The following is a 94,690-nucleotide window of genomic DNA, read 5'->3' on the forward strand; positions in this document are numbered from 1 at the left end:
GCAGATTCTCTGTACTGACGATAGGTGATGGTCTTGTCTCGCAGATCCCAAGCTTATTGTTATCAATCGCTTGCGGTGTGTATCTCACGCGTATTAAAGGGGATGAAGAATCTAGTTCATTTATGGGGCAGATGGCAAAGCAGGTTAGCCGTTTTTGGAAAAGCCTGTTAGTTATTGGAGCCTTGATTTTATTACTCGGTCTACTCAGTCCAAGTCTGTTCTATGTGTGTATGACGTTATTTATCTTATGTACACTGTCAGCGTTCTTACTGTGGCGAGTGCAAGGCAAGCCAAAAACTGTCGTAAATACAGGCATTGCCGGCAGTGGACTATATGAATCTCTTACATTTGTGCTAAGGGAACCTCAGCATTGCACCTTGGTAGAAACTAGTCTTGTACAGATTGAGAAAGCACTTTGGGGCCAAGCCCTCGGCGCCCCTATTATCACAGTAGATGAGCAACTTACTGTTGATATAGAAGTTCATATTTCGGGTATTCGTATTTATAGCTTCTCACATGATGAGTCTGCAGAGCTAATCGAAGTACTTGGGGACGAAATTTTTGTTAGCGATGCTGCCACCCAAAATATCGCTACGATTGTGCAATATTTTTTACGGAAATGCTTAGTTGAAAAGTATAACCTTCAATACACCAGCAATATTATTGAAGGACTTGCAAGCCAAAGTGAAGTGATTAAAAACGAAATCGACTCGGCACTTGGTTTGAACCGTGTCCATGATGTGATTAAAGAAATGATCCGTGCTCGCGAGTTTTATCTCGATAGGGTGACTTTCTTTGAGGCATTAATTTATTGGTCTCGTATCGATAATGAGTCTAAAAATTGGCTCAATCGGATTCGAAATCAAGCAAGATATGAAATCACCTCACGTTTAATGAATTCTGAGGGAAAAATCTATGTTGCGCTGTTGAGTTCTGAACTAACCGAGTGCATTGAAACCTTTGTCATGGGGGAGAGTGAGGATTTAGATAGCTTAATTGAGCTTCAGTCAGCATTACGCCAGGAAGTTCTGCGAATGACCTCACTATATGGAAGTAAGCCGACTTTAGTTGTGAACGATAATGAAATTAATTCGGTTAAATCTTTCTTCCAGCAGGTGGTATCAACTATTTCAGTATGTAGCCACGGTGATATAGCTGATCCAAGTTGTGTTGTGAGTTCCGAACCACTACAAGTTTTGATCTAAATTTATGTCAAACGAATCAACTGAACCCAAAAAATATCCGCCAACGGAGAAGAAGCTTCGGGAGTTAAGAAAAAAAGGTCAGTTTCCAAAAACTGAACTAGCAGAACCGACCATGGAGTTAGTGGTATTTGCAGTGATATTTATTGGTACAATTTATTTTATTTTTGATTCGTCAAATGATTGGTTTGAGGTAATGTTATATGCAGATATACAGACAGGCTTAGACATTATTTACACTGTGATTGCGTGGGGTATATTCATACTGCTAATGATTAAGCTCGTCATGGCAGCTATTAGTTGGGTAATGCTAAATAAGAATGTTATTAATACTGAGTCATTAGGTCTTAAAATGGAAAAGATTAGCCCAGTTACGGGGGCTAAAAATATATTTGGAATTGAGGCAATATCCCGTTCATTACGTAAGGTGCTAGAGTTAACGTTTTTGTTGTTTTTGCTTAAATATGTTTTTGATATTGGTGGCGCAGAATTGACTAGGTTGGCACAAATAAACAATGTGTCATACTTTATTTATAATCTAATGCTGTATGTGGGCTTGGTTTCCTTATTGTTTTTTGTTTATGGCGTAAGTTTAGGTTGTGTAGATTTTATGGCTGAGAGTTATCACTTTAATCATAAAAACCGTATGACGTTTACTGAAATGAAAAATGAAATGAAAGAAACGGAAGGCTCGCCAGAAATGAAGTCTGAACGCAAACGGCAAATGCGAGAAGTCATGGATGCGCCAATGACTAAAGGGCGTACACCAACTTTTGCTATTGCAAATCCTACGCATATCTTAGTGCCTATTTGCTATGACTGCATGATAGATAAAGTCCCTGTCGTGCTCAAGATTACAACTGAATCATTTGCATTGGATGAACGCCGTAGATTAGAGGCGCTTAATATTCCGATTTTGGAACATATAGGGCTTGCAAGGGCATTCTATAAAAGTATGCGTACTGGTGAAGACTATATTCCTAAAGAGTTTTACCGTCATATCGCTTTTATTCTCTTAGAATTAAATAAGCAGGAAAGTGCAAAAAATGTTTAGAAATTGGCTTTGGATAGGGGTGATAGTTGGACTCACTTCATGTGCCCAGAATGTGAAAGATGATTCAATAATATGGGATCATGAATGGAAACAAGATATTTATAATTTACTGTTTTCTGAGATTGATGATGTAGATCATCTACGTTATTGGGTAAAGAGAATACCTGAATATGTAGATGGTTCACCACATCAAACGACATGTATTGAAGTTTCTACGCCTTCTCATCCAAGTCGGCTCTATCTCGCTAATTTACATACCTATGCGTTAAGCGAGGTAAGCAGTTGTCAAGGTGAATATTGGCTCTATTCAAATCTTATTAATGTAGTGAAGGGTAATAAAGTTTCTGGCAGTCACCATTCAACTGCCGCTGATACTGGTCGATCTATAGCAGGTGATCGTTGGAGTTCGGACGATGGGAAATATTGGATAGTAGACGATCAATCATCATGCGCATTAGATAATAGATTCGATATTTGTCGTACTCAGTCTAAACACGTACGTTTAGTATTTAATGAGCTATTTATGGTGAATGAATCAGCTCTGACACCAGATGGTAGAAATATGTTGGTTCGCATGATTGAAGATCTGCGTGGAAAGCCAATAGAAAGCATATTGGTTTATGGCATTGCTGATTCATCAGGAGCTTATGAGAGTAATCGACATCTAGCTGATGCGCGCGCTAAAAGCGTGAAATACTTTTTACAAACTGAAGGTATGAGAAATACGCCCATTTTTTTACGCGGTAGTGTTGAAAATGGTTTACCTACTGCTGAACAGCGTATTACTCAGCGCCGCTTTATGATTGAGATGAAGTTTAATTACGATGAAAAATAAAAAATTTACCTTATTTATAATGGAATTTACCCACTTAGTGCAAGCTTCAAGCCTATCGCTAGATGAACACCAAGCATTATTATGTCATTTTGGTGATGTAAGCTGCCGCATTGAAGATGGTGCTCGCGTTGGCCTTGCCAACACTATCTTGATTATGGTTGAACTCGATATTGAGCATTTCCCTGCAGATATTGCGTTAAAGATAAATGCTAATTTTTCATTAACATCGGGTGGATATATTGCTAAGTTTAAGTCGAATGATTATTTCTATGTGCGTAATATGCCTTTACCGGACCATCCTCAAGGTTTATTAAAAGCGTTGAGTGATACTGTGAGTATTGCAAATATATTGAGAAAAGAGTTGAACTTGCATGTGGTTAGTTGAATTCGTTGATGGCCACCTGCATGGCGTAATATTACCAGTCGAACCAAAACTAGTTATTACAGGGTCAAATAAAGATATAGATGCAGAAACGCTTTATGTTCCAGAAATTTTGCCTGTAAGTACTCGTTGGGAGTTTTGCAATGATAAAAATATCATCTGTATTAGAGGAACAAGAAAAAACGACCGATTAAAAAAACTGAAGTCAGGCCGTATCTATCGCTTAAGAGGCATAGCCTTTTTTGTTTATCAAGAAGGTAAACGTAAACCACAATGGTTAAGCTATCTAGCTCGAAAATATCAAGCACTCATTATGCTAACTTTGTTGCTTAATGCTGGATTGGGTCTAGGTATGTGGATGGTATATCAAGCTAACCAGTACACGCAAATTGCAGAACACTTAACTCAACTCAATGGTAGTTACGTCAAGAATGGCAAGCTTAAGGTGCCCAATAGCGCCTCCTTTTTGTTGTTGCCTGAGGCTTTGCAAGCAAATGCTGAGATTGTTGAAGCAAATAATTTGCAAATTCTCTCACAACCTGTTGTGGAATTAGTCTCAAGCGATTCGAAGCAGCCTGTTAGTTATAAGGTAATAAATAAAGTCGATCGTGATCAAATCCAGGTTGAGACCTTTGAAACTGATAATCGAGTTATGGCTGTGTTAGGCGAATATGGTTTGTCGTTTAATAAGATAAATGATACTTGGTTTGTCAATGATAACGCCAAAGCTGCAATTGTGCTAAGAGCTAATGGGCTACAGGATATTATCCCATCCGTTTCAGTTCGGAATGATAGCACTCAAGTTATTGATAATGCCAACTTTCCATATTCAATCTTTTACTCATCGACATCAAGAGGGTATATATATGACGACAAGTATCGATATTGGGTTGGTAGTAATGTACCACTTCTAGGTGTGATTCAGTCTATTTCACGTAATAAGGTCATTTTTAAAGACCGCAATCAAACACGCGTATATTTTATTCAATCATAATAGGAAAACTGAAATGCTAGATATTCAAGCTAGATCTATGACCAGTGCTATTCCCACTCCTGAGTCCGAGGCTAAGGCGCTCGAATTGGCCTTGAGCCAGCTTCCTATAGCGACTAAAGCGGTTAAAGCATCATCTTCAAATTATTTATTTTCAGCGGGCAATCGAGACCCGTTGAGTCTGATTGATACAATTCTTTCAAAATATATTTCAGAACAGACAAAAAGTGCTGAAGCTAAAGCTGACAATATTTCATTAAAGTCAGAGGCCATTGCCGAAATTAACCGCCTATGGGGGTTAATTATGAGTGATAGATTACCGAACACTAAACCTGGTGATGATAAAAGCACTAAGTTAAATGGAGGCAGTGCAGCGGGATTTTTGAGTCAAATAGACGACATCATTAAAACTAAACTTGGCAATCCTCAGGGCGTTGGAGAGATCGCGGGTACTGATTGGAGAACTAAGAACGTAACTTATGATCAACTCCAATCTATGAATGCAACTATGACAGCATATTGTGACACCATCCAAGTCGATTTAGATACTGAGCAACAAAAGTTTAAAAATACGATGACAGAAATTACCTCTGCTCAAGAAGAGATCCGTGATGTCCGTCGCTCAATTATTTCTATTTCTCAGGGAGGCTAAATGATGCGCATCGCGATAGATGTTGTTATTGCAAATTGCACTATGACATTGGATGAACTTAATCATTTACAAACCAGTCAAATTAAGCCAGTAAACGACTTTGTTCAATCTGAAGTATTATTAAAAAGTGGTAATGAACTGATAGCAACAGGCACATTAATAAAAGTAGATGACCAGTTTTATGTTTCTATTGAACAAGTTAATAACATCGTGAATTAATTTATATTTTCAAGTTAAAACCTGTAATAGTTAAATTAATATAACGATTTATCTATTGGTTAAATCTATATATTTGTGGCGCATGTATATCATAAGATATCTTGTGCCTTTATATTTTATTTATTAGTAATTTTTTCTGCTAACTAAATGGATTTGCATTAAGAGTTTTCTATATTATGCAAGCAAGTGTTAATCAATAGTCAGCTTATTTAGAGATAAAGCACTATGAAAAAAATAATCAGATTTGAGTAGATGCGAAGTTAATTAGATAGACGTGTTTATTGCAAATAATTAGGCGGATAGATTTTTTGGTAAGGTACTACCTTCTATTCTAAAGTGTAAATTCTCTATTCTAATTATGTATTTCGCTTGCAGATATATTTGGAAAACTTATTTTTGCTGTAGAGTTATGCGTAGCTATTCACTCTGCATCACTATATCTCAGCTAGATTTGTTGACTTGTATTGTATAATATCATTATTCAATGCCTTGGCTATATAGTGTAAGTGTAAGTGTATTTTAATTTTCATGGAATATATTTACAGCTCATTTTTACATGCTTCTAATATATAATGAGATATTAAAACCAAAAACAGCTTTTAGTTATTAAAATATTTTATTTATGGTAACAATAGCTACAACGGTAAACATCGATGCAAGTAGTGAAGAAATTAAGCATACTAAGAAAAAATATACATGCTTAATAGACAAATTTTCTCGCATCATTTCCGTTTTCTCTATGAAAGATGAAATCATGCCGTGATTGTTTAAAGCTTTATTTCCTTGTTCGATACTTTTGATGTCAATTATATCTTTTTTATCTGGAATTTGAATGTCCGTAGTACTTTCATCTAAAATAAGTACATAACCTTCTTTTGAAATTGTTTTGATTTCGCAAGCTAAGTTGTCGAATTGGGTAAGGGTTTTTCGCAAATTTGAAATAGCTTTTGTCAAGGATGTTTCGCTTACAAATACTTTCCCCCAAACTTTTTCTTGAATATATTCCTTATCCACAACACTATTAAAATTATCACATAGTAACTTTAAGATTACTGCCTCGCGACCACCTATTTTCACTGTATTTTCTTGTGTACTAATCTGTCTTTTCAGTACATCAAATACTAACTGATTTCCCAACACATAGTTTCTTGTCATTTTTTTGCCCTCTTAAGTTCACTCGTTTGATATAAGTCTAGTGTTAAGTATGATAAATGGACCCTATTCGTTTTATGAATAAGGTATTTTATGATTTTTCTCGGTTATTAGACTAGTTTGTTTGACAGCTTTTTGCTGTGTCATTTGCTTGCCGTGCTCATTACTGTCAAAAGCAGTTTTTAGTCTATTTATGCGCTTACATCGTGCAGCAATTTATTCATCGCTAGCGACTCATGTTGCTATATTGTATTTTAGAAATTAGAAATTAGAAATTAGAAATTAGTCATTGTATTAAGTTTAGGAGATAACTTTGTAATGCCATCAGCACTTGATTTCTGTGTTATTCCTTGTTCGGTCATTTCAAATATTGTTGTTGATCAAGTTTAATTTACTTCAATAGTTAAACTATGCATCAATCGAAAAACACCGCCTTGTAAGTAAGTTAGTAATTTATATTTTTTTGTAATTGTTTTTTTGATATTTTCGTGATTTTCTGGATAAAAATTTTCACATTTCCCAGTTGTGTCATGATAGTTTTTGGTAAATCTGCAAGTATATCGAATTGATATTTATGATTTTAATATGTACTAAACAACAAAACTATGCGGTCAAGTGCTCAATAACGGAGAGGCATACTAGCGAGACTTGCTTAAAAAAAAAACTATATTTTTTTCATGGCTATGAATTTTTTGTTCTTTTGCCCTTTAACTTGCGAAGTTGATTTTCATAACACACTGTTTTTTTTGATGGTTTTCTGGTAATTATATTGTTGTATTATTTGTCAAAAATGACCTTTAGGTTGTTAAAAAAGTCATTGCAGTGATTGATCTATGCCAACACACCTTCCTACAGTCAAGAGGTTTTTATCTGATAATATTTTCTGCTATAAGTCGAATGAGGTTGCAGTACACATTAGGTCTCATGGGCTAAAACTAGGAATGTCTGCGATACTAAGTCGTTGTATGCTGAAGCCAAATTTTAATAAGTCACTACGTAGTAGCAAATACCCTTATCTTAAACAAGAATTATTACTATTATTAATTGGGTGTTGTTTTGCCAATGGAGGTATTGCTTTTAAGTTCCAGTTATTACTCAGAGTGATCCTATCTACAGCTATCCTGCGTATGGAAATGCAGTAAAAAAGAAAGTCCATTATATTGAAGGAGATAGAATGAAAGCGTTGCCGAAACTAAATCAACTTAGAAATCTTAGGGCTATTATTCAACATGGTAATATTAGTGCTGCTGCACAAATGCTTCACCAGACACAGTCGACTTTGACGAGAAGTATCCAGGAGCTTGAAAAGACGCTGGGTGTTACCTTGTTAGACAGAGGGATGAATAGCACTGTATTAACTAAAGCCGGCATGATGTTTGAGCCTAGAATGAATTTAATACTGAATGAGTTAGAGAGAGCAGTTGATGAATTACGACAAATTGAGAAATTATCAGATGGAAAAATAGCTTTTGGTTGCTCTCATTTCCCAGCTACTAGTATTGTTCCTGATGTTATTAAAAAGTTCCAAGAACGCCATAATTCCACTCGGATTACTATTATTGAAGGGCAGCTTTCTGAATTACTAAGCTCTTTACGTATGGGGAAGCTAGATTTTTTTATTGGCGTTGTATCTTCCGATTTAATGCTTAATGAGTTTGTTGAAGAGAGGTTGACATCGTGTAGTTTTTCGGTCGTAGCTCGCAAAGGACATCCTCTTGCTAATAGTACTTCACTAGCTGAACTACAGGCTGCAAAATGGTATATTCCAGCTGCAAGTCATGGATATTATAGCGATTTAGAAATAGTAATTTTTCCTAATGGAGTCAAATCTTGTGGTTCGGTAATTTTTGGTGATTCAAGTGCCATCGCTCGGAAACTTGTATTAAATGAGGACTATTTGTTTGTTGGTCCTAGACCTATGTTTTTAGCTCCACATCACAAAGACTTGATATCTATTATTCCAATTAAGGATAAGCTTCCTGAGGGCCATTATAGCTTGATTTTTCCTCGTAATAAAAAATTAACTCCAGCTGCATTGAATCTCGTTAATGAAATTCGCTTTGCTTATTTTGATTTCATAAAATCGCATAGCTAATTTATTAGGGTAAATCTAGATTAAGATATTTTATAGCCTTGTGGTGACGGCTCTGCAAGAACTCACCTATTACTATGAACACTTAGAAAAACGACGGTGGCATTTTACGACAAGCTGTCAGCACTTTTAAAAAACTGACACCAAAACTATTTTAAACCGCCAACCTTTAGGCAATGAGTTGGCGTAACTTAAATACGTTATTTATGAAAGAATTAGCTCGATTTCTACCTCTATTATGTATTTAACTACTTTTAGTAGTTCTTATTAAATCGACTTCGGGAACTATCGCTCTAACGCACATAATATTGTTTTTTTTAACATGGGGGCTAGATTTTTTGTTGTTCTATAATAGAGTTAAATTATTGCGTCTAATTAATATGGACGCAATAAAATCTTATGTAATTGATAATTTTTTAATTATCGGTTAATTTTCCAAATTTATAGATAATATAATCGCTCATTCGAGATGCTAACATTTGGTGTACCTCTTGGCTTGGATGAACTTCATCATGAAATACATGCCGATGTGCAGGATCAAAAGCTTTACTCGTGCCAAAGATATCCACATAACCGACACTATTTGCTGTGTGAGTGTCATAACCTACCTTATCAGCTTTATCCAGTAATTCAGTAAATTGATTATCGAAATCGAAAAACTGTATGTTTACTCCTTCGGCTTTATATCGCTCCGCGAGTTCTGTTATTTTTTGACTTAGGCTAGCATTATGTTCACTGGCGAGAGCACTATTGTTGACGTGATATACTTCATCTTGTTTTTGGGCATAGGCTGTCTTCGTGAAGTCTGGAATCCCTGTAACTAAGATGTTTTTTATTTTTTTATTTTCCACTAATTTAGTGATTTGTTTCTCATAACAGTGTACCACTTTTTGAGTGTCTTTCTTATCGAACGTCATATAATCGTTGCTGCCCAGAGCGAGTATGACTAAGTCATCAGATTTAAAATCATGTTTTTTAATTTGACGTTCCATGTTGGAAATAAACCAGAAGGTGGGATTTAACTTGGAATATTTAGCCGCTACAGCACCACCTTCGGCATAATTTACCAGTTCTTTATTTAAATAGGCAGGTGAAGATATAAAATCTGGCCATACGAAACCATTGGTAAAACGTCCAGCGTGATATTGTTTAGAGGAAAGTATTATTCCCAAGGTTTTTGATTTCATTCGGCCTTCTGAATCCGATAGACTATCTCCTATCACGACCAAACGTTTAATATGATTCAGTGATGCGTGATCATGAGGGGTTAATACATTAGAAAGCCTTTGTTGACGCTCTTGGTGATCATTTACTGCGACTTCAAATAAACGGTGGCTGAAGTCTGTCATCTGAGTGGGTCCATCAATCGTATCCTGTGTCGATACAGGTCCCTTCACCACACTATTATGGTGCTGATACTTTAGTTTTGAGTGTGGAGATTGGGATGATGCTAATAGAGGCCGAACATGTTTTATTGAGATTGTAGGATTGCGGTGTTGGGTGTTCGTATTGAGTGGTACGAATATTGTTCCTTGAACTATGCGAAATGGCATAGGGATATTTCCTATTGGTTATCTGTCTGTTTTATGACTATCAGACTTATTAGACAGATGTACACCATAAAAATAATGAAATACTCTGATGATTATTGAATTAGAGCTTGAGGTCTGTATCTATATGGTTTCTAGACGATCATACTGTATTGGCTTGAAAATATTTTTCTATCCAAGAGGGCTTATTACTTAAATCACTCTCCAGTGACCCCATTCCTACCTTGTTTCCTGTGCTAAGGGCATAGCTAGCCTTATGACTTGTTCATCACTTTTAAACCTGACTGTTGTAATCCCGCAGACTCAATTTCGGGCTGATGGACTGTTTATAACAATTTACCGATATAGCTCACCTTTACATGGTGAGTATTTTAAAGGTGAGGTAGCGGCATTAGCCATTTATAGTCACCACCTATGCATTGTATTTACTAATTTTTATTTTTTTCAAACGTGTTTTCTGTGGCTAAAGTTTAAGTCTATCAATCCTGCTTAGTGAAGGAGGAGTGATAATATTTATTCATGTTTATTCACGTTAGTTCTCTTAAATAGTTTTTGATAATTAAAAGTGATGAAATATTATATTTTTTCATTAAGGAAATATACTGATATCGAATATGCTCATTTTTTAACTCAGTGGAAAACTTGACATGCGCATGAATATATTTAGTAAAGCTAACTCTTATGACTTATTGACGCCGAATTTAAAAAATAGCGATAATGCGTCACCGATTCAATTGGTTTCTGTTCGTCCGTTGACTGAACAAGAGAAGAAAAATTTAACAAAAAATAAAACTTATTCTAACTTTATTAAAAATAACAAATCAATCAAGTCTGCAACCGTACTGACTAAAATTAAATCTTTATTTGATAATAGCTCTGGTAAGAACAAAATGTTAAGTAAGCGAGGCTTAACTATTGAAGTTAAAAAAGGTTCAACTGAAGAAGCAAGTGCTCAATGGAAAAATGACCCGCTACGAAATCACTTCAAGTCTGCAGACTTATCGTTACACAGCCTATTATCGGACAAGCAAACTGTTCTTAAAGGTCAATTGTCACCCTTAATCGGTAAGGGGATTATTGGTTGTCATAAAAAATACGAATACTTGCCTTTTCCTATTACTCATATTCAAAATGATAAGGATGGTAAACATGTATCTTCGGATACTCTTGAAAGTAAAGCTGGGTTAGGATATTACACTGGCGAGCATATCGCACCGGAAGAAATAATTCCAGGGAGCCCAATTGGGCAGTATTTTCATCAAGCATTATTTGATAAAAACTTGCACATTCTCGCTATTGATAATGGCAATAAAGGTACTTTTGGTATCTCATTTGATTTAAATCAAGTCAAAGAGGGCCAGCCTATTTTAGTTCATTGTAGGAGTTTGTCGGGTTGCTCAGTTGTGTTTGCCACTAAATCGAATAAGTTATTTGCTTTCCATGCTGGTCAACGCCCAAATGAAAAAGAACATTGGATTACAGCCGAGAAAGGTGCGGAATCGATTGCACAAAGTGCTGATTTTTTAGCTAATGGCACATCAAATACGTTATCATGCACTAATAACCAAGAGTTAGTAAGTTATTTATCAAACCATTTTGACCAATCTGCTTTTATTTATTGTGGTCACGGAGAGTCAGTCATGAGCCAACCCAATGTAAACTGCTTTGATTATAATATGGGACCACAGCGAGATGAACCCCGTGTAGGAAATGCCATGGCTTTAGTTAGTAAAAATAAAGGTAAAATCAGTGTGAATGTATTAGGAGATGATCTTGGTATAGATAGCGGTAGCTTTGAAACACGATCATTGCAACATTCGATGTTCGCATTATTTACTGACAAATAGTTTTCTCGTTAATTGGCTAATTTTGCTCTATTATATTAACTAATTAAGCAGCTAATCAGTTGGAAACAACTATTAGCTGCTGAAAATGTTATTAAGAAAATTGTTAATTTTTTAAAAAGTCATTTATTAGGTTAAATTATAACTAGCGGTCGTTGGTTTTTTCTTTGAACTATAAAGTTTCTGAAAGCTCACGGCTAAATTGCGTGGCTATACGTATCTACAGTTTACGCTACACTCGGCGCTTCCCATCTGTCCCATGCTTTTTAATTTTCCACTCGCCTTCTCCATCGATTTTCAAGTCCGTCGAGTGGATAGCAAAGTGTTCAATGGTGCTTCTTGTCTTGGTTTTGAAGGCGATATTTACGCTTTTTGCTCGCTTGATGATATAGGTGTAATGAGAGCAAGATAGTTGGATGTCGCCTAGTTTAAGCACTGAATTGATAAGGCCTTGCAGGGCTCGCAACGGCATAGAGAAAACATGTTTAACCATCCGGTGGTAATAGCTAAGGTCACTAAACAAGCGGGGACGCCTTTATTGCAATGCTCAGTTTTCGTTTTCCACATTGCGATAGCCTCTTCATCAATCCAGAAGGTAAGCAAACCACGGTTTATCAAGGCTTGGTTATAGCGTTTCCAGTGAGTGGTTTTGTCGTGAGGTTTTGGCACGATTGATAGTGAAGAAAGTGGATTATGCTGATCAGATCAGCAGGCAGTGTTTTAGTTCAATCGATTTAGGAAACAAAGCTCTTTTATAGCTCAAGCTGACCAGCAATAACCGCCAGCTTAATGATGGGCAATACAGCTATTGTATTTATTGGATTGATATTGATAGAAAACAGTAATGTATCAGTCGATCGAAGCTGAAATGGTTACTAAATTGGTATCAGTAAAAGAGGTGATTTAAAAGCCATTATGCACAGAGATGATTTAGTGAGTTAACTTTAGCGTCCAGTCTGAGTATCATCAGTCTAATATATTATCCCGCATCAATTGTGGTCGTTTAATCCAACGATTGAGTAATGAGTATGAAAGCGCATTTGATCACCCGACAGGGTTGGCAAACTTTAGATAAAGAATTGAAGTATTTGTGGAAGGAATATCGGCCGCAAATCACCCTTAAAGTCCAAGAGGCCGCGGCGCAGGGAGACCGAAGTGAAAACGCGGATTACACCTACAACAAGCGTTTGTTAAGACAAATTGATGGCCGAGTCAGATACTTAGTTAAGCGGCTTGAAGAGTTAAAAATCGTCGATTACTCGCCGCAGCAGGAAGGCAAAATATTCTTTGGCGCTTGGTTTGAGCTTGAAAATGAAGCAGGTGATCGAGTGCGTTATCGGATCGTCGGTAAAGATGAGCTCGATACAAAATTAGGCTATATCACCATCGACTCGCCCATGGCGCGTGCCTTAATCGGCAAGCAAGTGGATGATGAGGTGCTAGTGCAAACGCCATCGGGTCCAAAAGAGTGGTATATCAATCAGATCCGTTATACCCCTTTTGAAACTACTCTCGCCAGCGAGGCGAATTAACCACAGAGTTGCCGCTGTTAAAATAGCGGCGGTAGTCACGGGATTGCGGGAAAGATCAAACTCTCTGATTTGACCTAGGCTTTAGCATGAAACATACGGGGCGCCTGTGGTATCTTTGGCGCAATAACGACTTACTTTACAGTTAGGCACGACACTTTATTTATGCAAACTAATGCACATAACATCGCTCTGATTATCGCTCAAGAACTGAATGTTCGTGAGCAACAAGTTGCCGCAACCATCACTCTGCTCGACGATGGTGCGACAGTTCCCTTCGTTGCCCGCTACCGTAAAGAAGCCACGGGCGGTTTAGACGATACACAACTGCGTACCTTGTACACGCGTTTAGGTTACCTGCGTGAGCTGAACGACAGACGCCAAGTGATCCTGTCTAGCATCCAAGCTCAGGGTAAGTTAACGCCAGAATTACAATGGGCGATTGACGAGGCAGACAGTAAGACACGTCTCGAAGATTTATACCTGCCCTTCAAACCTAAGCGTCGTACTAAGGGCCAAATCGCTATTGAGGCTGGGCTTGAGCCATTAGCCGATGCATTACTGGCTGATCGTAGCGTAGATGTCGAGACTACAGCGGCAGGCTATATCAATAGCGAAGCGGGTTTTGCCGATGTTAAAGCTGTGCTCGAGGGCGCGCGTTATATTCTGATGGAGCGCTACGCCGAAGACGCTGAATTACTGCGTAAAGTGCGTGAGCATTTAAGCCAAAACAGTGTGTTAGAAAGCCGTTTAATTGCAGGAAAAGAGAAAGAAGGCGCGAAGTTCCGCGATTATTTTGAGCATACAGAACAGTTAGCTAAGATCCCATCACACCGTGCACTGGCTATGCTGCGTGGGCGTAATGAAGGTTTCTTAACCTTATCTATGAATGCCGATCCAGCCGCTGAAGCGGGCCAAGGTAGTTACTGCGAAGTGATTATCTGTGATCATTTAGGGCTGAAATTAGGTGATAGCAGCGTTGATCAATGGTTGAAAACTGTGGTGACGGCGACATGGCGTATTAAGATTGCCCTGCAGATGGAAACTGAGTTTATTTCGCAAATGCGCGAACGCGCTGAAGCCGAAGCGATTAAAGTTTTCGCCCGTAATCTAGGTGATTTATTGATGGCCGCTCCTGCGGGCGCGAAAGCCACCATGGGACTCGATCCTGGTTTACGTACCGGTGTTAAAGTCGCTGTGGTCGATAACACAGGTAAGTTGTTGTGCCATGCGACTATTTTCCCACACGCACCGCAAAATCTGTGGGAAAAGTCGATCCGTACTTTGGCTAACTTAGTCAAAATGCATAAGGTTGAGCTGATTGCGATTGGTAACGGCACTGCATCACGGGAAACTGACAAGCTGGCCGCTGAGCTGATTGCCGAAGTGAAAGATACCCATCCACATTTGACCAAAGTGATGGTCAGTGAGGCGGGTGCGTCTGTGTATTCTGCATCGGAATTGGCGGCGTTGGAGTTTCCTGATCTTGATGTGTCGATTCGTGGCGCTGTGTCTATCGCCCGCCGCTTGCAAGATCCATTAGCCGAGTTGGTGAAGATTGAGCCTAAGTCTATCGGTGTCGGTCAATATCAACACGATGTGAGTCAAAGCCAATTATCGGGTTCGCTGGAAGCCGTGGTGGAAGATTGTGTAAACGGCGTGGGTGTAGATCTCAACATGGCCTCTGTGCCGTTATTGTCACAAGTGGCAGGTTTAAATAAGACGTTAGCGAAAAACGTGGTCGATTATCGCGATGCCAATGGTCAGTTTAAGAATCGTAAAGAGCTGCTGAAAGTGCCGCGTTTAGGGCCTAAAGCCTACGAGCAAGCAGCGGGCTTTTTGCGTATTCGAGAAGGGGACAATCCACTCGATGCCTCGTCTGTGCATCCAGAGGCTTATTCGCTAGTGGAAACTATCGCTAAGACTAAGCAAGTAGAGTTGGCGAGCCTGATGGGTAACTCTGATTTGCTGCGCAGCATCAAGGCAGAAGAGTTTATTACGGCGGAATTTGGTTTGCCGACGGTCACAGATATTTTAGCAGAACTGGATAAGCCTGGACGCGATCCCCGCGGTGAGTTCAAAACCGCCAAGTTTAAAGATGGTGTTGAAGAACTTAAACATCTGAAACCTGAAATGGTACTCGAAGGCGTAGTGACCAACGTGACTAATTTTGGTGCCTTCGTTGATATTGGCGTACATCAAGATGGACTCGTGCATATCTCTTCTCTAACCGACAAGTTCATCAGCGACCCGCACACTGTGGTGAAAGCGGGAGATGTGGTGAAAGTCAAAGTGATGGAAGTTGACGTTGAGCGCCGCCGCATCGGTTTGAGCATGCGTTTGGATGAAGCTATCGACCAAAGCAAGCCGCAGCAAAGACCGCACAATCCTGCCAGAACTAATCATGGTAAAACACCGCAGTCAGCGAAACCGGCTGCGCGTCCTGCGCAAAAGCAAGCACCTAAAGCGCCAGCAAACGCGGCCATGGGCAATGCCTTTGCTGATGCCTTCGCTAAGCTGAAAAAGTAGACGCTGTAATGTTAATACTCGGACATACGTCATGTCCGAGTCGACTTTTTAACCTGTTACTCACAAAATTGTTGCATAAATGTCGTCTTAGGGAATATAAAGTCGGCATTTAATGCAACGTTAAGCAAAATCGGTTGTCATAGCACAGCTTATTCACCGATTTTTCAAATTGACACTCCAAAGCAGAGTGGCTCTTTTTACACGTTTTGGGGTAACACATGCAATCTGGTTTATCACCTCGCGGGCGAAACAATGCCCATGGGCCTTTTCGCGCCATCTTTATCTTTTCGTTATTAGTGCTTTTCATTGCCACCGCGAGCCGTATCGCTTTAGGGCTGTGGCAAGCCGATCGCGTGGCCGCTGTTGATGGTTGGTCGCATCTCTTAATCCAAGGTTTACGCGTCGATATCGCTACCCTGTGCTGGTTATGGGGTATTGCTGCCTTAGGGACTGCATTATTTTCAGGTGATCATTTTATTGGCCGTCTGTGGCAGCCGATTTTGCGGGTGTGGTTAACTGTCGGTCTGTGGATAATGCTGTTTTTAGAAGCATCGACCCCCGCCTTTATTGAAGAATACGGTTTTCGTCCGAATCGTTTGTATGTGGAATATCTGATCTACCCGAAAGAAGTGCTTTCTATGCTGTGGGCGGGTCGTAAGCTTGAGCTTATTTTCTCAATATTATTAACCATAGGTACACTCTGGGGCGGTTGGGTTCTCAGCGGTAAACTGACGAGAAACCTGCGCTTTCCACGTTGGTATTGGCGTCCAGTATTAGCGTTAATCGTTATCGCAATTACGATATTAGGTGCCCGTTCAACCTTGGGTCATCGTCCGCTTAACCCCGCTCTGGTGGCCTTTGCTGACGATCCATTAGTGAACTCTTTAGTTATTAATTCTGCTTATTCCTTGGTGTTTGCCATCAAGCAGATGGATAGTGAAGAAGATGCTTCTAAAGTGTATGGCAAGCTAGATAACGCGGAGGTTATTGCAACGATTAGGCAGGAAAGTGGTCGCCCTGAAAGTGCCTTTACTTCAACGGATATCCCATCACTGAGCTTTAACCAAGCCAGTTATACTGGTAAGCCAAAGAACTTAGTGATCCTATTGCAAGAGAGCTTAGGCGCACGTTTTGTCGGCAGTTTAGGTGGGTTACCCCTGACACCGAATATCGATGCCTTGTCTAAAGAAGGTTGGTATTTCGATAATTTGTACGCTACTGGTACACGATCTGTACGCGGAATCGAAGCCGTGACAACAGGTTTTACGCCAACGCCAGCTCGCGCTGTGGTGAAGCTAGGTAAGAGTCAAGTTGGCTTTTTCAGTATTGCTGAATTACTTAAAAATCATGGTTATACAACGCAGTTTATTTATGGTGGTGAGAGCCATTTCGACAATATGCGTAGCTTCTTCTTGGGCAACGGCTTTAGTGACATCATAGATCAGAAAGATTACAAATCTCCAGCCTTTGTGGGCTCGTGGGGCGCGTCAGACGAAGATTTAATGCGCAAGGCCAACAGTGAGTTTGAGCGTCTGCATAGTGAAGGTAAGCCTTTCTTTAGTTTAGTGTTTAGTTCGAGCAACCATGATCCATTTGAATTCCCAGATGATCGTATCGAGCTTTACGAACAACCTAAGCAAACCCGTAATAATGCGGCGAAATATGCCGACTATGCGGTTGGTGAGTTTTTCAAATTGGCGAAAAACGCAGACTATTGGAAAGATACGATTTTTATCGTGGTTGCCGACCATGACAGTCGAGTGGGTGGTGCGGATCTGGTGCCAGTATCGCGTTTTCGTATTCCGGGATTAATTCTTGGGGATAATGTTGCGCCAAAACGCGATCATCGTATTGTGAGCCAGATTGATTTACCGCCGACTTTGTTATCCTTGATTGGTATTTCAGACTCTTACCCTATGCTGGGCCGTGACTTAACTCAGGTCAGCGATGATTGGCCAGGGCGTGCTCTGATGCAATACGATAAAAACTTTGCCCTGATGGAAGGTAAAGATGTGGTCATTCTGCAACCAGAGAAAGAGGCACAGGGTTTCGAATATAATGAAAAAAACGAGCAGTTAACGCCTTATCCACCCGCTGCTGCCGCGCTAGAGAAGAAAGCCTTAAGTTGGGCATTGTGGGGCAGTTTGGCCTACCAGCAAGAGCTGTATCGTTTGCCTAAATAAGCGTTAAACAGAATGGAAAATGCCGCTATTTTTAGCGGCATTTTTGTTTATCATTCAGGTTAATTTTGTGCGCAAACGGATTCATACGATTGGAATAGGTTAAATCCACGTCGACATAATAGATTCTTGCTCTGGCTGAGTCTGTTGTTGATAGAACTGACTAATGCGTTGCCCAAGTTGTTGATAAAATTGACTCGATTCGCCTTGAAGCGATTGCCTTGCCGTACTGCTGGTATTCGCTTTGGCGTTACTGCTGGCATAATTTGCCGCACCTTGACTGACCTTTAAGCGTATATCCTTACGTTGCAGTGCCGCTTGGCCTCTTGCTGCAATTTTTAGCGTTTTAGGTAAAACACGCTCGGCCACTACAAGGGGCGCTTTTTTCTCTTGCTGTTGTTGGTTCTGTTGCTGTGAGGATTGCTGTTGCTGCTGTTTTTCTTGAACTTGTTGCTGATTATGCTCGAGCGTTTTCGCCTGTTGTTGAGCTTGATCCGCAGTGCGTTCATTCTGTGGATTAAAGGCGCGTTCTTCGTGACCTTTAGTTGCCGCTTGTGGTGGGATGACCACAGGTTTCAGTTGGTTGTCGACCCGAGCCGAGTCCGTCGCGACATTACTGGTCGCTAGCGGGACTTGGGGGTAGTTACTGACAACTAACATGGGAAATTCCTTGGCACATTAATGGTTAAATACTAGTCATTAATCGCTCAAAGATAAAGCGTTAACGTGTCTGTAACGTTAACCAAGGCATAAATACTTGCAAAAACTCCTGCTGATGGGAAATAAAGGGCGCGTGAGAGGCTTTGGCGAGCATCACATCCTCACTTTGAGCTGTGATGGGCATTTTAGGTGGTACGCGTTTGGGCACTAGCCCGTCGAGTCGGCCCCAGATCCTTAGCCAAGGTTGTTGCAACTCTATCAGTTGTTGCCTTAAGTCGACGTCGGTTAGCATATTTAGGCCTTGAGTTAAGGCTCTGGTATTGGGTAAAGGACGTGCGAGGACAAGATCGCGCAGTTGTTTGATGTCTTCCTTGGCGGTTTCGCTACCCATGGCTTGAATCGCCAGAAATCTCTCTATAGTTTTAGGTAAATTTTGGCCGAGTTGTTCTCTAAATTGATTAAGGACTTGGGGCGGAATGCCCGGCCATGCTTCGTCTTCCCTTGCCATAAAGCAAGGGGATGAGGCAATAGTAATCAAGCCTTTGATTTTTTGTGGATAACTTAACGCTGCCTGAGTCGCAACGAGCCCACCGAGTGACCAGCCGGCCCAAATAGCGTGTTCAGGCAATGCAGCGACTAAGGTATCTACCCAGGTTGATAGGCCACCTTCAACCATTTGGCTATGGCCGAAGCCCGGCAAGTCTACATAGTGCACCCTATACTGAGACAGTGACTCATGTAATGGCGTAAACACAGCGCTATTCACTCCCCAACCGTGAAGCATCACCAGATCTGGCCCTTGGCCGCTGATTTCAATATGCAAATTTGCTTGGTTTGTGGATGTCACTTTGCTCACTTGAGTGCCTCAAAAATGGATTAGGTGAATGTATGCCGCACTTTGTCAAAAGGATTTGGCCGCAATCTGCTTTGCGGATAATGCGTTTAGGCTATCAACTCGGCACAAGGTGGTTGGCGGGCAGTTTACCTAACCGTTGCCTGCTGTGCCACCAATCCATATCACTTCCCGAGACTGGCATTTGTGCCGTTTGTCTTCAATCTGGCTTATATCATGGGTCTATTTGCTTAGGTTGCGGTAAGTCGATGCAAATAGAAGTCGATTATTGCGGTGAATGCCAAAAGCGCCAGCCACGTAAAGTCATTGCACCTTGTAGTTATCATCAAGGTTTGGGGGCTTGGGTTGGTGCGATTAAATATCAAGGTCAACTTGCCGCTTTGCCAGTGCTGTGTCGCGCCTTAGTGGCACGACTTAAGGTATTAGAACAGCAAGGATTAATCTCGCTGCCTCAAGCGATAGTGCCAGTTCCATTGCATCCAAAACGCTTACACCAACGGGGATTTAATCAGGCGTGGTTAATTGCCCATGAGTTATCACAGCTCTTGCAACTGCCGTTAGTGAGCGAAGGGTTAACGCGCCAGCAAGACACTCGACCGCAGGCGGGGCTTTCGGGGGCACAGCGACGACGCAACTTACATGATGCCTTTATGTTAGCGGATGATTTTGCGTTCCAACGTGTTGCATTGGTGGATGATGTGGTCACCACTGGCACTACAGTCTCTGAAATTGCTCGCTTATTCGAAGCGCGTTATGTGCATGTTCAAGTATGGTGTTTGGCAAGGGCTGAAGCGCCAGGCTTGTTGGATGATATTTAAAAACGGTTAAAAGCATTGCTCCATTATATCTTTGTGTATGTCAAAATTATGTCAAAAATACTGAGTAAAAATGAATAAGTTTTAATTTTGCGACAAGATGTAAGTATCTGTATCAATGGGTTTTGTTTATTTTTTGTATTGAGATACCTTCCTATATTATTTCGTTTGGAGGGTATTTATGGACGCTAAACTGGCGCGATCAAATGCAGATACGGCATCAACGCTGAAGGACGTTATTCAGGCGATAAACTACTCTTTAAAGCTACATGGTTTTTGTGGCTTCTGGTTTCAAGGAGTTCCACATTGTGCGTATGAAAATTATCACTTTCCAAAAGATACCAATCTGTTCTCTCCTACGGCACTAAGAAAACCTATCGCCAGCATAGCTTCTTCCCCTGTTATGGCTGAATTACAGCGTTTTTATTTAAATCAGATAGCCTCCCATGATTTCAATTTTGGTTTTTCATTGGATACTTCAAAATCTTATATGTATAGATTCACGAGTGAAAAAAATGATAAGACCAGCCTATTGTTTAGTAAGCATAATATTCAAAGTGTTTTGAGCTGGCCCATCTCATGCCACTCTAATCGTCATTGGACAGGCCGGTTTATACTACTTAGCCATCTTAGTGCTTCGGAGGTGGTGTTAGAGGGATTGGCAGACACTTTAAAGGAAGCTCAAAACAAGCTTTTTGAATGTAATAAACAATTGTTCAATCCATTTCTACAAAGCTCTCTGCTTAAAGATAATGCGAGAGATATCCTACTTATGGTCGCAAACGGTCTTCAAAACGACGAAATTTCAACTCAGCTCCCGATAAGTGTCAGAGGAGTTGAATATCATATGGAATCCATGCGTAAGAAATTTGGTGCTACAAATAGAGCAAATTTAATCCATTTAGCCCATCAATATGAGTTGATCTAAATATGTTGATATTACTGGTTGAAGATAATCGACTTCTTTCTAACAACATCATTCAATATCTTGAATTGAGTAGTATAGAGTGTGATTACGCTTTCAATCTGGCACAAGCGGATATGCTCATTAGTCAGCAGCAGTTCGACGCTATTATTCTCGATCTAAATTTGCCGGATGGTGATGGGATTGAAGCGTGTGAACGCTGGAAAGCACAGTGCATTACCTCACCAGTAATCATGTTAACTGCACGTAGTAGTCTGAATGATCGCTTGAGTGGTTTTGCTGTGGGCGCGGACGATTATTTAGTAAAACCATTTGCAATGGAGGAACTGGTCGCGCGATTGAAGGTGGTTGCTCAGCGTCGTCCCGCGCCCCAAAGGTTGACTATTGGCGACCTAGAAATCGATTTTGCAAACCACATGGTGTATCGGCAAGGGCAACTGCTGGCTTTGTCTAAAACCGGATGGCAGATCCTGGCTTTATTAGCTAGGCGTAGTCCAGAAACGGTGAGTAGAGAAGAGATTGAGCGAATGCTTTGGCCCGACAGCGCACCTGATAGTGATAGCTTGCGCAGCCATATTCATCTTTTGCGCCGAGTGATCGATCGCCCCTTTGAACGGCAAATATTACATACGATTCGTGGCGTTGGTTTAAGCCTTAGAGATGATATCAATGCAAGCGCCTAAACTTAGCCTCAAGCGTAGCTATCAAGTGTGGGGAGTTATTTTTCTATTAATAACCTTAGGCGTGAATAGTTTTATCCCGCTTTGCATGATGTGTGCAGGTATGATTTCTATGCATGAGGTCACAATGCACAATGCAGGGCAAGCGGCCGAAGCATTACTGAAGATGGCGGAGCCAACTCAGCAATCATTACTTCATCAACCACTTCTAAAAACCGATAACTTAACTGTCTATCCTCATTGGCGAGATATTCCGCTGCAAATTCGTGAGTTAAGTAACAATGAAGTCTTAACTGATGCGAGCACAATTCACTATGAGCATGCAGAAGGTCCCATTGTTAACGCGTTAAGTGTGTACTACACCCAAACTGGCCAGCCGCTATACGTTTGGCTGCAGTTTAGTGTTACCCATGATTTGCAATTTGCCCCTAAAAATATGACGGCGATCTTGCTGCTTGTCTTGATAACCTTTTGTGCCAGTGCAAGCTTAGCGTTTTATATGCAAAGTAAAGTGATTACGCCTGTTCATCAAATTAGTCATGCGATTAAACAACATGATTGGGAAGGAGGAGGAAAACTGAGTTTACCAGAACAAGAATATGCTGAATTAAAGGCAATTGTTGATGCTTTAGATAACTCGATTTTACAACTTCAGGAGGCTCAGCAGCGAGAACTCAATTTTTTACGTTTTGCTAGTCATGAGTTACGTACGCCAGTCGCCATATGCCAATCTTCATTTGAAATCCTCGCATTACAACAAGGTGAGCTTACGGGGGCAACTCTGTATGCTTCCCAAGCGACCAATCAAATGAAGTCACTCATTGAAACCCTACTATGGTTAACTAATAAAGAGTGTTCAAACCTAGAAAAGGAAAACGTAGCATTATCGCCTTTACTTGCCAGTATTATCGAGGAGCAGCAACGGGTACATGGTTATGAGCAAAAAATTCAATTATTGTGTGACGATACTTGCTTGCCCGTCCAGCTTCATCCGCTAAAAATAATCTTAAGCAATTTATTAAGGAATAGTATTGAGCATGGTGGGATGGATATTAGCATTACTCAAGATGCTTGTTGTATAGCAATAACCAATTCCTACAATAGTAAGGGCCGCCATGGATTTGGTTTAGGGCTTTTACTGGTGAAACGTCTCGCGAATCAACTGGGTTGGACTTTTAATAGCTCATCTGCAAATAATTTATTTACTGCTAGGCTGGTAATATCTAATAACTAAAGAATGAGAACTATAGATTTACTGCATTAAACCACACACTTTTAAAATGCAAAAGCGCCGTTGGGCTTAGATCACATAGTCATCATGCTATTCGTAGTAACTTTATTATATAAAGTTTACTGGTAGATAAGTATTTTAAAATACTTCCTAGAATACATGGTTGAGGGGGACTCTATGTGTAAAAAAAGTGTGGCATCTATTTTAGTCAGTGCAATTATTTTCAGTGGTTCAGTATATGCTGATGTGAATAAAACGAGCGTGGATTTAGGTTATAAGTTTTATACCAGTGACGCAAAAAATGATAACCCAGGTGTTTTTAATCAACCTTTTGTAAAGTTGAATCATTTAGGAATTGCTGATTGGGGTACTTACTTTGCTAATCTTAAGCTCGAAAACCCTGCTGAAATCGCGGAGAATCAGAAGAGCCTTGATGGTAAAACTACCATTAAGTCATTATTAATACTTGAAAATAAGCTGGGAGAGTCGCAGTTCAACTTCTGGACTCAGAACTTTATCTCTGCGAGTGAAACGCTAGTTGAAGATAATCTTTACTTAGGTATTACCCATAATGCAAAAATTCAAAATTTATCACTAAACTATGGTGTCGGTTTAAATTATACCATTGGTAGCTTTTCCCCCACATCAGAGAAGTTTAATGATCTGTCAGGTTATGCCGTGGTTTTAAATGCAAAGTACCCATTTGAGTTGCTAGGGTTAAAACATAGTTTAAGTTTGAATTATGAAGCACAAATTGATAGAGATGAAGCGCATCAATCATTATTTTCATATGACAGCTATGGCCATCAGATAATTACAACGTTACAAACAAACCTCACAGATTCAATATTTTCAAAGTTATATATCACCCATTATGATAGCTGGGGCTCGCAATATAATGGCGGGATTGAATACGGTATATCTGTTGGTTATCAGTTTTAACGGTTTATCAAATAGGTTGAATTTTTGATAAGTAGAATCTCATTTAATTTGATGCTGTTCTAGTTTTCATTAAAAATAATAAGGGAATTGTAATGCATTATAAAAAATCCATTATTGGTATTGCTGCAACGGCAACAGCAATTATTGTCGGCTGTCAAGTTACCCATCAAATAGTAAAAAGCCAGGGAACCGCTCAAGGCAAGCATGGCGAAGTGCAGGTCGAAACCACATTCAAAGACGGACACATTGTGGCGATTGATGTACTAAAGCAAAAGGAAAATAAGGTCCTTGCTGGTGCCGTATTTAAAGATGTTAAACAGGCGATTATTGATAATAACTCTATCGAGGTTGACGGTATTGCAGGCGCAACCGTAACGTCTAAAGCGCTTAAAGAAGCCGTGGGTAAAAGTATTGAAGCCGCAGGTGTTACGTTAGTTGCTGTCGCTTCAGCTAAAAAAAATGAAGCATTAACACCAGCAGAATATACCTATGATGTGGTGATTATTGGCTCGGGTGGTGCAGGTTTCAGTGCTGGTTTAGAGGCTATGGCCGCAGGCCGCTCCGCCGTTATTATTGAAAAAATGCCAATTATTGGTGGTAACTCATTGATCTCGGGTGCTGAGATGAATGTTGCTGGTAGTTGGGTACAAAAAAATATGGGTGTTACCGATAGCAAAGACCTGTTTATTAGCGACACGCTAAAAGGCGGCGATTTCAAAGGTGACCCTGAAATGGTTAAGACCATGGTCGATAATGCGGTTGATGCAGCTGAGTGGTTAAGGGATTACGTCAAAGTAGAATTTTACCCAGATCAATTATTTCAGTTTGGTGGACACAGCGTGAAACGAGCGCTAATCCCTAAAGGTCATACCGGAGCAGAGGTGATCAGCAAGTTTTCTATTAAAGCTGAAGAAGTGGGCTTACCAATTCATACCAACACTAAGGCTGAAAAGTTAATTCAAGATCAAACGGGCCGAATTGTGGGTGTAGAAGCGACTCATAATGGCAAAACGGTAACCTACTATGCAAAACGCGGTGTTGTGATTGCCACGGGTGGCTTCTCGTCTAACATGGAAATGCGTAAAAAATATAACCCAGAGTTAGATGAACGTTATGGCAGCACTGGTCATTCAGGTGGTACTGGTGACGGTATTGTGATGGCAGAAAAAATACATGCAGCAGCTAAAAATATGGGATATATCCAGTCATATCCTATTTGTAGCCCAACCTCGGGTGCGATTGCCTTGATTGCAGACTCTCGCTTCTTTGGTGCGGTGTTAATCAATCAGAAGGGTGAGCGCTTTGTTGAAGAATTGGAACGCCGAGATGTGATTTCACAGGCCATTCTAGCCCAACCAGGCCGTTATACTTATGTGCTCTGGAACCAAGCTATTGAAGATGTTGCCCATACTGTTGAAATGCATCAAGGTGAACTGAAGGAATTCACAAAAGACGGGCTAATGTATAAGGTCGACACCCTAGAAGAAGCCGCTAAAGTCTTTAATATTCCTGAAGATAAGTTGTTATCAACGATTAAAGACGTGAATCGTTATGCCGCAACAGGAAAGGATGAAGCCTTTAATCATCGCTCAGGATTGGTTGATTTAAGTAAAGGACCTTATTGGATTTTAAAAGCGACACCTTCTGTGCACCATACAATGGGTGGCCTTGCGGTTGATACACGTACTCGTGTACTTGATGAACAAGGAAAGGTGATTCCGGGCTTGTTTGCTGCGGGTGAAGTGACTGGTTTAACCCATGGAACCAATCGACTCGGTGGTAATGCTTACACTGATATCATTGTCTTTGGTCGTATCGCGGGACAAGAAGCGGCTAAATAGTTTGTATTTTATGTTTAGCTTAAAGCGACCCAATTGGGTCGCTTTTGTTTGTAAATGATACAGTTCACTCTCGTACAACACATTCGTTTAAAGCTTGTTTATGATGAATAAATCGTGATCGCTATGGCAAAAATCCATAAACTTGCTATCCAAAGGACTACAAAGCGAAGGTGAGTCGGAGTATCATACGGCTAATTCTTACTAAAACACTCAGGTATCCCCTGACGGAGCAGGTTTTCATGATTACCATTTCCGATGCGGCTCAAGCCCATTTTGTTAAGTTGTTAGCAGATCAACCTGAAGGCACTCATATTCGCGTATTTGTGATCAGTCCAGGAACCTCGCAAGCCGAGTGTGGTGTGTCTTATTGTCCACCGGATGCAGTAGAAAGTGATGATATTGAAATCGAGTTCACTGGCTTCAATGCTATGGTCGATGAGAAGAGTGCACCTTTCCTTGAAGATGCCACTATCGATTTTGTGACTGACCAATTAGGTTCACAACTCACGCTCAAAGCACCTAACGCAAAAATGCGTAAAGTGTCTGGTGATGCACCTTTAGTCGAGCGTATCGAATACGTGATCCAATCTGAAATCAACCCTCAGTTAGCCGGCCATGGTGGTAATATCATGCTGGTTGAAATCACCAAAGAAGGTGTAGCCGTACTGCAGTTCGGCGGTGGTTGTAACGGTTGTTCTCAAGTTGATATCACCCTAAAGGATGGTATCGAAAAACAATTGTTAGACATGTTCCCAGGTGAGTTGACTGGCGTACGTGACGTGACAGATCACCAACACGGTGAACATTCTTACGCTTAATCTTGTTTGTTGAGCTGAATGAAAAACGCGACCTCAGAGTCGCGTTTTTCATATTTGGCTTTCGCTTTAAGTGCAGTTGTTAAGTTATAACTTAGGGTTGAGATTATCAGCTAAGAACTTATCTAAGGCTTTAAACGTCGCGAGTCTGTTGTCGTTATTGCTCAGGTAATGATCACCATTTTCCAACTCAATATACTCCACTGGTTTATTCAGTGATTTGAGCTCGTCATACATTTCTCGGCTATGTTGAACCTTAACGACTCTGTCCTTATCGCCATGTAGCAGTAATACTGGGATGTTAATTTTATCTGCTTTACTGATAGGTGAGCGCTCATAGAGGGCATCGAGATCATCTCCTATTTGCTCTTTAACCACTTCATAGTTGGTATGTCTGCGGCTTGATTTTACTAGGTAGGCCACATCGGTCACACCAGCCACACTGATGGCGCAACGGTAAAGATCGGGAGTCATAGCAGCCCCCATTAAGGCCGCGTAACCACCATAACTCGCACCGGCAATACAAATGCGTTTAGGATCGCTAATCCCTTGAGCTATTAGGTAACGAGTCCCGTCTTCAACATCGTTTTGCATTTCGAGACCCCAGCTTTTTAGGCCAGCCTTCATAAACTCATAGCCGTAACCTGCCGACCCCCTGAAATTCATTCGAAATACCGCATAACCCCGATTAGCGAAAAACTGTGCCCAGTAGTCGAAGTCGTTACTGTCATAACTGATCGGGCCGCCATGGGGGAAAATAATCGTCGGTAGCTGTTTAGCTTCGAGTCCCTTTGGTACTGTTAGGTAAGCATCGATTTTGAGCTTATCCCTTGCTTCGTAAGTTAGATGTTGGGTGTTGGCGAGTAGCTCACTATTGAGCTTGCCGTATCGGTTAGCGATGGGATAAAGCGTTTTTTCGTCCCTATCGCCGAAGTAATAAGTGCCAGGCTCGGTTGAGCTGGTGGAATACACTATGTAGCGGCGTTCATTTGCACTGAATTGAGTAATATAGTTGTGAGCATCGGGTAATACAGCCTTAAGACCATTTTGTAGTCCGACATATTCTGTTTCCCAGAAGGTGTATTCCTCGCCGTCGCCTTCACTGATACCAATGACTTTTTTCTTTAATTGCGAGTAGAGTAAATCCCCTTCGACGTCAGTTGCTTCATTGGCGTAAACTAACTCTTTTGTAAGATTAGGGTCGGTCAGGTTCACTTTAAAAATGGCTTCGAAACCTTGGTGATAGGCGCGAACGTAGAGGATATTAGGGTCTGCATCAAAACCTAATGGCCAAACCGTGTCCTCAGAGAAGGCTTTAAAGGTCCAAAGCAAGCGTGAATCACTCTTTTGCTCGGCCTGTTCATAAATGCGGTACTCAGTATCATCGTTGTAGATAGAAATTCGGACTTTGTGCTGCCTGTCGGTAATCCAACTTATAATCTTCTTTTTAGCATTTTGGGTGTAACTGGATTTCCCCTGCGCTAAATTGACTTTCAGAACGCTGTCTTCGCCTACGTTTTCTCCCATTCCGTCTAATGACAGTAAAATATTATCGGGATCATCTGGCATAAGATCGATAATTTGCCCCTGATGTTGCGGGATCCAATTAAGACGGTCTAAGACGCTGCGCGGAAGGACACTCGAGGTCTTTTTCGTGGTCAAATCATACTTAACAAGGCGGGTTTCGGTTGTAGGTGTACCGTAACGGTTAGCCGGAAACTTAGCACTGATCAGTAAGATATTATCGTTTGCCCACTGCAGAGACAGGATGACAAATTTTTGGTTATCCGTGTGCAGCGGAATGCTTTTTTCGCCTGTTTCTATATCTTGGATACTAACGACAGTACCTTTGAGTTTGGCTTGATCGACCCGTACAACAGAAGCGATTTTTTTGCCATTAGGCGAGAGCTGCACAGAGCTAACATCTGGGATGCTTGCAAAGGCTTCAACGGGTAATTGTGGCGCAGTGTTGGCAACCGTATAGTTACATAGCCACAGCAATAGCAGCGGTAAAATCCTTTTCATTATTGATTCACATCTTTGTTACAATTGTAAAATCAACATAATAATGATTTTGAGATTAGTAAACCACTGTCTTTACGGATTTATTTATGTAAAAAGGCCTGACTGAAATAATAATGCCCTGCGAGCGTTAGGCTTCTGACGATCATAAAGACACTCATCGCGGCCCAGAGGGCATGGTTGCCTTGCTCTGGCAGTAATAGCTGCTGCAGTAAATACCATGTTGGGAAAAACGCGCCAAAGGTGGCGAGTATCATGCTATTGCGCATCACTTTTCCTTTAGCGGCACCTATGTAAACACCATCGAATAAATACGAGCTAAAGGACCATAAAGGCAAGAATATTAGCCAGATAAGATAGGTTTGCGCAGTGGCTCTGACCTCATTAATGCTGGTCAATAACGCGATAATATTACTGCCAAAAAGACTAAATACAGCGCAGAATCCTAGCGCTGTTATGGCCGACCAGCACCAAGCTAATATTACAGCTTCCCTTAATTGTTCTGCCTGTTTTTGCCCATAGGCACGGCCGACTTCTGCCTCGGCATAATAGGCTATACCATCTAGAGCGTAGGAGATTAATAGCAGTAAATTCAATAACACGGCATTGGCCGCAACGGTATTATCACCTAGACCTGCACCATGGAATGTCATAAAGGCAAAAGCTGCCTGCAAGCAGAGGCTACGGACAAAAATATCTGTGTTGAGCCTCAGTAATTTGCCATAACCCGTTAAGGTGACATGGGGAAATAGCTGAGATAAGTGAAACTCGGGTGCGCGCTTGAGTTGTTGTAACACCATAGTGAGTGCGACTGAGAAAGCGGTGATATCGGCAAAGACTGAGGCGAGGGCAGCGCCTTTAACTCCCCAGCCCAAGCCGAGGACAAACACCACATCGAGAATAATATTGGCAAGGTTGGCTAAAATCAGCTGCCACATGGCGGCTTTAGGTTGTTGTCGCCCTAAGAGCCAACCTAACATCACTAAATTGAGCAGGGCGAAGGGCGTTGACCAAATCCGTACCTGAAAATACTCGCGGCAATAACGTTCGACCTCGCTACTCGCTTCGGATAATCCTAACGCTAAATTCAATATCGGGACTTGCAGTGCGATAACGCCTGCGCCCAATAATATCGCTAGCATAGCGCCTTGGACTAAGAGCTTGTGCTGGGCGTGAAGATCGTCAGCACCAAAGGCTTGCGCGACTAAACCTGTCGTCGCCATACGCAAAAATCCCAATAACCAAATGATTAATGTGATAATCGTTGACCCGACAGCGACTCCCCCTAAATAATAGGCCTCACTCAGATGACCTATAACAGCCGTATCGACTAAGCCCAACAGCGGGATAGTGATATTGGAGAGTATCATCGGCAGGGCGAGCGCCAGTAACTGGCGATTTTTCGCGCCGTTGAGCATGAGGTCGAGCCAAGTTGATTTAGCAGTATTCATTAATTTCAGAGGTGTTCACATTATGGTTAAACGTGTGCTGTTGGCACTCATAGGGCTAATGACGTTTTCTGCCCATGCCGTGGTCATTCTGCAATATCACCATGTGTCAGAAACCACTCCGGCGGCAACCAGCGTTACGCCCGCGCAATTTCGTGAGCAAATGCAGTTTCTCGTCGATGACGGCTTTAAGGTGATCCCGCTTTCTAAAGTGGTTGAAGCGATCAAGCAAAAACAAGATTTACCCGCTAAAACAATCGCAATTACCTTCGATGATGGTTATCGCAGTATAGCGACTACGGCGCATCCTATCCTAAAGGAATTTGGATTCCCCTACACCTTGTTTGTGGCAATTGAGCCGATTAAACAAAAGTTTACCGAGATGATGACTTGGGATGAACTCATCACACTATCCAAGGAAGGCGCCGATATTGCTAACCACAGTTGGGCGCACGAACATTTGATCCGCGCCTTAGAAAATGAATCACAGGCGCAGTGGTTAGCGCGGATAAAAGCCAATATCTTAGATACAGAAAAAGCGATTGCAGATGCCACAGGGCACAATTTTAAAATGCTGGCGTATCCCTACGGTGAGTACAATCAAGCGTTGCAGGATATGTTAACTGAGAACGGCTTTGTCGCTTTTGGGCAACAGTCCGGTGCCGCGGGGCCCTATTCGCCATTCACGGCACTGCCGCGTTTCCCCGTTGCTGGACAATATGCTGACCTAAAAAGCCTTAAGGCAAAGTTATACAGCTTAAATATGCCTGTGATTGCACAAACCCCAAGTGATCCTGAGTTAAAGGGTGGTCATTGGCGTCCAGAGCTTAAAGTGACCCTCGATATGAGTGATATCTCTGCTAAGCAAGTGATGTGTTACATCCAAGGTCAAGGCTCAAAACAGCCGACTTGGCTCAATGAAAACGAGTTTAGTGTTCAAGCGGATTTAGCCTTGCCTGCGGGGCGCTCGCGTTATAACTGCACAGCGCCGAGTAAGGCGCGTAATGGCTACTATTGGTTTTCTCAGCCTTGGGTAAGACCAAAGGACGATGGCTCTTGGATTAAAGAGTGATCAACGGCTAGGTTTGTATTGCGCCACTATTTTTTCAAAATCGCTAATTAATTTATCATTTAATACCTGCGGCGGTTTGCCTAACGCTGCCGTAGGTTTAAATACCGCAACTCGCGTTCCCTGCGGCGATACCAACACATAACCTGCACTATGGTCGACTTGGTAATTTTCTCCTTCACCCACCATGGCATAAGTTAGTCCTAAGCTGCGGGTGAGGGGAAATATCTGCGTTTGTTCACCCGTTACAGCTTTAAACTCTGGATTGAAAAAATTTACATAGGTTAAGAGTTTATCCTGTGTATCTCGTTTGGGGTCGACGGATAGAAACACCACCTGCAATGGCGCGATCTTGTTTAGATCGGGATAAGCCGCCGCGAGTTTATTTAAGGTCGTAGGGCAAATGTCGGGGCAAAAGGTAAAACCGATAAAGAATAAGCTCCATTTTCCCTGCAAACTGGCATTGGTAAAAGCTTGCTTGTGTTGATCGACCAATTCAAAGGGCGCTAATTCATAGGCCTGTGGAAACAGAAAACCGCTCTCTAACTCGATAGGTTTTGGGGGATTAAATTTCACCGCAAATAGGCCGCCAAGACCGAACAACAAAATGGCGATGACTAAAATTCTTTTCTGCATTATTCGCTCCATAAATACAGGTTAGCGCTACAAACTCGTTCCATACACTAGTTCCACAAATAGTGGTCTAGCAGTAATGCCATAAATAACAACATTAAATGGTAGATAGAGAAGCGGAACACTTGCATCGCTAAGCCATCATGATCCCGATATTTAAGTTGCCATGCTTTATAGATAAATCCCGTACTGAGTAAACTCGAGCTGACGAAATACACAGGCCCACACATACCAACCAGTACAGGTAATAGGCAAGCAATCGCCAGCAATACTGTGTAGAGCAAGATGCAGGTTTTAGTAAATTCGACACCGTGGGTGACTGGCAGCATGGGAATATCTACTTTGGCATATTCGGCGCGTCTGTGAATGGCCAGTGCCCAAAAATGTGGCGGCGTCCACGTAAAAATGATGATCACTAGCAATAACGCATGGCCGTGAAATTCGTTCGTCACTGCCGTCCATCCCAGCAAGGGTGGCATAGCTCCCGCAAGGCCACCGATCACAATATTTTGTGATGTTGCGCGTTTCAAATAGGCAGTATAAACCAAGGCATAGCCAATCAGGCTGGCAAAGGTCAGCCAAGCTGTGAGTGGATTGACTAAGGAATATAGGACGATAAAGCCAAAACTACCTAAGCTAGCGGCGAAAATTAACGCGCGGGTGGCCGAAATGCGTCCCTTAGGCAATGGGCGATTGTAGGTGCGCGCCATTAAACCATCAATACGGCGATCGATCAGATGATTGAGCGCCGCCGCCGAACCCGCCATCATAGCAATTCCAAGCATACCCGCGAGCAAAGGCTGAACGGGCACCGCATGGGGCACAGCCAGACACATGCCGACGAGGACAGTGAGCAGCATGAGTGCGACCACTTTAGGCTTGGTCATTTCAAAATAGGCGCGCCATGTTACGCTGAAAGTGGGCAGGCTACTGGTGATTGAGAGTGGTTTTGCCATCTTGGATCCCTCGCTTATGCTTTGCGCCATAAAAAATAGTTGATTGTGACTAAGGTCAGTAGCAGTAGTGCCGCACCACCGTTGTGAGACACGGCAATACCGAGTGGCAAATGCATCACTACGTTAGAAATACCTAAGCTCACTTGTAGTATGACTAGCCCCACTAATAAAAGGCTTAAAGCCTTAAGTCCCGTAGCGCCCACAAATAATCGGTAGGCGAGCACGAGTAACAAGCTGGCAGTGACGATAGCGCCAATTCTGTGGGCTACGTGGATAGTCATTCGTGCAGGGTAATCGAGCACCCCAAATTCGAAGCTAGGGTGTTGGCCTTGAAACGGTGAAAATGCCTCGGCTATTGCTAAGTTATCTACCCAATTTCCCTCACAGATGGGTAAAGAGGTGCAGGCGAGCGCCGCATAATTCGATGATGTCCAAGCCCCCAGCATAATCTGACCCACAAGGACGAATAGGCTCACCAACGCTAACGGTGCGAGATGTCGAGCATGGGTTTCGCTATTAAATATACGCCGAGGTCGGGTTCGCAGGTAAAGGAGTAACAGCAGTGAGATTAGGCTAAAGCCACCAATAAGATGCGACATCACAATTATTGGCATGAGTTTCATGGTCACAGTCCACATGCCTAGCGCTCCTTGAAAAAGGATCAGCAGCACTATGATGATCGGCAATTTTTTGGGTGCTTCCGGTGTTTTTAAGCACAAAATTAAGATGAATAACACCAGTAAGCCAAGTCCGCCTGCGATATATCTGTGGATCATTTCCAGCCAAGCTTTCTCTGGATTGATATCGTGATCTGGGAATATAGTTTGCGCATGGGCGATTTCATGGTCTTGGGTGGGCACTTTAATATGGCCGTAGCAGCCTGGCCAATCGGGGCAGCCGAGTCCTGCATCCGATAGGCGGGTGTAAGCGCCCATTAAAATCACCAATAGGGTAAAGACTAATGTTAAGCGTAGGATCCAAGTTAACTGCATCAATCTACCCTCGACAGTTTTAACAACTTACGCAGATCTGCAATCAGCGCCTTGCCTTGAGCTAAATGCGCTTCTTTGCCCTGCACTTGAGGATAGCGCAGGACTAAGCTGCCTAAGGGATCGACTATGATTAGCTGCTGTTCATCTAACCATTTGCTTAAGCCTGCATTGGCGGGACGAGTATTGAAGTTAAAGGTGCTTAAGGCGTTAAGATCGCTGTCGGGATGAGTGAGGATGAGCGGTTCTACTCGCGCCTGATCTGGCCCTAGCGCTGTGTGGCTTTGGCGCAAAATATACAGGCGTTCACGGCAAGCATCGTTGCATTTGGTGGGTAATAAATACAGTAGTTGCCATTCTTTGGGATTAGAATTTTCAACCCCAAGGCTGGCATAGCTGGTTTCGGGACTGATCAGCTCGCCATGATTGGTGGCACCGCCATGGTATAAATTCAGGCTCAGCACTAGCTTAGCAATCACTACGGGTGCAATAAACGCCAGCAGTAATAGCCCTAATGCTTTGTGTTTAGATTTGTTTTGGGAGTTCATGCTTGCTCCTCTCATTCAAATTATCCCTAATTTATTGTTTTATCTTTATTTAGTTTTATTGGTGTCTTGCTAAGTATGGTACGAATTTCCCTATTTGCTCCTTGAGTTTGCGACTGTTTGGGCGCTATGGCGTTTTACATATTTAATCCCTTGCCACAGCATTAGCCCTGCAAATACGGCTGCCATCGAAAACCACTGCAACGCATAGCCCCAATGTTTTTGTGCTGACAGTGGGAAAGGTTGCCAAGGATGGGGCAATGTGAGGGAAGGTAATTGCTCTGGTTGCAACACGATAGGTAACACTGGGTGCCCTAATACCTTAGCCATTTCGGGCATATTTAAATTTTGAAAGCGAATACTTGTCCCTGTTTCTGCCATTAAAGCTTGGCTCAAGGGATTGATTTGCTTTTGATAAAGTCTGCCTTCGATATTTAATGCCCCGCTTAGGGGAGTGATGTGAGGCAACTCATCCCGATGGGAGCCAGCGGCAACAAAGCCTAACTCGACCAGCAACCAAGGTTTTTCAACTTCTACTTGCAGAGGTTGAAAGGCTAAATATCCCACTTGACCTTGATAGATTTGATTATCCAGCAGCCAGATTTGTGAGCTTGCGGGAGTGGCGCGTACTTGCAGTCGATAACCAGTCACACCTTCTTTGCCGACCTTGAGTTGGAGCTGCTCAAAACTTAATGGCAGCAAAGCTTGCCTTGCTTCCATCTGGGCTAAAAGCGTCGTTTTATCTTCACCACGGGCTAACTGCCATAAACCCAACTTGACCAATATAGTTAATACAGCCACAGTCAATATCAGTAGAAAAACCGTTAATTTATTCAGCAGAACATGAGGATATTGTATGAATAGCCTGTTCATTTTTAAGTTGGTCTTAGTTCTGCTGTTGCTATTCATCATTTTTAATCTAGGTCGCGCCTTGTTTATTATGGTGAAAGGTGATGAAAAAGTGCCTATGAGCCGTTATCTTGGTCGGCGAGTGATTTTCTCCGTGCTCGTTATCCTGTTATTGCTGGTGGCCTTAGGGACTGGGCTGATTAGCCCCAATCCCACGCCTTACTAAAGCACTAGAGAACGTAAACGAAAATAAACAAACACAGCCAGACCACATCCACAAAGTGCCAATACCAACTCCCCGCTTGGAACGCAAAATGTTTATCTGCGCTAAAGTGCCCCTTCAACACTCTGAAAAACAACACGAATAAAAAGAGCGTCCCCAGTGTGACATGCATGCCGTGAAAGCCAGTTAACAGGAAGAAGGTGTTGCCATAAATCCCAGAGGTCAGGGAGAGTCCCATTTCCCGGTAGGCATGCATATATTCTTCTGCCTGTAAGGCAAGGAAACCCATACCCAAGAGTATGGTGATACCAAGCCAGAGAGTAATGGCAGAACGTTTACCTTTTTCTAGGCTGACATGGGCGAAATGTAAGGTAACTGAGGAGGTTAGCAGTACGATAGTGTTGATTAATGGCAGTCCAGTCCATGGCATAGCTTGGGTTTTAGTGCCATCTGGCGTAGTAATGAGCGGCCAAATAGCTTCAAACTGAGGCCAGAGTACTTCGTGGGTCATGGCATTATTCGATGCGCCACCGAGCCAAGGCACTGCGAACATGCGGGCATAAAATAGTGCCCCGAAAAAAGCCCCGAAAAACATAACTTCCGAAAAAATAAACCAGCTCATACCTTGGCGAAACGATCGATCCATTTGGCTAGAATAGAGCCCTGCCATCGACTCTTGGATCACGGTTCTAAACCAACCCACCAGCATGAATAGGATCACAGCGATCCCAACCAGCAGCACATAACCGCCACCGGATGCACCTGATTTCAACTGCTGCACGAAAAGGCCTGCACCAGAGGCGATTAAGAACAAGCCAATGGCACCTATAATAGGCCAGACACTTTGGGATGGAACGTAGTAAGTCTGATGTTTCGTTGTCATTTTGCAGCTCCTTGCTCTATGGCAGACGCTAACTGCTTGTCGGTAATGTCGTAGAGAGTGTAAGAGAGGGTCAGAGTGTGGATAGACTCAGGTAACTGAGGATCCACATAGAAAATGAGCGGCAGCTCAGCGCTAGTGTCCGCCGCTAAGGGTTGTTGATTAAAGCAAAAGCATTCTGTTTTATTAAAATAAGCGGCACCTTGTCCGGGCGAAACTGAAGGTATCGCTTGGCCAATCGTTGCTTTAGCGGACATATTGCGCGCCAAAAATGCCGTATGAATTAGCTCGCCAGGGTGAACTTCGAGCCGCTTGGTTTGTGGCGCAAATGTCCATGGCATGCCTGTTTGTACCTGAGAAATAAATTCTACAGTCACTATTCGGCTTGTATCTACTGTGATTGCTTGATAACTACTCGCGGTATTGGAGGGTTTTCCATTGATACCGAGTTGCTCGCACAACACATCGTAGAGCGGCACCAGCGCGAATCCAAAGCCAAACATGCCAATACAGCCGAGAACTAACATGCTGATAAGTTTACGATTTGACTTAGGTTTATCTTGCTGGTGTTGGGTTGCCATTTCATTTCACCTCAGGTGGTGTCGTGAAGGAGTGGTAAGGCGCAGGGCTTGGCAATGTCCACTCTAAACCCTCGGAACCTTCCCAAGGTTTAGCGGGAGCTTTTTCGCCGCCACGGATGCACTTAATTACTAAAACTAAGAAAATCAATTGCGATAAGCCGAAGGCAAACCCACCAATCGAGACGATTTGATTAACATCGGCAAATTGAATCGAGTAGTCAGGGATACGCCTTGGCATTCCTGCCAGCCCAAGGAAATGCATCGGGAAAAACAGCACGTTGACCGAAATCACCGAACACCAGAAATGCCATTGTCCCAGTCGTTCGTTGTACATGTGTCCCGTCCACTTAGGTAGCCAGTAATAGGCCGCTGCCATGATGGAGAAAATCGCACCAGTTACGAGTACATAATGGAAATGTGCCACAACAAAATAAGTATCGTGGTACTGGAAGTCGGCGGGTGTAATGGCGAGCATTAATCCCGAAAAACCGCCAATAGTGAAGAGTATTATAAAGGCTACAGCAAACAGCATGGGCGTTTCGAAACTGAGTGAGCCGCGCCACATAGTGGCAACCCAGTTAAACACTTTCACTCCAGTTGGCACTGCAATCAACATAGTGCAATACATGAAGAACAGCTCGGCAAACACAGGCATACCTGTGGTGAACATATGGTGCGCCCACACGAGGAACGACAGAATTGCAATACTAGCCGTAGCATAAACCATGGATGCATAGCCAAATAAGGGTTTACGACTGAAGGCGGGCACTATGGCAGAGATGATGCCAAAGGACGGCAAGATCATGATGTAAACTTCAGGGTGGCCGAAGAACCAGAAAATATGTTGGAACATCACTGGATCGCCGCCGCCCGCCGCATCGAAGAAACTCGTGCCGAAAAACTTATCGGTCAGCACCATAGTCACTGCGCCAGCGAGTACGGGCATAACCGCGATCAGTAGGAATGCCGTGATAAGCCAAGTCCACACAAACAATGGTAACTTCATCCATGTCATGCCTGGCGCGCGTAAATTCACTATGGTCACAATCACGTTGATTGCGCCCATGATCGAACTTATCCCCATGATGTGAATAGAAAATACAAAGAGCGCCGTGCTATCTGGGCTATAAGTTGTTGATAGTGGTGCGTAGAAGGTCCAACCAAAGTTAGGTCCGCCACCTTCCATAAATAGCGAACTGAGAAGGATAGTGAAGGCGAAGGGGAGTATCCAAAAACTCCAGTTATTCATCCGTGGCAGCGCCATATCGGGCGCTCCTATCATCATAGGGATCAGCCAGTTAGCGAGCCCTGTAAAGGCTGGCATTACCGCACCGAATACCATGATCAGCCCATGAACAGTTGTCATTTGGTTGAAAAAGTTGGGCTCGACCAATTGTAATCCAGGTTGAAAGAGTTCAGCGCGGATCACCATGGCCATAGCGCCACCGGTTAAGAACATAATAAAGCTGAACCATAAATACAAAGTACCTATGTCTTTATGGTTGGTGGTTAGCAGCCAGCGCATGATGCCCTTTGGCGCACCATGATGATGGTCATCATGGGCTGCGGTTTGATCTTGAGTCGTAGTGCTCATCATTATCCCCTACTGTCCATGACTTGCGATATCAGCAGGTTGCACTGTATCGCCGGTATTGTTACCCCAAGCATTGCGTTCATAGGTAATGACTGCTGCAAGTTGCTGTGGGCTAAGCTGTTTGCCAAATGCCTGCATAGCCGTGCCCGTTTTGCCGTGCATCACAATATCGATGTGATTGGCGACTGGTCCAATGGCGATAGCACTACCCACTAGCGCGGGGAAGGCGGGTGGTATTCCTGCACCTGTCACTTGATGGCAGGCAGCACAGAAGGTCGCGTAGACAGTTTGACCTTCGGCCATGAGGGCGTCATGGCTGAGTGTGGGGAGGCTTGCGGGATCGATTGCAGCTGAGACGTCTGCAGGTGCGGGTGTCGGAGTTGTACTGCTTGGTACCGCGGCGGATGTTTGTGCAGAATTGCCGTTCATGTACTCGTTGACGTCTTTGGCTTGCACTGCATCGCCAGTATTATTGCCCCAAGCATTACGCTCGTAGGTAGTCACTGCCGCGATTTCTTGTGCGGTCAATTGCTTACTAAACGCTTGCATGGCTGTACCCGTTTTACCGTTGAGCACAATTTCAAGGTGGCCGCTGAGCGGTCCCGTTGCAATCGGGCTACCTTTAAGGTGCGGAAATACGCCTTGCAACCCTTCGCCATTGGGCTGGTGGCAGGCTGCGCAGTGCCCGAGGTAAACTTGTTCACCTTGAGTCATCAACTCTTCTTTACTTAGGGTTTGTGATAAAGCGGCTTGAGCGGCTTCAGCCGCAGCACCTGCGGCTTGTTTCTGCTCTGTGACCCAAGCCTCAAACTCGGCTTCGGGTAACGCTTGTACTACGATAGGCATAAAACCATGGTCTTTACCGCAGAGCTCGGCGCATTGACCACGGTAAATGCCGGGTTTGTCGATGCGAGTCCAGGCCTCATTGATAAATCCTGGATTGGCATCTTTCTTAATGGCAAAGGCGGGCACCCACCAAGAATGGATGACATCCTCTGAAGTCATCAGAAAGCGGATTTTGCGGTTTATCGGTAGAACGAGCGGTTTATCGACTTCCAATAGATAGTTTTCACCCTTGGTTTCGGTGCCTTCGATTTGTGCTCTGGGTGTTGTCAGTATGCTATAAAAATCAATATCTTGATCGAAATAGCTGTAATGCCATTTCCATTGGGAACCCGTGACTTTTACGGTGAGATCGGCGTTACTGGGATCTTCCATTGCGATTAAAGTTTTTGTCGCTGGAATCGCCATTAAGATCAAAATGATAAATGGCAGAATCGTCCAAGCGATTTCAACTTTAGTGCTTTCGTGAAAGTGGGACGCGACAGCGCCTTTGGATTTTCTGTGGTTGATCATGGCGTAAATCATGACGCCAAAGACCACTAGGCCTATTGCGCAGCAGATATACAAGATGGTCATGTGCAAGTGATAAACCTTACCACTGATCTCGGTCACGCCAGGGGTCATGTTGAACCGCATGTCCGCGGCGGTCAACGGTGGTGCGAAAAGCACCACGAGTAAACAATACAACAATTGCTTCACAAGACTTCTCCTCTGCCAATTGCGAATAGCAACTACAAAGAAGAGCAACACAGTAAGTCTCAACTCTATGCAAACTCTTCAGTTCCCAAAAAAGCTTTTTTGACTTCAACGTGCGTTGGCGGCTGTTACTTTTAATCAAGTATTGTTACTGCTGGTAATTAGCCACGCTGGCACATACTGCTGAAATAAATCTGTTCTCTATTTTTAGTGGCGCTTCGAGTTCGATAAATACTCGATTCATTGACCACGGAAGGTGATATATCATCACCGACTTAACCAACCATACTTGCTGTTTAAATATTGATCAAGATCACTTATTTATCTAATTATCTGAAAAATTGCCAAAAAAAAGCCTCACATTCATAGGTGAGGCGGCTTTCAAGGTAAAAAATTAAATGAATATTTAGTGTACAGCGCTAAAAAAAGATTGCTGACCGAAGAGATTGCCTTGCTCAATACGTACGTCTGCATGTAAGTGACTGTTTACGTCTTCAAGCACTATGCCCATAGCTCGGGCACTTTTAGCCACGATTTGTAGGCGTCGATTATCCCGCGCATCTAATGATTGAGTCCAAGTAATGACTGCACTGGACGTACCACTTGTCAGGGCTTTTTCCATCGCCCACAGGGTTTCGACTTCATCTTTAGCATGTACCAGCAAAACTCTATCCATACGCACACCTGCACTGGCGAGCATTTGCTTGTAGCCAATACTTGGTGGGTTGATGAGCACTAACCAACGGCCCTGTTGGCTTAACTGAGCGAGTTGTGCACTCAGATGAATTAATTCTTGGCGACCTTGAGTCTTAGTTGGCATACAGGCGATAGGCGCATGGTGCCAGTCATAGTCGGCATCACGGACTTCATCGAGCCACAAGCCCGGATGGCGGGGGGCATTGCCAAGTAGTTTATTCATAGCCAATCTCCATTACGGATCACACCGACGGCGAGTCCTTCAATTGTTAAACTTTGGAAGCCTAAATCCACTTTAATCGGGGAGTAATCTTCATTTTCGGCATGTAGATAGACCACATTACCTTTTTTTTCGAAACGTTTAACAGTGACATCGTCATCGACTCTAGCGACAACCACTTGACCATTCCTAGCTTGTTCTACTTTATGAACTGCCAGCAAATCACCTTCGAGAATGCCGATATTCTTCATGCTGTCGCCCTTTACTCGCAGTAAAAAATCGGCGGCGGGATGGAACATGCTTGGGTCGACTTGGTAGTACTGTTCAACATGTTCTTGGGCGAGGATAGGTTCACCCGCGGCCACTTGGCCGATGAGCGGTAAACCTGTTTCAGTCAAATCTTCGATTTCCGCAGGCAGACGAATGCCCCGAGATGTGCCTGGCATGATCTCAATGCAGCCCTTTTTTGCCAACGCTTTAAGGTGTTCTTCAGCCGCATTGGCGCTCTTAAAACCTAAACGGGTTGCGATTTCTGCCCGAGTGGGTGGCATGCCTGTATCGGCAATATTTCGTTTAATTAGCTCTAAAATTTCAGCTTGGCGTGGCGTCAAAGGTCTCATGGTGTTTCCTGTTTTTCTATACAGTTACTGTTAGTATATACAGTATTATTTGCAGCGCAAGTATTAACCACTTTTTAGCTATATTGGAGAGAATTAGCGAATATTGCCCATAGTCTGGTATTCTATCGGGCTAGTAAACGCACTTAATTGCATAAGAATAATGCCTAAACACGACTCTCTTTGGTTGAAATCATTACGTTGGATCCAAAAACACTTAGTGCACACTATTGTGGTGCCTCAGGATCCCTTTGCCGATCTGAATCTGGATGCTTCCAGACCCCTTGTTTATGTGATGAAAACAGAATCACTCAGTGACATCGCTGCTTTGAGCGAAATAACGGCTAAGTTAGGTTTACCAAGCCCTTATGAGCCTCTAGTGGCTAATGGTGTGACTGCGCCTCGGGTTGTCTGTCTTCAAGGACGTAAGCCACTGTTTGGCGAACGTGCTGGTAATGAGCCTTTCCTCGAATGCTTTATGCGTTTGTTAGCCGTGCATAAGGAACGTCCTGAATTAGATATTCAACTGGTACCCGTGAGCTTGTATTGGGGTCGCACGCCAGGGAAAGAAGACGACACTATGAAGGCGGCCGTATTTGAGCGGGAAAACCCGACTTGGCTGCGCAAGTGCTTGATGATTTTGTTCTTAGGTCGACATAACTTCGTGCAGTTTTCGAATGCCGTATCCCTGCGTTACATGGCTGACGAACATGGCACCGACATGGGGATTGCCCATAAGTTAGCACGGGTTGCACGCGTGCATTTCCGTCGTCAACGTAAGGTAATGACAGGGCCTGTGCTGCCAAACCGCCAAGCACTGTTTCATTCGTTACTCAAATCTGAGTCGCTGCGCAAAGCGATTCAAGAAGAAGCCGCCAGTAAAAAGATTTCTGAGACCCAAGCGCGCGAGACGGCTATTGAGTACCTCGATGAAATAGCAGCCGATTACTCAGACAGTTTAGTGCGTATTGCCGAGCGTTTTTTAACTTGGCTGTGGAACAAGCTTTACAGCGGGATCAACATTAAAGGCGCCGAGCAAGTTCGGCAGTTACACCACGATGGCCACGAGATTGTTTATGTGCCTTGCCATCGCAGCCACATGGATTACCTGCTGTTATCGTATATTTTGTATTATCAAGGCATGGTTCCGCCGCACATTGCTGCCGGCATTAACCTCAATTTCTGGCCCGCGGGACCTATGTTCCGTCGCGGTGGTGCCTTCTTTATCCGCCGTAGTTTTAATGGCAACAAGCTATACACCGCAGTATTTCGTGAGTATTTAGACCAGCTGTTTGCTAAAGGTTATTCGGTGGAATACTTCTCCGAAGGCGGCCGTTCACGTACTGGCCGTCTGTTGGCGCCGAAAACTGGCATGATCGCCATGACGATGAACAGCGTACTGCGCGGTATTGAACGTCCTGTCACACTTGTGCCTGTGTATTTAGGCTATGACCATGTGATGGAAGTGGCGACTTACCATAAAGAGTTAAGCGGTAAGAAAAAGAAAAAAGAATCTGTGTGGCAGGTGTTCGGTGCCATTCGCAAATTAGGTAATTTTGGCCAAGGTTATGTGAATTTTGGCGAGCCTATTACCCTGCAAAATTTCTTAAATGAGCGTGCGCCAAACTGGCGTGCTGAGTTGGCCGATGATCCCGAGCAGAAACCAAGTTGGTTAACGCCAGCGGTAAACGTGCTGGCTAATCGGGTGATGACGCGTATCAATGATGCCGCAGCCGCGAGTTCTGTGACTTTGACTAGCTTAGTTTTACTGGCGACAGATCAAAACGCCTTAGAACGTAGTCTGCTGGAGCGTCAGCTTGATTTGTATCTGACCCTACTCAAAAAAGTGCCTTACACTTCTTATACATCTGTTGCCGAAGGTGATGGTAAGCATTTAGTGCAGCAAGGTTTAGAGCTGAACAAGTTTGTTGTTAGTGCCGATCCTTTAGGGGAAATAGTGTCTATCGAAGCGAGTCAGGCTGTGTCTATGACTTACTATCGTAACAATATCATTCACTTATTTATTGTTCCTTCATTAATTGCGAGTTGTTTAACCCACAATGAACAGATCCTGCGCCAGCAAGTGGTTTCAATCGTTGCCGATTTTTATCCACTGCTGAAAGCCGAACTCTTCATGGGAATTAAAGACTTACCAGCCTATGTTGAGCAAGTACTGGATTTCCTGATTGGGCAAGGTTTAGTAGTTGAGACAGATACTTTAGCTGTCGTGCCTGAGCACTCAAGCCAATTATTGTTGTTAGCCAGTTCAGTGAGTGAAACTTTGCAACGCTACGCTATTATTTTCAATCTGTTAGCGAACAGACCTAAGATGGAGCGCTCAGAACTTGAGTCTGAGAGCCATTTACTCGCCCAGCGTTTAGGGGCTTTACATGGCATTACCGCGCCTGAGTTCTACGATAAAAAACTCTACGGTACTTTGAGCGTGAAGCTCAAAGAATTGGGATATCTGGCGGATAGTGAAGATAAGTCCAATATCAATCGCATACGAGATCAGGCCAATAGCTTATTACGTCCGTCAGTGAGACAAACGATAGTGGCGAGTGTCACCGCGGAGCACACAGTTTAATGGCAAATCATATGAATGCGGCTAAGCATAAGCCCGCAGGTAAGTCCTTGCTCGGTGGTGCCATGATTATTGCTGGCACGACCGTAGGTGCTGGGATGTTTTCTCTGCCCGTGGTCGGTGCAGGTATGTGGTTTGGCTATTCGATTCTAATGTTATTAGGCATTTGGTTTTGCATGTTGATGTCGGGTTTATTGCTGCTCGAAACCAATTTACATTTCGAACCCGGTGCTAGCTTCGATACCTTAAGCAAGCAAACTCTTGGGCAGTTTTGGCGGATAGTGAACGGCGTTTCTATCGCTTTCGTGTTGTATATTTTGACCTATGCCTATATCAGCGGCGGTGGTTCGATTGTGAATCACAGCTTGCAGGGCATGGGAATTGAGTTACCGCAAAGCGTGGCAGGACTGGTGTTTGCCATAGTATTGGCGAGCATAGTATTGATCAGTACTAAAGCCGTGGATCGGATTACCACGATTATGCTCGGCGGTATGATCATTACCTTCTTCCTCGCGATCGGCAATTTATTGATCGAAATTGATGTGACTAAGTTGCTCGAACCCGATGGTAATAACAGCTTTTCACCTTATCTGTGGGCGGCGCTGCCCTTTGGTCTCGCTAGCTTTGGTTACCATGGTAACGTCCCCAGCTTAGTGAAGTATTACGGCAAAGATTCTTCCACCATTATCAAGGCGATTTTCGTCGGCACCTTTATCGCGCTGGTGATTTATGCCTGTTGGTTAGTGGCGACTATGGGTAATATTCCCCGCAGCCAGTTTATCGACATTATTGCTCAAGGTGGCAATATGGGAGTGTTGGTGGGCGCTTTGTCTGAGGTGATGGCGAGTAGCTGGTTAAACAGTATGTTGACCCTGTTTGCTAACTTAGCCGTGGCTTCATCTTTCTTAGGGGTGACCTTAGGTTTGTTCGATTATCTCGCCGATTTGTTTGGTTTTGATGATTCACGCTCTGGCCGAATGAAAACTGCGTTAGTGACCTTTGTGCCGCCAACGATTTTAGGATTACTGTTTCCCGATGGCTTCTTAGTAGCGATTGGCTTTGCGGCATTAGCGGCAACTGTGTGGGCGGTAATCGTCCCGGCGCTGATGGCCTATAAATCGCGGCAGTTGTTCCCCGATAGCACAGGTTTTAGAGTGATAGGCGGTACACCGCTGATTATTCTTGTGGTGTTATTTGGCATAGTCACAGGTGCTTGTCATCTGCTCGCGATGGCAAATTTACTGCCGCAATATTCCTAATTTGTTGTGATGATTTAAGCCCTCCATGTGAGGGCTTTTTTGTCTTTAGCGGTTGAGTTTTGTCTTACAGATCTTTTTAACCTGAATACTGGACAGAAATACAAACTCAGGCTTAACTCGAATGATTGTTAAAACAAAGGAGCCGATAATGAAAATGACTCAGTACGCACAAGGACATGCATGTTGGGTTGAACTTGCAAGCCATGATTGGCAGGGAGCTACAGCATTTTACCAAGCGTTATTTGGTTGGAACTCGGTCGAAATGCCGATCCCTGAAGGTCACTTTTCGCTATTTAATTTAGCGGGAGATGACTTAGGCGCCATGTATCAAATCCCTGAGTCGGAAGCACATATCCCCAGCCACTGGCGTATCTACTTTGCCGTCGATGATATCGATGCCAGCATTGCAGCGATTCAAGCGGCGGGCGGCCAAGTGCACATGGGGCCGCATATTGTGGGTGATGCGGGCGTGATGGCGCAGGTGAGCGATCCTGAAGGCGCACGCTTTGCCTTATGGCAAGCGAAGAACCACATAGGTGCTCGCCGTCAGGGTGAACTCAATACCCTTTGCTGGGTTGAGCTGGCTTGTAAAGAGCCGCGTACTGAAGAAGCCTTTTACTGCAAAATTTTCCCTTGGACCAACATGCCAAGTGACATGCCTGACATTGAATACTCAGAATGGCAGCTTGATGGTCAATCCATCGGCGGCATGATGACGATAATGCCTGAATGGGGCGATATTTCTCCCCACTGGTTGCTCTATTTTGTGGTGGCGGATTGCGATGCGTTTGCTGAGAAGGCCCAAGTCTTAGGTGCGCAAGTGTGCATTCCGCCTAGTGACATCCCTGATGTGGGACGATTTTCTGTCATTGCTGACGCCCAAGGCGCTACCTTTGCGGTGATCAAGCTTAATCAGATGTGACTGCCATATTAAGGACTGTCATTAAGGTTAAAAACGGCGACGCTAAATCGCCGTTTTTATTTGTCTAACTATTTGTTTAATTAGCGTTATCAATCATGATTGTTTCAGGGCAGGAGCCTTTTGAGGCCTTATTGGCTTTGGCGAGTAGGCTAGGTAAGGAGTCAGAAGTTTTAATGACTTCGGGCAAGTTAATGCGGATTTCACTCAGTAATCCCTTGCCACATTCTAGACTCATTTTAGTGTGAGCGCCTTGACCGAAGCTGCCATCAAAACTTTGGTTTAACTCACTTTTACTGACACTCTTACCTATGTTGTCATGAATAAATTTTTGTACCCATGCCGAGGCATTGACCGCTTGGGTCAGCTGGGTTGCCAATAAAAAGTACTCGTTAGGGTCTTGGCTACGGCAAGTGCCGTGTTTCCACCATTCGTGGCGTTCTAAACAGGTGCCATATTGGGCGCTAGGCATGACTTCTTCTAAATTTTTGCGCACCGATGGATTCAGTTCAAACTCTGGATAAGTACAGAAATCATTCGGTTGCAGTTTGACTGTGCTGCAATAGCCATATCGCGTGCCGCATTGTTGTTTATTCGGCCACAGTCCGTGCAGGCTGAAGTGTTGCCATTGGCTCGATTCTGGCGTTTGGCTGAGGGCGCGACATTCGGCTTTACGGCGGCCATAGAGTTCACAAAAGGTGCTTTGCCAGCTTAATGCGAGCACGTTAGCATCGAATTCGCCACCTATTTGACATTGATTCCCTTGGCGTTTCTCTGGGGAACCATGCTCTTTAAGGCTATCTCGGCTTTTGGCTTTGATGTCCGATGCCGTGGTTGTTTGCGCCGGTTCCGCCGCCGTTGCAGGTGTTGATAAATTACTGCCAGCAACATTAGATAGATATTGACCACAATCGCCGCTGATCCAACGCATGGGAGACTTCACCGCATTGGTGCGCACTCTTAGCCAATCAGGTTTAGCGCTATTGCCGAGGATTTCAAGTACAGGGTAGCGCTCACCAATATTGCTCTGCCATTGATCTGGATTCGTCTGCTTATTTTTCGATTGAAATAGCTCACAGCGTTTGTCGGCAACGAATTCACCGGTTGCGGGTGCGGCAAAGGTGGGTGCTGTAATGATGAGCGCAGAGCATAAACCGAATGCGGCAAGTAATGCGCGTGATGGGGTTTTAAGGGAAAGTGCTTGCGGCCATATCCGGCTGATGGTTAAACAAAATGACTTGGTCATGTGATGGGATCCTTCCTACGGCAGTGAATTGAGTCAATTCTGTGTGGCACTGAGTCAATGGTACACATAAGCGCTATAAACTTAGAGACTTATTTTACTCAGAGTTGTGTATGGCACTGTTGCAAAATTAGATTTTTTAATCTGATTGAATGAAAAAATCCCCTCAAACTTTAATGGTTTGAGGGGATTTTTATCGGTGTTCTAGCGCCGTACACTCAATTACGCCGCGTCTTTCTTTAATTTACGCGAATAAATCAGTAGATAAAGCGCGGGTAGTACAAACAGTGACAGTAATGGGGCCGTAACCATGCCGCCGACCATAGGTGCGGCAATTTTCTGCATCACATCGTTACCCGATCCTGCACCCCACATAATGGGGAGTAGGCCGAAGAAGATGGTTGCTACTGTCATGGCTTTGGGGCGAATACGCATAACAGCACCTTCAATTAAAGCTTCTTTGAGATCGGTAACTGTATGGTAGTTATTCTTCTCTTGCCTGTGCTTAATGGCATTATTAAGGTAAATCAGCATGATTACCCCAAACTCCGCGGCAACGCCCGCCAAAGCAATCATACCGACTGCGACGGCGACTGAGATGTTGTAATCCAGTAGATACAATAGCCAAGTGCTGCCGACCAGCGCGAATGGGAGGCTGAGCATGATAATACTCGCCTGCAAAGTAGAGCCAAATGTCATCATCAACAGGATGAATATCACACCTAAGGCCATAGGGATCACTTGCTTCAGTTTTGCATCTACCCGTTGCATATATTCATACTGGCCTGCGAAGGTATAGCTGTAGCGCGGGGGCACTTTAAGTTCGGTAGTTAATGCTTGCTTTGCGGTAGTAATGTATTCGCCGATAGACGTGCCTTCAATATCGATAAACACCCAAGAGATTAAGCGACCATTTTCACTGGTGAGCATAGGTGCGCCATCGGTGATTTCGATATCCGCTAAATTTCGCAGTGGCAGGTAATTTCCCGATTTAGTGATCACAGGGAGTTCGCGTAGCTTCTCAATATTATCGCGTAGCTCACGGGGATAACGTAGGTTGATGGGATAACGCTCAGCCCCTTGTACCGATTCACCAATATCCATACCGCCAATGGCGTAACGCACTACATCTTGAATATCCTGCAATGACATACCGTAACGTGCGGCCACATCGAGTTTGGGGGTGATATCGATATAACGCCCGCCGCCACTGCGCTCGGCATAGGCCGACTTAGTGTGTGGCACTCTACTGAGGATGGCCTCTATTTCTGCCCCTAGACTTTGCAGCTCATTCACATCGGCTCCGGTGATCTTAATGCCAACGGGGGTTTTTATCCCAGTGGAGAGCATATCGATACGGGTTTTGATGGGTTGCACCCAAGCATTGGTGATACCAGGCACTTTCACCGTTTGTTGCAGTTGAGCGATGATGCCATCTAAGGTCATGCCCTCGCGCCATTCTTCATGGGGTTTAAGCATGATGGTGGTTTCGAGCATAGTTAACGGCGCGGGATCGGTCGCAGTCTCGGCGCGGCCCACTTTGCCAAATACGCGGGCGACTTCGGGGACGGTTTTGATCAAACGATCGGTTTGCTGTAACACTTCCGCGGCTTTGCCCGCACTGAGTCCCGGTAACGCGGTTGGCATATAGAGTAAATCGCCTTCTTCTAACTCGGGCATAAACTCACTGCCCATGCGCGTCATCGGATACCAAGCGCTGACTAAGGCAATCAACGCTAATGCTAAGGTGATTTTAGGAAACCTAAGTACCAGATTAAGCGATGGCTTATATAAAGCGATCAGCACGCGACTGATGGGATTTTTATGCTCACTCGGAATTTTGCCCCGAATAAAATAGCCCATTAAGACTGGCACTAATGTGATTGCTAATAATGCGGAAGCGGCCATAGCAAAGGATTTGGTATAGGCCAGCGGTGCAAATAAACGGCCTTCCTGCGCTTCGAGTGCAAACACAGGCACAAAGCTTAAGGTGATAATAATCAATGAGAAAAATAACGCAGGGCCGACTTCAATCGACGCTTCGGTGACGATCCGCCAGTGTTCTTTGGTATCGGGTTCTCGGTTGTGTTCTGTGTGAAACTGCTCCAAATGTTTGTGCAGGTTTTCAATCATCACAATTGCGCCGTCCACCACCGCGCCAATAGCAATCGCGATACCCCCAAGACTCATAATGTTGGCATTCACCCCCATCTTATTCATTACGATAAAGGCAATCAGGATTGAAAGCGGCAGGGTAATGATGGCGACTAAGGTTGAGCGTGCATGCAGTAAAAACAGCAGGCAGACCAACCCTACCACTAGCATTTCTTCGACGACCTTGCTGAATAAATTATCAACGGAATTAAGGATTAATTGGGATCTGTCGTAGGTGGGGATGATTTCAACCCCATCGGGTAAACCAGCTTTCAGTTCTTCAAGCTTAGCTTTTACGGCATCAATCGTGGATAAAGCATTTTCGCCGTAACGCATCACAATAATGCCGCCTACGACTTCACCTTCGCCGTCAAGTTCGGCTATACCGCGGCGTGAGGCTGGGCCTTTGCGCACGGTAGCAACATCTTTCAGTAATAAACCTGTACCAGAAGGGCTGGTGATACCAAGGGGAATTTCACGAAAATCCTCTAGCGTCTGACGATAGCCTTTGGCGCGCACCATATACTCGGCTTCAGCCATTTCGATGACCGAGCCGCCAGCTTCGCTATTAGATTTTTCTATCGCATCTTTAATGCTGGCGATATCCAGTTTATAGATCGCCATTTTGTCGGGTTCGAGTACGATCTGGTAGGTCTGCTCCATACCACCGACGGTGGCGACTTCAGACACGCCAGCCACGCTTTGCAGCTCTAGCTTGAGATACCAGTCCTGCAGGCTTTTGAGTTGTGATAAATCTAAACTGCCGGAGCGATCGACCAGCGCATATTCATATACCCAACCCACACCTGAGGCATCGGGGCCAAGGGACGGTTGTACGCCCTGTGGCAATCGGCTACTGATCTGACTTAAGTATTCTAATACCCGTGAGCGCGCCCAGTAGATATCTGTGCCATCTTCAAAAATCACATAGACATAAGAATCGCCGAACATGGAATAGCCGCGTACCGTTTTGGCGCCGGGTACAGCTAACATGGCGGTAGATAAAGGGTAAGTGACTTGTTCTTCTACCAATTTAGGCGCTTGCCCTGGGTAGGAAGTTTTAATAATCACTTGCACATCCGACAGATCGGGCAGTGCATCAAGCGGCGTTTTGCGCAGCTCTTGTACGCCCCAAACAGTGATCATGATGGCGATAATCAGCACCATCAATCGCTGCCTGATTGACGCCTCGATAATATATTTCAACATAACGCGCTCCTAGTGCTGATGACCGCTGCTTAAACGCATTAAGCTGCCCTTGAGACTGGCCTCGGAGTCGAGTAAAAATTGCCCTGAGATCACCACGCGCTCGCCTTCGGTTAAGCCCGAGACAATTTCTGCCTTACCTTGACTCATCATGCCGACGGTCACGACTTTAGCGGCAAAACTATTGTCGTCTTGTTTGACTATCACGCGATTCTCTTTACCCGTTTGGATTAAGGCTTCCTGTGGGATTACTAGCGTGTCTTTATTGGGGCCGCCAAAAAGCGAGACCTTGGCGAGGGTTTTAGGTCTAAGGGAAACATGGGTGTTATTGAGCACAACACGCACTCGCAAGCTACGCGTGACAGGATCAAGTTCCGGATAGATATAATCTATAGTGCCTTTTATCCCGCTTAAGTTCATGGCGGGCACAGCCACTTCAGCCTGTTGGCCTTTGACTATCCAGCTTTGTTCATTTTCAAACACATCGGCTATGACCCATACCTTAGAGAGATCGACTAACGACATCACTTCGGTGGATGGCTCAATATACATACCATCGCGGATAGACAGTGTTTCGACTACACCATCCTGTTGTGCATAAAAGGGTACCCGATATTGGGTTTGGCGCGAGTCGGCTAATTGCTTGATTTGTTGCTCGGTAAATCCTAAAAATGACAGTCTTAAGCCTGCTCTACGAACAAGATCCTGATATCTCTGATTGCCTGCTGTTTTGGCGGTATCTAAGGCGAGTAAATAATCATCCTGAGCATTGACTAAATCCGGTGAATAGATTTCATAGAGTAGCTGCCCTTTTTTGACTGTGTCTCCCATGGACTTAACCATTAGTTTTTCAACCCAACCCGTTACTCGAGCATGGATATGCGTTATTTGGCTTTCATCGTAATCCACTTGTCCAACGGTCTCGACAAATTTCCATAGCGTATCGCGCTCAACTTTAGCGACTTTTATGGCTAGCGCTTGCTGCATGCTACCGGAAACATTGATATTGATTTCGTGAGTGTTACCACCCGTTTCGACTTTTTCTAAATTCATACCACAGATAGGGCATGTACCGGGTACATCGCTGATGATGTGGGCATGCATAGGGCAAATGTACTTAGTTGTTGTTTCTTCGCTGGTTTTTTTAACAAGATTGTTAGCCTTAGGGGTTGGTGTGTCGAACACTTGGCTTGCCGCTTTCGTGGTCGAGGTGTGCGCATGTTCTGTCGCTAAGTGATCTGTATGTTGATGTTCAGCATGTGGATCTGCTGAATTGGTATCGGTACCTTCCTTTTCAACTAAAAACATATTGCACTTAGGGCAGCGACCAGGCTCATGGCTGAGCACTTCGGGATGCATGGGGCAAGTGTAGGTTTTTACTTGATTTAACGGATTACTCTTAGGCGCTGTTGCAGAATTTACTGCAGCTTCGGTTGCCACAGGCTGTTGTGTGCTCGCCAGTTGGGCATGGCTCAACCAAGGTGTACCTAAGAGTAAGCTACTCAAGATCAGTACGGCTTTAGGGGTCTGCTTTTTTACGGTTTTAAATGAATTCATATGCCTCATCTCCAGCCTAGCTTAGTGGTGTTTGTGGGCGTTTTTTGCCGCACCTTCAGCTGGTTTTGCTTCTACTGCCTTTGGCTCTAAGTTCATACCACATTGAGGGCAAGTATCTTCTTTGCTGCCAGTCACTTCAGGGTGCATAGGGCAAACATGGGTATGGGCTTGTTCCTGTGGATTGGCATTGTCGTGTTGATGTGCGTGCGGCGCTGCCGTCGCAAACACGCTTGTGCTGGTCAGCAAGAATGCGATTAAGGCGAGATTAGTTAGTGTTTTCATATTATTCACTCCATCGGATTAACGGCCGAATACGAGCGCATAAACGTCAGTGAGCACAGTGGATCAAAGCGGTTCGCTTCGATAGACGTATTGATGCCACAATTTGGCATTCGGCTCAGTAATCAACGTTCTGCTAGACTCGGGTGCACGATTTAATGATAAGGCACCACAATAAACGGCTAAATAGGGCGTTAGCTTAGGGCTAACAGCATTGTCGTTTTAGCTTGGTCGTTTGGCTTTTTTAAGGGTTTATTTGCCCAATAAGCACAAAGTAGAGCTAGGCTATCGGTGGTTTAAAGGCCGAAGACAAAGAGATAGAGTGGAAATGAGGCATAGGAGTGGCCATTGCAGTATCGCTCATGCTCACACTTGGCCAGAGGTGTGGGCTGAATAGAGTGCCAGCGACTGAAATCGTCAAACAATGACCACAATCATTTGAACATGATGTGGTGCCATCACAGCAATGCTGTTTCGCGCCGGGAAGCATTTTATCGTTGCAGCAATCCGCGTTGGCCATTGAATGTGAGTCAGAACTGTTCTCTGTGTCCATCTGCATCATTGTAGCGTGGTGCATTTGGGAGGAAACCTCATGATTCATCGCACTCATATCCATAGTGTGTGGCACCATGGCGTGACCATTAGACACGACACTTTGCCCGACGAGTGCGAGTAGAGTGAATATGACTAAAAAATAACGACCGAGTGTGTGATGCATAAGTCTTCCAAATGATGAACGGCTCGATTCTAGCATAGCAATGTTTAGCTGTAATGATTTAACTCACACTTCAGTTAACGCCTCAATTCAAATATCTAATTAATCTAAATTAGCAAATAGAATTTCTGACTCGAAGTTTTGTCTTCAACGGGCTTATCATGAATATGACTGCGTATTCTAAGAGACTCAAATTGATCGTAGAAAGTTTCATTTCGAACAGTATTATTCGGCTTACCTGCGTTTTACCATTTATTTCTGCTTCACTCTCAAGGTGCAATAAACATTGGCGCGATCACATTTCTGTTTTCTAGAAAATAAATTTCTAGTTCTAGATTATCAAGGGGGAGCCTAACTATAAAAAAAATCGGTAACTTGCGATTATCGGGTGATTGCATTAGCTTTAGTTAAAGTGCATCACAGTTCAGCTAGCGGTTTTTACCAAATGACGTCCAAATAGTTAGAGCTAAGTCTCATTTTGCGCTTTTAAGGTTAATTTAATCAGCAAATTTCGGCTTAAAATCAAATTTCTAATAAATGAAAGAGCATAAACTAGTCTTATAAAAACTAATTTTGACAATTTTGGAGATAGAGTGATGAACTGGCGTGCACTATTTAAACCTAGCGCGAAATATTCAATCCTGGCGCTACTGGTCGTCGGTATTGTAGTGGGTGTTGTGGGATACTTTACCACTCAACAAACATTACACGCGACCAGTACAGATGAGTTCTGTATGTCTTGCCATAGCAATCATTCGCTGAAGGATGAAGTGTTGGCTTCTGCCCATGGCGGCGGCAAAGCGGGGATTACGGTTCAGTGTCAAGACTGTCACTTACCCCATGGTCCAGTCGATTATTTGATCAAAAAAATCATCGTATCTAAAGATTTATATGGTTTCATGACAATTGATGGCTTTAACACTCAAGCTTGGTTAGATGAAAATCGTAAAGAACAAGCGGATAAAGCGCTGAATTATTTCCGTGCGAACGATTCTGCTAACTGTCAGCATTGCCACACTCGTATTTATGAGAATCAGCCAGAAACTATGAGTAAAATGGCTGTAAGAATGCACTCAAATAACTTCAAGAAAGAACCTGACGCGAGAAAGACCTGTGTTGACTGCCATAAAGGCGTAGCACACCCATATCCAAAAGGATAAGGTTTAGCGTTCAGTTTCTTAATTGATAACCATTAAAAAGCCCTCAATAGAGGGCTTTTTGCTGTCTGTGTGCTTGGTTAATTCGCTTGAGTCATCACCCGTTGCCGATAAGCTAACAGGCTGAAAATTCCGAAGATAAACACTTGTAGATAATCTTGTTGCGTTAATGGTAGCAAGGTCTTAAACAGCATGTGAAAGATAGCGACTTGGAAACAATGCATCATGCAGGTAATGGCAAACAGGATATTTAAAGTAATCGCCACATTGCCTTCAAAGGGGATGACTAAGTTGTAGGCCATCATCAACCATGCAATCAGAGTGATGGCTTTACCTAAGTTAATTAATAAGGGCATGGTTTTCATCTTCGATGTGCTCAACAGTGGTTTCTGAGTGATATTGATATAAACGGTAGCTCACTTGCCCTGCATTCTTTTCTTTTAAGGCGTGCCAGCGAGAAGGGATAGCAAGTTGCGTCAATTCAGACTCGATTTCGACATAAATCAGCGCACCATCATTGAGCCAACCTTGAGTATCGAGCAGTTGAATCGTCTTTTCTGCCAATCCCTTACGAAAGGGTGGATCGATAAACACCACATCGAAACCTTGCTCGCAGCCCCTTTGCAGTACCACTAACGTATCAGCATTGAGCACTTCGGCCTTATCGCATTTAAGGGTTTGCAGATTTTCTTTTAATTGCAGGGCTGCGCCGCGTTGCAACTCGATAATTTTGGCGAAACTGGCATAGCGGGACAAGGCTTCGAGAGCTAAAGCGCCGCTACCGCCAAAACAGTCGAGTACACGTGCATTGACTAAATCATTCGCCAGCCAGTTAAAGAGTGTTTCGCGAACCCTGTCTGTCGTTGGGCGTAAACCTTCGAGATCTTGGATAGGTAGACGACGCGAGCGCCATTGGCCTGCGATGATCCGCACTTGTCCACTGCCGGGTTTATTTTTGGCTGTTTGACCCTTGGTCACATTATTTTTGACCGTTCGATGATTAACCAAAGTGCCCCCGTGATTTTGCCTGAAGAAAGAAAGTGGTAGACTGTGCCACCTTAATAAAGGCCGCTATTTTATATCAAAGTCTCACTAAAAGGTGAGAAGGCTAACTGAGCTTAGCTAATTGCCGACTTTTTGGGCGTAATTGCCGAGGCAATCTGGTATAACATCAGGGTCTTATTCAAAATTCAATACTGAAGTAGAGCGCTGGAATCACACATGGCAAAGAAAGGTTTTTTCTCTTGGTTTCGTAAAGATAAGTCACAAGATGAGGTCGTCGCTGAAACGCCAGTTGTTACTCCAACACAAGATAGTGATGCAGCACAGCGTGTCGCGCAGGAACAAGTAGAGACACAAGGGGTCATCGAGGCCGAAGCTCATGCTGAAAAACAGGCAGCAGAACAGTTAGCGGCCGAACAAACACAGGCAAAAGCCGAAGCCGAGCAATTCGCCCTTGAGCATGCCCGAATTGAATCGTTGCATTTTGCTAATCAGCAAGCTGAAGCGACACGTTTGGCTGCAGAACAACTTAGTGCAGAAAAGCATGCTGCAGAGAAGTTAGCCGAAGCACAGTTAGAAGCAGAACAACGCATCGCAGAACAATTGGCAGCACAGCAGTTAGCGGTTGAGCAAGCCGCCGCAGAGCAATTAGCTCAAGCAGAGGCGGCGCGTGTAGTTGCCGCTCAGTTAGAAGCAGAATTACTCGCAGCGGAACTTGCCCGCTTGGCCGCCGAACAGAATGCCGCTGAAGCCTTAGCGGCAGAACAACTCGCTGGCGAAGCACTAGTACGTGAGCAAGCAGAGGCTTTAGTCCAGCAACAAGCTGAAACTGAGCAAGCTGTTGTAGCAGTTGCTGAATTGCAACCTGAGCCGCAGGCTAGACCCGTTAAGGAAGGGCTCTTTGCTCGCCTGAAACGTGGCTTAATGCGTACCAGCGAGAATATTGGCAGTGGTTTTATCGGCCTATTTCGCGGCAAGAAAATCGATGACGATCTGTTTGAAGAACTCGAAGAACAATTATTAATCGCCGACGTTGGTGTCGAAACCACTACGCGATTAATCAAGAATTTGACAGAGCATGCCTCACGTAAGCAGCTTAAAGATGCCGAAGCTTTATATGAATTGCTGCGGGATGAGTTGCAAAAAACACTCGATCCCGTCGCTATCCCGTTAGTACCAGACAATGCTAATGGCCCATTTGTTATCTTAATGGTTGGCGTTAATGGCGTGGGTAAAACTACCACTATTGGTAAATTGGCCAAACAATATCAGAGCCAAGGTAAGTCAGTCATGTTAGCCGCGGGTGATACCTTCCGTGCTGCAGCGGTTGAGCAGCTACAGGTTTGGGGTCAACGTAATGATATTACAGTGATTGCCCAGCATACAGGTGCTGATAGTGCCTCTGTGTTGTTCGATGCTTTACAAGCGGCCAAGGCGCGTAAAGTGGATGTATTAATTGCCGACACTGCTGGTCGTTTACAGAATAAAGCGCACTTGATGGAAGAATTGAAGAAAGTCGTGCGAGTGATGAAGAAACTCGACCCAGATACGCCACATGAGGTCATGCTGACATTAGATGCGAGCACAGGGCAAAACGCGATTAGCCAAGCACAATTATTCCAGGAAGCCGTAGGTGTAACGGGTATTACCATCAGTAAGTTAGATGGAACGGCTAAGGGCGGCGTGGTCTTTGCGATTGCTGATAAGTTTAATATTCCGATCCGTTACATAGGTGTGGGTGAGCAAATTGACGATTTGCGTACCTTCAATTCGAAAGAATTTATCGATGCCTTGTTCACTCAAGAAAAAGCGGATAGCTAATTTATGATTGATTTTCAGCAGGTCAGTAAGATTTATCCTGGCGGCCAAATGGCGCTGGAGGATGTGAATTTTCATCTACAGCAAGGTGAAATGGCATTTTTAACCGGCCACTCGGGGGCGGGTAAAAGTACGCTGTTGAAATTAATCACGGTAATCGAGCGGGCAACAACGGGGCGCGTCGCGATTAACGGTCACGATATCGCCAAAGTCAGCCCTAAACATGTACCTTATTTGCGCCGCAATATCGGGATGATTTTCCAGAACCATCATCTATTGATGGACCGAAGTGTGTTCGACAATGTGGCTTTACCACTGGTGATTGAGGGATTCTCACACGGTGAAATCCGTAAGCGTGTTGCGGGTGCCCTCGACATGGTGGGTTTATATGGCAAGGAGCGGCATAACCCGATTATGTTGTCCGGCGGTGAGCAGCAACGTGTTGGCATTGCCCGTGCGATAGTGAACAAGCCGCCCTTACTGCTCGCCGATGAGCCTACGGGTAACTTAGATCCTAAATTATCTATGGATATTTTGCGTCTGTTTGAAACCTTTAATGATGCGGGAACCAGCGTATTAATCGCCACCCATGATTTAGGTCTTATCGCACGAATGAAATATCGCACTTTTACCCTCAAACAGGGCCGTATGTTAGGTGCACAAGAGTTGCATCCTAATGTGCACACTCGCAGTGCACCGACGAATAGAGGTGAAGGGCAATGAGCGATAGCGCAAAATTAACTCGCAGCAAGCTGCCTCTGTCTGGTCGGATTGTGATGTTTTTTATTCGCCATGCGCAGCAAGCAATGGCGAGCATGGGAGAGCTCTGGCGCAACCCAATATCCTCTGTGATGACCATGGCTGTCTTAGGGGTGAGCCTAAGTTTGCCTGCAGCATTGCAAGTGTTAGTTAAAAATGCCGAGACCATTACCAGTTCCTGGAACAGCGCGGCAGAGATCTCCTTGTTTATCGACGATAATCGTAGTGAACAAACGATTCAGAGCCTGCTGACGCGCATTCGGACATATCCCGAAGTGGATAAAGTGCAATACATAGATAAAAATCAAGCGCTAGAAGAATTCCAACGCTTATCTGGGTTTGGTGAGGCCTTGGCCTATTTAGATAAAAATCCTTTGCCCGCGGTCATTACCGTTACGCCTACGCCGCGTTACTCAACACCAGTGGGCGCCCGTGAACTCTTAACTAAACTAGAGCGCGAGCCTGAGATTAGCTTTGGCCGTTTAGATATCGAATGGTTAGAACGGTTACAGGCGGTAGTGCGTCTACTCGAACGTACTGTGATGGCGATTGCCGCGTTACTCGTGCTGGCCGTGGTCTTAGTGATAGGTAATACGATTCGCTTAGCGATTATGAATCGGCGCAGCGAAATTGAAGTGATGAAGCTAGTCGGAGCAACTGAAGCCTTTATCCAGCGCCCATTTCTCTACACTGGGATTTGGTACGGAGTCATTGGCGGCATATTGGCTTGGCTTATCATCAACTTATTAGTGTGGTATCTCGATTCTGCCCTTGCCGAACTTTTAGGTTTGTATGGCAGTCAGCTCGAGATGAAATCACTCACTTTTATTGAACTGCTGCAATTGGTTGGACTTGCCTCATTTTTAGGTTGGTTAGGTTCGTATTTGTCTGTACGCCAGCATTTACGGTCGATTGAACCTTCATAATAATCAGTCGATTAAACTAAAAAAAGTGACGAAAAAAATGCTGAGTAATGAACTTTTGTTCACTTGCAATGTCTACTTCAGCGAGGTAAAAAGGGTATCTGCAAACGAGCTGAGGTTGACATACTCTGTCAATTAGCCGATAGTTCGTGAGCTTATTCTTAGGGTATTTTGTTGTTGAACCTAAGAATGCACTCGTTAAGTAGTCTGATAAATGTAGGAGAGCGAATGACCTTTCAAACGCAATCAATGGCACTGACAGTCCCACAGGGCGCCAGTAGTCTAGAAGCTTATATCCATTCAGTGACTAGCATCAGCATGCTGGACGCTGAGGCTGAGTATGAGTTAGCCAAGCGTTTACAGGAAACTGGTGATCTACAAGCTGCGAAGCAACTGATTATGTCGCACTTACGTTTTGTTGTGCACGTTGCAAAGGGCTATTCAGGCTATGGTTTGCCACAGGCAGACCTGATCCAAGAAGGCAACATAGGCTTGATGAAAGCGGTTAAACGCTTCGATCCCGATGTTGGCGTGCGTCTAGTGTCTTTTGCTGTGCACTGGATCAAAGCTGAAATTCATGAATATGTGCTGAAAAACTGGCGCATTGTTAAAGTCGCGACCACTAAAGCACAACGTAAGTTGTTCTTTAATATCCGTAAAGCGAAAAAACGCTTAGGTTGGTTCAGCGATGCAGAAGTCACTATGGTGGCTGAAAATTTAGGTGTGTCTAAGGCCGATGTGACCGAAATGGAATCACGTATGGCAGCGCAAGATCCGGCATTTGATTTAACCAATGATCAAGACGAGGAGCATGATTTTGCCCCTGTTCATTATTTGGAAGATCATTCATCGGATTTAGCGGAAAATATTGAAAACGACAACTGGGAATCGAATGCTCAAGGTCGTTTATTATCGGCCATCAAAACCTTAGATGAACGTAGCCAGCATATTCTGCGCGCCCGTTGGTTAGATGACGATAAAACCACACTGCAAGAACTTGCAGAGACTTATCAAGTGTCGGCCGAACGTATTCGCCAACTTGAGAAAAATGCCATGAACAAGCTAAAAGCTTGTATGGAAGCCTAAGTTGCGTCACGTGTAAAGTGATTTTAACTTAGCCATAAAAAAACCTGCTGCGGCAGGTTTTTTTTTATGGGAGAAAGAATAGATTTAATCGCGCCATTTAAAGTGAATTTCGCTACAGATATACAACTCAATCGTATTGAAACGTACGCGACTATGGCTGATTTCACCACGAGACATCGGATTTATCCTACATTTAGAGCCGTTATAAATAGTTAATATATCGCTAACTTTTGAGCCTCAATTCGAAAGTTATTTTCGATGCTTATTATCGAACGGTTTGTTCCTCCGCATTTTGAGTATCGCCTTAAGCAAAGTTGATATGGATATTGAGCACGGAAGATTTGGTCGGGTAGCGATGGATTATGTACCAAGGAAAGCATTTAAGTTAGAAGGGATACCCGCCAATTTACGATAGATACTCATTATGCGTTTTTTTAATGCTTACAAAGGTGGGAAGTTATGTTCTCAATGATCACTAAGTTAGCCCTATCATCAGAATCTGGTTGGGGTACTGCATTTCGTGTCAATGGGGGCGTCGAAGTATGTCAGCAGAGCTTGTTTTGGTTAGTTTGCAAGGGTATCGCTTTTGAACGCGAGGACTTAAAGCTTAGTTATGTATTGGGAGCTGAGGTCATTCTATGCCAATTTGAGACGAGAGTTTTAATTGAGTTGCTTAAAAAAAATAACATTCATTATTTTCAAGACGATAGCCAAGTGCGATGGTTGCTGCCCCGTAATGTATCAACAATCTTCTATGCGCAGTGGAAGAATAGTATAGCGGTTGATCTTAACCAAACCTGTGCTGACTACTTTTTTTTTAAATGCTTATTCTTGCCATGACATTTTTATATGAATGAGTAGTGTTTTAAGCTAGATAAGTGTGATTAGTTAGTTATAAATTTTTAATCTATTAATAAGTACATTTATTGCCAGTAAATATACTTCAGAACATCCATTCTTGGTCGATAGTTAGGAGGTGTCCTACAAATCGAAATGGGTGATGAGATGTTAAAGGTATCGTTATTCGGCGTAACTACAGTCATGTTGAGCGCGGTGATAAGCTGTAACGTGATAGCAAAAACTGAGTTTAAAACTCTTTCTTTTCAAGGTGAGATAGCAGAACCAAGTTGCTACTCCGATCTATCTACCATTTCTTGTTATGACCAGAATCTCAATCAATTTATCTCTCAGACTATAACTCCCCAAGTGTATGCAAATTCTATAGATAGCGACAAAATACTTGTTATATCAACTCAGTTCAAACAAATTAATAATCTAGTTTTTAGCCGAAAAAATGAGAATGAAGTTATTCTTGCTCTTCATTATAATTGATTCACAATTTTGCCATTAATAATGGCGATTTCATTTTTTGAAATCGCTTTTTAATGTTTATCTTTAGTATATTTATTGTCAGAAATTTCCTACAAGATCGCAAGTCTAGTCCTATATGTAATTGTTAGTGTTGTTGCTATTGTGTGCTCAGCTTCGATGAGCCATAACCTTAATATTTCCATATAGTAACAACAGTAGGATGTCTGATGAAAAAATTAACGCTATCTATTTTAGTTTTAGGTGCATTGTTTGGTACTAGTGTTCAAGCGAATAATACTATTACTTTTTTGGGTGAAGTATCGGACCAAACTTGTGAAGTGGCGATTAACGGAAATGCGGCTAATCCCAGTGTCTTGCTACCAACAGTTTCTACGGCTCAACTTGCCACTGCAGGCTCAGTTGCTGGTGAAACACCTTTTACCATTTCAGTCAGTGGTTGTACTGTCAATGCAACGCAAGCTTTACCTATTAAAACCGTATTTTTGGGTAACAATATCACAACCGCAGGTAACTTAGGCAATACTGGTACGGCAACAAATGTAGCATTACAGCTTCTTGATTCAGTTGGTGGAACGAGTATCAATTTAACAGCAGGAAGTGCTGTTGATGGATTAAATGTTGCTGCAGGTGCAGACTCTGCCTCCCATGATTTTGCTGTGCAGTATATTTCTGAAACTGGTAGTGCAACAGCAGGTCGTGTGATTAGCTCTGTCCAATATGCAGTTTCTTATCTTTAATATACGATAAATTATGATTATTCGCTCACCCAGCCCATGGGTGAGCGCTGCTGCTTTTTGGGGCTTCTATGATTTTTTCTAGCTTACTTCTTCGTTTAATATTTTTGACTCTACTCATGATCGGTTTTTCAGTTAATGCGAGTGTGGTCATGACCAATACGCGAGTCATTTATCCTAGTGATGCTAAAGAGCGCAGTGTTCAGTTAACAAATAACGATGCTTTTCCAAATGTTGTTCAGGTCTGGACTGATATTAATAACCCAGAGTCGGCACCTGAGTATGCTGATGGCCCATTTTTGGCCTTACCCGCTATTTTTAGAATAGAGCCTAAGCGAGGGCAGTTAATTCGCTTAATTTATAGCGGCGGTGAGCTGCCAAAAGACCGTGAGAGTGTGTTTTATCTTAATTTTCTACAGATACCTCCATTATCGAAAGAAAATGCTGGTGAAAATCAGATGCTAGTGATGCTCAAAAATAGAGTGAAAATATTTTATCGGCCTGTAGAGATTGAATCTAATCCAGATGATGTGGCAAAAGAGATTGCCTTTGATGTTCAGTATGCTGATGCTGGAATTCACCTTGATGTGAAAAATAATGCGGCTTTTTTTGCCTCTTTTGTTGAGGCAAAAATTAAGTCGGGAAAACAAGAGCTAATCATCCCTATTACTATGCTTGAACCTAAGTCTAATCAGTTGATAGACATTCAGAATAAGCAGTTTGTCATCACATATCCAATGACGATTGAATTCACTTTAGTAAATGATTACGGCGGATTTGTAAAAAGTGAATATGTTATTGCATCTGCACATCATTGATAAGATTGGTTATGAAAAAATCCATGCGTTTGATGAGCCAAATTTACTCTTTACTGCTATTGATTGGTGTGATCTTTTGCATGTCTTCATCGTTGAGGGCCGATGACTTACAGGATTTCACATTTGATGACAGCCTATTACTTGGTGGTGGTTATGGCGATAGTTATCTTTCTCGCTTTAACTCGATTGCAGAAACTATTCCAGGTCAATACCAAGTTGATATCTATATAAATGGTACTTACTTAAATAGGGAAATTATTAATTTTGTTAAGGTTGGCTCCCAAGGAGTTGTGCCTTGTCTCGACCTTAATTTCTGGAACAAGTCGAATGTAACTGCAATATACATAAACGAAGATGCATTATTGCAGGCTGAATGTGCCGCCCCTGATACTGTGGTCAAGGGGGTATCGACGCAATTTGATGCCGAGAAATTAAGATTAGGGCTTGCGATCCCACAAGCTTATTTACGGCAGATTCCGCGTGGCTATGTTGATCCTTCATCTTGGAGCGAGGGAGAAAATGCTGGATTTATCAGTTACAACAGTAACTACTATCAAACTAATAGCCGCAGTGCTGGTAGCGATATGCGTGTCATTTATACGGGCCTTAATTCAGGTGTCAATTTAGGATTATGGCGCCTGAGAAATCAATCGAGTTATCAGTACAAGGATGTTGCCCAAAATACTCAAGAAAGTTTTAATTCTATTAGAACTTATATCACCAGAGCCTTGCCGGATATGCAGAGCGAACTCTTGCTTGGTGATGCCTACACTCGAGGAAATATTTTCGGTAGTTTAGCTTTTACTGGCGTACAGTTGCTGACTGATAATCGTATGTTACCAGAATCGCAGCGTGGTTATGCACCTGTCGTCAGAGGACTCGCTAACTCAACCGCCAGCGTAGTGATTAAGCAAAATGGTGTGAGTATTTATCAAACGACAGTAGCGGCGGGGCCTTTTGTTATTAATGACTTATTTCCCACAAGTTATGAGGGGGATTTGTTAGTTGAAATTAGTGAAGCCGATGGGAAGGTCTCTAGTTTTACTGTGCCATTCAGTGCTGTGCCTGGCTCGTTGCGTGAAGGAAGTTTCCAGTACGGGTTATCATTTGGTGAAGTAGATCAAGCAGAGTCTGGTGGGTACTTTGTAGATTTAATTTCTGAATATGGTTTGAGTAATATGCTGACGCTAAATAGCGGTGGGCGTGTCGGAGATGATTATTTTGCTTTGAGTCTAGGGACTGTATTAGGTACAGAATGGGGGGCTCTAGGGTTAACCGTTGTACATTCAATGTCTCGTATTTCTCAGTCTTCAGCATTAAATGAGTGGAAAAATGGCTGGCGTGTTGGACTTAATTATAGCCATTCGTTCGATTCGGGGACATCAGTGGCACTTGCTGGATATCACTACTCTACAGAGTCATTTCGGGAGTTGAATGATGTTTTAGGTTTGAGGAGGGCATTGGAGAGTGGGAATATTTTTGAATCTGAGACCTACAGTCAGCGGTCTGAAATGAGTTTAAGTGTGAATCAGAGTTTAGATGACTTTGGCTTTGTTTATTTGAGTGGTTCTAAACGTCAATACCGTGATGGGCGCGATGATGACGATCAACTACAGTTCGGTTATACGGTGGGTATTGGTCGTGTGAATATAGGACTCACTTTTTCACGTCAATATACCAGTCAAGTTCCGCTACAGAATGGGTTTGGTGGTCAGCTATTAACTGAAATGAGCGGTTATTCCTCTGATAGGGTGAAGGAAGATCTTGTGAGTCTCACCGTGTCCATTCCATTTGGTAGTCGCCAGTCAAACATGCTTAGCAGTGGGTTTAGTCACTCATTTAGGGGTAATGAACAGTATAATCTAGGACTCGCAGGCACTGTGGACGATGATAATACTTGGACATATGGCCTGAATGCTTCACTGCAGCGGCAGGATAGTTCGAGTGAAAGTGTCAGCGTCAATACGCAAAAGCGTTTTAGCCAAGCGACTTTATCGGGTAACTATTCGATTTCTGATACTTATCAGCAGGTTGGCGCTGGGTTGAGTGGTGCAGCAGTGGTGCATTCTGGCGGCGTAACATTAAGCCAAAACCTCAGTGATACTTTTGCGATTGTTCAAGCTGAGGGAGCTTCTGGCGCAAAAGTGACTAATAATTGGGGTACTGAGATTGATGACTTGGGATATGCAATTATCCCATCTTTGACGCCTTATCGCACAAATAGTGTCACGCTTGATACGGGATCTATGTTAAGTGGTACAGAACTTATCGAGACACAACAGCAAGTTGCGCCCTATGCCGGCTCTATCGTTAAGATGAAATTCGAGACTAGACACGGGATAGCCGTCGTCTTCATGACTCAGCAAGCCAACGGCGGCGTTATTCCTATTGGCGCCGAAGTCGTGGACGAAGATGGCCTAGTATTGGGCATGGTTGGACAGGCTGGTATGGCTTATGTCAGAGCTTCTAAACCGAGTGGTCAGTTGACCGTTAATTGGGGAAATAAACCCGATCAGCAATGTCACTTTGACTATACCCTCGAAAGCAGTCGTGATAACACTTTATTAAGAATGCCTGCGCTATGTGAGCGGGTTAATTGAGATAAAAACTATGATTGAGTTCAACCTAGGTCGGCTGTTGGCAGTGGTATCTTTTGTGTTTGCCACTTTAGTTAGTGGTCAAGCTATGGCGACTTGCTACCGTATATCGACGACTACAACAGATCCGGCAAATTTTTATTATGTCGCACCTGCGTATGGTAAAACAGCTATATGGTCTGGTGGTTACGATGCTAATAGGGGCATACTTAATCTGCCTATCATCAATGTTACCGATGAAAGTTTTCAACCCAATGGCACGTTATTGGGATCGAGTGTTGTGCCCTTCAGTACCTATGGACAGACTGGCGGGTATGATCCTGATCAGGTACTTTTTCGTTGCGATGCGGCGGATGAGCACCAACTAAATGAGATCTACTCAGTAAACGCTGATAATGCTTATGGCGGCATGTACGAAGATGGCGTGGCTTATGGTATTAACAAAGGTTATGCCACTTACCATCGAAATGTTGTGCTCAGGGTTAAGAATAATGCCACCGGTCAGTATTTTTCGCGCTTATGGCAATATCGGCCGCTGCGGGGGTTAGACCGTGATGCTCAGGGAAGAATATTAGTGAAGGCGAAAAACTTTACTGATGTCACGATAGAGCTGTTCCAGATTGGCAATATCAGAGGTGTGACTGAGTCTATAGCATACAGTTATAATCAACCTGCAGCTTATATTGCTTTTGGTGGGCCTGGCCTTGCCTATCCTACGGAAGGGGTTGACCATATTAGTCATTATCCAGGCTGGTATGCGAATTGGCCTGGGAATATCAGCTTATATCAACAGTTGTATACGCGAAGGGCTGGAGGTTGTGCGGTAATGAATGTCACGCCTTATGTGTTGTTCCCCACTGTGACTATCGCGGAATTAAACAGCGGCATTACCCGAGAAGCTGACATCCAGATTAATTATCGTTGCCAACAGAAAGCCAATATCAATGGCCCCGCAGTTAATGCGAACGCTATCGCCTTTAAGATTGAGAGTCATAATTACCAGATGGCGAGACGGTTGGGGTTTACTACTCAGGATGCTGTGACATATCTAGTCAGTAATGCCTATGGTGCTAATATGGTTGCTAATGGTGTGGGGGTAAAGCTACAACGCAATGATGGTGTGATTCAACCCTTTTTAAATTTTGATAATAGAACCAGCTTAGACTCACAATATAATGCATGGAAAGACGGTTGGCGGCCATTACAGGGGAATCAGACAGGTATTGTCGGTACGAGTTATCAATATATGGATAATTACAGAGTTGTTTTTGGCAAGTTGCCCGGAATGAGTCCAACGGTAGGAAAATTTTATGCAAAAGCGGAAGTGCTTATTCGGGTTCAGTAGTTTAGTTTTATGGCTCCTAATGTTGCAAACCGCTCTGGCTGGCGTAGTCGCCGATCGTAGTCGAATTATTTTTGCGGCTTCCGATCGGGAGCAAGGGTTGTCACTGGTGAATATTAATGACTACCCTGTGATGGTGCAACTGTGGGTGGATGACGGCGATCCAGACTCTGGCCCTGAAACGGCAAATGCGCCAATTTTGCCCTATCCTGGCTTGTTGCAAATTGCTCCAAAGGAGCGCAAGCACATAAATCTGCTTAATATTGCGGAGCAGGAACCTGAAAAACAAGAACAGTTATACTGGCTGAATGTATATGAAGTTCCACCCACCCCCGCCAAAAATATTGATGAAACTGAGGGGCAACTGTTGATTGTCGCTTTACGTACTCAAATGAAGGTTTTTGTGCGGCCCAATAAGCTAGCTATTGATGTTTTAGACTTAGCAAAGTGGCAGTCATTTATATTGAAAGACAATATGTTATCAATAGAGAATAAGTCACCTTACTATGTGACCTATCAGAACCTCAGTTTGAGTTTTAAAGGGAAGGATTATGCTATTTTTCAAGGAATGCTAGCCCCTTACTCTGCAGAAACTGTGACTATCACTGAGAGCGAGTTAATCGATCAGCTTGGGCTTATCCTAAAGGCCGAGTACATAGACGATGAGGGGAATGCTCAGCCGCTTGCTTTGACAGTGAATTGAACATAAGGCTCTGTTTACAACAGGGCCTTATGTATATGCATTTATACAGCGTGACTTGAAGCTATGGGCTTGGGCATTATTTTGAGGCTGTTTGGGTATAAGAGATCACTTCTGCCTCGAGTGAAGCAATAGCCTGAGATACGGCTTCAACATAAGCATTCAACTGCTGATGGCTCGCGTTTTCCAGCATTTCACAGGCAGACATAAGCTTCTGTGCATCGATAATTCTCGCAGCACCTTTGATCTTATGGGCGAGATCTTTGATGGTACTCAAATCATTATTTTCGAGGGCTGTATATAGGGACTGCAAGTCGCTTTGATTGCTTTTAAGGAGTTCTTTAAGCAATTTATCGACTAACTCTGCATTATTTCCTGTGAGTTTTTCTACTGCGTCAGCGGCAAAATGTGTGGCGGTTATGGTGATTTTCTCTGGGGTAAACCGTTTAATCATACTTTCTAGCTCCATTAGGCTGATGGGTTTGAATAAACAGTCATCCATCCCTGCAGTTAAACAGGCATCCTTGGCTTCTTTTTGGGCATTAGCGGTATAGCCGATGACGATAGCATGCGTGTGACGTTTGTGTTCGAGTTGGCGAATTTTCTGACAGAGTTCATAACCGTTCATTTCTGGCATATTACAATCGGTGATCACCACAGGGTACTGTTTACTTTCGAACATGTTTAAGGCAATTAAGCCATTTTCTGCTTCATCAACACTATGGCCTAAATATTTAAGCTGCTGGGCTAATAGCAAGCGATTCGCAGGGTGATCGTCAACAATTAAGATATCGAGGGGATTACTCACATGCGATTCTGGAATGGGTTGTGAAGGGTTATGGATTGCTTCGGCTTCAAGCTGGGTGAGGGTTAATTGCATGCTGATCTGAGTTCCTTGATGCAATTTACTTTCAAGGGTTAAACTCCCACCCATCATTTCGCACAGAGAGCGGCTAATCATGAGCCCAAGCCCTGTACCACCATGGGTTGTGTGGGTTCCTTGCGCTTGGCTGAAAGGGGTAAATAGTTTCTGTTGGTCGTCCCCCGAAATGCCAATTCCTGTATCCGTGACAGTAAATAGAATCGTGTGGGTTGTATTGGTGAAACTTTCTGATTGAATTTTCACTTTTACTCCACCGCTATCAGTAAATTTAATGGCGTTACCAATTAAATTTGACAGTATTTGCTTAATCCTCATAGGGTCAACGAGTACATCATTCGCAATAACAGGATCGAAATCCAACTGTAAAGTGATTCCTTTTTGCCTTGCTAGTCCATCAAACACTCTCACGACAGAGGTTGCAATTGTCTTAAGATTGGTTCTCATGGGCGAAAGTGACAGCTGACCCGCTTCAATACGAGCAATATCTAAAATATCACCAATAAGTTCAAGTAAATCATTAGCGGAATCATAGGCAACTTTAATTGAATTTAAATCAAACTGTTGTGAATTTGTACGTTTTAGTACCAGTTCTAACATTCCTATGATGGCATTCATTGGCGTACGGATTTCATGACTCATAGTTGCTAAGAAAGTACTCTTTGCTTGGCTTGCACTGTCCGCAGCTTCCTTAGCATATTCTAATTCTTCAATAAGCTTGACTCTATCGCTGACATCTATCCAACCACCAATAATCCCTTCAATATTGCCGGCTTCATCGCCATAGGATTTAAACCAATGATAAATATTATATTTATGTCCATTTATATGAAGTTCTCTATCCTTAAATACGGCAATACCATCCTCTAAGGCTTGTACATATTCTTTATCTACAATAGGAGCCTCTTTAGAGCGACTGGCTCCTTCCATTGTGGTCTTATATAGCAAATCTTCGCGTGAGGCGTTGAAAGCATTAAGGTAACTCTCGTTACACATAGTCAGTTCACGCCGCTTATTTCTTACATAAATAGGATGAGGTATGGCATCAACAATGGACTGCATAAATTGCAGTTGTTGATTAAGTTCTTTTTTGGCTAATAGCCGCTTGCGATAATGAGTTCGAGTGTAAAGAGCCCAAATAATTGAGACTAAAATCATGATCGTTGAGGCAATCACAATAGTGTAAATAGTGTACTTATAATCCTTCCAGCTTTGGCGTGCAGGCAGGGCATTACGGCGCCAGCGATTTTCTGCCATTTGTAATTCATCAGGAGGAATAACTGTTAATGTTTTATTAAGTATGCTCTTAAGTAGTTTATTTGAACTCGCCATTCCGAATGCCACAGACGCTCTTGGAATTTCATCTATGATCTTACTTACTTCTAAAGTATCACTGAAATAACTATTTACATAGAAGTCGGCTAAAGCCAGTGGCACAATAGTGGTATTTGTTGCACCAGTCGCTATATCATTCAATGCCTCAAGATAATTGTCAGCGATTATAATGTCTGCATTAGGGTTTATTTTTCTGAGCATGTTATCATTAAAAGTACCATCGGGAACAACTATAGCGTTAATATCTAGGTCTTGTGCATTTTTCTGTGTTACAAAAACATAAGGTGAATTTGAGAATTCTTTAGTAAAAATAATATTTTTATTAAGATCTTCACTCGGTGAGAATATTGTCATCATAGCTTTATGATTGAGTACGGAACTAATCTGTTCTGAAAACCTATTGTTAACAATATAGTCAAACTTTAGCCCTGAATACATTTGTATTAGTTCCAAAACCTCAATGCCAAACCCTTCAGCGTTATGTGTATCGTCAAGGTATGTTAGCGGTGCCGCATACTTATTAATTGCCACTGTTATTTTAGGGTTTTTTTGTAACCAAGCCGTCTCATCTGCTGTAAAACTGGGGAGTTCTGAGGTAAAAGGAATGGTGCTTCCACCGCCACTCCAGCGTTTTCTAATCAACTTTCTCTGTTCGAGTGAAATATTACTAATAGATTTATTAATTATATCTATTAAGGCCTTATTTTGTTCTGTTGCAGCAAAGGCGCTGCCATAGGAGTTTAGAGACAAGTGAGTGTCTAATTTAAGTTTTCCAGAGAAGTTGTTGTTTATTAAATAGTTGGCGGAGACTTGGTCGACTATCACAGCATCAACTTGTCGAAATGCAGCTGCAGCAACGGCCGCCTGTCTAGAGGAGAATTTGAGTAATTTTCTATTTGGATAAATATCTGTTATCGCTTCATCTGGTAAGTACTCATAGGCCATAGACATCGACTTGATTTGTTCATTATCACCTAAGTTAGCATTTCTGAATATAGAAGGCTTATCAACGGTATAAGGTGTGCTTAGTAGAAGACCGTGCATTTGTTCAAATTTATTTGCTGTAGTAATTAGATCTACTTCTCCATTGAGCGCTGCGGTAATTGTTTTTTCCCGAGATGCATAACGTTTTATATTGACTTCAATGTTGAGCATATTAGCAATAATATGTATATAGTCAGCACTAATTCCTTTATAAAATTCTTGTTCACCATTTACTGTCATGTCAAATGGTGGATAGTCAGGCGACGATATGCCAATATTCAGCAATCTATATTTTTTAAGTGTATCAATCTCTTCTAATGATAGCTGGATAGGCAATGCAGCCTTCTCTTGATAGCCGACCAAATGATAATGGGTGAATTTACTTTCATGTGCTAGTGAATAAATTGAATTTAGGCTCAATATAAGAATGAAAATAACATTTCTCATATTAAGTTTTGCCTCTTTGCTATTTCAATTATATCTACCAAATTTTTTGCATTTAGTTTATCAAGTAGTCTAGTTTTATATGTGCTAATGGTTTTGTTACTTAACAGCATACGCTCGGCTATTTCTTTATTAGATAAGCCTACTGCTAGCTGCTGCAATACCACCATTTCGCGAGTTGAAAGCTTTTTTACGAGTTCAGCCTCGTCCTGACTTGATTTAGCAATCATGTTGTTATTGCTTATAATCGGAAAATAGGAGTGGCCGGTGAGAATTGCTCTAAGCGCGCCAGTGACTTCATTCATATCCTTTTGTTTAGAGACAAAACCTGAAGCTCCGGCTTGAATACAACGGGAAACAAAGTGATCAGATGGTTGTGCCGTCAAGACTAAAATTGGCGGGCTCTTTACGAGTTTTCTTGACCTTTCTATCACTTCTAATCCATCTAATTGGGGGATGCCAATATCGAGAATAACAGCATCGGGTGAGAGTTCTTTAATAAGTTTTAATGCATCAACACCATTATTGGTTTCTGCTATCACTTCAAAGCCACTTTGTTCTAAAATGATTTTTAGTGCTAAAACAACAACTGGATGATCATCTACTATTAATATTTTTCTTTTCATTCATGTAACTCCGTAACTATTGAGTACAGATTTTATCCTTTGTAAGTCGCTACAGTGAAATAAAACTATGTGATTAAGATTTTTCCTACATATTTTTCAGCAATTTCTTTTAAATAATAGTCGTAAAATATTTGAAGGCAGATGAATTTAATCATAGGCATTCTCATTGTTTTTAATTCATAAACATCTGTATATATTTGTATCTAGAGTTTTGATCCTCTAGTGATTTAAATTATAGCTGACTATCTATATCTCGGTGTTGCAGCTTTTTTGCGGCAAGGGCGTAACAGGCATTTGTCTATTAGTATTTTAATTTTAAAGGGTATTCAATGGGTAAGGTTAGAGTGATTGTCTTAGAAGACCACCCCTTTCAACGTGCAGTACTTGAGCATAATCTTGCATCTCTTACCAACGTTGAGGTGTTTGCTTTTGGGGCAGCACAAGATGCGCTTGTTTGGCTCGATGAGCATCATAGTGCGGACATAGTGATATGCGATCTTATGATGGCAGGTATTGATGGTCTATCGTTTTTGCGCAAAGCAAAAGCAAAATACGATATAGCTTCAGTTGCATTATTTAGTTGTATTGATAAGGAACTCAGGCGGTCTGTATCGCAGATGATTAAAATGCTTAATTTTGAATATCTTGGTGATTTAAGTAAGTGCCCTTCAGTGGATAATTTGCAGCGTATGTTAGATAGATTTACCAACAGTCGCATTCAAAGGAGTCAAATTTCTTCGGGTTTTATAGCTGCTAGGTGCCCCGAAAATTTTGTATTTGAGGATTTTGAACAAGCATTGAAGCAAAGGCAGTTCGTGGGTTTTTATCAGCCCAAATTTGATGTTGCAGGCTTTAACTTGAAAGGGGCAGAAATGCTCGCACGCTGGCATCATCCTGATTTTGGATTGTTAAATCCCAGTACTTTTATTGACCGGTTAATTTCACATGGCTTACTTGACGATTTATTCTTACAGTTATTCGAGCAAGGCTGCGCTTTACAGCAGCGTTTACAACAACATGAAAGCCTAATTTCTCTCGCCTATAATCTCGATATCTCTCAACTCAATTCGACTAAATTAGTGTATCAGATTGTCGATATGGTAAAGAAATTTAACATTCATCCTCAAAATATTACCCTCGAAATTACTGAGACGGGCCTGTTGGCTGCGCCAGCAGTGAATATGGAGAATTTAATCCGCTTGCGAATGCTAGGATTTGAATTGGCGATTGATGATTTTGGTGCTGCACATTCTTCATTGGCACGTTTATGCGAATTGCCTTTCTCACAAATTAAATTAGATGGTTGTTTTGTGCGTGAACTTAGTGTTGAACCTAGGTGCCAAGCCGCAATTTCCAGTGTGATAGCGTTATCACAAGCACTTAATATGGAGTTAGTGATAGAAGGTATTGAAACAAATTCCCAATTAGTATTGTTGCAACAGCTTGGCTGTACGATTGGACAGGGCTTTTGTTTTTCTCGTCCTATTGATGAGCAAACATTTATCCAACGTTTTTTCCCTGCGAGTTTACAGCTTAAAGAATTACAGGAGCTTAGCCTTGAGTTTTAGTGGATTAACTTGTTTTTGTTAGCTCACTGATCAAGGATTTTCGGTTCACTTTCAGTCCTATTTGTTCATTATTTTCTGGCCATGAATAATATTGTCTTGGACGTTTGAAGCGGGCGATTTTGTTGGCAAGGAATAGTTCGAGCGTATTTGCAATCGACCCTGGGTGGTGGGTTAAACTGCCGCGAATGATGGCGGCAGGGAGATTGCCAAATTGTATATCTGGTATGGCGAAAACGATTGCATCGTCTATTTGTGGATGTTGTTTAAGCGCGGCTTCGATTTCTTCTGGCTGGATGTTTTCGCCGCCGCAGATAAACATATTATCGACGCGACCAAGAATGCGCAGATTACCATTTTCGTCCCATTCGCCCTTGTCTTTGGTGTAAAACCAGCCGTCTTGTTCAACGCACTTTTGTATTCCATCCGCGGTGAGATAGCCCATAAACAGGCATTCACCGCGCACCAAAATTACACCGTCTTCGATTTTGAGCTCACGTTTGGGGAGTAGTTTGCCACTGCTGCCGTCGCTTAAAGCGTGACCTGTGGTGATCTGCGAGCCCATTTCCGTCATGCCGTAACTGGTGTAGCTGGCGATATTGCGTTGCTTAAGTTGTTGGAGTAAGTCGATTGAGACTGCACCGCCACCAAGTAGTAAGGCTTTGATACTTTTAAGCTTGCTGCTCGTATCGGCAAGTAACTTGCTCAGCTGTGTGGGAACGAGAGATATGTGAGTCAACTGATCTTGGTCAATCTGCTGACTAAGTCTTAGCGCTTGATCTGGTATGACAATACTGGCACCGACTAAGGCACAGCGGTTTAATATCGCAAGACCGCCAATATGGAATAAGGGCAAGGAGAGTAGCCAGGCATCACCTTGTTTGAGTGGGATTAAGCTGCGTGCACCTTCGGCATTGGCAATATGATTCGCTAAGCAATGCACCGCCGCTTTGGGAAAGCCACTAGAGCCTGAAGTTAAAATCACATTAGCTGGACGAGTAAAGTCGACAGGCAGAGCTAAGTCACTGCTAACGCGATTGAAATTTAAGCGCAAGTGATGACAATTCTGTAGTTCACAAACCTCAGCACTCCAAACATAGCGGATCTGATGTTGATCAATTAAGTCTTGGATCTGCGCGAGGGGAAAACGTGGCGAGATAGGAAAAAAGATTACTCCTATATCGATGCTGGCCCAATAGAGACAAATGATCTCGAGATTATTGCTAGCAATACAGGCGAGCGGCTCACCGTTTGAGATCCCCGCAGCGCTTAGCTGCTGAGCCAGTGCGATAACGCGCTGGCTAAGCTCTGAGTAACTAATGTCTTCCCCCGCCAACTTGATGGCTGTCTGCTGTGGAAACGCAAGCGCAGCTTGGTGCACGGGTGACAGCGCAAGCGGTTTTGATAGGCTGGCATTAGACAAACTCGTTTCCCTCACTTGTAGCTGTATCATCATTTTGTTGCATTGAATCAATGGCGTGCAGTGCAATTGGCTCAAGTTGCGCGAGTGTGAGGCAGTATTTTTTACCCGATGACACGACTAAATCTTGGCTAAAGGCGCTGAGGGTATCGAGCCCAGGGATTTCATCCGGAGTGAGAATCGCGGCTAAATGGGCCAGATCATTAATGCCTAAACTGCTCTCTAGACTCGAACTGATAATGCAACGTACGCCGTAGCTTTGCGCCGTATCGATTAAATTAGCTAGCTTTTCGATACTGCCGAGCAGCATAGGCTTGATGACAAGCGCAGTCAGGCCATTTTGCATTACAAACTGGTATTCTGGATCGTTGAGCGATTCATCGAGGGCGTAGGGTATACCAATTGCTTGATAAAATTCATGATTATCATGAGGATTCAGGCAAGGTTCCTCAATGTACTCTATGGTATCTAGGGGCAAGCAAGCGGCAAATTCGATTGCTTGCTCAAGTGTAAACCCTCGGTTCGCGTCCAAACGCAATTTGAGATCGGGGCGGGTACGTAAAATGCCATAAATCAGGCTTAGTTCATCTTCGATTGAAGTTTGCGCGACTTTGACTTTAACCGAGCGAACATTCCTGCCAAGGGCGGCAATTTTGCTATCGAGCAAGTCTTTGCTGGCATCCGTTGGATGATAAATCAAAGGGACTGTGGCCGTTTGTGGACGGATGGCATCGAGTTTGCCCATTAACTTGGCATGTAACAGACTTAAACCAAAGGCCAAAGAAGGGGAAGAACTTTGCTCGGCGCATTCCAGCAATGTATCAATATGCTGACCGCAGAGTTGGGGTAATAATCCAGTCAAAGCCGTTTGCACTTGAGTGAGTGTTTCACGGCTGAACCCCATCAAGGCTTGTTCATCGACATCTATGCCAGAGAGTGGGGCAATTTCAACTTCGACTTGTCTATGCTCGCCACCAACATTAGCGCTGGCACTTACACTGGCTTGTAGTACTAATCCCGCTCTGTGATCGATACGTTGCTTACCGACGGGCAATAATACGTCGAGCGGTAGTCGATATTGATACAGGTTAAGCGAAGTTAATATCATATATTTCCTACATTTTAATTCTGTTATTACCCTAGCAACTTCACTATTTTTGAGGTTAATGCCTCGGGAGCGGCTTGGTGTATGTTGTGGCCGGCGCCGTGAATACTATGGACGAGGATGGGCGCGTGTAATTGCCACTCTTGGGCGAGGGCGTGGAACTTAGCATCTTGGTTGCCCGCAAAGAAATGGCACTCACAGGTAAGCTGCAAAGGTACATCCCACATCGATGCTTGGTGTGCGAGTGAGGTGGCTATGAATACCTCTTTAAGCCGCTGTTTAGGATGCAGATCTAATGCTGCAGAACGATGCTCTATTAAGGTTTTTCGTTTGGTAGCCGTCATATCGGCAAATACGGGCTGCTGATACCACAAGCTTAAAAAGTCTTTGCTATTCAGATGCAGTAAACGCTCGGTCCACTGGGTATCATTTTTAGTTCTGGCAAGTTTTTCTTGCGGGTCTGTAAGTCCAGGATGGCAGGATTCGAGGTTTAGGCTCAGTAGTCTTTCTGGATAGGCTTTGGCAAGGTGCAGAGCAATACGGCCACCGAGAGAATAACCGTAGAGATGGAATTGACCAATATGAAGGCCATTCAGGTGCGCCAACACATCTTCAACACATTGGTTAAATCCATCTAATTCGGTTGGCTTCAACTCCTTTTGGTTATCCCCGTGGCCCGGCAGATCTAAGCAAATACATTGAAAGTGCTGGCTTAGCGCTGGCATTAACGGCAACCAGTCGGTCTTAGTGCCTAAAAAGCCATGCAGTAACACTAAGGTCGGTAGTGAAGAATTGCCGTAACGGGCCATGGTTGGCATTAGCTTTGTTTCACCCACAAGTTGAGCTCGGCGATTTGGTCGCTGGCTTGTGTTTGACTTACATTGACTTCAATGATCGAAGCCCCCTGAAAATCCAGCGCTTCATTATAGCTATCTTGAAAATCGGCTAAATTATCCACTTGATTATAGGGTAAATTAAACATAGCTGCGGCGTAGCCAAATTCTAAACCGTGGCTGAGTCGATAATAATCGCTACGGACTTGTTCATTGGGAACAGGCAATAAGTTGAAGATATTACCGCCATCGTTATTGAGGATCACTATCACCAGCGGGCTGGTTAAACCTTTAGCGATGGCCAGCGAGTTAAGATCGTGCAGTTGTGATAAATCACCGATGATTAAACTCGTGGGTTTGCCTTCATGGGCCGCAATACCGCAGGCGGTGGCGAGTAATCCGTCAATACCCGATGCGCCACGATTAGTATAAGTGGTTGCCGTACAACAACTGACAGGGGCATACATGTCGTACAAGCGTACAGGCAGGCTGTTGCCGATAAAAAGCTGCTGTTCTAGCGGACGAGTATTGGCGATGGCACGCACAACTTGTGCCTCACCAAATTCCCCTTGGTCGATATTGCGCACAAATAAGTTATGCAATTCATCGTTATAGGTGATTAGAGTATTCGCCCAGTTTGCAGAGGATGAGCGATACCAATTTAAGGCCGCAAACTGCTGTGCATTCGCGTGCCAAATGTGTTTAGCATTGTGACTAGGGTCAAGCCTGTCTTGTTCTGGTAAAACCTGCCAATAGCTGTGCCAATTTTGCTCGGCGAGATAACCTATCAAGCGTTTTGATAATAAACGGCCGCCGAATACGAGTACACGATCCGCTTCCTGCAATAGATTACGCGCCCTTGGATGTTGCAGCAGTTGATCAATATTACCTATCGCCGCGGGATGCTGACGCAGTTGCGACTGGGCATCGGTAAGTAATGGCCAGCCGATTTTTTGTGATAAAGCAATTAGTTGCTGTGGATCTTGCTCTGGCGTGAGAGTGCCGACAACGATCACCCCTTTACCGTGGACGAACCGCATAATGGCATCGTCACTTGGGCTGCTCACCTGTTTGCTCTTACCGTATTGGGTATACGGGCGTGCGAGCTGCAGCCAAGTTTGCAATGGTTTGAGGTAGGGTGATTCGGCATCGAGAATTGCGCCACCGAGTTCACTCGGATACAAGGGCTCACGGTACATGCAGTTGATGTGCACTGGACGAGTTTGATTCGCCACTGCTTCATCCACTGTGGTAAGCAACGCCTGCGGTGCGATATGTGTATCCGGTGTTGGCAAATTCACTTGAGTGGCATAATTCGCAAAAATTCCCGGTTGGACTATGGCTTGATTGGCACCGCAGCCGAGTAATTCTGGCGGACGATCGCCACTTAAGACGATTAAAGGTACATGGGTCAGCCACGCCTCCACAATGGCAGGGTACAAGTTGGCGACTGCTGTGCCTGAGGTCGTAATGATGGCGACCGGTGCGCGGCTGGCTTTGGCTAGACCTAAGGCCATAAAGCCGAGCCCACGTTCGTCGAAATGTAAGTGACGCTGGAGTTTAGTTTGCTGGGCGGCGGCGAGGGTTAACGGTGTTGAGCGCGAGCCCGGCGCCATACACACATGTTGCACGCCAAGACGTGCTAACTCCTCAAGAATAAGGGCGCCCCAAATAAGATTAAGAGTGGCTGTATTTTCGGTCCGCATAGCTGAATCTATTAGGATAAAGATGGGCTTAGTGTAACGTGTTTATGCTCCAAGATGTATGCTTGGTTTAACAATTCTCGAGTGGATCGCATGGGGGCTGAGGTGGAGCCTAAGCTAAGGCAGATGATGCCTGTCACCTCGTGTATCGGTGGTTTGTTGTTTGGATATGTTGAGCTATTGCTTGGCTAGATAATACGATCGACGATTTTTTTAATCTCTCCGCTTAACCATTTCAAGTCCTCATTGATTGCATTAGGCTGATTTTTTTGCACTAAGAAAATCGTTGGGGTTTCTGTATCTGCATATAAACGTTCTGCTTCATACTGCGATAGTTGACACGTATGCAGTTCAGGAATATCGCTCACCATTTCGTAAACTATCCGATAAGGCAATAGGGAGACTGCATTACTTTCGCCTAGATATTCAAACAAACTTGAAATACTGGTAATGGTAATTTCAGTATTGAGTTTAATGCCATTCGTTATACAAAACTCTTGGTATGGACTCAATTTGGTGCTGGGATTACCAAGATCCGTATTGACATAGGGGTATTCCGCAATCGTTTCTAGGGTGATTTCCCGTTTAAAAATAGGATGATGCCTGCTAGCAATCAGGTAGAGTTTGTCCATACGTTGCAATTCAGTCGTTAGCAGTTTATCGCCGAAGGCGGCAACATCGGCAGCACTTTTATTGCAACAAATACCTAGGGTTGTATCACCATTAATAATGTCTTGAGTCGTATGCATAGACCAAGGGTTTATATTAATGTGCATGGGTTTTTGCTCTTCTTTAATAGCCTGCATCAAGGCTTTAGGAAAGGTGTAGGCAATTAACCCTGGCGCTGCAATTTCGACATGTGTTTTAACTTGGCGAGTGTTTGCTATTCTGGCTTTTTGAAACTTATCAGTACACTCAATTGCTTCTTTTGCAATTGGATATAAATGAGTAGCAAACTCATTTGGGAATAAGCCATATTTACGCCGAATAAATAACTCATCACCAAAAATTTCCCGTAGATTTTTAAGGCTACGGCTGATTTTAGGAGCTGGAATGTCTAGCGCTTTCGATACATAGGTTGCTGACTTGTTCTCATATAATGAAACAAGTATTTTTAAACTCAGAATATCGAGGCCATCCATGTTACTAATGTGCATTTTTTATATTCCTTAATATTGAGCAAATACTTAAATCAACGCCTAATTATGGTGCTAATTAATAATTTTAATGTGAAACTAATCCCAAGTTTTGGATCTAGATTTTATCTATGTGTATCAAAGGTTTTTTTGTTTTATTTTTAATATTTAAAATGGTTTTTCATAAAATTTAAAATTTCAAAAACTGATATTTACATATTTAAAATGCAAATACTGAATTATCAAGTATCAATATTTGTATTTAAGATTTACATAATTTTGCAATGTGACGCGCAATGTAAATCATTGTTTATATTTAAGTTGTTATTTGCAAGTGTGACGTGTGTCAAGAAAAAATAAGTGTTTTCAAATAATACTAAAGTTGCTTTAAAGGAGATAACAAAAAATAAATTAGTTTTTGGAGGCGTGTATGAATACTTCAGTCATTCTCAGCTATGCGTTTATGTACTTCGTACTATTCGTAGCAGTACCATTCGTGTTTGTGATGTTTGTCATGACTTGCATTAAGTTTTTTAAAGCAGGTCCTGATGAAGCCGCACATCATGAGATGAAACTTAAACCAGTATTGTTTGATAAACAAAGCTTCAATTTTTTTAAATCATTAAAAACAGTTGTTGAAGGTAAATACGATGTTTGTTGTAACGTGCCATTAGACACTGTATTTGAGATGGACAAACATGATACGGAATTAAATCATGAATGCCGACTCGATTATGTATTGATCGACCATGATTCATCTGAAGTGAAAATGGTTATCAGTGATTTTGGCAAAGAAACTAACTCACCACTGAAAAAACTGTTTAGCAAGTTCAATATCAGTTTCATTGAAATGAACCAGCATAAACAGTGGGATACTCAGAGTCTTAAGCAAGCCTTGGCTGTGTGATCTTGACCGTCGGGTTCGGAATTATCCGAACTCGACCCCTTCTTTACCTTCCTACGGATAAATGTGAGGACTTCCTATGTCCAAAAGACAATGGCTGTGGTCGTTACGCTTAGGTGCTGCTGCGTTGCTTTTAAGCTTTTCTGCAATGAGTGCTGAGCCAGCCAATCAAATTAACAGTGATGCTTGTATGAAGTGTCACAAGCGTAATGGTCAAATGTTAGGGCATCATGGTCAAGATGCGATGAAAATGAGCTGTTCTTCCTGTCATGGAGAAAAGGGTGATCACCCTAAAAAACCGAATGATATGGTGGTCTTTGGTATGGAGGAATCGTCGGATCTGACGGTTCAGCTGAGAGTGTGTCAGAAGTGTCATACCAAGAAAAAACTCAGTGGAGCAGATTGGACGCATAACGTACATGCTCAAAAAGTGCCTTGTGCCGCCTGCCATAAATTACATAGCCCAACGGATCCAATGGCGGATATGACGCCGAAGGTTCGCAGTGAGCTATGTAGCAGTTGCCACACTGGCAAGCAGGAGTAAGGTTATGGAAAATTCAAAAAGAAGATTTCTAAAAGGCACCTGTGCCTTATTTGCCGGCGCTACAGGTGCATCATTACTCGCCACAGTGAATGCATCGGATAGTGTTAAAGCAGAACCTGATGTCAAATATGCACTTATTCATGATGAAACTAAGTGTATAGGTTGCCAAGCGTGTGAGGTGGCCTGCCGTGAAGTGAATAATGTACCCGAAGGTGTGTCTAGGCTTCAAATTAAGCAAGCGGGTCCCTTTGGCGAATACCCTAATCAGTTTTATCACTTTAGTCGCAAGTCTTGTCAGCATTGTGAAGACGCGCCCTGTGTAAATGTATGTCCAACGGGAGCTGCATTTATTGATAAAGAAACGGGTATCGTTTCTGTCGATGCATGGAAATGCGTAGGTTGCCAATACTGTATTGCAGCTTGTCCTTATCAAGTCCGTTTTATTAATCCTGTCACCCATGCGGCGGATAAGTGTGATTTCTGCCGAGAAACTAACCTAGCTCAAGGTAAACAACCTGCCTGTGTTGCTGCTTGCCCAACAAAGGCACTCGTGTTCGGTAATTTAAAAGATCCGACTTCTGAGGTTGTTCAAGTTCTGCGGTCTAATCCAACCCAGCGCACTAAGGTTGATCTTGGAACGAGACCTAAGTTGTTCAGTATCGTTGCAAAATCAGGGGAGGTGATACTATGAGTGCCCTACATTTTGATACCTTAGTGTGGCATTGGCCGATTGCAATTTACCTGTTTTTAGCGGGTGTATCTGCAGGAGCCATGTTCTTCGCCGTACTGTTGAAACATTTTGTTTTGAAGCAAAACGCCTATCAGTCTGGTTTTGTGCGAGCCGCTTGTATCGTCGCGCCTGTAGCTGTGATGGCAGGGTTAGGGATATTGGTCGCAGACTTAACTAAACCTCTCGATTTTTGGAAGATTTTGGTGTTCTACAACCCTAAATCTGTCATGTCGATGGGCGTGCTTATTCTGCTGATTTACCAAGTATTCATGTTTATGTGGATTGGTTTAACCTTCCGTAAACCTGTTGATGCTTGGTGTGAAACACGCTTTCCTATTGTGCTTAAGTTGACCGCATTATTGGCTCGATTTGAAGCGACAATTACAGGATTGCTCGTGATTCTATCCTTGGCATTGGGCGCGTATACAGGCTTCCTGCTCTCGGCCTTGCCAGGCTATCCCATGCTTAAAAACCCTGTGTTACCTCTGCTGTTTTTGGCATCTGGTTTGTCTTCCGGTGCGGCATCATCTTTACTCGGTGGCGTGTTGATGAATGGCAAACCTAATGACAAAGAGGTGCACTTTATCCACAAGGTTGAAATCCCACTGATTTTAGTTGAAATCGTGCTGATTTTTACCTTCTTTATGGGCTTAGTGCTAACAGGTGGACAGAGTAAAATAGCCGCCTTTAATGCCTTAGGGTATGGCTTCTGGGGATGGATTTTCTGGCTTGGTATTATTGGACTCGGTTTGTCGGGACCATTGGCGATGAATCTGTTTATGACGGCGACATCTAAACGGAAATGGGCCTACGTGGCGGGGACGGCTTGCTTGAGCTTGATAGGGGTATTACTGCTACGTAACTTCATACTCTATACAGGACAAATGACGATCGCTTAATGCGTACCGTTAATTAATGACGAAAAAATCATAATAATCAATGGAATCGACGGATCGCGGAAACAATGTCAAAGGAAAACATTGTAGATGAGGCCCTTGCGGCGCTGGCTGAGCTCTCAAGGGTTAAGTCTAGCCGCGGTTGGTTGTGTAACAGGGAGGTCGCTGGGCAAGGATGCCATATTTTACACTTCAATATTTTGCCCTGCCTCCAAACGGGCCTCGCCACCTTATTCCTAAGGGTGGCGTTTCTTGTTTTAGGGAGGCACGATTTACTCGCCGAGGTTATTAATCCATTCACTCATTACCACATGGGTTTTGATCTTGATGATATCAGTGTGAGTGTCGATATACTCACGGATCTCATGCAGGCGGCGCATCGAGGGCGCATGCACGTACACGAGTAAATCCATATCACCAGAAATACCACGGCAGGTAATTACTTCGGGGATCGCTTGGAATACGTGTACCACGTCGGCGCAACGTGGACATTGATGCTGGATTTCGAAATAAGCCGATACTCCTTCTTTTTGCGACTCACTCAAGAGCACTTGATAGCCACGGATCACTCCAGTTTGTTCGAGCTTTTTTATGCGCTCGGCAACCGCACTACGGGATAGATTGACCTGTTCGGCGATATTCGACACGCTCTGGCGCGCATCCTGACGCAAACTATGAATGATGGCAGTATCGAATTTATCCAAGGGTGACTCCAGTGAAAATGGCTATATTGAATCTGTGTGTTATTTTGCCATTGGTTTGAATAACCACAGAATTTGCTGAGTATTTTTGCTTAAAATTTTACCAAAATTTAAGCTGGCCGTCATTTTGATGGAAATAACGCTATTTGCCGCGATTTTACCGGTATTGGACGTGGAGAACACTGAAATTAACGGCAGATTGTAGGGCGAAATCTCATTATACTGACAGCTCAAAAACCACAGAATATTAACAGATGAATTCAAATAGCGGAACTATAGGTCGTTGGCAAGGTGCGGGTTTAATGGCGACCACTTTGCTCGGTACAGGGGTATTTATTTTGCCTCAGATGACTATTGAAAAAGCGCATTCTGGCGCCTTAGTCGCATGGATCTTGTTAACCTTGGCCATTATTCCTGTGGCACTGGTCTTTGGTCGTTTAGCGAGTGTATTTCCCCATGCCGCAGGCCCCGCTTACTTTGTCGAAAAAGCCTTTGGTCGCACTGCTGGTCGAACAATTGGACTGATCTTTTTACTGGTTGTGCCCATGGGGGCGCCGGCCGCGATTTTGATGACCTTTCAGTTTGTGAATGCCTTAATACCGATATCGGGTTGGTCCAAGGTTGGTGTTGAAATACTCGTGATTTTTGGCTTGTTTCTGATTAATTTAAGAGGCATCCAAGTGTCGGCTAAGCTGCAATTTGGCCTGACACTTTGCATAGTCGCCGTTGTTGTGGTCTTGTTTGGTGCGAGTAGTCTTCAGCAAGGTCATCTCACGACACTTGCTAGCCATGGTATGCCTGAAATGCCGACCGTGATGATTGCCGCTGGCATCGCTTTTTGGAGTTTCTTGGGTATAGAAGCTATGACCCATCTTGCCGATGATTTTCGTCGTCCGCAGCAGGATATGATCCCCGCTATGATGATGGGCACAGTGCTGGTGGGCGTGATTTATGTGGCTTGTACACTTTTACTGCTATTAGTGCCGACAGATAAAAGTGTCGCCATGATCGGCGTGTTTGACCAACTACTCGGTGGTTACGGTGCGCAAGTGATTGGTGTGTTAGGTATCGCAAGTGGATTGGCTACCGTTAACGTGTATGCGGCCAGTGCGGCACGTCTGGTCTGGAGTTTTAGTTGTGAAGGCATTTTACCGCGCTTCTTTGCCGTTAAGAATGCCCACGGTGTGCCCATTCGAGCACTGGCTGCGCTGTTATCTGTGATGGCAAGCGTGATTGTACTGACTTACCTTACCGGGCAAGAGTTAGAGCACCTTATTGCATGGAGCAACGGCGTATTTGTGGTGATCTATTTGATGGCTATGCTCGCTGCCGCTAAGTTATTACCACGGCACAATTGGCCGCTGGTGGCGCTGGGTTGTGCGTTTTGCTTAGTATTAGGTTTTGCCCTAGGTGCAAGTATGTCCTACGTGCTTGTGTTGATCTTAGTGGTCGCACCATTTTTGTGGTGGCAAAAGACCCATATTAGTCGCAAACAAAGTTTGGCGTTACCTGAGTAATATTCGCACCCTCTGGGGCTAAATCAACATGATGGGTTAATTAAAAAAGCCCCGAACTCTTTATTGTCATAAGAGTTTGGGGCTTTTTTGTGTGGCTTAGTGGATTTCGAAACTGGATATGATTGAGTGCGATTAAATTGAATGAAATAAAGAGGTAAACCTTAAGTCTGATGGCCGCCAAGCTTTGTTGCCGAAGGACTGCACATTACTGATATTTAATGTATCTCGGTGAGCGAGGCGATAACTTGTGTTCTATATTTTGATCATTCATACGGAAGGAGAATAAATATGGATTCAGCTGCGTTGCTCAATCGTGTCGATGAGTTACCTAGGTTACCTAAGGCGATCAGTGAATTGTTAGATGCGGTCAATGATGACAATGCGACAGTAAAAAGCATTGCCACTAAAGTTTCACACGATCCCTTAATCAGCGCTAGGGTGTTACGCCTTGCTAACTGTGCCCACTATGGACGCAGTCGAGAGGTTGGTACTATCGATGAAGCTGTTGTGCGTCTTGGGATGCAAACCCTACGAACCTTAGTGCTCGCATCGGCGGTGATTGGTGCTGTCCCTAAGTGTGAAGGAATAGATTTAGCCCAGTTTTGGGGGCAAACCTTTGAGATTGCGCTTTATAGTCAAGAAATGGCAAAGCGTTGTGGCGCAGTCCCAGAAGAGGCTTTTACTTGCGGTATCTTACATCGTATTGGCGATCTATTGATTGCGGCAGTATCGCCTGAAGATGCGGCGAAAATTGCCGAAGCTGTGGCGCAGGGTAAAGATAAGCATCAGTTTGAGCGCGAGTTACTCGGATATGATTCCCCGGATATTGGCGCATTACTAGCGAAAAACTGGAAGTTTACACCAGCGTTAGTGCAAGGCATTTTGTATCAAGACCACCCTAAGGATTCAAACCCATTTTCAAAACTTGCTGCGTTATTATGCTTATCTTACAAAGTTCTAGATGAGTGGGATACGATTGAGGATGATGAAAAAACCAGTTGGTTATCTCAATTAGCGACTAAGAAAGGATTGAAGATGGAGATGGGCGGGCTAAGGACTAAGTTGACTGAATTACACGGTTCGGGATATGAGATCGGTAAAGCGTTAGCTTAGGCTCTTGTTTAGCTTAGTTTTTTGGTGAGTAGGGTGGTAGTAAAAATATTTTTAGCCAAAGAGCGATATCAATTTAGTCTTAAGAAGACCATCGCGTGAATGGGGAACGGACGTTTCGCATTCACGCTTTTTTATGGGCTTTTGTTGATTTGCACTTTGACTGAATAGTGGATGTGGCTAGCCAGTTTGTTGGGTTGCAGCTATGGCAAGATTACGCATTTGGATCAACTCGCTGTGTTTGAGGTGCAACAAATCGGCGGTGCGTCGAATGATCTGGTCTTCATATTGGGATAGCTGGCCATCGGCGTAGGCCAGTTGCCACATTGCGAGCAACAATTGCTGCTTTTGCGCTAGGCTAAATTCAGCGTTAATGGCTGAGGTGAATTCAAAGAGTGAGGTCGCGCTGCCTTGTACGCTTTTAGCTTCATCAATCAGTATCTTAGCGTCTACTTCTGACATTGATAAGGTATCGGTTAGCAGCTTAGGTAATAAGGCTTCTTCCTCTGCCGTTAAGGTCTCATCGGCAAATACGACTTCAAGTAACATACTCGCTGCGGCCAGTTTAAGTTGATGTGCCTTGTCTTCTGGGGAGACTGCTTGAGTATGAGCTTCAAAAAATCGTCTTAATTTCGCAATCATATTTGGCGGTTCTCATGCTGGAGGGAATATAAAGTAGAGTCGATTGGGAAGTGAAAGTTCACCCTAAACCTTGTATTGCTTAGGGTGAGGTAAGACTGAATTACAGTAGCGAGTTCAGACCTTTCACCAGTAAGTCTGAGGTGCCTTCAGTGCCATTGGTATCTAAGTAAGACTTAGCTATGTTGATCATTGGCATTGCTAGATCTTTAGAAATGCCCAATTTTTCAAAGGCGTCTAAAACCATAGCACTGCCTTGCAGTGATGAACCTAAATCACCCGCTTTGGATAATAAGCCAGAAACACCCGATTTTGAGTCCAATTTAGGCGCGGCGGCGAGCAAACTATCGGCATTAGGAATGCTGGCAGCCAGTTTTGAGTAGTCGGTTGTTCCTAGGCTTGATTGCGCTAAGCCTAATAAACTGCCTAAGCCACCTTCGGCTTGAGTTTGGTTTAAACCCAATTGTGACATGACGCTGCCAACTAAATCATTCGACTGAGTTGCCGCTGCTGTAGTGGTCGCTTTTTCAGTTTTGGCTTGAGTTCCTGCCAAGTTATCTAACCAGCCTGCACTGGCGGGCGCCGCTAAAATACAAGTGCTGAGGAGGATAGAGAAGGTCAGAGTGTGTTTCATATGGAAGCGTCCTTTGATGGTTTGCGCACGAGTTCGCTGGACAGTTTAGCGGGTTTGTCACTTTTGTTGCAGTAGTTTTCTGTGATTTACGGTTCACACTGGTGATTTCTACTGTGCATTGCCAAGGGATTTTCGGTATCCTTAGCGGCAATTCTAAGTGTTAATTCATTTCAATTATTTGGAAAGTCGCATGTCACTATCCGCAATTTTGTCAGAAGCCTATAACTTCTTCCGTAATCATCTGGCGCAACTCGCTATGCTGACGATCCCATTACTCTTGATCCAAGTGGGGATCCAGTTATGGCTTGGTATAGAGATGAGTAAAGTTGATCTAGAAAACCCACAGTTTGGCGCGCCGCATATGATCGCCATGATGCTGTTACTACTTACTTTTTCGGTATTAATTGCCGCTTTGACTCTGTTTTTAGAACTGCGCTCACAAGGGCATAGTCCTTCAGCGGGAGTGGTGTTGAAGGCGAGTTTACCTTTTGTTCCACCATTATTATTGGCTGGGGTGTTTTCTGGTCTAGCGATTTTAGCACCAGTGATGCTGTTTGCCGCCTTCGGTCCTGTGTGGCTGGTAGGATTGGTAATTAGCTTCTATCTCTTTGCGCGTTTAGCCTATGTGAACTTTATGGTTGTGGTTGAGCGCTTAACACCGCTAGAAGCGATTAAGGGTAGTTTTAGTTTTAGTGGCCCTATCGTACTGAAAACCATTGCATTATTGATGTTATATTTACCACTCTCCGTCATAGGTAGCCAGCTTTCTGGGTTAGCGTCCATGGGCGGATTACCTGTGCAAATGTTAGCGGATACTTTTATGTCTTTTATTGGATTATTCGTTAACGTCGCTTTGTTCCGCTTATATATGGTGTCGAAAAAACCAAGCGTCGAATAGTGCAACATCAATTCAGCCTGCAGGGAATCACTCATGGGGACGAAAACAGTCATTAAGGATAGTGAGTTTATCCACGATTTTTCGGTCTCCTTGAGTGATGATTACCTCAAGGCGAAAAGCTATGTGCAGGATGTACCGACACAGTCGCTACTGCACATTCGCAGTTTTACCCATAAACTTACAGAGTTACTGGGGCAAGATAAGCAAATCGCGTTTTCGAGTCCGAATTTATACGATAGGATCGAACAGCTAAATCAGCGGCGCGTGATTGATGTGAAGACCACTCGTGCCCTGCATCGATTGCGTGCCGACGGTAACCGCGGTGCTCATCCTGAGAAATACCATCTCACCCAAGAACAATTACTCGCGCTAGCGCAAAAATCCATTAAAGATGTTCTGACTTTAGTCGAGCACTTGTATCCTAAGGTTAAAGGTCGAGTTGCCCCTGCCTACTGTTATGAAGCGACTGACGCAATGACGGTGAGGGACTTGTGCTACCGCGCTGTGATGGAAGATGACCCGCAAGCGCAGTATTTGGTGGGGATATCGTTTAAGACCAAGGCTTTGATACTGAAAGAACAAGAACTGCTCAAAGAGCAAGAACTTGTGGCTGAAGCCGAAGCTATATCAAGCCAAGATTTATCCACAGTTTCACCTCTAAATGTCATTTCTCACATTAGCGCTGCTGACAGTTTTGCCCGGGCGGCCTATTGGTTTTCCCTTGCGGCACCTAAGCACATGGAAGCCTTACATGAGCATGGCGTAGCACTGATCCACGGTTATCAAGGCGCGCCAGAAGTGGCTAAAGGTGAACAGATCATTGCCACTGCAGCGGCAGCAGGTGTGGTCAATGCGATGGCGTTATTGGGATATTTTTATCTTGTAGGCAGTGAGTCGTTTCAACCCGACAGCAAGTTAGCACAGCAATATTTACAAGGTGCGGCAGATGGCGAGCAAACCGAAGCGATGGCGAATCTAGGTGTATTGCATTACCAGCAAAAGAACTTAACTCAAGCCTATCATTTTATAAGCAAAGCCGCGCAAGCAGGTTATCCCCATGCTCAGTATCATTTAGCATTAATGCTTGCCAATGGAGATGGTTGTACTCGAGATATGATTGCCAGTGAGCATTGGATGGCCGAAGCTGCCGAGCAAGGACAACTCGATGCTATGCTCACGCGGGCGCAGCATATGCTCAATGATGACAATGCCTTTGGCAGTGATTTGACTCAAGCTGAGGATTATTTGCGCCAAGTGATCAAATATAGCCACAGTGTGCCTGCGATGATTGAGCTGAGTATGGCACTGGCCGACGGTATCTTAGGACGAATTGATGTCGTTGGATCTGCTGCTTTGCTTAAGCTGGCACGGCAAAATGCCAATAAAAAAGAGGCGGATATTATCGAGCCTCTGTGGCGTTCACTGGTATTACAGATTGAAAATGTGCTTGAGGTAACCCAAGATCCCGCCGAAATTCATAGCCTTAAACGCGCGCAGACCTTACTCGCTTGAGCGCAGTTTTGCTTCGATTGAACTAGTGTTCATCCTCTTTATGCTCAAAAGTGCGCCCTTGATGGCGTGCCGCATTAGATTCCCTAACAATAGTGTCAGATCCATAAACCTGACTCTGCGGCTCCTCTGTCGCGTGGGCATGCTGCGTTGCGTTTGCCTGAGCCTGATTAAACTTAGCCAACTGACGTGCCATATAAAAACGGCTAAATAGGACTAAACAACCGAGCGCAATGGCGCCAAATAAGAGCACGAAGGGCAATAAAAATAGTGATAAACAAATTAGGCTAATGCTAATTGCCATCGCTAACCAAGCCCGTGGGCCAGAAATTCGGGTCTGCAGTGGGCTCTGTTGGAACTGTTGAAAAATCATAAGAACTCCTCGATAGGCAGTGGACATTTAGTGTGCAATAGCGAGTGCGTATAGGTCACGTTAATCTTGATTAATTTACTTTATTTTACTCGGGAGGCCATTTTGGTGTTGCGCATTACTTTGATATGTGATCGCATGTCTATCTATATGTTGTTGCTCGAATAACGGTTGGTTAATTATATGTGTTTGCTAAAATCTTTTTGATGTAAATCTGAGCAATTTCTTTGCTAACTGTACATAATATGAGAAAATTCAGCTCAAATTTAACTGCAGTTTTAACTCAGTTAGCCGCCTTATTATATTGGTTGTAAATATTCGTTCGACCCGCTCAAACACCCTCTTGTTTCACTGCTTTGTTAATTAATTAGACGCCAACATGAACTCATATTCGCTCAAGCAAAAAATTCTGTTCTCTGTCGTGGCAGCCCTTTCACTCGTGATTGGTTTGTTGTCATGGCAAAGTTATTCCAGCCAAAAATCCCAGCTGTTACAAAACAGCCTAGAACAAGTGCAGCGCTTAGGTGAACAGCAGGCTGAGCGGATACAAGAATGGTTGGCTGGCCGCCAAGATATTATGGGAGCCCTGGCGAATAAAGTTGAAGGTGACAGCCTCAATACACTTCAACAAGCACAGGCATCGGGCCGTTTTCAGCTGACCTATTTTGGCTTTCAAGCTGGGCAAATGTTGGATTCTGATCCGAGTATTGATCGTACGGGCTATGATCCTCGCAGCCGCCCTTGGTATCAACAAGCCATCAGTGAGCGCGGTCTTATTTTGACAAAACCTTACGTGGATGTTGCCTATAACATTCTGGTTGTGACTATGGCGCAGCCTACCGCACAAGGTGTTGTGGGTGGTGACTTATCTATCGCAAGCCTAGTTGACGGTGTTAATCGGATGAAGTTACCGGCAAACGGTTATGCCATCATGATGCACAAAGACGGCACTGTGATCGCTTATAAAGATCAAGCTAAGACGATGAAACCTATAGGTGAAATCGACAATGAGCTTAATCGCAACTTACCAGAACAGAGCCGTGCAGCGGGTACTCTGTTGCCTATGTATTTTGAAAATGAAGGACGTGACAAATTAGTCTGGAGCGTTGATATCCCTAATACAGATTGGGAATTAGTGTTAGTGCTTGATAAGGAAACGCTAGAAGCGCCACTCTCGAGCCTGTTACTCACCCAACTGGGGCTATCGGCACTTGTATTGCTCTTGAGTGTGTTAGCTATTTCTTGGTTAGTTGGCATGTTACTGGGCCCATTGAGCCGAGTATCGCAGGCACTGGCGCGTATCGCCGATGGTAACGGTGATTTAACTCAGCGTATTTCTGTCGACACTCAAGATGAAGTGGGCGTGCTTGCCGACAGCTTTAACCGCTTTGTGGGCAGTCAACATCAGCTGATCAGCCATATTCGCCAATTAGCGAATGAGTTAGATGCCGATGCTGAACGTAGTCTTGCCACCACGCAAACTTCAGTTGCCGAGTTACAACGTCAGCAGCAAGAAGTCGCTATGGTCGCGACTGCGGTAACTGAAATGGCGAGTGCGACTAATGAGATCGCAGCCAATGCTGAGAACACGGCAACGGCAGCTCAACAGTCTGCAGCGAGCAGTTTACAGGGCAAAGAGTTAGTGAATAAAACTCGTAACTCGATTAATTCACTCGCCGATGAAGTGACTCAAGCAACGGATGTTATTGGCGATTTAAGTCGTCACGCTAAGTCTATCTCGAGTATTCTGGCGACAATTCAAGGGATTGCAGAGCAAACTAACCTGTTGGCGCTTAACGCAGCCATTGAAGCGGCTCGTGCTGGCGAGCAAGGCCGTGGTTTTGCGGTCGTTGCCGATGAAGTTCGAGTACTGTCACGTCGTACACAGGATTCGACTCAGGAAGTACATACCACGATTGAAACGCTACAACGGACTACTGCCAGAGCAGTCAGCTTGATGGAAAGCAGCCAAGCATTAGCGGGTCATAGCGTAGAAGATGCCAATGCGGCGGCGAAAGCCCTTGAAGAGATTACGCAAGCGGTCAACGTGATTTCAGATATGGCAGGCCAAATTGCTACCGCAGCGGAAGAACAGACTCAAGTGACGGGTGAAATAACCCAGAATACGGTTGCGATTAAAGATGTGACTGATGAGATTACCGCATCGGCCATGGCAGATTTGGCACAGGCGAGGGGCTTAAAAGCTCGCGCTAATGACCTGAATGCACAAGTCGCGACATTTATTCTGTAGCCTAAGTTTAAAATAGCGAATGATTTGATCTTGATATAAAAGTGCCATGTAATAAAAATGGCACTTTTATTACTTTTTCATCTAAATGCTTTTATAACTCATTTCTATTTAAGTTGAATTTAATTCGTAACTATTAGCATTAAGATAAGAGTAATTTTAAATTACATGAGATTTATAGTGCATATTTAAATATGCATAAATTAGGCGTCCTATTAAATAAGAGATCGGTGCTCAGATACATACGTTGATCTATCTTGGATTTGTTGTGAGTTTGTTTATTCTTGCGGTCAAAATAAGTGTATTCTCCGTTATTTTTACGTATCTAAGTAAACTAAGCGCTACTAGGAATAGTTATTATTTTTGGTCAGCATAATTATCCAGTTTTTATTCGTGAAATATATTATGAAATCATATTCATTAAGACAAAAAATCCTTTTTTCCGTAATTCTCGCTCTCTCATCGGTAATTTTACTGTTATCTTGGCAAAGTTATACAAGTCAGAAGAAAGTACTATTAGACGTGAATTTAGAACAGGCTCAACGTCTTGGAGACCAGCAAGCGTTACTAATTAGTGAGTGGCTTGCAAGTCGTCAGAAAATTGTTAAAGGTCTTGCTGGGCAGCGCAATAATGACATTGTGCAAGCAATGAAACAGGCTAAGCAATCGGGAGGGTTTGAATCGACATATTTTGGTGAGTCTAACGGCAATATGAGAGATTCAGAGCCTGCAACTGACTATACAAATTATGATCCTCGTACACGACCTTGGTACCAAGAGACTATGCGAACTGGTGGAAGTGTATTTACTCGACCTTATCTTGATACTGCTTTTAATATTCTAGTGGTGACTTTGGCCGAGCCTGTTGCAGGCGGAGTTATTGCTGGAGATCTATCGATTAGTAATCTTATCGAAGAGGTCAACCGCATGAAATTACCGGCAAACGGCTATGCCATCATGATGCACAAAGACGGCACAGTGATCGCTTATAAAGATCAAGCTAAGACGATGAAACCTATAGGTGAAATCGACAACGAGCTTAATCGCAACTTACCAGAACAGAGCCGTGCAGCGGGCACTCTGTTGCCTATGTATTTTGAAAATGAAGGACGTGACAAATTAGTCTGGAGCGTTGATATCCCTAATACAGATTGGGAATTAGTGTTAGTGCTTGATAAGGAAACGCTAGAGTCACCACTGTCGAGTTTGTTACTCACTCAGTTTGGGCTTTCTGCACTCGTGTTGATCTTAAGTGTATTAGCCATTTCTTGGCTAGTAAGTGTCCTGCTGGGTCCTCTGAGTCGAGTATCGCAGGCGCTGGCGCGTATTGCCGATGGTAATGGTGATTTAACTCAACGTATTTCTGTCGACACTCAAGATGAAGTGGGCGTGCTTGCCGATAGCTTTAACCGCTTTGTGGGCAGTCAACATCAGCTTATCAGCCATATTCGCCAATTAGCGAATGAGTTAGATGCCGATGCTGAACGTAGTCTTGCCACCACGCAAACTTCAGTTGCAGAGTTACAACGTCAGCAGCAAGAAGTCGCTATGGTCGCGACTGCGGTAACTGAAATGGCGAGTGCGACTAATGAGATCGCAGCCAATGCTGAGAACACAGCAACAGCGGCTCAACAGTCTGCAGCGAGCAGTTTACAGGGCAAAGAGTTAGTGAATAAAACTCGTAACTCGATTAATTCCCTTGCCGATGAAGTGACTCAAGCAACGGATGTCATTGGCGATTTAAGTCGTCATGCTAAGTCTATCTCGAGTATTCTGGCGACAATTCAAGGGATTGCAGAGCAAACTAACCTGTTAGCGCTTAACGCAGCCATTGAAGCGGCTCGTGCTGGCGAGCAAGGCCGTGGTTTTGCGGTCGTTGCCGATGAAGTTCGAGTACTGTCACGTCGTACACAGGATTCGACTCAGGAAGTACATACCACG

General features: G+C 43.6%; 81 protein-coding genes and 2 pseudogenes (1 of these 83 only partly in view). 47 read left to right on the forward strand and 36 right to left on the reverse strand.

All coding sequences use genetic code 11. From position 1 onward, the window contains the following. The 7 genes in view from HUB64_RS22605 to HUB64_RS22635 are tightly spaced (at most 13 nt apart) and all read left to right on the forward strand, a layout consistent with a single transcriptional unit that may run on beyond the window. Positions 1–1,205: the 3' portion of an FHIPEP family type III secretion protein gene (locus tag HUB64_RS22605; protein ID WP_173248262.1), read on the forward strand. The gene continues 679 nt to the left of window position 1, outside the view; the window shows 1,205 of its 1,884 coding nt (coding positions 680–1,884); the start codon falls outside the window, past its left edge; its stop codon occupies positions 1,203–1,205. 4 nt (positions 1,206–1,209) lie between these two features. Continuing rightward, entirely contained in the window at positions 1,210–2,256 is a 1,047-nt protein-coding gene (locus HUB64_RS22610) for an EscU/YscU/HrcU family type III secretion system export apparatus switch protein (protein ID WP_173497956.1), read from the forward strand. Further along, complete coding sequence (locus HUB64_RS22615; protein ID WP_173497990.1) at positions 2,249–3,091, forward strand: OmpA family protein; 843 nt, start codon at positions 2,249–2,251, stop codon at positions 3,089–3,091. Before HUB64_RS22610 ends, HUB64_RS22615 begins: the two co-directional genes overlap by 8 nt. Beyond that, the gene (locus tag HUB64_RS22620) at positions 3,081–3,476 is read left to right on the forward strand and encodes a hypothetical protein (protein WP_254451473.1); all 396 of its coding nucleotides are present in this window, start codon (positions 3,081–3,083) and stop codon (positions 3,474–3,476) included. The genes HUB64_RS22615 and HUB64_RS22620 overlap by 11 nt, the downstream gene beginning before the upstream one ends. Continuing rightward, the gene (locus tag HUB64_RS22625; RefSeq protein WP_173497957.1) at positions 3,463–4,467 is read left to right on the forward strand and encodes a hypothetical protein; all 1,005 of its coding nucleotides are present in this window, start codon (positions 3,463–3,465) and stop codon (positions 4,465–4,467) included. Before HUB64_RS22620 ends, HUB64_RS22625 begins: the two co-directional genes overlap by 14 nt. Before the next feature lie 13 nt (positions 4,468–4,480). Next, on the forward strand, positions 4,481–5,116 hold the full coding sequence (locus HUB64_RS22630) for a hypothetical protein (protein ID WP_173497958.1): 636 nt from the start codon (positions 4,481–4,483) through the stop codon (positions 5,114–5,116). Further along, positions 5,117–5,335, forward strand: a complete 219-nt coding sequence (locus HUB64_RS22635) for a FliM/FliN family flagellar motor switch protein (protein ID WP_254451474.1) — start codon at positions 5,117–5,119, stop codon at positions 5,333–5,335. Between the two features lie 606 nt (positions 5,336–5,941). On the opposite strand, the gene HUB64_RS22640 is transcribed toward HUB64_RS22635, so the two are convergent. Then, a complete protein-coding gene (locus tag HUB64_RS22640) occupies positions 5,942–6,490 on the reverse strand; it encodes a winged helix-turn-helix domain-containing protein (RefSeq protein WP_173497959.1) in 549 nt (182 codons plus the stop codon). Between the two features lie 1,171 nt (positions 6,491–7,661). Here HUB64_RS22640 and HUB64_RS22645 point away from each other — a divergent pair. Then, positions 7,662–8,582, forward strand: coding sequence for a LysR substrate-binding domain-containing protein (locus tag HUB64_RS22645; RefSeq protein ID WP_173248252.1), 921 nt, complete (start codon positions 7,662–7,664; stop codon positions 8,580–8,582). A gap of 22 nt (positions 8,583–8,604) precedes the next feature. After that, positions 8,605–8,712 (forward strand): annotated as a pseudogene (locus HUB64_RS23280) (transposase); the annotation flags it as partial. A 283-nt stretch (positions 8,713–8,995) separates the two neighbouring features. On the opposite strand, the gene HUB64_RS22650 reads toward HUB64_RS23280, so the two are convergent. Beyond that, entirely contained in the window at positions 8,996–9,928 is a 933-nt protein-coding gene (locus HUB64_RS22650; RefSeq protein ID WP_254451475.1) for an SGNH/GDSL hydrolase family protein, read from the reverse strand. 848 nt (positions 9,929–10,776) lie between these two features. On the opposite strand from HUB64_RS22650, the gene HUB64_RS22655 reads away from it, so the two are divergent. Further along, on the forward strand, positions 10,777–11,976 hold the full coding sequence (locus HUB64_RS22655; RefSeq protein WP_173248247.1) for a cytotoxic necrotizing factor Rho-activating domain-containing protein: 1,200 nt from the start codon (positions 10,777–10,779) through the stop codon (positions 11,974–11,976). Positions 11,977–12,208: 232 nt separating this feature from the next. Here HUB64_RS22655 and HUB64_RS22660 read toward each other — a convergent pair. Then, a pseudogene (locus tag HUB64_RS22660) lies at positions 12,209–12,642 on the reverse strand (transposase); the annotation flags it as partial. Between the two features lie 359 nt (positions 12,643–13,001). Here HUB64_RS22660 and greB point away from each other — a divergent pair. From greB to HUB64_RS22675, 3 genes are all read left to right on the forward strand, one after another. Beyond that, positions 13,002–13,505 (forward strand): transcription elongation factor GreB, encoded by a 504-nt coding sequence (gene greB / locus HUB64_RS22665; protein ID WP_105250662.1) that lies wholly within the window; start codon positions 13,002–13,004, stop codon positions 13,503–13,505. 162 nt (positions 13,506–13,667) lie between these two features. Further along, complete coding sequence (locus tag HUB64_RS22670) at positions 13,668–16,031, forward strand: Tex family protein (protein ID WP_173248245.1); 2,364 nt, start codon at positions 13,668–13,670, stop codon at positions 16,029–16,031. Between the two features lie 218 nt (positions 16,032–16,249). Further along, on the forward strand, positions 16,250–18,214 hold the full coding sequence (locus tag HUB64_RS22675) for an LTA synthase family protein (RefSeq protein WP_173497961.1): 1,965 nt from the start codon (positions 16,250–16,252) through the stop codon (positions 18,212–18,214). 99 nt (positions 18,215–18,313) lie between these two features. Here the strand turns inward: HUB64_RS22675 and HUB64_RS22680 are convergent, their stop codons facing one another. Both HUB64_RS22680 and bioH read right to left on the reverse strand, forming a co-directional pair. Then, positions 18,314–18,871 (reverse strand): hypothetical protein, encoded by a 558-nt coding sequence (locus HUB64_RS22680; RefSeq protein ID WP_173248241.1) that lies wholly within the window; start codon positions 18,869–18,871, stop codon positions 18,314–18,316. A 61-nt stretch (positions 18,872–18,932) separates the two neighbouring features. Then, complete coding sequence (gene bioH, locus HUB64_RS22685; protein WP_173248240.1) at positions 18,933–19,727, reverse strand: pimeloyl-ACP methyl ester esterase BioH; 795 nt, start codon at positions 19,725–19,727, stop codon at positions 18,933–18,935. A gap of 32 nt (positions 19,728–19,759) precedes the next feature. Between bioH and HUB64_RS22690 the strand changes: the two genes are divergently transcribed. The 7 genes from HUB64_RS22690 (at position 19,760) to nfuA (ending at position 26,976) form a co-directional block, all read left to right on the forward strand. Further along, entirely contained in the window at positions 19,760–20,542 is a 783-nt protein-coding gene (locus HUB64_RS22690; protein ID WP_173497962.1) for a ComF family protein, read from the forward strand. Between the two features lie 178 nt (positions 20,543–20,720). Next, positions 20,721–21,467, forward strand: a complete 747-nt coding sequence (locus tag HUB64_RS22695; RefSeq protein ID WP_173248236.1) for a helix-turn-helix transcriptional regulator — start codon at positions 20,721–20,723, stop codon at positions 21,465–21,467. A 2-nt stretch (positions 21,468–21,469) separates the two neighbouring features. Further along, the gene (locus tag HUB64_RS22700) at positions 21,470–22,147 is read left to right on the forward strand and encodes a response regulator transcription factor (RefSeq protein WP_173497963.1); all 678 of its coding nucleotides are present in this window, start codon (positions 21,470–21,472) and stop codon (positions 22,145–22,147) included. Then, a complete protein-coding gene (locus HUB64_RS22705) occupies positions 22,134–23,378 on the forward strand; it encodes a HAMP domain-containing sensor histidine kinase (protein ID WP_173497964.1) in 1,245 nt (414 codons plus the stop codon). The genes HUB64_RS22700 and HUB64_RS22705 overlap by 14 nt, the downstream gene beginning before the upstream one ends. 174 nt (positions 23,379–23,552) lie before the next feature. After that, positions 23,553–24,317: an outer membrane protein OmpK gene (locus tag HUB64_RS22710; protein ID WP_173497965.1), complete on the forward strand. Its 765-nt coding sequence runs from the start codon at positions 23,553–23,555 to the stop codon at positions 24,315–24,317. Between the two features lie 92 nt (positions 24,318–24,409). Beyond that, entirely contained in the window at positions 24,410–26,158 is a 1,749-nt protein-coding gene (gene urdA / locus HUB64_RS22715) for a urocanate reductase (RefSeq protein ID WP_173497966.1), read from the forward strand. A 239-nt stretch (positions 26,159–26,397) separates the two neighbouring features. After that, positions 26,398–26,976: a Fe-S biogenesis protein NfuA gene (gene nfuA, locus HUB64_RS22720; protein ID WP_006079591.1), complete on the forward strand. Its 579-nt coding sequence runs from the start codon at positions 26,398–26,400 to the stop codon at positions 26,974–26,976. A gap of 84 nt (positions 26,977–27,060) precedes the next feature. On the opposite strand, the gene HUB64_RS22725 is transcribed toward nfuA, so the two are convergent. Then, positions 27,061–28,998, reverse strand: a complete 1,938-nt coding sequence (locus tag HUB64_RS22725; protein WP_105250652.1) for a S9 family peptidase — start codon at positions 28,996–28,998, stop codon at positions 27,061–27,063. A gap of 80 nt (positions 28,999–29,078) precedes the next feature. Next, on the reverse strand, positions 29,079–30,446 hold the full coding sequence (locus HUB64_RS22730; RefSeq protein ID WP_173497967.1) for an MATE family efflux transporter: 1,368 nt from the start codon (positions 30,444–30,446) through the stop codon (positions 29,079–29,081). 22 nt (positions 30,447–30,468) lie between these two features. On the opposite strand from HUB64_RS22730, the gene HUB64_RS22735 reads away from it, so the two are divergent. Next, a complete protein-coding gene (locus HUB64_RS22735; RefSeq protein WP_173497968.1) occupies positions 30,469–31,515 on the forward strand; it encodes a polysaccharide deacetylase family protein in 1,047 nt (348 codons plus the stop codon). On the opposite strand, the gene HUB64_RS22740 is transcribed toward HUB64_RS22735, so the two are convergent. The 5 genes from HUB64_RS22740 to HUB64_RS22760 form a co-directional block, all read right to left on the reverse strand. Next, a complete protein-coding gene (locus tag HUB64_RS22740; protein ID WP_173497969.1) occupies positions 31,516–32,148 on the reverse strand; it encodes an SCO family protein in 633 nt (210 codons plus the stop codon). A 47-nt stretch (positions 32,149–32,195) separates the two neighbouring features. Further along, the gene (gene cyoE, locus HUB64_RS22745; RefSeq protein WP_105250648.1) at positions 32,196–33,101 is read right to left on the reverse strand and encodes a heme o synthase; all 906 of its coding nucleotides are present in this window, start codon (positions 33,099–33,101) and stop codon (positions 32,196–32,198) included. 14 nt (positions 33,102–33,115) lie between these two features. Then, positions 33,116–34,093 carry a heme A synthase gene (locus HUB64_RS22750; RefSeq protein WP_105250647.1) on the reverse strand — a complete coding sequence of 326 codons (978 nt, stop codon included), beginning with the start codon at positions 34,091–34,093 and terminating at the stop codon, positions 33,116–33,118. Beyond that, positions 34,093–34,638 carry a hypothetical protein gene (locus HUB64_RS22755; RefSeq protein WP_173497970.1) on the reverse strand — a complete coding sequence of 182 codons (546 nt, stop codon included), beginning with the start codon at positions 34,636–34,638 and terminating at the stop codon, positions 34,093–34,095. Before HUB64_RS22755 ends, HUB64_RS22750 begins: the two co-directional genes overlap by 1 nt. A 90-nt stretch (positions 34,639–34,728) precedes the next feature. Further along, positions 34,729–35,493: an SURF1 family protein gene (locus HUB64_RS22760; RefSeq protein ID WP_113940331.1), complete on the reverse strand. Its 765-nt coding sequence runs from the start codon at positions 35,491–35,493 to the stop codon at positions 34,729–34,731. Between HUB64_RS22760 and HUB64_RS22765 the strand changes: the two genes are divergently transcribed. Continuing rightward, complete coding sequence (locus HUB64_RS22765; RefSeq protein WP_105250645.1) at positions 35,492–35,710, forward strand: DUF2909 family protein; 219 nt, start codon at positions 35,492–35,494, stop codon at positions 35,708–35,710. The genes HUB64_RS22760 and HUB64_RS22765 overlap by 2 nt on opposite strands. A 4-nt stretch (positions 35,711–35,714) precedes the next feature. On the opposite strand, the gene HUB64_RS22770 is transcribed toward HUB64_RS22765, so the two are convergent. The 6 genes from HUB64_RS22770 to lexA form a co-directional block, all read right to left on the reverse strand. Beyond that, entirely contained in the window at positions 35,715–36,590 is an 876-nt protein-coding gene (locus HUB64_RS22770; protein ID WP_173497971.1) for a cytochrome c oxidase subunit 3, read from the reverse strand. Next, a complete protein-coding gene (locus tag HUB64_RS22775; RefSeq protein ID WP_173497972.1) occupies positions 36,587–37,168 on the reverse strand; it encodes a cytochrome c oxidase assembly protein in 582 nt (193 codons plus the stop codon). The genes HUB64_RS22770 and HUB64_RS22775 overlap by 4 nt, the downstream gene beginning before the upstream one ends. A 1-nt stretch (position 37,169) precedes the next feature. After that, a complete protein-coding gene (gene ctaD, locus HUB64_RS22780) occupies positions 37,170–38,762 on the reverse strand; it encodes a cytochrome c oxidase subunit I (protein WP_105250642.1) in 1,593 nt (530 codons plus the stop codon). A 9-nt stretch (positions 38,763–38,771) separates the two neighbouring features. After that, on the reverse strand, positions 38,772–40,304 hold the full coding sequence (coxB, locus tag HUB64_RS22785) for a cytochrome c oxidase subunit II (RefSeq protein ID WP_173497973.1): 1,533 nt from the start codon (positions 40,302–40,304) through the stop codon (positions 38,772–38,774). 403 nt (positions 40,305–40,707) lie between these two features. Continuing rightward, on the reverse strand, positions 40,708–41,220 hold the full coding sequence (locus HUB64_RS22790) for a cell division inhibitor SulA (protein ID WP_131524817.1): 513 nt from the start codon (positions 41,218–41,220) through the stop codon (positions 40,708–40,710). Next, the gene (lexA, locus tag HUB64_RS22795; RefSeq protein ID WP_105250639.1) at positions 41,217–41,837 is read right to left on the reverse strand and encodes a transcriptional repressor LexA; all 621 of its coding nucleotides are present in this window, start codon (positions 41,835–41,837) and stop codon (positions 41,217–41,219) included. The genes HUB64_RS22790 and lexA overlap by 4 nt, the downstream gene beginning before the upstream one ends. Positions 41,838–41,997: 160 nt before the next feature. Here lexA and plsB point away from each other — a divergent pair, with 160 nt between their 5' ends. From plsB to HUB64_RS22810, 3 genes are all read left to right on the forward strand, one after another. Continuing rightward, positions 41,998–44,421, forward strand: a complete 2,424-nt coding sequence (plsB, locus tag HUB64_RS22800; protein ID WP_105250638.1) for a glycerol-3-phosphate 1-O-acyltransferase PlsB — start codon at positions 41,998–42,000, stop codon at positions 44,419–44,421. Continuing rightward, complete coding sequence (mtr, locus tag HUB64_RS22805) at positions 44,421–45,677, forward strand: tryptophan permease (protein WP_173497974.1); 1,257 nt, start codon at positions 44,421–44,423, stop codon at positions 45,675–45,677. The genes plsB and mtr overlap by 1 nt, the downstream gene beginning before the upstream one ends. A 148-nt stretch (positions 45,678–45,825) precedes the next feature. Then, positions 45,826–46,599, forward strand: coding sequence for a VOC family protein (locus HUB64_RS22810; RefSeq protein WP_173497975.1), 774 nt, complete (start codon positions 45,826–45,828; stop codon positions 46,597–46,599). A 76-nt stretch (positions 46,600–46,675) separates the two neighbouring features. On the opposite strand, the gene HUB64_RS22815 is transcribed toward HUB64_RS22810, so the two are convergent. From HUB64_RS22815 to HUB64_RS22835, 5 genes are all read right to left on the reverse strand, one after another. Beyond that, positions 46,676–47,842, reverse strand: a complete 1,167-nt coding sequence (locus HUB64_RS22815) for a ribonuclease T2 (protein WP_173497976.1) — start codon at positions 47,840–47,842, stop codon at positions 46,676–46,678. Between the two features lie 219 nt (positions 47,843–48,061). Next, the gene (locus HUB64_RS22820) at positions 48,062–51,202 is read right to left on the reverse strand and encodes an efflux RND transporter permease subunit (protein ID WP_173497977.1); all 3,141 of its coding nucleotides are present in this window, start codon (positions 51,200–51,202) and stop codon (positions 48,062–48,064) included. A 9-nt stretch (positions 51,203–51,211) separates the two neighbouring features. Then, positions 51,212–52,756, reverse strand: coding sequence for an efflux RND transporter periplasmic adaptor subunit (locus HUB64_RS22825; RefSeq protein WP_131524806.1), 1,545 nt, complete (start codon positions 52,754–52,756; stop codon positions 51,212–51,214). Positions 52,757–52,777: 21 nt separating this feature from the next. Further along, positions 52,778–53,038, reverse strand: a complete 261-nt coding sequence (locus HUB64_RS22830) for a heavy metal-binding domain-containing protein (protein WP_113940264.1) — start codon at positions 53,036–53,038, stop codon at positions 52,778–52,780. 277 nt (positions 53,039–53,315) lie between these two features. Continuing rightward, positions 53,316–53,753: a hypothetical protein gene (locus tag HUB64_RS22835; protein WP_168827238.1), complete on the reverse strand. Its 438-nt coding sequence runs from the start codon at positions 53,751–53,753 to the stop codon at positions 53,316–53,318. 593 nt (positions 53,754–54,346) lie between these two features. On the opposite strand from HUB64_RS22835, the gene HUB64_RS22840 reads away from it, so the two are divergent. Further along, a complete protein-coding gene (locus HUB64_RS22840; protein ID WP_105250630.1) occupies positions 54,347–54,910 on the forward strand; it encodes a NapC/NirT family cytochrome c in 564 nt (187 codons plus the stop codon). 77 nt (positions 54,911–54,987) lie between these two features. Here the strand turns inward: HUB64_RS22840 and HUB64_RS22845 are convergent, their stop codons facing one another. After that, positions 54,988–55,272, reverse strand: coding sequence for a DUF1145 domain-containing protein (locus HUB64_RS22845; protein ID WP_173248200.1), 285 nt, complete (start codon positions 55,270–55,272; stop codon positions 54,988–54,990). After that, positions 55,247–55,915, reverse strand: coding sequence for a 16S rRNA (guanine(966)-N(2))-methyltransferase RsmD (gene rsmD / locus HUB64_RS22850; RefSeq protein ID WP_173248198.1), 669 nt, complete (start codon positions 55,913–55,915; stop codon positions 55,247–55,249). The genes HUB64_RS22845 and rsmD overlap by 26 nt, the downstream gene beginning before the upstream one ends. Positions 55,916–56,128: 213 nt before the next feature. Here rsmD and ftsY point away from each other — a divergent pair, with 213 nt between their 5' ends. The 10 genes from ftsY (at position 56,129) to HUB64_RS22900 (ending at position 68,021) form a co-directional block, all read left to right on the forward strand. Beyond that, positions 56,129–57,730, forward strand: coding sequence for a signal recognition particle-docking protein FtsY (ftsY, locus tag HUB64_RS22855; protein WP_173248196.1), 1,602 nt, complete (start codon positions 56,129–56,131; stop codon positions 57,728–57,730). Between the two features lie 3 nt (positions 57,731–57,733). Continuing rightward, positions 57,734–58,450, forward strand: a complete 717-nt coding sequence (ftsE, locus tag HUB64_RS22860) for a cell division ATP-binding protein FtsE (RefSeq protein WP_105250626.1) — start codon at positions 57,734–57,736, stop codon at positions 58,448–58,450. Continuing rightward, on the forward strand, positions 58,447–59,412 hold the full coding sequence (gene ftsX, locus HUB64_RS22865) for a permease-like cell division protein FtsX (protein WP_113940269.1): 966 nt from the start codon (positions 58,447–58,449) through the stop codon (positions 59,410–59,412). Before ftsE ends, ftsX begins: the two co-directional genes overlap by 4 nt. Before the next feature lie 225 nt (positions 59,413–59,637). Then, complete coding sequence (rpoH, locus tag HUB64_RS22870; protein WP_006079635.1) at positions 59,638–60,495, forward strand: RNA polymerase sigma factor RpoH; 858 nt, start codon at positions 59,638–59,640, stop codon at positions 60,493–60,495. A 459-nt stretch (positions 60,496–60,954) separates the two neighbouring features. After that, positions 60,955–61,335: a hypothetical protein gene (locus tag HUB64_RS22875; RefSeq protein WP_173248194.1), complete on the forward strand. Its 381-nt coding sequence runs from the start codon at positions 60,955–60,957 to the stop codon at positions 61,333–61,335. Between the two features lie 698 nt (positions 61,336–62,033). Then, complete coding sequence (locus tag HUB64_RS22880; RefSeq protein ID WP_131524791.1) at positions 62,034–62,564, forward strand: fimbrial protein; 531 nt, start codon at positions 62,034–62,036, stop codon at positions 62,562–62,564. 68 nt (positions 62,565–62,632) lie between these two features. Then, complete coding sequence (locus HUB64_RS22885; RefSeq protein ID WP_173248192.1) at positions 62,633–63,379, forward strand: molecular chaperone; 747 nt, start codon at positions 62,633–62,635, stop codon at positions 63,377–63,379. An 11-nt stretch (positions 63,380–63,390) separates the two neighbouring features. Continuing rightward, positions 63,391–65,979 carry a fimbria/pilus outer membrane usher protein gene (locus HUB64_RS22890; RefSeq protein WP_254451476.1) on the forward strand — a complete coding sequence of 863 codons (2,589 nt, stop codon included), beginning with the start codon at positions 63,391–63,393 and terminating at the stop codon, positions 65,977–65,979. Between the two features lie 10 nt (positions 65,980–65,989). After that, positions 65,990–67,321: a fimbrial protein gene (locus HUB64_RS22895; protein WP_173497978.1), complete on the forward strand. Its 1,332-nt coding sequence runs from the start codon at positions 65,990–65,992 to the stop codon at positions 67,319–67,321. Between the two features lie 19 nt (positions 67,322–67,340). After that, on the forward strand, positions 67,341–68,021 hold the full coding sequence (locus HUB64_RS22900; RefSeq protein WP_173497979.1) for a molecular chaperone: 681 nt from the start codon (positions 67,341–67,343) through the stop codon (positions 68,019–68,021). Between the two features lie 76 nt (positions 68,022–68,097). Here HUB64_RS22900 and HUB64_RS22905 read toward each other — a convergent pair whose 3' ends face one another. Then, on the reverse strand, positions 68,098–71,664 hold the full coding sequence (locus HUB64_RS22905; RefSeq protein WP_173497980.1) for a transporter substrate-binding domain-containing protein: 3,567 nt from the start codon (positions 71,662–71,664) through the stop codon (positions 68,098–68,100). Beyond that, on the reverse strand, positions 71,661–72,287 hold the full coding sequence (locus HUB64_RS22910) for a response regulator transcription factor (protein WP_113940277.1): 627 nt from the start codon (positions 72,285–72,287) through the stop codon (positions 71,661–71,663). Before HUB64_RS22910 ends, HUB64_RS22905 begins: the two co-directional genes overlap by 4 nt. A gap of 329 nt (positions 72,288–72,616) precedes the next feature. Between HUB64_RS22910 and HUB64_RS22915 the strand changes: the two genes are divergently transcribed. Next, positions 72,617–73,855, forward strand: a complete 1,239-nt coding sequence (locus HUB64_RS22915; protein WP_173497981.1) for an EAL domain-containing protein — start codon at positions 72,617–72,619, stop codon at positions 73,853–73,855. A 4-nt stretch (positions 73,856–73,859) separates the two neighbouring features. On the opposite strand, the gene menE is transcribed toward HUB64_RS22915, so the two are convergent. The 5 genes from menE to HUB64_RS22940 all read right to left on the reverse strand — a co-directional run bounded on the left by menE (position 73,860) and on the right by HUB64_RS22940 (position 80,070). Beyond that, positions 73,860–75,275 carry an o-succinylbenzoate--CoA ligase gene (gene menE / locus HUB64_RS22920; protein ID WP_173497982.1) on the reverse strand — a complete coding sequence of 472 codons (1,416 nt, stop codon included), beginning with the start codon at positions 75,273–75,275 and terminating at the stop codon, positions 73,860–73,862. Continuing rightward, on the reverse strand, positions 75,268–76,380 hold the full coding sequence (gene menC / locus HUB64_RS22925; RefSeq protein WP_173497983.1) for an o-succinylbenzoate synthase: 1,113 nt from the start codon (positions 76,378–76,380) through the stop codon (positions 75,268–75,270). Before menC ends, menE begins: the two co-directional genes overlap by 8 nt. A gap of 26 nt (positions 76,381–76,406) precedes the next feature. Then, positions 76,407–77,195 (reverse strand): 2-succinyl-6-hydroxy-2,4-cyclohexadiene-1-carboxylate synthase, encoded by a 789-nt coding sequence (gene menH / locus HUB64_RS22930; protein ID WP_173497984.1) that lies wholly within the window; start codon positions 77,193–77,195, stop codon positions 76,407–76,409. Continuing rightward, positions 77,195–78,916 (reverse strand): 2-succinyl-5-enolpyruvyl-6-hydroxy-3-cyclohexene-1-carboxylic-acid synthase, encoded by a 1,722-nt coding sequence (gene menD / locus HUB64_RS22935; protein ID WP_105250598.1) that lies wholly within the window; start codon positions 78,914–78,916, stop codon positions 77,195–77,197. The genes menH and menD overlap by 1 nt, the downstream gene beginning before the upstream one ends. Positions 78,917–79,101: 185 nt before the next feature. Next, complete coding sequence (locus HUB64_RS22940; RefSeq protein WP_105250597.1) at positions 79,102–80,070, reverse strand: LysR family transcriptional regulator; 969 nt, start codon at positions 80,068–80,070, stop codon at positions 79,102–79,104. Between the two features lie 409 nt (positions 80,071–80,479). On the opposite strand from HUB64_RS22940, the gene HUB64_RS22945 reads away from it, so the two are divergent. From HUB64_RS22945 to nrfD, 4 genes are all read left to right on the forward strand, one after another. Further along, positions 80,480–80,956 carry a DUF2726 domain-containing protein gene (locus HUB64_RS22945; RefSeq protein ID WP_105250596.1) on the forward strand — a complete coding sequence of 159 codons (477 nt, stop codon included), beginning with the start codon at positions 80,480–80,482 and terminating at the stop codon, positions 80,954–80,956. A gap of 76 nt (positions 80,957–81,032) precedes the next feature. Then, positions 81,033–81,497: a cytochrome c3 family protein gene (locus tag HUB64_RS22950; RefSeq protein ID WP_105250595.1), complete on the forward strand. Its 465-nt coding sequence runs from the start codon at positions 81,033–81,035 to the stop codon at positions 81,495–81,497. Positions 81,498–81,501: 4 nt separating this feature from the next. After that, on the forward strand, positions 81,502–82,188 hold the full coding sequence (locus HUB64_RS22955; protein ID WP_173497985.1) for a 4Fe-4S dicluster domain-containing protein: 687 nt from the start codon (positions 81,502–81,504) through the stop codon (positions 82,186–82,188). Then, a complete protein-coding gene (gene nrfD / locus HUB64_RS22960) occupies positions 82,185–83,126 on the forward strand; it encodes a cytochrome c nitrite reductase subunit NrfD (protein ID WP_105250593.1) in 942 nt (313 codons plus the stop codon). Before HUB64_RS22955 ends, nrfD begins: the two co-directional genes overlap by 4 nt. Positions 83,127–83,395: 269 nt before the next feature. Here the strand turns inward: nrfD and HUB64_RS22965 are convergent, their stop codons facing one another. Continuing rightward, complete coding sequence (locus HUB64_RS22965) at positions 83,396–83,827, reverse strand: Lrp/AsnC family transcriptional regulator (RefSeq protein ID WP_006079646.1); 432 nt, start codon at positions 83,825–83,827, stop codon at positions 83,396–83,398. A gap of 251 nt (positions 83,828–84,078) precedes the next feature. Between HUB64_RS22965 and yjeH the strand changes: the two genes are divergently transcribed. Both yjeH and HUB64_RS22975 read left to right on the forward strand, forming a co-directional pair. Further along, on the forward strand, positions 84,079–85,341 hold the full coding sequence (gene yjeH / locus HUB64_RS22970; RefSeq protein ID WP_168827255.1) for an L-methionine/branched-chain amino acid transporter: 1,263 nt from the start codon (positions 84,079–84,081) through the stop codon (positions 85,339–85,341). Positions 85,342–85,629: 288 nt separating this feature from the next. After that, entirely contained in the window at positions 85,630–86,454 is an 825-nt protein-coding gene (locus tag HUB64_RS22975; protein ID WP_173248173.1) for an HDOD domain-containing protein, read from the forward strand. A 177-nt stretch (positions 86,455–86,631) separates the two neighbouring features. Here HUB64_RS22975 and HUB64_RS22980 read toward each other — a convergent pair whose 3' ends face one another. After that, on the reverse strand, positions 86,632–87,093 hold the full coding sequence (locus tag HUB64_RS22980) for a TerB family tellurite resistance protein (protein ID WP_105250590.1): 462 nt from the start codon (positions 87,091–87,093) through the stop codon (positions 86,632–86,634). Between the two features lie 100 nt (positions 87,094–87,193). After that, on the reverse strand, positions 87,194–87,724 hold the full coding sequence (locus HUB64_RS22985; RefSeq protein WP_168827259.1) for a DUF2780 domain-containing protein: 531 nt from the start codon (positions 87,722–87,724) through the stop codon (positions 87,194–87,196). A 190-nt stretch (positions 87,725–87,914) separates the two neighbouring features. On the opposite strand from HUB64_RS22985, the gene HUB64_RS22990 reads away from it, so the two are divergent. Beyond that, entirely contained in the window at positions 87,915–88,622 is a 708-nt protein-coding gene (locus tag HUB64_RS22990; RefSeq protein ID WP_105250588.1) for a hypothetical protein, read from the forward strand. A 33-nt stretch (positions 88,623–88,655) separates the two neighbouring features. Then, positions 88,656–90,134, forward strand: a complete 1,479-nt coding sequence (locus HUB64_RS22995; protein ID WP_173497986.1) for a DUF4145 domain-containing protein — start codon at positions 88,656–88,658, stop codon at positions 90,132–90,134. A gap of 22 nt (positions 90,135–90,156) precedes the next feature. Here the strand turns inward: HUB64_RS22995 and HUB64_RS23000 are convergent, their stop codons facing one another. After that, a complete protein-coding gene (locus HUB64_RS23000; protein WP_173497987.1) occupies positions 90,157–90,504 on the reverse strand; it encodes a hypothetical protein in 348 nt (115 codons plus the stop codon). Positions 90,505–90,880: 376 nt separating this feature from the next. On the opposite strand from HUB64_RS23000, the gene HUB64_RS23005 reads away from it, so the two are divergent. Together HUB64_RS23005 and HUB64_RS23010 are read left to right on the forward strand one after the other, a co-directional pair. Further along, entirely contained in the window at positions 90,881–92,752 is a 1,872-nt protein-coding gene (locus tag HUB64_RS23005; protein WP_173497988.1) for a methyl-accepting chemotaxis protein, read from the forward strand. A gap of 402 nt (positions 92,753–93,154) precedes the next feature. Continuing rightward, positions 93,155–94,690: methyl-accepting chemotaxis protein (locus tag HUB64_RS23010; RefSeq protein ID WP_173497989.1), on the forward strand; the 1,536-nt coding region annotated here is incomplete at its 3' end.

It is taken from the genome of Shewanella sp. ISTPL2 (genome assembly GCF_013283205.1).
GTDB classification, from domain to species: Bacteria; Pseudomonadota; Gammaproteobacteria; order Enterobacterales; family Shewanellaceae; genus Shewanella; species Shewanella oncorhynchi.

Bases quoted from the DNA above. Each gene is read 5' to 3' on its own strand.
- HUB64_RS22610 (WP_173497956.1), top strand. From the start codon at position 1,210: ATGTCAAACGAATCAACTGAACCCAAAAAATATCCGCCAACGGAGAAG.
- HUB64_RS22615 (WP_173497990.1), top strand. From the start codon at position 2,249: ATGTTTAGAAATTGGCTTTGGATAGGGGTGATAGTTGGACTCACTTCA.
- HUB64_RS22620 (WP_254451473.1), top strand. From the start codon at position 3,081: ATGAAAAATAAAAAATTTACCTTATTTATAATGGAATTTACCCACTTA.
- HUB64_RS22625 (WP_173497957.1), top strand. From the start codon at position 3,463: ATGTGGTTAGTTGAATTCGTTGATGGCCACCTGCATGGCGTAATATTA.
- HUB64_RS22630 (WP_173497958.1), top strand. From the start codon at position 4,481: ATGCTAGATATTCAAGCTAGATCTATGACCAGTGCTATTCCCACTCCT.
- HUB64_RS22635 (WP_254451474.1), top strand. From the start codon at position 5,117: ATGATGCGCATCGCGATAGATGTTGTTATTGCAAATTGCACTATGACA.
- HUB64_RS22640 (WP_173497959.1), bottom strand. From the start codon at position 6,490: ATGACAAGAAACTATGTGTTGGGAAATCAGTTAGTATTTGATGTACTG.
- HUB64_RS22645 (WP_173248252.1), top strand. From the start codon at position 7,662: ATGAAAGCGTTGCCGAAACTAAATCAACTTAGAAATCTTAGGGCTATT.
- HUB64_RS22650 (WP_254451475.1), bottom strand. From the start codon at position 9,928: ATGACAGACTTCAGCCACCGTTTATTTGAAGTCGCAGTAAATGATCAC.
- HUB64_RS22655 (WP_173248247.1), top strand. From the start codon at position 10,777: ATGCGCATGAATATATTTAGTAAAGCTAACTCTTATGACTTATTGACG.
- greB (WP_105250662.1), top strand. From the start codon at position 13,002: ATGAAAGCGCATTTGATCACCCGACAGGGTTGGCAAACTTTAGATAAA.
- HUB64_RS22670 (WP_173248245.1), top strand. From the start codon at position 13,668: ATGCAAACTAATGCACATAACATCGCTCTGATTATCGCTCAAGAACTG.
- HUB64_RS22675 (WP_173497961.1), top strand. From the start codon at position 16,250: ATGCAATCTGGTTTATCACCTCGCGGGCGAAACAATGCCCATGGGCCT.
- HUB64_RS22680 (WP_173248241.1), bottom strand. From the start codon at position 18,871: ATGTTAGTTGTCAGTAACTACCCCCAAGTCCCGCTAGCGACCAGTAAT.
- HUB64_RS22690 (WP_173497962.1), top strand. From the start codon at position 19,760: ATGCCGCACTTTGTCAAAAGGATTTGGCCGCAATCTGCTTTGCGGATA.
- HUB64_RS22695 (WP_173248236.1), top strand. From the start codon at position 20,721: ATGGACGCTAAACTGGCGCGATCAAATGCAGATACGGCATCAACGCTG.
- HUB64_RS22700 (WP_173497963.1), top strand. From the start codon at position 21,470: ATGTTGATATTACTGGTTGAAGATAATCGACTTCTTTCTAACAACATC.
- HUB64_RS22705 (WP_173497964.1), top strand. From the start codon at position 22,134: ATGCAAGCGCCTAAACTTAGCCTCAAGCGTAGCTATCAAGTGTGGGGA.
- HUB64_RS22710 (WP_173497965.1), top strand. From the start codon at position 23,553: ATGTGTAAAAAAAGTGTGGCATCTATTTTAGTCAGTGCAATTATTTTC.
- urdA (WP_173497966.1), top strand. From the start codon at position 24,410: ATGCATTATAAAAAATCCATTATTGGTATTGCTGCAACGGCAACAGCA.
- nfuA (WP_006079591.1), top strand. From the start codon at position 26,398: ATGATTACCATTTCCGATGCGGCTCAAGCCCATTTTGTTAAGTTGTTA.
- HUB64_RS22725 (WP_105250652.1), bottom strand. From the start codon at position 28,998: ATGAAAAGGATTTTACCGCTGCTATTGCTGTGGCTATGTAACTATACG.
- HUB64_RS22730 (WP_173497967.1), bottom strand. From the start codon at position 30,446: ATGAATACTGCTAAATCAACTTGGCTCGACCTCATGCTCAACGGCGCG.
- HUB64_RS22735 (WP_173497968.1), top strand. From the start codon at position 30,469: ATGGTTAAACGTGTGCTGTTGGCACTCATAGGGCTAATGACGTTTTCT.
- HUB64_RS22740 (WP_173497969.1), bottom strand. From the start codon at position 32,148: ATGCAGAAAAGAATTTTAGTCATCGCCATTTTGTTGTTCGGTCTTGGC.
- cyoE (WP_105250648.1), bottom strand. From the start codon at position 33,101: ATGGCAAAACCACTCTCAATCACCAGTAGCCTGCCCACTTTCAGCGTA.
- HUB64_RS22750 (WP_105250647.1), bottom strand. From the start codon at position 34,093: ATGCAGTTAACTTGGATCCTACGCTTAACATTAGTCTTTACCCTATTG.
- HUB64_RS22755 (WP_173497970.1), bottom strand. From the start codon at position 34,638: ATGAACTCCCAAAACAAATCTAAACACAAAGCATTAGGGCTATTACTG.
- HUB64_RS22765 (WP_105250645.1), top strand. From the start codon at position 35,492: ATGAATAGCCTGTTCATTTTTAAGTTGGTCTTAGTTCTGCTGTTGCTA.
- HUB64_RS22770 (WP_173497971.1), bottom strand. From the start codon at position 36,590: ATGACAACGAAACATCAGACTTACTACGTTCCATCCCAAAGTGTCTGG.
- HUB64_RS22775 (WP_173497972.1), bottom strand. From the start codon at position 37,168: ATGGCAACCCAACACCAGCAAGATAAACCTAAGTCAAATCGTAAACTT.
- ctaD (WP_105250642.1), bottom strand. From the start codon at position 38,762: ATGAGCACTACGACTCAAGATCAAACCGCAGCCCATGATGACCATCAT.
- HUB64_RS22790 (WP_131524817.1), bottom strand. From the start codon at position 41,220: ATGAATAAACTACTTGGCAATGCCCCCCGCCATCCGGGCTTGTGGCTC.
- lexA (WP_105250639.1), bottom strand. From the start codon at position 41,837: ATGAGACCTTTGACGCCACGCCAAGCTGAAATTTTAGAGCTAATTAAA.
- plsB (WP_105250638.1), top strand. From the start codon at position 41,998: ATGCCTAAACACGACTCTCTTTGGTTGAAATCATTACGTTGGATCCAA.
- mtr (WP_173497974.1), top strand. From the start codon at position 44,421: ATGGCAAATCATATGAATGCGGCTAAGCATAAGCCCGCAGGTAAGTCC.
- HUB64_RS22810 (WP_173497975.1), top strand. From the start codon at position 45,826: ATGAAAATGACTCAGTACGCACAAGGACATGCATGTTGGGTTGAACTT.
- HUB64_RS22815 (WP_173497976.1), bottom strand. From the start codon at position 47,842: ATGACCAAGTCATTTTGTTTAACCATCAGCCGGATATGGCCGCAAGCA.
- HUB64_RS22820 (WP_173497977.1), bottom strand. From the start codon at position 51,202: ATGTTGAAATATATTATCGAGGCGTCAATCAGGCAGCGATTGATGGTG.
- HUB64_RS22825 (WP_131524806.1), bottom strand. From the start codon at position 52,756: ATGAATTCATTTAAAACCGTAAAAAAGCAGACCCCTAAAGCCGTACTG.
- HUB64_RS22830 (WP_113940264.1), bottom strand. From the start codon at position 53,038: ATGAAAACACTAACTAATCTCGCCTTAATCGCATTCTTGCTGACCAGC.
- HUB64_RS22835 (WP_168827238.1), bottom strand. From the start codon at position 53,753: ATGCATCACACACTCGGTCGTTATTTTTTAGTCATATTCACTCTACTC.
- HUB64_RS22840 (WP_105250630.1), top strand. From the start codon at position 54,347: ATGAACTGGCGTGCACTATTTAAACCTAGCGCGAAATATTCAATCCTG.
- HUB64_RS22845 (WP_173248200.1), bottom strand. From the start codon at position 55,272: ATGAAAACCATGCCCTTATTAATTAACTTAGGTAAAGCCATCACTCTG.
- ftsY (WP_173248196.1), top strand. From the start codon at position 56,129: ATGGCAAAGAAAGGTTTTTTCTCTTGGTTTCGTAAAGATAAGTCACAA.
- ftsE (WP_105250626.1), top strand. From the start codon at position 57,734: ATGATTGATTTTCAGCAGGTCAGTAAGATTTATCCTGGCGGCCAAATG.
- ftsX (WP_113940269.1), top strand. From the start codon at position 58,447: ATGAGCGATAGCGCAAAATTAACTCGCAGCAAGCTGCCTCTGTCTGGT.
- rpoH (WP_006079635.1), top strand. From the start codon at position 59,638: ATGACCTTTCAAACGCAATCAATGGCACTGACAGTCCCACAGGGCGCC.
- HUB64_RS22875 (WP_173248194.1), top strand. From the start codon at position 60,955: ATGTTCTCAATGATCACTAAGTTAGCCCTATCATCAGAATCTGGTTGG.
- HUB64_RS22880 (WP_131524791.1), top strand. From the start codon at position 62,034: ATGAAAAAATTAACGCTATCTATTTTAGTTTTAGGTGCATTGTTTGGT.
- HUB64_RS22885 (WP_173248192.1), top strand. From the start codon at position 62,633: ATGATTTTTTCTAGCTTACTTCTTCGTTTAATATTTTTGACTCTACTC.
- HUB64_RS22890 (WP_254451476.1), top strand. From the start codon at position 63,391: ATGAAAAAATCCATGCGTTTGATGAGCCAAATTTACTCTTTACTGCTA.
- HUB64_RS22895 (WP_173497978.1), top strand. From the start codon at position 65,990: ATGATTGAGTTCAACCTAGGTCGGCTGTTGGCAGTGGTATCTTTTGTG.
- HUB64_RS22900 (WP_173497979.1), top strand. From the start codon at position 67,341: ATGTTGCAAACCGCTCTGGCTGGCGTAGTCGCCGATCGTAGTCGAATT.
- HUB64_RS22905 (WP_173497980.1), bottom strand. From the start codon at position 71,664: ATGAGAAATGTTATTTTCATTCTTATATTGAGCCTAAATTCAATTTAT.
- HUB64_RS22910 (WP_113940277.1), bottom strand. From the start codon at position 72,287: ATGAAAAGAAAAATATTAATAGTAGATGATCATCCAGTTGTTGTTTTA.
- HUB64_RS22915 (WP_173497981.1), top strand. From the start codon at position 72,617: ATGGGTAAGGTTAGAGTGATTGTCTTAGAAGACCACCCCTTTCAACGT.
- menC (WP_173497983.1), bottom strand. From the start codon at position 76,380: ATGATATTAACTTCGCTTAACCTGTATCAATATCGACTACCGCTCGAC.
- menH (WP_173497984.1), bottom strand. From the start codon at position 77,195: ATGCCAACCATGGCCCGTTACGGCAATTCTTCACTACCGACCTTAGTG.
- menD (WP_105250598.1), bottom strand. From the start codon at position 78,916: ATGCGGACCGAAAATACAGCCACTCTTAATCTTATTTGGGGCGCCCTT.
- HUB64_RS22940 (WP_105250597.1), bottom strand. From the start codon at position 80,070: ATGCACATTAGTAACATGGATGGCCTCGATATTCTGAGTTTAAAAATA.
- HUB64_RS22945 (WP_105250596.1), top strand. From the start codon at position 80,480: ATGAATACTTCAGTCATTCTCAGCTATGCGTTTATGTACTTCGTACTA.
- HUB64_RS22950 (WP_105250595.1), top strand. From the start codon at position 81,033: ATGTCCAAAAGACAATGGCTGTGGTCGTTACGCTTAGGTGCTGCTGCG.
- HUB64_RS22955 (WP_173497985.1), top strand. From the start codon at position 81,502: ATGGAAAATTCAAAAAGAAGATTTCTAAAAGGCACCTGTGCCTTATTT.
- nrfD (WP_105250593.1), top strand. From the start codon at position 82,185: ATGAGTGCCCTACATTTTGATACCTTAGTGTGGCATTGGCCGATTGCA.
- yjeH (WP_168827255.1), top strand. From the start codon at position 84,079: ATGAATTCAAATAGCGGAACTATAGGTCGTTGGCAAGGTGCGGGTTTA.
- HUB64_RS22975 (WP_173248173.1), top strand. From the start codon at position 85,630: ATGGATTCAGCTGCGTTGCTCAATCGTGTCGATGAGTTACCTAGGTTA.
- HUB64_RS22980 (WP_105250590.1), bottom strand. From the start codon at position 87,093: ATGATTGCGAAATTAAGACGATTTTTTGAAGCTCATACTCAAGCAGTC.
- HUB64_RS22985 (WP_168827259.1), bottom strand. From the start codon at position 87,724: ATGAAACACACTCTGACCTTCTCTATCCTCCTCAGCACTTGTATTTTA.
- HUB64_RS22990 (WP_105250588.1), top strand. From the start codon at position 87,915: ATGTCACTATCCGCAATTTTGTCAGAAGCCTATAACTTCTTCCGTAAT.
- HUB64_RS22995 (WP_173497986.1), top strand. From the start codon at position 88,656: ATGGGGACGAAAACAGTCATTAAGGATAGTGAGTTTATCCACGATTTT.
- HUB64_RS23000 (WP_173497987.1), bottom strand. From the start codon at position 90,504: ATGATTTTTCAACAGTTCCAACAGAGCCCACTGCAGACCCGAATTTCT.
- HUB64_RS23005 (WP_173497988.1), top strand. From the start codon at position 90,881: ATGAACTCATATTCGCTCAAGCAAAAAATTCTGTTCTCTGTCGTGGCA.